At 62.5% G+C, this 115343-nt stretch carries 85 protein-coding genes and 1 pseudogene (2 of these 86 cut by a window edge); 45 read left to right on the plus strand and 41 right to left on the minus strand.

The window, feature by feature from the left end:
* Positions 1-255, plus strand: partial view of a sulfoxide reductase heme-binding subunit YedZ gene (locus IPM84_18120; protein ID MBK9094643.1) — the end only. The gene continues 432 nt to the left of window position 1, outside the view; 255 of the gene's 687 nt are visible here — the last part of the coding sequence; the start codon falls outside the window, past its left edge; its stop codon occupies positions 253-255.
* A 163-nt stretch (positions 256-418) separates the two neighbouring features.
* Here IPM84_18120 and IPM84_18125 read toward each other — a convergent pair whose 3' ends face one another.
* The 7 genes from IPM84_18125 to rpsB form a co-directional block, all read right to left on the minus strand.
* Positions 419-1528: a M23 family metallopeptidase gene (locus IPM84_18125; GenBank protein MBK9094644.1), complete on the minus strand. Its 1110-nt coding sequence runs from the start codon at positions 1526-1528 to the stop codon at positions 419-421.
* A 210-nt stretch (positions 1529-1738) separates the two neighbouring features.
* On the minus strand, positions 1739-3007 hold the full coding sequence (rho, locus tag IPM84_18130; protein MBK9094645.1) for a transcription termination factor Rho: 1269 nt from the start codon (positions 3005-3007) through the stop codon (positions 1739-1741).
* A gap of 607 nt (positions 3008-3614) precedes the next feature.
* On the minus strand, positions 3615-4406 hold the full coding sequence (locus IPM84_18135) for a phosphatidate cytidylyltransferase (GenBank protein MBK9094646.1): 792 nt from the start codon (positions 4404-4406) through the stop codon (positions 3615-3617).
* 45 nt (positions 4407-4451) lie between these two features.
* Positions 4452-5171 (minus strand): di-trans,poly-cis-decaprenylcistransferase, encoded by a 720-nt coding sequence (gene uppS, locus IPM84_18140; GenBank protein MBK9094647.1) that lies wholly within the window; start codon positions 5169-5171, stop codon positions 4452-4454.
* Between the two features lie 54 nt (positions 5172-5225).
* The gene (gene frr, locus IPM84_18145; GenBank protein MBK9094648.1) at positions 5226-5783 is read right to left on the minus strand and encodes a ribosome recycling factor; all 558 of its coding nucleotides are present in this window, start codon (positions 5781-5783) and stop codon (positions 5226-5228) included.
* A 229-nt stretch (positions 5784-6012) separates the two neighbouring features.
* Complete coding sequence (gene tsf, locus IPM84_18150; GenBank protein MBK9094649.1) at positions 6013-6606, minus strand: translation elongation factor Ts; 594 nt, start codon at positions 6604-6606, stop codon at positions 6013-6015.
* A gap of 15 nt (positions 6607-6621) precedes the next feature.
* On the minus strand, positions 6622-7506 hold the full coding sequence (rpsB, locus tag IPM84_18155) for a 30S ribosomal protein S2 (protein MBK9094650.1): 885 nt from the start codon (positions 7504-7506) through the stop codon (positions 6622-6624).
* A gap of 452 nt (positions 7507-7958) precedes the next feature.
* Between rpsB and IPM84_18160 the strand changes: the two genes are divergently transcribed.
* A complete protein-coding gene (locus tag IPM84_18160) occupies positions 7959-8597 on the plus strand; it encodes a sigma-70 family RNA polymerase sigma factor (GenBank protein MBK9094651.1) in 639 nt (212 codons plus the stop codon).
* Between the two features lie 327 nt (positions 8598-8924).
* Here the strand turns inward: IPM84_18160 and IPM84_18165 are convergent, their stop codons facing one another.
* Positions 8925-9260, minus strand: a complete 336-nt coding sequence (locus IPM84_18165; GenBank protein MBK9094652.1) for a hypothetical protein — start codon at positions 9258-9260, stop codon at positions 8925-8927.
* Positions 9261-9639: 379 nt separating this feature from the next.
* On the opposite strand from IPM84_18165, the gene IPM84_18170 reads away from it, so the two are divergent.
* The gene (locus tag IPM84_18170; GenBank protein MBK9094653.1) at positions 9640-10935 is read left to right on the plus strand and encodes a DNA replication/repair protein RecF; all 1296 of its coding nucleotides are present in this window, start codon (positions 9640-9642) and stop codon (positions 10933-10935) included.
* Entirely contained in the window at positions 10916-12298 is a 1383-nt protein-coding gene (locus IPM84_18175; GenBank protein MBK9094654.1) for an FAD-binding oxidoreductase, read from the plus strand. Before IPM84_18170 ends, IPM84_18175 begins: the two co-directional genes overlap by 20 nt.
* A 19-nt stretch (positions 12299-12317) precedes the next feature.
* Here the strand turns inward: IPM84_18175 and IPM84_18180 are convergent, their stop codons facing one another.
* From IPM84_18180 to IPM84_18215, 8 genes are all read right to left on the minus strand, one after another.
* Positions 12318-12506 carry a hypothetical protein gene (locus tag IPM84_18180; protein MBK9094655.1) on the minus strand — a complete coding sequence of 63 codons (189 nt, stop codon included), beginning with the start codon at positions 12504-12506 and terminating at the stop codon, positions 12318-12320.
* A 42-nt stretch (positions 12507-12548) separates the two neighbouring features.
* Complete coding sequence (locus tag IPM84_18185; GenBank protein MBK9094656.1) at positions 12549-13502, minus strand: hypothetical protein; 954 nt, start codon at positions 13500-13502, stop codon at positions 12549-12551.
* Positions 13503-13573: 71 nt separating this feature from the next.
* Positions 13574-14482: an agmatinase gene (gene speB / locus IPM84_18190; protein MBK9094657.1), complete on the minus strand. Its 909-nt coding sequence runs from the start codon at positions 14480-14482 to the stop codon at positions 13574-13576.
* Positions 14483-14498: 16 nt separating this feature from the next.
* Positions 14499-15590, minus strand: a complete 1092-nt coding sequence (locus IPM84_18195) for a deoxyhypusine synthase (protein ID MBK9094658.1) — start codon at positions 15588-15590, stop codon at positions 14499-14501.
* Positions 15591-15784: 194 nt separating this feature from the next.
* A complete protein-coding gene (locus IPM84_18200) occupies positions 15785-16789 on the minus strand; it encodes a rod shape-determining protein (GenBank protein MBK9094659.1) in 1005 nt (334 codons plus the stop codon).
* A gap of 97 nt (positions 16790-16886) precedes the next feature.
* Positions 16887-18269, minus strand: coding sequence for an MFS transporter (locus IPM84_18205; protein MBK9094660.1), 1383 nt, complete (start codon positions 18267-18269; stop codon positions 16887-16889).
* Positions 18270-18301: 32 nt separating this feature from the next.
* Positions 18302-19750, minus strand: a complete 1449-nt coding sequence (locus IPM84_18210; GenBank protein ID MBK9094661.1) for a beta-N-acetylhexosaminidase — start codon at positions 19748-19750, stop codon at positions 18302-18304.
* A gap of 43 nt (positions 19751-19793) precedes the next feature.
* Positions 19794-20444, minus strand: a complete 651-nt coding sequence (locus tag IPM84_18215) for a deoxynucleoside kinase (protein MBK9094662.1) — start codon at positions 20442-20444, stop codon at positions 19794-19796.
* 386 nt (positions 20445-20830) lie between these two features.
* On the opposite strand from IPM84_18215, the gene IPM84_18220 reads away from it, so the two are divergent.
* The 3 genes from IPM84_18220 to IPM84_18230 all read left to right on the plus strand — a co-directional run bounded on the left by IPM84_18220 (position 20831) and on the right by IPM84_18230 (position 23820).
* Positions 20831-21838: a flippase-like domain-containing protein gene (locus tag IPM84_18220; GenBank protein MBK9094663.1), complete on the plus strand. Its 1008-nt coding sequence runs from the start codon at positions 20831-20833 to the stop codon at positions 21836-21838.
* Positions 21831-22583, plus strand: a complete 753-nt coding sequence (locus IPM84_18225) for a redoxin domain-containing protein (protein MBK9094664.1) — start codon at positions 21831-21833, stop codon at positions 22581-22583. Before IPM84_18220 ends, IPM84_18225 begins: the two co-directional genes overlap by 8 nt.
* A gap of 400 nt (positions 22584-22983) precedes the next feature.
* Entirely contained in the window at positions 22984-23820 is an 837-nt protein-coding gene (locus IPM84_18230) for an alpha/beta fold hydrolase (GenBank protein ID MBK9094665.1), read from the plus strand.
* A gap of 12 nt (positions 23821-23832) precedes the next feature.
* On the opposite strand, the gene IPM84_18235 is transcribed toward IPM84_18230, so the two are convergent.
* Positions 23833-24747, minus strand: coding sequence for a hypothetical protein (locus IPM84_18235; protein ID MBK9094666.1), 915 nt, complete (start codon positions 24745-24747; stop codon positions 23833-23835).
* Positions 24748-25456: 709 nt separating this feature from the next.
* Here IPM84_18235 and IPM84_18240 point away from each other — a divergent pair.
* The 7 genes from IPM84_18240 to IPM84_18270 all read left to right on the plus strand — a co-directional run bounded on the left by IPM84_18240 (position 25457) and on the right by IPM84_18270 (position 33576).
* Positions 25457-25756: a hypothetical protein gene (locus tag IPM84_18240; protein MBK9094667.1), complete on the plus strand. Its 300-nt coding sequence runs from the start codon at positions 25457-25459 to the stop codon at positions 25754-25756.
* Complete coding sequence (locus IPM84_18245; GenBank protein MBK9094668.1) at positions 25744-26424, plus strand: nucleotidyl transferase AbiEii/AbiGii toxin family protein; 681 nt, start codon at positions 25744-25746, stop codon at positions 26422-26424. Before IPM84_18240 ends, IPM84_18245 begins: the two co-directional genes overlap by 13 nt.
* Before the next feature lie 211 nt (positions 26425-26635).
* The gene (locus IPM84_18250; GenBank protein MBK9094669.1) at positions 26636-27991 is read left to right on the plus strand and encodes a hypothetical protein; all 1356 of its coding nucleotides are present in this window, start codon (positions 26636-26638) and stop codon (positions 27989-27991) included.
* On the plus strand, positions 27933-30602 hold the full coding sequence (locus IPM84_18255) for a protein kinase (protein ID MBK9094670.1): 2670 nt from the start codon (positions 27933-27935) through the stop codon (positions 30600-30602). The genes IPM84_18250 and IPM84_18255 overlap by 59 nt, the downstream gene beginning before the upstream one ends.
* On the plus strand, positions 30599-31381 hold the full coding sequence (locus IPM84_18260; GenBank protein MBK9094671.1) for an SIR2 family protein: 783 nt from the start codon (positions 30599-30601) through the stop codon (positions 31379-31381). Before IPM84_18255 ends, IPM84_18260 begins: the two co-directional genes overlap by 4 nt.
* Before the next feature lie 8 nt (positions 31382-31389).
* A complete protein-coding gene (locus IPM84_18265) occupies positions 31390-32295 on the plus strand; it encodes a carbon-nitrogen hydrolase family protein (protein MBK9094672.1) in 906 nt (301 codons plus the stop codon).
* A 123-nt stretch (positions 32296-32418) separates the two neighbouring features.
* Entirely contained in the window at positions 32419-33576 is a 1158-nt protein-coding gene (locus IPM84_18270) for a CoA transferase (GenBank protein ID MBK9094673.1), read from the plus strand.
* Between the two features lie 105 nt (positions 33577-33681).
* Here IPM84_18270 and IPM84_18275 read toward each other — a convergent pair whose 3' ends face one another.
* The 8 genes from IPM84_18275 to IPM84_18310 all read right to left on the minus strand — a co-directional run bounded on the left by IPM84_18275 (position 33682) and on the right by IPM84_18310 (position 44493).
* Complete coding sequence (locus tag IPM84_18275; GenBank protein ID MBK9094674.1) at positions 33682-33927, minus strand: hypothetical protein; 246 nt, start codon at positions 33925-33927, stop codon at positions 33682-33684.
* A 110-nt stretch (positions 33928-34037) separates the two neighbouring features.
* The gene (locus IPM84_18280; GenBank protein MBK9094675.1) at positions 34038-34202 is read right to left on the minus strand and encodes a hypothetical protein; all 165 of its coding nucleotides are present in this window, start codon (positions 34200-34202) and stop codon (positions 34038-34040) included.
* Between the two features lies 1 nt (position 34203).
* Entirely contained in the window at positions 34204-34692 is a 489-nt protein-coding gene (locus IPM84_18285; GenBank protein ID MBK9094676.1) for a hypothetical protein, read from the minus strand.
* Positions 34689-35573 (minus strand): SLAP domain-containing protein, encoded by an 885-nt coding sequence (locus IPM84_18290; GenBank protein MBK9094677.1) that lies wholly within the window; start codon positions 35571-35573, stop codon positions 34689-34691. The genes IPM84_18285 and IPM84_18290 overlap by 4 nt, the downstream gene beginning before the upstream one ends.
* Positions 35574-35712: 139 nt before the next feature.
* Positions 35713-36462, minus strand: a complete 750-nt coding sequence (locus tag IPM84_18295; GenBank protein ID MBK9094678.1) for a hypothetical protein — start codon at positions 36460-36462, stop codon at positions 35713-35715.
* A 47-nt stretch (positions 36463-36509) separates the two neighbouring features.
* Positions 36510-37763, minus strand: coding sequence for an RHS repeat-associated core domain-containing protein (locus IPM84_18300; protein ID MBK9094679.1), 1254 nt, complete (start codon positions 37761-37763; stop codon positions 36510-36512).
* Positions 37764-37849: 86 nt separating this feature from the next.
* Positions 37850-43429 carry a hypothetical protein gene (locus IPM84_18305; GenBank protein ID MBK9094680.1) on the minus strand — a complete coding sequence of 1860 codons (5580 nt, stop codon included), beginning with the start codon at positions 43427-43429 and terminating at the stop codon, positions 37850-37852.
* The gene (locus IPM84_18310; protein ID MBK9094681.1) at positions 43426-44493 is read right to left on the minus strand and encodes a DUF11 domain-containing protein; all 1068 of its coding nucleotides are present in this window, start codon (positions 44491-44493) and stop codon (positions 43426-43428) included. The genes IPM84_18305 and IPM84_18310 overlap by 4 nt, the downstream gene beginning before the upstream one ends.
* Before the next feature lie 764 nt (positions 44494-45257).
* Here IPM84_18310 and IPM84_18315 point away from each other — a divergent pair.
* Positions 45258-46746, plus strand: a pseudogene (locus IPM84_18315) (NAD(P)/FAD-dependent oxidoreductase).
* Positions 46747-46784: 38 nt separating this feature from the next.
* On the opposite strand, the gene IPM84_18320 reads toward IPM84_18315, so the two are convergent.
* From IPM84_18320 to IPM84_18330, 3 genes are all read right to left on the minus strand, one after another.
* On the minus strand, positions 46785-48125 hold the full coding sequence (locus tag IPM84_18320) for a HAMP domain-containing histidine kinase (protein ID MBK9094682.1): 1341 nt from the start codon (positions 48123-48125) through the stop codon (positions 46785-46787).
* Positions 48115-48807 (minus strand): response regulator transcription factor, encoded by a 693-nt coding sequence (locus IPM84_18325; GenBank protein ID MBK9094683.1) that lies wholly within the window; start codon positions 48805-48807, stop codon positions 48115-48117. Before IPM84_18325 ends, IPM84_18320 begins: the two co-directional genes overlap by 11 nt.
* A gap of 206 nt (positions 48808-49013) precedes the next feature.
* Positions 49014-49556, minus strand: a complete 543-nt coding sequence (locus IPM84_18330) for a hypothetical protein (protein MBK9094684.1) — start codon at positions 49554-49556, stop codon at positions 49014-49016.
* Between the two features lie 404 nt (positions 49557-49960).
* Between IPM84_18330 and IPM84_18335 the strand changes: the two genes are divergently transcribed.
* From IPM84_18335 to IPM84_18365, 7 genes are all read left to right on the plus strand, one after another.
* A complete protein-coding gene (locus IPM84_18335; protein ID MBK9094685.1) occupies positions 49961-53938 on the plus strand; it encodes a PD40 domain-containing protein in 3978 nt (1325 codons plus the stop codon).
* 195 nt (positions 53939-54133) lie between these two features.
* Entirely contained in the window at positions 54134-55462 is a 1329-nt protein-coding gene (locus IPM84_18340) for an HlyC/CorC family transporter (GenBank protein MBK9094686.1), read from the plus strand.
* An 11-nt stretch (positions 55463-55473) separates the two neighbouring features.
* Positions 55474-56700 (plus strand): class I SAM-dependent methyltransferase, encoded by a 1227-nt coding sequence (locus IPM84_18345; GenBank protein MBK9094687.1) that lies wholly within the window; start codon positions 55474-55476, stop codon positions 56698-56700.
* A gap of 16 nt (positions 56701-56716) precedes the next feature.
* Positions 56717-57478 carry a TdeIII family type II restriction endonuclease gene (locus IPM84_18350; GenBank protein ID MBK9094688.1) on the plus strand — a complete coding sequence of 254 codons (762 nt, stop codon included), beginning with the start codon at positions 56717-56719 and terminating at the stop codon, positions 57476-57478.
* Positions 57479-57524: 46 nt separating this feature from the next.
* Positions 57525-57722, plus strand: coding sequence for a hypothetical protein (locus IPM84_18355; protein ID MBK9094689.1), 198 nt, complete (start codon positions 57525-57527; stop codon positions 57720-57722).
* A 701-nt stretch (positions 57723-58423) separates the two neighbouring features.
* Positions 58424-59764, plus strand: coding sequence for an asparagine--tRNA ligase (gene asnS / locus IPM84_18360; GenBank protein MBK9094690.1), 1341 nt, complete (start codon positions 58424-58426; stop codon positions 59762-59764).
* A 24-nt stretch (positions 59765-59788) separates the two neighbouring features.
* Positions 59789-60874, plus strand: a complete 1086-nt coding sequence (locus IPM84_18365; GenBank protein ID MBK9094691.1) for an undecaprenyl/decaprenyl-phosphate alpha-N-acetylglucosaminyl 1-phosphate transferase — start codon at positions 59789-59791, stop codon at positions 60872-60874.
* A 31-nt stretch (positions 60875-60905) separates the two neighbouring features.
* Here IPM84_18365 and IPM84_18370 read toward each other — a convergent pair whose 3' ends face one another.
* Both IPM84_18370 and IPM84_18375 read right to left on the minus strand, forming a co-directional pair.
* Positions 60906-62090: a pyridoxal phosphate-dependent aminotransferase gene (locus tag IPM84_18370; protein ID MBK9094692.1), complete on the minus strand. Its 1185-nt coding sequence runs from the start codon at positions 62088-62090 to the stop codon at positions 60906-60908.
* The gene (locus IPM84_18375; protein MBK9094693.1) at positions 62087-62845 is read right to left on the minus strand and encodes a YceI family protein; all 759 of its coding nucleotides are present in this window, start codon (positions 62843-62845) and stop codon (positions 62087-62089) included. The genes IPM84_18370 and IPM84_18375 overlap by 4 nt, the downstream gene beginning before the upstream one ends.
* Before the next feature lie 411 nt (positions 62846-63256).
* Between IPM84_18375 and IPM84_18380 the strand changes: the two genes are divergently transcribed.
* Positions 63257-66151 (plus strand): hypothetical protein, encoded by a 2895-nt coding sequence (locus IPM84_18380; protein MBK9094694.1) that lies wholly within the window; start codon positions 63257-63259, stop codon positions 66149-66151.
* Here the strand turns inward: IPM84_18380 and IPM84_18385 are convergent, their stop codons facing one another.
* Entirely contained in the window at positions 66152-67141 is a 990-nt protein-coding gene (locus IPM84_18385) for a serine/threonine protein kinase (protein MBK9094695.1), read from the minus strand.
* A gap of 25 nt (positions 67142-67166) precedes the next feature.
* On the opposite strand from IPM84_18385, the gene IPM84_18390 reads away from it, so the two are divergent.
* The 3 genes from IPM84_18390 to IPM84_18400 all read left to right on the plus strand — a co-directional run bounded on the left by IPM84_18390 (position 67167) and on the right by IPM84_18400 (position 70212).
* On the plus strand, positions 67167-67937 hold the full coding sequence (locus IPM84_18390; GenBank protein MBK9094696.1) for an FHA domain-containing protein: 771 nt from the start codon (positions 67167-67169) through the stop codon (positions 67935-67937).
* Complete coding sequence (gene hemW / locus IPM84_18395) at positions 67934-69097, plus strand: radical SAM family heme chaperone HemW (GenBank protein ID MBK9094697.1); 1164 nt, start codon at positions 67934-67936, stop codon at positions 69095-69097. The genes IPM84_18390 and hemW overlap by 4 nt, the downstream gene beginning before the upstream one ends.
* A gap of 164 nt (positions 69098-69261) precedes the next feature.
* Positions 69262-70212 (plus strand): dihydrodipicolinate synthase family protein, encoded by a 951-nt coding sequence (locus IPM84_18400; protein MBK9094698.1) that lies wholly within the window; start codon positions 69262-69264, stop codon positions 70210-70212.
* On the opposite strand, the gene IPM84_18405 is transcribed toward IPM84_18400, so the two are convergent.
* The gene (locus tag IPM84_18405; protein ID MBK9094699.1) at positions 70147-70866 is read right to left on the minus strand and encodes a hypothetical protein; all 720 of its coding nucleotides are present in this window, start codon (positions 70864-70866) and stop codon (positions 70147-70149) included. The genes IPM84_18400 and IPM84_18405 overlap by 66 nt on opposite strands.
* Before the next feature lie 130 nt (positions 70867-70996).
* Between IPM84_18405 and IPM84_18410 the strand changes: the two genes are divergently transcribed.
* Positions 70997-72823 (plus strand): ATP-binding cassette domain-containing protein, encoded by a 1827-nt coding sequence (locus IPM84_18410; protein MBK9094700.1) that lies wholly within the window; start codon positions 70997-70999, stop codon positions 72821-72823.
* Between the two features lie 44 nt (positions 72824-72867).
* Here the strand turns inward: IPM84_18410 and hutH are convergent, their stop codons facing one another.
* Entirely contained in the window at positions 72868-74496 is a 1629-nt protein-coding gene (gene hutH, locus IPM84_18415; protein ID MBK9094701.1) for a histidine ammonia-lyase, read from the minus strand.
* A 168-nt stretch (positions 74497-74664) separates the two neighbouring features.
* On the opposite strand from hutH, the gene IPM84_18420 reads away from it, so the two are divergent.
* The 9 genes from IPM84_18420 (at position 74665) to murJ (ending at position 83627) form a co-directional block, all read left to right on the plus strand.
* Positions 74665-76089, plus strand: coding sequence for a UDP-glucose/GDP-mannose dehydrogenase family protein (locus IPM84_18420; GenBank protein MBK9094702.1), 1425 nt, complete (start codon positions 74665-74667; stop codon positions 76087-76089).
* Positions 76090-76109: 20 nt separating this feature from the next.
* The gene (locus IPM84_18425; protein ID MBK9094703.1) at positions 76110-76562 is read left to right on the plus strand and encodes a MaoC family dehydratase; all 453 of its coding nucleotides are present in this window, start codon (positions 76110-76112) and stop codon (positions 76560-76562) included.
* 104 nt (positions 76563-76666) lie between these two features.
* Positions 76667-77284 carry an NAD(P)-binding domain-containing protein gene (locus IPM84_18430; GenBank protein ID MBK9094704.1) on the plus strand — a complete coding sequence of 206 codons (618 nt, stop codon included), beginning with the start codon at positions 76667-76669 and terminating at the stop codon, positions 77282-77284.
* A 102-nt stretch (positions 77285-77386) separates the two neighbouring features.
* The gene (locus tag IPM84_18435; GenBank protein ID MBK9094705.1) at positions 77387-78265 is read left to right on the plus strand and encodes a CoA ester lyase; all 879 of its coding nucleotides are present in this window, start codon (positions 77387-77389) and stop codon (positions 78263-78265) included.
* A 179-nt stretch (positions 78266-78444) separates the two neighbouring features.
* On the plus strand, positions 78445-78849 hold the full coding sequence (locus IPM84_18440; GenBank protein MBK9094706.1) for a hypothetical protein: 405 nt from the start codon (positions 78445-78447) through the stop codon (positions 78847-78849).
* 234 nt (positions 78850-79083) lie between these two features.
* On the plus strand, positions 79084-79551 hold the full coding sequence (locus tag IPM84_18445) for a CBS domain-containing protein (GenBank protein ID MBK9094707.1): 468 nt from the start codon (positions 79084-79086) through the stop codon (positions 79549-79551).
* A gap of 2 nt (positions 79552-79553) precedes the next feature.
* Positions 79554-80603 carry a hydroxymethylglutaryl-CoA synthase gene (locus IPM84_18450; protein ID MBK9094708.1) on the plus strand — a complete coding sequence of 350 codons (1050 nt, stop codon included), beginning with the start codon at positions 79554-79556 and terminating at the stop codon, positions 80601-80603.
* Positions 80604-80664: 61 nt separating this feature from the next.
* Positions 80665-81831: a thiolase domain-containing protein gene (locus IPM84_18455; protein MBK9094709.1), complete on the plus strand. Its 1167-nt coding sequence runs from the start codon at positions 80665-80667 to the stop codon at positions 81829-81831.
* Positions 81832-82076: 245 nt separating this feature from the next.
* Entirely contained in the window at positions 82077-83627 is a 1551-nt protein-coding gene (gene murJ / locus IPM84_18460; protein ID MBK9094710.1) for a murein biosynthesis integral membrane protein MurJ, read from the plus strand.
* 117 nt (positions 83628-83744) lie between these two features.
* Here murJ and IPM84_18465 read toward each other — a convergent pair whose 3' ends face one another.
* Together IPM84_18465 and IPM84_18470 are read right to left on the minus strand one after the other, a co-directional pair.
* Complete coding sequence (locus tag IPM84_18465; protein MBK9094711.1) at positions 83745-84662, minus strand: NAD-dependent epimerase/dehydratase family protein; 918 nt, start codon at positions 84660-84662, stop codon at positions 83745-83747.
* A 141-nt stretch (positions 84663-84803) separates the two neighbouring features.
* The gene (locus IPM84_18470) at positions 84804-87095 is read right to left on the minus strand and encodes a hypothetical protein (protein MBK9094712.1); all 2292 of its coding nucleotides are present in this window, start codon (positions 87093-87095) and stop codon (positions 84804-84806) included.
* A 243-nt stretch (positions 87096-87338) separates the two neighbouring features.
* On the opposite strand from IPM84_18470, the gene IPM84_18475 reads away from it, so the two are divergent.
* Together IPM84_18475 and IPM84_18480 are read left to right on the plus strand one after the other, a co-directional pair.
* The gene (locus tag IPM84_18475) at positions 87339-88715 is read left to right on the plus strand and encodes a cobalamin-dependent protein (protein ID MBK9094713.1); all 1377 of its coding nucleotides are present in this window, start codon (positions 87339-87341) and stop codon (positions 88713-88715) included.
* A complete protein-coding gene (locus tag IPM84_18480; GenBank protein MBK9094714.1) occupies positions 88658-88978 on the plus strand; it encodes a hypothetical protein in 321 nt (106 codons plus the stop codon). Before IPM84_18475 ends, IPM84_18480 begins: the two co-directional genes overlap by 58 nt.
* Here IPM84_18480 and IPM84_18485 read toward each other — a convergent pair.
* Together IPM84_18485 and IPM84_18490 are read right to left on the minus strand one after the other, a co-directional pair.
* Entirely contained in the window at positions 88970-90046 is a 1077-nt protein-coding gene (locus IPM84_18485; GenBank protein MBK9094715.1) for a hypothetical protein, read from the minus strand. The two genes, IPM84_18480 and IPM84_18485, sit on opposite strands and share 9 nt — an antisense overlap.
* Before the next feature lie 616 nt (positions 90047-90662).
* On the minus strand, positions 90663-90965 hold the full coding sequence (locus IPM84_18490) for a PqqD family protein (protein ID MBK9094716.1): 303 nt from the start codon (positions 90963-90965) through the stop codon (positions 90663-90665).
* 348 nt (positions 90966-91313) lie between these two features.
* Between IPM84_18490 and IPM84_18495 the strand changes: the two genes are divergently transcribed.
* From IPM84_18495 to IPM84_18520, 6 genes are all read left to right on the plus strand, one after another.
* Positions 91314-95381 carry a proprotein convertase P-domain-containing protein gene (locus IPM84_18495; protein MBK9094717.1) on the plus strand — a complete coding sequence of 1356 codons (4068 nt, stop codon included), beginning with the start codon at positions 91314-91316 and terminating at the stop codon, positions 95379-95381.
* A gap of 470 nt (positions 95382-95851) precedes the next feature.
* The gene (locus IPM84_18500) at positions 95852-97603 is read left to right on the plus strand and encodes an NAD(P)H-dependent oxidoreductase subunit E (protein MBK9094718.1); all 1752 of its coding nucleotides are present in this window, start codon (positions 95852-95854) and stop codon (positions 97601-97603) included.
* A 29-nt stretch (positions 97604-97632) separates the two neighbouring features.
* Positions 97633-98472 carry a formate dehydrogenase accessory sulfurtransferase FdhD gene (gene fdhD, locus IPM84_18505; protein MBK9094719.1) on the plus strand — a complete coding sequence of 280 codons (840 nt, stop codon included), beginning with the start codon at positions 97633-97635 and terminating at the stop codon, positions 98470-98472.
* Positions 98473-98523: 51 nt separating this feature from the next.
* A complete protein-coding gene (locus IPM84_18510) occupies positions 98524-98754 on the plus strand; it encodes a hypothetical protein (GenBank protein MBK9094720.1) in 231 nt (76 codons plus the stop codon).
* Entirely contained in the window at positions 98755-99465 is a 711-nt protein-coding gene (locus tag IPM84_18515) for a (2Fe-2S)-binding protein (protein MBK9094721.1), read from the plus strand. It begins immediately after the preceding gene.
* 105 nt (positions 99466-99570) lie between these two features.
* Positions 99571-101811: a molybdopterin-dependent oxidoreductase gene (locus IPM84_18520; protein ID MBK9094722.1), complete on the plus strand. Its 2241-nt coding sequence runs from the start codon at positions 99571-99573 to the stop codon at positions 101809-101811.
* A 153-nt stretch (positions 101812-101964) separates the two neighbouring features.
* On the opposite strand, the gene IPM84_18525 is transcribed toward IPM84_18520, so the two are convergent.
* The 3 genes from IPM84_18525 to IPM84_18535 form a co-directional block, all read right to left on the minus strand.
* Positions 101965-110319, minus strand: coding sequence for an Ig-like domain-containing protein (locus IPM84_18525; protein ID MBK9094723.1), 8355 nt, complete (start codon positions 110317-110319; stop codon positions 101965-101967).
* 29 nt (positions 110320-110348) lie between these two features.
* Entirely contained in the window at positions 110349-110879 is a 531-nt protein-coding gene (locus IPM84_18530) for a hypothetical protein (GenBank protein MBK9094724.1), read from the minus strand.
* A 367-nt stretch (positions 110880-111246) separates the two neighbouring features.
* Positions 111247-111441, minus strand: coding sequence for a hypothetical protein (locus tag IPM84_18535; protein MBK9094725.1), 195 nt, complete (start codon positions 111439-111441; stop codon positions 111247-111249).
* A gap of 172 nt (positions 111442-111613) precedes the next feature.
* On the opposite strand from IPM84_18535, the gene IPM84_18540 reads away from it, so the two are divergent.
* Positions 111614-114520 (plus strand): tetratricopeptide repeat protein, encoded by a 2907-nt coding sequence (locus IPM84_18540; GenBank protein ID MBK9094726.1) that lies wholly within the window; start codon positions 111614-111616, stop codon positions 114518-114520.
* 226 nt (positions 114521-114746) lie between these two features.
* Here the strand turns inward: IPM84_18540 and gcvPB are convergent, their stop codons facing one another.
* Positions 114747-115343 carry the 3' portion of an aminomethyl-transferring glycine dehydrogenase subunit GcvPB gene (gene gcvPB / locus IPM84_18545; protein ID MBK9094727.1) on the minus strand. The gene runs 930 nt beyond the window's last position, so the window shows 597 of its 1527 coding nt (coding positions 931-1527); the start codon falls outside the window, past its right edge — the gene reads right to left on this strand; the stop codon is at positions 114747-114749.

The following is a 115343-nucleotide window of genomic DNA, read 5'->3' on the forward strand; positions in this document are numbered from 1 at the left end:
CGCTGGGTTTACGTCGCCGCGCTGCTGGTCATCGTACACTACGTCTGGCTGGTCAAATCGGATATCCGAGTGCCGCTGCTGTACGGAGCGATCGTTGGCATCCTGCTGGCGCTGCGTATCCCAGCGGTGACCCAGCGTGTGCGCCAGTTCCGCCAGGCCAGGCGTGGAGGGCGTGCATCGGACGCAGCCACGGCCGCAGGCCGGCGCGTGGCGCCCAAGTCACAGCCGCCCGGCCGTGAATCAACGGCCGATTGAGTCCAATTATCTGCACCACAAAAGACGGCCTGTCTTGGCGACAGGCCGTCTTTTGTGATGCAATTGTTATCCTGGCTTGAGCTTAGGAACGAGAATTAAATAAGTGTCCGAACATAGCCACCCCGTGGGTCGTTGAACCAGACAATTGAAAAATTCTCGTTCCTTAGGGCAGCATGCTCAGCGGGTTGCGCTGAGCGCCGCGCACACGTACTTCGAAGTGGAGGTGCGGGCCGGTAGAATTGCCGGTGCTACCCACATTGCCGATCACCTGGCCCCGCGTGACCGAGTCGCCAACCTTGACGCTGAACTTACTCAAATGGGCATACAGGGTCTGCATCTGATTGCCGTGATCAATGACCACATGGTATCCGTAGCCGTAGGGGCTCCAACCGGCAGCCACCACATAGCCGGCATCGGCTGCCTTGATCGGCGAACCGAGCGGCGCCGCCAGGTCAATACCGGGATGACGACTCCAGAAGCGTTGGGTTATGCGTGCAGACGCCGGCCACATCAGGGCGCCGGTACCCTTGCGCGCGCTGTTTGGCGCCGTTGCAAAACCAAGCGCCCTTGCAACGAAGGGCTTCTCGCCACTGGGCACGATCAGCATCTGACCCACGGCCAACGGCTGATTGATGTCGGTGAGTTTGTTCCAGGCGTAACTCACAATGGTGCTCGCTGGCACCTTGTACTTCTTGGCAATGCTGGTGACCGTGTCACCCTTGACGGCTTTGTGATACACGCCACTGACCGGCAGCACCACTAGTTTCTGTCCCAGGCGCAGAAGGTCAGGGTTGTCCTCCAGATTTCCATTGGCCCACATCAGGGTTTCTGGTGAGACATGGAAACGCTGTGACAGGTCGTAGACGGTATCGCCAAGCTGGACAGTGTAGGTGATGATGTCCAAGCGCGGGCGATCAGGAATCTGCGTAAAAGGGACGGCATTACGGATCAGCGTGTCGCGTCCGAAGAAGTTGTTACCACCACGTGCATCCATGTCGCTGTCTGCACTGGCAGTCTGTGTACTGGTCGAAGCTGGTGTGCTGGCAGGTAAATCCCATTGCGGTAATCGAACCTGGCTCAAGGCCAGAACGAGCACCGCAACCAACAGCAGAGCCAGGTGTGACGCGAGACGGATAACGGACGCTGAGTTGCGGGGGTGGTTGAATTGTGACCTGAATCCGCGCCAGAGGGCGATGATCTGTTCAGGGACAATGCTGTCGTCATGCGAGTCCGGCACATCGTCGGCAGTAGCGCTATGCAATTGCTTTGGCATTCTTTCCCATCTCCACCCTTCGGTCTCTTTTCTTCAGAGCGAGGGAAGGTTGTTTGGGGTGATGTCATCGGGTGTCAACGGCTGCGGGTTCGCGCAAGCTCGCAGAAAAATTATACCATCGCCCGCAGAAAGCGCAAAATCGCGCTGTCAGCATGAACAGAACTTCATCTTCACAGAGAAACCAGGATCAAAGGCCGGACAGGCAGCGCCTTAGAGAGACTCTTTGTGCAGGGTCGCCAGAAATTCTTTGTTCGAGCGCGTGCGTGCCATGCGTTCCAGCAAGGGCAAAATAGCATCTGGGCCACCCCCGATGGCGTCGAGCATGCGCCTCATGGTCCAGACGCGTGCCAGGGTCTCTGGATCCAACAGGAGTTCTTCGCGCCGCGTACCGGAGCGTTCCATATCGAAGGCCGGGAAGATGCGGCGTTCGGCCAGGCGACGACTGAGGACCAGTTCCATGTTGCCGGTGCCCTTGAACTCCTCGTAGATCACATCATCCATGCGGGAACCGGTGTCAACCAGGCAGGTAGCCATGATGGTCAGGCTGCCGCCTTCTTCAATCGTACGGGCCGCGCCAAAGAAGTGCTTGGGCGGATAGAGCGCCGCGGGGTCAATACCACCAGACAGCGTACGACCACTGGGCGGAACGGTCAAGTTGTAGGCGCGTGTCAAACGGGTAATGGAGTCAAGGAGAATGGCGACATCGCGTTTGCCTTCCACCAAGCGCTTCGCGCGCTCCAGCGCCATCTCCGCGACGCGCACATGGTTGGTGACCGGTTCATCGAAGGTTGAACTGATGACCTCCGCCTGGACCGAACGATCCATATCAGTCACTTCCTCTGGGCGTTCGCCAATCAGCACCACCATCAAATGGACATCAGGGTGATTCAGGGAGATGCCATTGGCAATCCGCTTGAGAATTGTGGTCTTGCCGGCTTTCGGCGGCGACACAATCAGGCCTCGCTGACCACGGCCGATGGGTGACGCCATGTCAATCAGGCGGGTGGCCAGCAGATTCGGCTCAGTTTCCAGCAACATCTGCTTATCCGGGAAGATAGGCGTCAAACGCTCGAAGACGGGGCGCTGCTTGGCCACTTCCGGATCAAGAGCGTTGACCGCTTCTACCTTGAGTAGGCCAAAGTATTTCTCTGTATCTTTGGGCGGTCGCACCTGGCCGATGACCAGGTCCCCGGTGCGCAGGCCAAAACGGCGGATTTGAGACTGCGAGACATAGACGTCCTCCGGGCCTGGCAACAGGTGGTCAGCACGCAAGAAGCCGATGCCATCCTGGACGATCTCAAGCACTCCGCCACCAAAAATGTAGCCCTGCTGCTCGGCATGGGCGCGTAACAGGGCCATGATGAGGTCATGCTTTTTCAGGCGCGAATAGCCGGTCAACCCCAGGTCGCGCGCCATGGTTTGGAGTTGTTCGAGGGTTGAGTTTTCAAGATCAGCAAAGTTCACGGTTGGAGTCTCCATTTGCGAAAGTCGCGGCTGTCAGCCAGAGGGCGACGCGCATGACGGTAACATGCCGCGGGAGCGACATCGGCGGCATGCTGAGGAATGAGAATTTCTTGACTTTCTGGTTTAAGGGCCTACGGGGTGGCTATGTTCGGACACTTATTTGATTCTCGTTCCTTGATTGGGTCGAAGTCAGGACAAGTGCTGTTGCGGGACGTAGCAAATACGCGCTCGTAAAGTCAGATGGCGTGCGCAAGCACGGTTGGTGCTAAAACGCAATTCAGATGGGAGTGTGGCTGTCAGAGCAGTCACTCAACGTGAATCAAAGGATAATTACACCTACTGAGGGGCGTCCTCAAAAAGATTTTTGCGCTGCCGTTCGGAATAAACTCGATGGTAGCCAGAGGACGCTCAACCTGTCGCAGTATGAAGAGGTCTTATTCAAGAATTGATTCAAGAAGAATACTGCGGCACGCACTAGCTTGTGCTGAAATCATTATAGCATTTTGCTCACAACACGTCAAGTAGTTTGACTGCTTTTTTCGTACTTTTTTATTGTTTGTCCGGCAAGTCAGCCAGGCGCAGGCTCGGTAGGTTGGAAAAATCAGGTCTCCGTACCGGCATCCTACCGGGCGCCGATCAGGAAGGCCCAGTAATAAACCACGGGGATCACAAACAACAGGCTGTCAATGCGATCCCACATACCACCGTGGCCGGGGATCAGGTGGCCTGAATCTTTCGCGCCCATCTGTCGTTTGACCATAGACTCCGCCAGGTCGCCAAAGGGTGCGACCAGGCAGACAAGGCCGCCCAATGCTGCACCGGCCCAGGGCGATTGACCCACCAACCACGGCCCAAGCAGCGCGCCCGCCGCCGTTCCCACCAGCCAGCCCCCGATTGCGCCCTCCCAGGTCTTTTTAGGGCTGTGGCGCGGCCAGAGTTTGTGCTTGCCCAGGCCGCGACCGCTGAAATAGGCGCCGGTATCGGTGATCCAGGTCAACAGTAGCCCCAACAACAGCCACTGCAAGCCGGCCGGCAGATTGCGCAGGGCAACGAAGTGATTGAGCAACAGACCAAAGTAGATCACGCCGGCCAGTGACCACGCCCAATCGGTGACCGGCGTCTGGCCGCTACGAAACAGGGCAATCACCAGTGACAGCACGATCAGGGCAGTCAGCAACAGACGCAGAGACCAAGCTTGTGCCCAATACGCCTCGCCAATGACCGCCAGGATGCCGATCAACCCCGGCCAACGCAGCGGTGCGCTGCCGCCCTGAACGAGTAATGAAAAATACTCCCAGCCAGCCAGAAAGCCAACCAGCAGCATCAAGCCCAGGAACCAAAGGCCTCCCAGGTAAGCAAGACCCAGCACCAGGGGCGCCAGCACAAGGGCACTGATGAAGCGCTCGCGTAGCATATCAGCTTAGGTCTCTATTGGCCGCACAGTGGCAACACGGTAGCGTCATGATGGTGTCTTGACCTTGCCAAAACGCCGATCGCGGTCTTCGAAGTCCTGCAACGCGCGTCGCAGCTCCTCTTTGTCGAAATCGGGCCAGAAGGTAGGCGTCGCGTAGTATTCGGCATATGCGGCCTGCCAGATCAAGAAATTACTCAGCCGGTACTCGCCCCCGGTGCGGATGATGAGGTCCGGGTCAGGCAGCCCCCCCGTGTACAGGTAACGGGCAAAAACGTCCTCCGACACATCATCGGGCTTCAGTCCGTCCTGTATGATTTGCCGCACCGCGTCGACAATTTCGGCCCGGCCACCGTAGTTGAAGGCCACGTTGAGAATGATGCGCTGATTGTTTTTGGTTAGTTCGAGCGCGTCACGAATCTGCTGCTGCAAACCCGGCTCGATCCCGGCCATGCGGCCGCTGTGGCGGATCTGCACACCGTTGGCGTGCAGATCCGCTAACTGGCGGCGGATGGTTTCACTCAGCAACTTCATCAGGCCACTGACCTCGGCGGGCGGTCGCGCCCAATTCTCTGTGGAAAAAGCGTAGATGGTCAGCGCCTTGATGCCGAACCCCACCGAGGCTTCGAGCACGGGCCGGATGTTGTTCACCCCGCCGCGATGACCGAGCAAGCGTGGCATGCCCCGCGCCTGCGCCCAGCGTCCATTGCCATCCATGACGATGCCCACATGGTAGGGTACACGCCTGAAGGAAGTGCCACTAGTCATGGGCATGGTCTCGCGATTCTCAATCCGAGTGACGGTTGCAACACAAAACCCTGCTTACACTTCCATGACTTCGGTCTCTTTGTCGCGGCCGATAGTATCTATCTGTTCAATTTGGCGGTCGGTCAGGCGTTGGATCTCGTCACGCCCATGGCGCAGATCGTCTTCTGAGATCAGCTTTTCCTTTTCGAACTCGCGCAAATCCTCGATGGCATCGCGCCGGATGTTGCGGACAGACACGCGCGCTTCCTCCACGCGCTTGTCCACCTGCCTGACAAGCTCGCGCCGGCGTTCTTCCGTGGGCATGGGGATGATCAAACGCATGATCTGACCATCGTTCGAGGGATTCAAACCCAGGTCGGACTTCAGAATCGCGCGCTCGATGATGCCCATATCGCCGCGGTTGAAGGGCTTGATCGCAAGCAGGCGCGGCTCAGGGGCGTTGATAGTCGCCAGTTGTTGCAGCGGCGTCGGCATACCGTAGTATTCGACAGACAGATTCTCAACCAAGGCCGGCGAAGCTCGGCCGGTGCGCACTTTTTTCAAATCCTCACGGAGTGCATCTATGGTCTTATGCATCCGTTCGGCCGTGTCATGAAGCACGTCTTTGACCATGACAGAAACTCCCCTGTTCTGAAAACCTGGTTACACGATTGAGGGCCATGCGGGAAAAGGCTGACAGCTTTGCTTGAGCCAACGAAGGGCAGCCACACGTGCCTACCCTTTCGATGACCAAACAGCAAGGCGAGGTTCATAATGGGCCTAAGTTCACCAACCGACTCCCGAGTGATTCTCAGCGTCTGCTCACGCAAGGGAATCGCAGGCTCATTTAGGCCCACATGGACTAATTGCCCAGTTCGAGGCGAGCGAAGCGACGGACGACGATATTCTCGCCCAGCCGCGCCACCATGTCGGTCAGCAGGCTTTGGATCGTCACGCTGTCATCCTTGATGAAGGACTGTTCAAGCAGGCAGGTTTCTTCATAAAACTTAGCCAGCTTGCCCTCGATGATGCGCTCGAGCACATTGGCCGGTTTATTTGCATCGTCCAGTTGGCTCAGGTACTTCTCTTTTTCATGGGCGACTACGTCGGCCGGCACATCTTCGCGACGCACATAGAGCGGTCGAGCGGCCACCACTTGCATGGCCAAATCACGGGCCAGCGCCTGGAACTGCTCGGTGCGGGCCACAAAATCGGTCTCGCAATTCACCTCGACCAGGGCCGCCATCTTGGCGCCCATATGCACATAGTTGCCGATGATGCCATTGCTTGCCTCACGATCGGCCTTCTTTGCAGCCGCGGCCAACCCCTTCTCGCGCAACATCGCGACCGCTTTGTCAATATCACCCTGCGTGGCATCCAGCGCTTTGCGGCAATCAAGCACGCCGGCGCCGGTCAAGTCGCGCAGTTTCTTAATCAGATCAGCACTGATACTCACAGATCGTTCTCCTCACTACTCCGCGCTGTTATCCAGGGGCGAGTCAGCGGCAAAATCGTCTTCATCCACATTGCCCAGGTCAGCGGCGCCTTCAGCGTCGGTTTGTGCCACGTCAAGGCCGCTCTTGAGGCGGTCAATGGTGTCCTGACTGCCGTATTGATCGAGCATGTCGGCCTGGTTTACTTCCTCGGTGCCTTCCTCCGCCGCAATCACCTCGCGCAGACGCCGGCCTTCGATCACCGCGTCGGCCATCTTGCCGGCAATCAGCTTGATCGCGCGAATGGCGTCGTCGTTGGATGGGATCGGATAGTCAATGGGGTCAGGGTCCGAGTTGGTATCCACCATGGCGATGATGGGAATACCGAGCGTGCGCGCTTCCTTGATGGCCAACTCCTCGTGGTGTGTATCAGATACGAAGAGGATATTGGGGGGCCGCACCATCGGCTTGAGGCCGCCGATGCGCCGCTCCAACTTGGTCATCTCGCGCTCGATGTCCAGCACTTCTTTCTTGGGCAAACGGTCCAACTCGCCGCGCGCCTTGCGCTGATTGATGCCGCTCATATAATCAATGCGTTGACGAATGGTGCGATAGTTGGTCAGGGTGCCGCCCAGCCAGCGCTGGTTGACAAACGGCATACCGGCACGGTCAGCTTCCTGGCGGATAGTCTCCTGGGCTTGCTTTTTGGTGCCGGCGAAGAGGATGGTGCCACCGTCTTTGACGGTGTCGCGAACAAGCGCGTAGGCTTCTTCAAGGCGGTGCAGCGTCTGCTGTAGGTCAATGATATGAATGCCGTTACGTTCGGTAAAAATGTACGGCTTCATCTTAGGGTTCCAGCGCCGCGTACGGTGCCCAAAATGGACTCCTGCCTCGAGTAGCGCCTTCATCGAAATGACTGCCACTGGTGTACTCTCCTTCTGTTGGTTATTACGTCCGCCCCTCAACTCCAGCTACCAGACCCGGTGCAGTGCGCAGGCACCCCGATAGCCGTCTTTCCAGTCGTGCAACTGGGTAGAGAAACGTGTTTGATATGGGTCAAAACCCAAAAATGGATTGTAACACAGGCATCTTGGTTTACCAAATAGACGCAAACAGTTTGATCGCGCCGACGTCGCCCCAGATTGATGCAAGAAGCGCGGCCGGCGTCTGTCCTTACACACAGAGGTGACATGACAACTCGTCATTCTTCGGCGTGTTGTGCGTCTGCAAATATAGGCCCGCCAGCAAAATTCATGCTTCCAACCGACTGCGCGTGTGCTATACTGCAAGCGGGCATAGACCACGCTTTTCCGCCTGAGGAAACAGGCGCAATTCGTGCCCCCTTGCAATACATCATCTATGGTGTGAGGCGCCGATGGCTACAGACCAGGCAATGGGGATTCGTACGAACCAGGAATGGGTGCAATTACTGCGTGAGCAGCGCGCCGACAGCTATGAAACTCTCTGGCGTTACCTGTACAAGGTCACGACCAATCTGTGTACGCGCCGCCTGGCTGACCTGCCGCCCGAACGCCAACTCGCCATGGCTGAGGAGTGCGCACAAGAGGCCCTGGTACAAGTGTGGCGCAAGCTCGATTCCTACCGCGGCGATGGGCCGTTCCTGGGCTGGGTGACACGCATCGCCGTCAACAAGCTGCGCGACCGCCTGCGCCACGAACGCCCCTGGCAAGCCAAGACGGAGATCACCGAAAATCTGCAGCCCACCTCATCAGATCCAATATCCGACGTTCTCGCCCTTCTCATGCAAGCCCTGCAACAACTGACTCCCTGCGAGCGCCATGTGCTGACTGGACGCCTTCTGCAAGAACGCAGCAGCGAAGAAATCGCCACCGCGCTCGGCATCTCACGCGGCAACGAACGCATCATCTACCTCCGTGCCCGCCAAAAGGTCAAAACAGTGTTACTTGCCAACGGTTATGCACCAGCCGCCAGGCGCGCCGGACCCGCTGTCGAATCCGCGCCCTCAGGCGACGGACCGCTTCTCAAGAAATAGAGATTCGGTGCTGGATACGCGTCAGGCTCGCGCAGTCGGCCCTGACTGGCCTGCTGCAGCACCCAGCGCAAGTCCTCGTACTCCTGCCGGCAAACCGGGCAAACCGCCAGGTGATGGGCGATGCCTCTCCGCTCCTCTCTACGCGCCAACACAGGCGACAGAAAAAACTCCAATCGCTCACGCACTTCGGCACACGCCAGCAGTCGGCCCATCCTCCTGGCCCGCAAGACATCGCGCCAACTGCGTCTATTCGATGAATCCCGTACGATCATGATCGCCTCTCCGGGCATGGATTTTGTGTTAGTGACGTTTTGCACATGAAGTCTGTTACAGTCCCGATTCCGTGGCCCCAGGTGCAGGCTCAGGCTGCCAGCCTCTGAGGCGTGCCAGCAGCGGCGCCAGGCGATGTTCCTGGCAGCGCACCTCATAATCCCAATACCATCCGCCGGTCTGCTCGCCAGGCTGCTGACCAAAACGAAAGCGCCTGCGATATCGGGTGCGGTGCAGATGACACAGACGCTTGCCGCACTGGCTGCACGCGGCCAAAACCTGGCTGAACTCCTCACCGCACACGCCGCAGGTGCGAAAAACGACATCGCCCGTTCGCTTGCGCTCCCACTGCTGCCGATCCAGCGCCAGTTCGCGCGGCTTCGATCTGCACATTCCTGGCACGCCCACACCCCGAACAGCGCAGCCAGTTCTGGCTCTAGTGCTTCTCGGTGTTCTTCACACACCGGTAAATGACACTGCGGACAGTCGGCGCCGGCTGACTCTCCACACAAATGGCAGGCATTGGCTGTAGCTGGTATCACCTTGTGGTCGCGGTTGGGACGCAAACGCGGCGCACGCTCCTCAGCCCGCGCCGATAGAAGTCGTGAGAGCTTGCCAGTCTGATTTCTTGTGGGTCTTTCCATACTTTCTCTGCACCTGCAATCAACGTCGTGAATTGTTGTGTCAGTTTCTGACGGAGTCAGTGAACAAACCGTAACGCAAACTTCCATTTTCAGCCCGGCCGGTCTATAATCTGCTGCCGGAGCATCATGTGAACCTGACATCTCTCTCGCTGACCAATTTTCGCAATTATGTAAGACTGGAACTGGCGTTGAGCAGCGGCTTGACCCTGATCCAGGGGACGAACGCGCAAGGAAAAACCAGCCTGCTCGAAGCTGCCTACTACCTGGCTACCAGCAAATCACCTCATGCCGGGGTGGAACGGGAACTGGTCAACTGGCTGGCGCGTGAAGACGCCAATCGCTTTCTACGTGTGCAGGGCCACGTGCGCCACAACGGCCCGAGCGGCGCCAGCGAGCAGTTGGAAGTGATTCTTGCGCCCACCAACGGCTCAACCGCCAGCTACGGCAAACGGGTCCGCATCAATGGGGTCGTGCAGCGAGCCATTGACCTGGTGGGCCATCTGCGCGTGGTGCTTTTCCTGCCTGAAGACATCGAACTGGTGAACGGCGCGCCGACCGGGCGCCGGCGTTACCTGGACATTGCGCTGTGCCAGATCGAGCCAGATTACTGCCGCACCCTCAGCACCTACAACCAGGTGATTCAGCAGCGCAACGCCTTGCTGCGTCAACTGCGCGAACGCGGGGGCAGCGCGCAGCAGTTGACTTTCTGGGATGACCAGGTGGTGAAACTGGGCGCACACCTGATGCAGCGGCGCCAATGGTTCATCAGCGCGCTGGAAATGGCCGCCCGTGAGCGCCAGCGAGCGCTGACCGATGGGCATGAGCGCCTCTACCTGGAATATCTACCCAGCGTTGACCCGGCTCGGGATCCGGCCCAAGTAGCGAATCAACTCTTGTTAGCCTACGACGTGATTGCCGAAGGGCACACCCCCTACGCCGCCCATTCCGAACGAGAAATCGCCCAGGCCTTTCAGGCGCAGCTCCAGGCCGTGCGCAGCCGCGAGATTGCCGCAGCCATGACGTTGCTCGGCCCGCATCGGGACGATATGCGCTTCCTGGTGCAGGGACGTGATCTGCGCACCTACGGCTCGCGCGGGCAACAGCGCACGGCCACCCTGGCCCTCAAGCTGGCCGAGGTTGCGGTGATGACGCAGACCACGGCCGAGACGCCAGTGCTGCTGTTGGATGACGTCATGTCTGAGCTGGATGAATTCAGGCGCGCAACCCTGCTCCAGGCGCTGGATGGCGTGACCCAGGTGCTGCTCACGACGACAGACTGGGATGATTTCACGCCTGATTTTCGCCAGCGTGCGCACAATCTGCACATAACCGAGGGTCGCGTTGCGGAAGCGCCAGGAGACCCAGGTGGGGCTGACAGGGAGATCAGCCAGGAAAGGCACAACCATGGCGAAAAGGCAGGCTGATGTCGTCATCTGCGGCGCGGGGATTGCCGGCATCTCAACCGCGTACTACCTGGCAACGCGCTACGGCGTGCGCAACGTCGTGCTGGTGGATGAACGCCCGCCCCTCTCACTGACCAGTGACAAATCCACGGAGTGTTACCGCAACTGGTGGCCTGGCCCTGGCGACGCCATGGTCAGCCTGATGAATCACAGCATTGACCTGCTGGAGACGCTGGCGCGCGCGACCGCCAACGCCTTTCACCTGAACCGGCGCGGCTACGTCTACGCGACAGCCAACCCGGCGCAGGTAGAACGCCTGGCCCAGGCCGCGGCTGAGACGGCCAGTCTGGGCGCCGGCGCGCTGCGCGACCATGCAGCCGGCGCCGCCCGCTCGTCCTATCGGCCGGCGCCGCCCGCCGGCTTCGAGAATCAGCCGGACGGTGCGGATCTAATCACCGACCGGGCGCTGCTGCGGGAGCATTTCCCCTACCTGGCGCCCGACGTGGTGGCCGTGCTCCACACCCGGCGCTGCGGCTGGTTCAGCGCGCAACTCTTGGGCATGCTGATGTTGGAACAAGCGCGGGCGTTGGGCGTGCGCCTGCTGTCTGGTCACGTCGAGGCGGTGGAGGTGCGCGGCGGCCAGGTCAGCGGCGTGCGCGTCCGCGACGCGCAGGGCGAGACGCGGATCGAGACCCCGGTGTTCGTCAATGCGGCCGGCCCTTTACTGGACGATGTGGCGCGGCAACTTGGCGTGGTGCTGCCGGTTCACAGCGAGCGGCATCTCAAGCTGGCCTTCAGCGATCACCTGGGCGTTGTGCCGCGCCACGCGCCTTTCCTGGTATGGGCTGATGCACAGCGGCTGCCGTGGGACGACGAGGAGCGCGCCTGGCTGGAGGAGTCTGAGGAGACGCGCTGGATGCTGGAGGAATTCACGCCTGGGGTACACGCCCGGCCCGATGGCCCGGCCGACAGCCCGATCCTGCTGATGCTGTGGGACTACCACGCGCGCCCCGTCGAGGTGGTGTTGCCTGTGCCGCTTGACGCCGAATTCTCTGACCTGGTGCTGCGTGGGCTTTCCACGATGCTGCCGGGGCTGCGCGCCTACTGGGGTCGTGCGCCCAAGCCCAGCCTGGACGGCGGTTACTACACCAAGACGCAGGAAAATCGCCCGCTGATCGGCCCGCTCGGCGTGCCGGGCGCCTACGTCATCGGCGCGCTCTCCGGCTACGGCATCATGGCCGCGCCCGGCGCCGGCGACCTGCTGGCCCGGCACATCAGCGGGCAGGCGCTGCCCGACCATGCGCGTTGGTTCCTGCTCAGCCGCTATCAGGATCCGGCCTACCAGGCTCTGCTGGCAAACTGGGGCGCCAGCGGGCAACTGTAGCCGGCAACCATCCCCGGCATCAGGCCTCACCCAAAGGGCCGAAGTAGAACAACGAGGCGTCAGGATCAACGGCAAAGCGCATGCGCTGCAGCATCCCTTCGAGACCAACAAATGAGGGTAGTGTCCAGACTTCACCGGGATCGAGTTGCGGAATAAAAACTATGACGGTCAAAGTAGGGTGTGGCGCCGGTGGCAAACGCTCGGCCATTCTTGAGATTCAGTAAACCCGGCACGAAAAACTCCGGGTTGTCTATTTCCAAACGATCTGGGCGACTGTGGCGGAACGAAGATCGCCAATCTGAACTTCAAGCTGTTGGATCGTGGCAGCCGCCGAAACGAGTTGACCATCCCTGACTGCAACCCACTGCCCGTAATACTCGGCGCTGTGTTTGGCAAACCACTGTGTGTCCGCGCGCGCGGTTCCGTCATGAACGGCATGACTCACTTGTGCCGGTCGAGGATTCAACGCCTGTGAAAACTTTTGCAGACCCACGTGATAAGGATACAGGGCTACGCCGTCGCGCGCCAAAGTCTGCGCCAGGTAGTGTAGTCCGGCTTGAAAAGCCAAACGGGCCACGCGTTCAATGATCTCTGGCGGCTGCTGCAGCCAGTCTACTTGTGCGTAAGCCTGGTGGAATGCTTGTTCATTGCCATCGTCAGACGCAATTTGCAGGTGCGTCAAGATTTCGTCAACTGAACCTGGCTTCACAAGAGGGCCGGCAGACGGCGCTGTCTCCCGGTTCTCTTTCTGCAATTGACCGTTGCCTGTTGTCGTGTTCCGCGCCGGAGGAGGGTTCAAGATAGCGGCAAACTTGCTCAAGCCAACATGATCAGTGTAGCGATTGGCGGCTCTGAGCGCCAATTGCCTGGCGGACTCGTGATCACCCGCCAGCAACAGGGCACGCAAGACGCGTTCGATTATGTCCGGTGGTTGCTGTGCCCAATCTACGCTCGAGTACACCGCGGCAAATGAAACTCCGTTTTCAGTTTGGGCAACCGCTTCCAGCCGCAGCAGTGTCGCAAGTGCGGGCAACTGGTCTCGGGGAGATGCCAGGGTAGATCGTTCACCACGCGCACCACCAGATTGGCGCGAGGACAAACCACCTGTTGACTGGACAGGTAATTTGCTGGCGTTTCGCCTCGAAGCCGGCTTCTTGATTGAATGACGCTTTCTTTCGATCGCCACACCCACTGACTGACTCATCTTCCACCTCCTGACCCTGCCAGAGTATTATACACCGCTTACCCCCCGCGCGGCGAATATCATCAGCCGGTCTACTGCCGCCCCTCCAGGGCCAGCGCCAGTGTCTTGTACACCAGCTTGGCCACGGTAAAATCGGCCGCGTGATAGCCGGGGATGGGCGCCAGTTCGACGGCGTCGAAGCCAACGATGTCCGCGTTCTGGGCCACGGTGCGAATCACGTCCAGGGTTTGCCACCAACTCAGGCCGCCCGGCTCTGGGGTGCCAGTGGCCGGAATCAGCGCCGGGTCAATGCCATCCACGTCAATGGTTAGAAAAACCTTGTAACCCCTGACCCACTCTGCCAGTTCAGCCAGATACTCCGGCCCGGCATGAACCTCTTCGGCGAAAAACACGCGCACGGTCTCCGGGTTGGCAGCGATGTAGTCGGTCTCTTCCCGGCAGACAGAACGAATACCGATCTGTGCCAGCGGCCCTAGCTGATGAAAGTGCCGCGCGGCGCAGGCGTGGCTGTAGGTAGAATCCTCGTAGCTGGCGCGCAGATCGCTGTGCGCATCAATCTGCACGGTCAGCAGCGGCGACCCGTCCGCGCAGAAGACCTGCGCCAGGCCTCGCGCCACGCCCACGCTGACGGTGTGTTCACCACCCAGACCGACGACGAACTTACCCGCGCGGGCCTGCTCGGCCACCACTTCCTGAATGGCATCCACCATCGCCGCCGGGCCTTCCATGCTGGGCGCCAGCGCGGGCAGCGTGTGGACGCCCCAGCGCAGCGCCAATTCATCATCGAATTCACGGTCCAGCAGTTCTACCTGCGTGGAAGCCTGCAAGATCGCGCGCGGTCCGTTGCGCGTGCCGCCGCTGTAACTGACGGTAGCTTCGTACGGAATGGGCAGCACGACCACGCGGCTGCGTTCGTAGGCACTAAACTCTTCGGCCAGTCCCAAGAAGTTGTCCGGCGGTAGAAATGTGTAACCCGACATGTTTACCTCACGACTGTCAAAATTCGGAATCAGCCGGCCGGTTCTGGAGATAGGCCGCAGTCAACGCCGCCAGCAGGGCCGGGCGCTGCTCGTACAGGCGCTTATGCGGGCGAGGCGCGTGCTTCGCCAACGCGTAGGCGGTTAGAATGGGCAGGGCCAACGTGCTGTCGGTGTAGCAGACGATGCTGTCCGGCAGTTGATCCGGGTCCACCTTGCCCCAGGTGACGGCCTCGGAAGGGGTGGCGCCGCTGAGGCCGCCGGTATCAGGCCGGGCATCGGTAATCTGCACGAAGTAATCGTGCCCCTTTTCATCAATGCCCATGATTTCCTGAATTTGCGGCTCGGTCTGCAGAATGAAATTCTTGGGGCTGCCGCCGCCAATGATGAGCACCGCGCTCTTGCCGCCGCTGGTCTTGGCGCCGTAGACGATGGCCGTCGTTTCGTTGACATCCGCCTCCGGGTCGAAGCCCAGTTGGCCGCCGGCCAGGCGCAGCGCGGCCACGTTCATGCCGATGGTCGAGTCGCCAGGGCTGGAGGTGTAGACCGGCACACCTGCGTCGAACGCCGCGCCGAGGACGGAGCGATGGGTCAACCCCAGGCGCAACTCACGCGCACGCACATATTTGCCCAGGTGATAGTGCAACTCGGCTGTGCTCAGACGGCGCTGAAATTCCGGCGCAGCCAGCACGCGACGCAGAAAGGCATCGGATTTGAGCAGCACCTCCTGATCGAAGACGATGTCGTAGATGCGAATGATCTTCTGTGCGCGCAGCTCGACATCGTCCACAAAGGGCGAGGTCTGGAAAAGCTCAAAGCCTAAAGAGCGGTGCAGGTCGTGATAAAGATTGGCGCCGGTGCTGACGATCCAATCAATCATGCCGGCATCAATCAGCGGCACCAGTGCGGCATGGCCCAGTCCGGTCGGCGTGAGCGCACCGGAGAGGGTGACGCCCACGGTGACATCAGGCGCCAGCATCTTGTTGACGAACAGGCGGCACGCTTCACGCAGGCGGGCCGCGTTGTAGGCCAGGAAATAGTCGTCTACCAGGTCGGCCACGCTCAAGTTGGTCGGAATGGGGTGTGGGTCGAGCTTACGACCGTAGGACATCGTGAATCCTCCTCGCTGCTTAAACCTGCTCATGCGCCGAACGAGTTTGGCGCTCCGGACTTGTCGAAGGGCTGATACAAAATGGGGATGTCAAGCCTGCTGGCTCTGCACATCCCCACTCGTTGGCGGTTGTCTCATCTTGCCGTGCGGCCTGTAGCCGGCGACAGCGGCACGCTGACCGCGGCCGGCGCCGGTCAGACCTGCATCAGGCTGCGCTTCATGATGGCGTAGTTCTCCAGCGCCTTGCCGGCGCCGATGGCGACGCAGGCGATGGGGTTCTCGGCCACGTAGCAGGGCACACCGGTCTCTTTGGTCAGCAATTTGTCAATGTTGCGCAGGAGGGCGCCGCCGCCGGTGATAACCATGCCGCGGTCAATGATGTCGGCCGCCAATTCGGGTGGGGTCTTTTCCAGCGTCGCCTTGACCGTGCCCACAATGGCCTGCATCGGTTCGGTGATGGCCTCGGTCACTTCCTCCGAGGTAATCGTGATCGTCTTGGGCAGGCCGGCCACCTGGTCACGGCCGCGCACTTCCATGGACATGTTTTCGGGCATCATGACCGCACTGCCGATCTTGATCTTGATCTCTTCGGCGGTCTGGTCGCCAATCAGCAGGTTGTACTTCTTGCGCACGTAGTTGACGATGGCGTCGTCAATGCGATTGCCGCCGATGCGAATGGCGCTCCAGACCACAATGTCGTACATGGAAACAACGGCTGCTTCGGTTGTGCCGCCGCCGATGTCCACCACCATGTTGCCGGTAGGGGTGTCAATCGGCAAGCCTGCGCCATACGCGGCCGCCAGTGGCTCAGGAATCAGATAGGCTTCGCGCGCACCGGCTTCAAGGGTGGCATCGCGCACCGCACGGCTTTCGACGCTGGTGACGCCTTTGGGCGTCGAAATCATGACGCGTGGCTTGAAGAGCGGGTTGCGGCCACAGGTGCGGCGGATGAAGTAGCGCAGCATGGCTTCGGTGACGACATAATCGGCGATCACGCCATCGCGCATCGGCCGCGCAACTTCGATGCTCTCTGGCGTACGTCCCAGCATATCGGCGGCTTCCTGGCCGACGGCCACGATTTTGCTGTCACGCGTGGCAATGGCCACAACCGATGGTTCTTGCAGGACGATGCCCTTGCCCTTCATGTAGACGAGCAGGTTTACCGTGCCCAGGTCAATACCCAGTAACTTTTCGAACATGCAATCATTTCCTTCTCTAGCTTGTTCGCAGAGATCAACAGGGGCGATTATACGGGAAAGCAGAGTACGATGCAAGTTAGTGCCTGTTGAGATATCCTCACACCAGGCGGGCGGCCCGCTGCGCGCGTCGTTTCGCCAGCAGGCTGAGGATGCGCGCGTGTCGCGCCCGAGTGATGGGGTAGAAAGAGACCAGGATGATACCGGCCACGAAGAAGACGGCCGGGAGCGGACCGGCGAGAAAGCGAATGGTTCCCAGGGCCGTGGCCGGCTGTAGCCCATCCACCAGGTTGGCATTGGCCACGTAGCCGCTGGCCGACAACAGAGTGCCGGTCAGGGTAATGGTCACCGCACCGACCAGTTTCTGAATGAGCGTGATGACGCTGTAATACGCGGCCTCCTGCCGCTGGGCGCGGCGCAGTTCATCCCAGTCAATCACATCGGGCAGAATCGCCAGCGGGATGGCATGGGCGGCCGAGACACCGATGCCGGCCAACGCGGCCAGGAGAAAGACCAGGTTGGCCCGCCCGGGCGGCATGAAACTGAGCGCCAGGAGCACCACAGCCAGGAACGCCATGCCCAGTTGATAGGCGCGCGGCTTGTCCAGCCGGTGAGAGATCCATACCCACAAGGGCAACGCCAGCACCCCCACCCCAAACAAGAGCAGAAAGATCAGATCGCGCGCGCCGCCATCCAGCCGGAAATAGTCGCGGATGAGAAAGACGAGGACGAATTGAATCAGATCAATCGGCATCCAGGTCAGCAAATAGACGCCTGCGACGATCAGGAAAGCCTTGTTGCTGGCTGCCATGCGAAACGAATCCACCAGGCCAGGCGTGGGCAGGTCCTGAAACTCCGGGCGTTCGCGCACCACGGCAAAAACCAGCCAGACAGGCAGCACACTGGCCAGCCCAAGCAAGGTTGCCATCACCATATAGGCGCTGTGACGGGCCGGGCCGCTGACGCCCGCTCCCGCGATGGCATCCACGATGGCCAAGGGAGCCACCGCGCCCAACAAACCGAAGCCGATGGAGAAGGCCATGCGATAGGAGTGCAGCGAGGTGCGTTCGTCATAACCAGGCGCCAATTCGGGCGTCAGCGCGATGTAGGGCACATTGACCAGGGTGAAGAAGGTGTCGAACAGGATGTACATCGCCGTGTAGTAGATCAGCAGTGCGGTCTGGCTGGGCATGGCGGGAACGACCCACATCAGGATGAAGGCCACACCGAAAGGCAGCGCGCCGAACAAGAGGTAGGGGCGGCGGCGGCCCCAGCGGGAACGGGTGCGGTCGCTCAGGGTGCCGATGACCAGGTCGTTGAAGGCGTCCCAGATGCGCCCCAGGCCGATGGAAATCCCGGCCAGTCGCGGGTCAAGTCCGACCACACTGACCAGGAAGTCGAGGTAGAGCAACGCCAGGGCGGTGGAAGTGAGCGAAAAGCCGGAATCGCCAGCGCCATAGATGATTTTCTTCCAGGTGGTCATGTCTGACGCCTCCAGCGTGCGGTTGAGTCGGGTTACCAGGGAACCTGCGGTGAGCGGTAGAAGTTGACGCCAAGCGCCTGCAGGCGCGCGCCGTGTGCGGCCAGGCGTATGCGGAAATCGTCCCAACGGCAGCGGTTGGCCGGAGACCAGGCAATCTCGGCCAGGGCGGCCAGGCGCGGGAAGGCCATCCATTCGATGTCGGCCAGGGTGGTGAGGGTTTCGGACCAAAGCGGCGCTTCGATACCCAGGATGTTGTCCTCGGCCACCCCTGCCAGGTAGGTGGCCGGATCCCACTCATAGGTGTCCTTGACCTCCACGTAGCCGGCCCAGTGCAGCCCCAGGGGCGCGGCCGGGGTGTACTGCATGTCCAGGTAAGTTCTGCTGGCCGGTGACAGAATAACCTGCGAGCCTTGCTGCACCGCCGCGCGCGCGTCGTCGCTGTGCCAGTGCTGAACGACCGTGGAGGGCAGCAGGCGCGCGTGTGCGATCTCCTCCCAACCGATCATCTGCTTGCCGCACGCCTGCACCAGGGTCTGCACCCGTTCGATGAAGCGTCGGTAGGCGGCCGGCGGGGTGGCGGCTGTCTCGTCGCCGCCGATGTGGATGTACGGGCCGGGCGTCAGGCTCGCTACCTCGCCAATCACATCGGCCAGCCAGCGATACGTCCATTCGTCGTCGCAGTTGAGCGAGCTAAAACCAACGTCCGTGCCGGTATACAATGGCGGCGCCGCGCCATCGGCGTTGAGCGCGGCGACTGCGGCCAGCGCGGCGTTGGTGTGGCCGGGCATGTCAATCTCTGGGATGACCATGATGCCCTGGCGCTGCGCATAGGCGACGATGTCTGCGTAATCGGCCTGGGTGTAGTAACCGCCCGGGCCGCCGCCCACCGCGGTGGCGCCGCCGATCGCGGTCAGGGCCGGCCAGCGGGCGATGTGCAGACGCCAGCCTTGATCGTCGGTCAGGTGGAGATGCAGCCGGTTGAGCTTGTGCAGGGCCAGCAGGTCAATGATGCGCTTGATGGTGGGCACGTCGAAGAAATGGCGCGCCACGTCCAGCATGAAGCCGCGCCAGGCAAAACGCGGCAGATCGCGCACACTGCCGCAGGGCAGCAGCCACGGCCCCGGTTGCACCGTTGGCCACGCGCTGGCCGCGGGCAGGCGCTGGCGCAGGGTCTGCAAACCCCAGTGCAACCCGGCAGGTTGCGGCGCCGTCAGCGTCACCGCGTCCGGCTGGATCATCAGTTGATACCCTTCAGCGCCCAGGGCAGGGTCAGCGCCGACGGTGGTCAAGCGCAGCTGGCCGGCCGCCGGCGCGCCTGTGACCACCGGAAGTTCAAAGCCAGTGGCGGGGCGCAGGTGCGCGGCCAGGTCATGGCCCAACGCCAACAGCGGCGCGGTGGGCGGTTCCACCCTGATTTGGGTGTCCGCTGTCAGCACAAACGCGCCCTCTGCCTCATGCACGGACGCCGGATATGGAATCATTGGCTACTCCTGTCTGGTTCTTGTCATCATGATGATCCTCGTCTTAGAAGACCAGGGTTTCCTTGCCGTGCAAGCGATCCTGAATGCGTTGGGCCACCAACGACAGATGAGACTCGTGCTGCACGTAGTTGAGATTGTCGGTTTCCACGACCAGAACCGGGCACAGCGTGAAACCGGCGACCCACTGCTCGTAAAGATCGTTCAGGCGCGCCAGGTAATCGGGCGACATGGTTTGCTCGTAGTCGCGACCGCGCTGGGCAATGCGATCGAGCAGGGAGGGCACCGACGCACGCAGGTAAACCACCAAGTGCGGCGGTTGTAAGAGCAGCGTGAGCGTGCTGAAGAGCGCGTAGTAGGTCTCCCAATCGCGCGCGCTCAGATGCCCTTGCAGGAACAGGTTGCGCGCAAAGACCTCGGCATCCTCGTAGACGCTGCGGTCCTGCACGACGGACTGCCTGTATTGCAGGAGGTGAAAATGCTGCTGCAAGCGCCGCGAGAGAAAAAACGCCTGTGAATGAAAGCTCCAGCGGCGCATGTCCGCGTAGAAATCGGACAGGTACGGATTTTCGTCAACCGCTTCGTAGACGGGTTCCCATCCCAACCGGTCGGTCAGCAAACGTGTGAGGGTAGATTTGCCGACGCCGATGTTGCCGGCCACGGCGACGAAGTATTTGGTGGTCAGGCTCTGCGTCATCGTCAGTTTGTTACATCCCATCCGAAATTGAATCCCGCACGATTTGGGTTGACACGACAAATTGCCTTCATCAGAGCACCTCCTGAGGAAAATTGACCGGGGGAAGATTGGCAAACGCGCTGGGTGACGCTGATTGTACCACAGGTGGGCAAAAGCCTGAAGAAAGCCTGAAGAAGGCCGAAAGATGGCCTAAAGATGGAAACACCGAAGCGCTATTTTTGCCTTTCTGCGCGTTTTCGCCGACAATGGCCCGGTGCTTGGATTCTCAATTTGTAGGGGCGCACCCTTGCGGTCGCCCACGCGGGCAGGCGCAAGGCCATGCCCCTACCCCGGGTTATTGAGAAGTGCCTGGATTCTCACACCAAGAGGCAAAGGAATCTACGTTTATGTCTACACGCACCAAACTGATCGCCAGCACAGCGGTCATCGTTCTGATTGTGATTCTGTTTCCGCGCTTCGTGGACATGCCGGCGGCGGCACGGGCCTTGCAGCAGGCTGACCTGCGCTACGGCGCGCTGGCCTCCCTGGCGTTCATTGCCGGGCTGGCGGCCTATGCGCAGCGCTGGCGGGTGCTCCTGGCCGGCCAGCCCAGTCTCGGCGCGGCTTTTCAGGCGGCCAATGTGGGGCATGCGCTCAACATCCTGCTGCCGCTGCGCGCGGGCGAAGCGGCGCGTATCGCGCTGCTGGGGCGCACGACTGGCCTGCCCCTGGCTGAAATCACCGCCAGCGTGGTGGTGGAGCGCGTGATCGAGCAGGTGATGCGTCTGCTGGCGCTGGGCGGCGCCTTGCTGGTGGGACTGCGCTTGCAACTGGCGCCCGGGGCTGTGATGGGCGCGGTGGCGCTCGTCAGCCTGCTGGCCGGGCTGATGACCTGGGCGCTGCGCCATCGAGCGCAGGTGCTGGCGCGGGCGCCCGTCTTTCTGGCGCGCCTGCCGGGCATTACCGAGGCGCGCGCCCGTCGCGCCCTCAGCGGCGTCCTGGCCGGGGTCACGCAGGCCGTGACTTCCAGGCGCTTATCGGCCGCCATGCTCTGGTCGTTCATCACCTGGGGCTGCTTTGGCGCCTTTCACCTGTTGACGCTGGCCGCGCTCGGCGCCGATGGCTTGCCCCCAACCACCTGGGGGGCGCTCGCCCTGGGCGCCCTCGTCCTGGCCCCGCCCTCCGCGCCGACGCAGCCGGGCATCTTTCATGCCACGCTGGTGGCGCCGCTGGCCCTGCTCGGCTTCGACCGCGCCGCGCTCACCGCCTTTGCCATCCTCCTGCATCTGCAGCAGATGGTGTGGATGATCGGCCTGGCCCTGGTGGGCAGCGGTGTGCAGGCGTTCAAGTCCGGCCAGGCTGTTGCCGTAGAAAGGGTTGTAGAAAAGGCTGCAGAAAGGGCTGAACATGGTTGAACCACTCACGCTCTACGGTGCGCCCACCTGTGAAGATACGGCGCTTGTGCGCCATCGCTTGCAGGTTCTGGGTGCGCCATTCATCGAAATCAACGTCGAGCGCGACGCCGACGCGGCCCGCCTGGTGGAGCAGTTGAACGGAGGTTTTCGCATCACCCCCACGCTGACCCTGGCCGGGCAGCCGGGACACCTGGCCGAACCGACCATCGAGCAGTTGCAGGATTGGCTGGCCGCGGCCCGGATTTCCTTCACCCTGCCGCGTGGGCTGGACTATCACGGCGAACTCGCCTCCCGCCCCCTGCCCGACTTTGCGCTGGCCGGCCACCCCGCGACGCCGTTTCGTCTGAGCAACCTACGCGGACGCAACAAGGCGGTAATCTTCTTTGCGCATGACCATCGCTGCCTGGTCTGCGCCGGCTACGCCAAACAGTTGGCGTCCCTGCGCGCCGCGCTGACCGAAACGGACGCGGTGCTCATCTCCGTGCTGCAGGCTCATGAGGAGCAGGCGCGGACATGGGCAGAGGAATTCGCCGCCGGTCACATCGTCCTGGCCGATCCGGACGGCGCGGTCAAGCAGCGGCTGGCGGCTTATGTCAACGCTGATCGGGCGGGAGTCCTGGTGCTGCTGCTCGATCGCTATACCGCGCCGCGCACCCGCATCCAGGCTGCGGACGCCGGCGGGCTTCTGGCGCCTCATGAGCTGGCCGAATGGCTCTACTACCTCGATCGCGAATGCGCGGAATGAGACACCGGCGCGTGCTGGCCCGTGGGGCCGGAGTAGGGCCATCACGAAGGTTGCTTGGAGATTTGGGCTGGCTGATCGCGCTAATGGCTGTCGTAGGAGGCCTGGCCGCGTGTCGGCCGGATGGCGACGCCGCGGCCAACGCGCGCCAGGCCAACCAAATGACGCCGACCGGCGCACTCGCGACGGTGGAGATCATCCTTGCGCCTCGCCGGCGTCGTTCACAGCGACGGCCGTTCCCACACCGACTGCCAGCGCCACGGCAACGCCTGCGCCGACCGCCACGCCCAGTCCCACCGCCAGCGCCACGGAGACGCCAACGGCCATCCCCTCGCCAACGTCAACCAGCGCGCCGCCGGCCGTCCTGACGCCTGGCCAGGCCACCGGCTGGACGATTGCTGAGATGGCCGGCCGCGCTTACGGCGGTGGAACGTTGACCGATCGCGGCCAGGTGGACACGCCGACCGGTTTTACGCGCACCCTCATCACCTATCCGAGCGACGGGCTGACCATCTACGGCTTCATCAACGTGCCGCCGGGGCCGGGGCCATTCCCGGTCATCATCGCCCTTCATGGTTATGTCGAGCCGTCGCAGTACGGCATCCTGAGCTACACCACGCGCTACGCCGATGCCCTGGCGCGCGCCGGGTATATCGTCATCCATCCCAATCTGCGCAATTTCCCGCCTTCGGACGAGGGGCCGGATGTGTTCCGTACCGGCATGACCGCGGACATCCTGAACCTGATTGCGATCGTCCAGGCGCAGGGCGGGCAGCCGGGGCTGCTGGCCGCGGCCGATCCGCAGCGCATTGGGCTGTGGGGCCACAGCCTGGGCGGTGGATTGGCCCTGCGGGTGATGACCATCAGCCCGGTTGTGCAGGCCACGCTGCTCTACGCCGCGTTGAGCGGGGACGAGCAGCGCAATTTCGATTATGTCTATCGGGCCAGCGGCGGTAAGCGGGGTGCGGTGGAATACCATACGCCGCCGGAGATCGTGCATGAGATTTCGCCGCTCTTTCATTTAGAACGCGTGCAGAGCGCGGTCAGCATTCACCACGGCGGGGAGGATGCCGGCATTCCCCTGCCCATCGCCGCGGACCTGTGCGAGCGTTTGCAGCAGTTGGGCAAAACGGTGGAATGCTTCACTTACGCGGGCCAGGGGCACATCTTCAGCGGTCGCAGCGATGACCTTTTCATCGAACGAAGCCGGGCTTTCTTTGCGGCCCATCTGCGGCGCTGAGTCGCCGGTCGCTCACTGCGCCCAGCGCCAACTGCTGCCGTCGCGAGAGTCTTCCACGACGACGTTGTGGCCATCCAGCATGGTGCGAACCTGGTCGGCCAGCGCCCACTGGCTGTCCTTGCGCAGCGTCTGACGCAGCGTCACCAGGTCTGAGATCAACGGCGCGGCCGCGAAACCGCGCTGATTGGCCCCTTCCAGCCAGATAGCCAGCAGCGCCAGCATCTCACGCACCAACCGCTCGATCTCAGGCAAGACGGCTTCATGCAGGCTGCTGCGCCTGCCGGTTTGAATTGCCTCCTGCAGGGCATGAAGATAGCCCACCGCGCTGGCCGGGTTGCGCTCTTCGATCAACGCGTGACGAAAGACGCTGGCAACTTCGCTGGTTTGGTGGTAGAGCATCGCGGAGGGGTCCGTGGGCGGCAGACTGTCCGCGGCCGGGCGGCGATGGCTGCCCTGGTGGCGCAGCTCGTCGAAGGAGAAGGTTTCGCCGCTTCTGAAGACCCGATCGGCCGCACCGGCCAGGGTGCGGATGGTGACTGCGCCCTGACCGAAGACGCGGCAGCACTGGCCGGCCGGCTCCATGACGCAGGCGGTGAATTCGTCAATGCCCAGGATCACGAGGGTGGGCGGCAGCATCTGCTCGAGCTTGCGCAGACGCGCCTCGCCCATGAAACAACGCGAGGTGTCATGGGTCTCGCCGCTGCTGTTGTTCCAGTGCGGGACGACGGCCAGGTCCAGCCCGTAACGGCCCAGGAGATCCAGCCCGTCGGTCCAGTGCAGTTCGAGACCGACCTTGTAGATTTCGTAGACCGGCAGGGTAAAACGCCCCATGGCGGTGACCGCGGCGCTGGCCAGAATCAGGTGGCTGCCGAAGGCCAGCTTGCCGGCCATCGTTTCGAAGACGGCCGTATTGCGCCAGGAGCGCACCGCGTAGGTGGGGCTGCCCGGCCCGGCAAACAGGTAGTTGGCCCGGCGCAGCTTGCGCTAGCACCGCTTCCATCTCGATGGGGGTCGGATAGTGGGCGGTTGGAAACGAGATGGTGTCCAGAGTCAGGCCAAAGTGGGTGGCAAAGTATTCCACGGCGCGCTGCGAGATGCTGTCCACATTCAACTCGAAGTTGGCCGGTGTATCAATGAAAACCGGCGCCACCGTGCCCTTGATACCATCCATGATGTGCCGGTGAACATGAACCATCGTCGTCGTCATTTCCCCTGACCCCATCAGGGTCAAGGTGCCGGCTGTTTCGTACAAATGATGCATGGTGGGCCTCCCAGCGGTTTTTCGAACTCAGAACGGTGATCGGTCATCTCATTTGATCTCATTTGACGGAGGCGGGGCCGCAGAGTCACCGCGGATCGCGCCAGACGGCGGATGGCCGAGGCGAGGGGGGAGGGGGCGCGAGGGGGCGAGGGGGGCGAGGGGGGCGCGAGGGGGGCGAGGGGGGCGAGGGGGCGAGGGGGGGCGAGGGGGGCGCGAGGGGGCGCGAGGGGGCGCGAGGGGGCGCGAGCGGGCGCGTTCGAAGGCAAGCCAACGCACTTGACGTAGCGCCTGCTGCCGGGTACACTGTGTCTATCGAATGTCAAGCAGACTCCGTCATCTGACAGACGTAGCATTGGAGCATGGGAGAACGTCATTATGGACGCCAGCATTCCGAGTGGGTTGTGGCCGTACTTCCAGGAGTATGATCCGCGTCAACTCAACTACGAGCAGGATGCCGATCTGATCGTTCAACGTACGCTCGAACACGGCACCTGGGAGGAAATTCGCTGGCTGATGACCGTTTATGGCCGCACACGCATCCGTGAGTTCGTCCGCCTGCACGGCGAGCGTATGCTTTCGGCCGCGACGTTCACCTACTGGCGCAAACTGCTGGATCTGCGACGTTGGCGTCACCGACCTTTTGCCCAGGAGGCCAGACAAGTATGGCCCTTCTAGCGCCTTATTGGCAGGCGTTGACGCCAGAAACCCGACATGCCTTCAAGATAGCGGCCGGGCTGCCCTTCATCGAGCGATTCTACCTGGCCGGCGGCACCGGTTTGGCGCTCTACCTGGGCCATCGCTTTTCAGTTGATCTCGATTTTTTCACATCCGCTCCTGATGCGGTTGGACCTGATGAACGGGCGGTGCTGCGCGCGGCTTTTGACGATCCCACTCTCACCATCAGCTTTGATAAAGACATGACCTTTGTGGCGAACTGGCGCGGAGTTGGCGTTAGCTTCTTTCGCCTGGCACTCTACCCGCTGGCGCAGACGCCGTATTTGCTCGACGGTGTGCCAATTGCCACCATCGAAGAGATCGGCGCCATGAAACTCGCCGCTATTATGTCGCGCGGCACGCGTAAGGACTACATTGACCTCTATTTCATCTTGCAGCAAGTACCGCTTGAGCAGTTATTCGAAGTTGCATCAGTGAAGTACGCGCGAGTGCGCACCTTTGCCGTCAGTGCGATCCGCGCTTTGACCTACTTCACCGATGCGGAAACCACCCCGATGCCCCAGATGATCCAACGCGTGGCCTGGCCGACTATCAAACGCTTCTTGGAGCGCCAGGCGCTTGACGCTGGTCGCAGACGCCTGGAAGATCTTTGGGGCGAAAACCAATGAGGCCAATTCTCGAAGATGCCATTTGGCAAACCGAGCGTCGGCTAAAACACTTCGAGGGTCTGCATAGAATGACGAGTGCAGAGTTCGTGCAGCGTTATGAAGACGACGAGTTCGAAGAATCGCTTGATTATGCTGATTGGATTGGCGAGTATCGCCTGCTGAGGCGGCTCAAGGAAAAGACGGATACCTATTGTCACGAAGGAGGAAGCTCATGATTCAACGCAGTCTTTTCTCCCACCCCGGACGGTGGTTGATCTCTCTGTTGTTCGTCGCGCTGACCGCTGTGTTGCTGACAGCCTGTTCGCTTGAAACCCCGACCCTTGCTCCCACCGACATCCCCACGCGGGTGTCGCCTACGGTTGCACGGCCAACCGACACGCCCACGCCGGCGCCGCCCGCTGCCGTTACGCCGCTCGCACTCCCGCCCATCCTGCTGCCGGACGAGGTCATCGAGCAGGCGCAGCAGATCGCCAAAGCCAGAACATTGAAGTTGGACGGCGCTTGGGCGCCGGAGCGCACGACCGTCTACACGGAGCCTGGCCGGGGCGCCATCTACCTGCTCAACGTGTTCATCATCCCCGAGGCCCTGCGCAGCGTGGACATGGCGCTCAGCGGCGCGCTCGACAACCAGGTGCTGGGCGTGCTCTACGTCACCCCGGCGGCGGCCGATCTGCCGTCCGATTACCTGGCGCCGGGGGTCTACGTCCTGGCGCTTGGCCCCAACGGCAAGCTGCTCAACTTCTTCGGCCAGGCGGGCGAGCCCAAGGCGCAGGCCGATCTGCGCACCTTCAAGAGCGATCTGGTCATGGCGCAGCCCTTCGCCCTCATCAGCAGCGAGCAGATGTGCCTGGCATGGGACGCCTTGCAGGTCTGCGGCCGCCAGCGCACCCCGCTGCCCGTGGAGTTCCAAAACGTGCTGGCGGAAGCGGCCGTTGGGCTGGGCGTCTCGCCGGAACTGTTCGCCATCGAGCGGGGTATGTTCGACATCGAAGGGGTCAACAACCTGGAGCGCTGCGCGGATGCTGTCGCAGAAGGCAAGTTCGAGGCGTGCGAACCGTCCATCCTGGTGGCGCCGATCAACAGGGACGGCCTGGATGCGAAGCCGCCGCCTGAATATGACCCGCTGAAGAGCGGCAAGGCGCCACTGGCGGCCCCGGCCCGTGCGCCGCTGACAGAAATCGCCCAGGCCGGCCTGATCGGCGTCGCCGTGGTCTTCAGCGAAACGATCGAAGAGGTCTACCGGGATGCGGAACTGACGAAACCCGCGCCGTCGCTGCCCGCCGACGCCTACCTGATGTATGACATCCTGTTCGCCAGCGATCCGCAGGTCGGAACCAACGACGGCCAGCCGATCACGCTGTCGCGCGTCGAGCTGCGCCTCTCGCCCGCGGTCAAATACTACCTGCCTGACGTGCGCAATGTGCCCTTGCTGGGTGCGCCGGTCAACAGTGATCCGCCGGCCGACCAGGAATCCGAAGTTGCGGCTGTCAATTTGCTTGTGAGGGTCTTTGGACGACAAATCTGCCTTTTCAGAGCGCGCGAATGCCCCCGCCTTAGAAACAACTGAGCACGCCGCGTTCATCGAACGGGTCGCGCGCTATGTGAGCGAAGGGCGCTGCGTGCTGTTCGTCGGCCCGGACAGCGGCGAATCGGACAGCCGTTTCCAGGGCCTGCCCACCAGCGGTCAGTTGGCGGATGAAATGGCGACGGCCGTGGCCTACCGCGGCCGTTACGTCTCATTTCCGCAGATGGCGCAGGTCTTCGAAGAGCGCCGCGGACGCCAGGCGTTGATCCAATTCCTGCGCGCGCGCATCCACGCGCCGGCGCTGCGCCCGCTGCCGCTGCATCGTGACATCGCCCGGCTGCCCTTTCGGGTCATCATCAGCGGCGGCTGGGATTCCCTGCTGGCAGAGGCGCTGCGTGAGCAGCGCGTGCCTTTCGACCTGCTGCGCCCCACCTGGCAGGCCGCTGTGGATGAAACCCGCGTCCTGCTCTACCAGCCCCACGGCAACCTGACCACGTTCGACGACCCCGGCGACCTGGTCATCACCCAAACCGATCAGGCCGAGGTCCTCAGCCGGCCCAAGTTCCAGGGCCTGCTCGACCGCCTCAAAGTGGCCCTGCGTGAACGCCCCCTGCTCCTGATCGGCTACGCGCCGGCGCCTGGCGACCTCTTCGTGCGCCTGTACGAGGCCATTCGCCTCTCACAACGGGAATTCACCCCGCCCGCCTTCGCCGTGCAGTCGCTGGGCCGTGAGGATGACATCGCCGCGTTCGAGACCAACGGCATCGCGGTCATCACCCAGGAGCCGGGCGCGTTCCTGCGCGAGCTGGCAGAGGCTGTGGCTGCCCTGCGCGGCCAGCCATTTGACCTGGTTGAACCGGCGCAGATGTCTGATGCACCGCGCCTGACCGTGGATGAGCTGACACGGCAGGGTGCGGCGCTTGATAACATCATGAACCAGATCGGCATCGCCACGTTGGTTGACCAGACCGATGTGCCATTGCTTAGCGAAGAGCAGTTGCGTGACATCCAGGCCATGCGCGCAGCTTATGAGCGCCTGGCGCGCGCCTTCGATCCGGCGCAATCCTCGGCCGCGACCTGGCTGCGCAGCGGCAACCTGGAGTACGCCCGGCAGAACTACAAGCGCGCGGCCGCCTATTACCAACAGGCGCTGGCCGCCGCGCCTGATTTGGCCGAAGCACATCACAATTTGCATTATGTCTACCTGGCGCTCGGCGACTTACCGGCCAGCCTGGAGGCTTACCAACGTGCGGTGACACTGCAGCCGAACCTCGCCATCTTACCGCCGCGCTACCGCATCGAGGCCATCCAGGGCATCGGCGGCGTCGGCGTGGTTTACAAAGCCTGGGACACGGAGCAACAGCAGCCGGTCGCGGTCAAGGTTTTACAGCGGTCGCAGGCGCAGACCGAGCGGCTGCTGGCCGGTTTTCGGCGTGAGGCCAACACCCTGCGTACACTCGATCACCCCGGCATCGTCAAGCTGCTCGATTTCGGTGAGTACCGGGGCAACTACTACATCGTCATGCCCTTTCTGGCCGGAGAAACGCTCAAGGAGGCGCTGCGCAACGCCAAATCTGACAATCAACCAGTGTCGCTTGACCGCGCCTACCGGCTCATCGGCCAGGTATGCGCCGCGCTGACCTACACCCATGCACGCGGCATCGTCCATCGGGACCTCAAGCCCTCCAACATCTTCCTGGCGGACGATCAGGTCAAGCTGATTGATTTTGGCCTGGCCCGCTCCCTGGCGCCCGGTCAGCAGTCCACCACCAACCTGGTCAGCGGCACGGTGGACTACATGGCACCGGAACAGGTGGAAGGACGGCTGCCCGACGTGCGCTCCGATGTCTACGCCGCCGCGACCGTGCTCTACGAAATGCTCACCCTGCGCAATCCCAGCCAGGGCGCCTTTGTCCCCGCCAGTGAGCTGCACCCCGGACTCGACGACGCCTTCGACCTGGTGATCGAGAAGGCGCGCCAGCCGCAGCCGGAGGCCCGTTATCCCACGATGGCCGATTTCCACAGCGAACTGGCGCAGGTGATGCTGACCCAGGCCGCCAGTTCGAATGCGCCGCTGGCCTTGCGTGCGGTGAGTCGTATCGCGCGCGGCGCACGGCTGGCGACCGAACGCGGCTGGTGGGCCATCCTCCTGGCCGCGGCCGTGCTCGGCTTTGGACTACCCCTGCTCAATGTCGCGCCCAGCATCAGCAGTCAAACCCGCTATGCGGCCGTCATGCTGATCATCGGCCTGGCGGGGGCGACCCTGACCGATTGGTTTGCGACCGCCGTGGCGCGCCGTCAACGCAGCGCGTTGATCGTGGCCTACGGTCGCGCGATAGGCGCCGCATTTGGTCTGCTCAATGCCATTTTCTGGCTCAAGAGCTTTCGCCCAGAGGACATTCCTAATCTAGGCGTGGTTGAAGCGGTTGATTTTGCCCTCATTTTGATCTTTTGTTTTGCCAGCAGCATGGTGACGCTGCTGCTCCTGCATCTGCTCATGTTCGCCGGCGGACTCCTGGCCCAACGACTTGGACGGCGTTTCAGTGACGGCTTTTTCGTCACGGCTCTGCTGCTCTTTCTGGGGTTCATTGCACTGACCGCGGTTGTGGAACCTGGCTGGCTCGGCGGGCAGTTGGGAGCGCAGGCGCCATGAGTGCATTCCCATGGTTTTCCGACCTGGCCGAACATCTGGCCGACGGCAGCCTGGCCCTGTGGGTCGGCGGCGATGTTCCGCAAACCCTGACCGGCGTGCCCACATGCCAGGCGTTGGCCGCTGACCTGGCGCAACGCTACGGTCTGGCGACCGGTCTGCCCCTGGCTGAGGTGGCGCAGCGCCTGGCCCGCCGCGGGCAGCGATGGGAATTCACCGATTTCCTGCAGCGGACGTTGGGCGCCGCCGACCACGGCCCGCAGTCGTGGCACGCCTTGCTGGCGAGTTTGCCGGTGAGCCATTTCATCGCCACCGCCTACGATGACCTGCTGGCGCGTGCCTTGCGCGCCGGCAGCCGCCCCTTCGATCACTTGGTGCAGGCCGGCCAGGTGGCCTTGCGCACGCCGCGCGCCGTCAGCCTGATTCAACTCTACGGCTGGGTGGCTCAGCCAGACACCCTGGTGGTAACGGAAAATGACCACTTGCAACTGTGGGAGAATGCGGCGAAAAAGGCGCTGCTCGACCGTGTGCGCGCCATTCTGGAGGAGCATCATCTGCTGATTCTGGGGCAAGACCTGACCGATCCCACGTTCAAGCAACTGTGGGCCAACACCCTGGGCCGTTTCGGCGCGCTGACGCCTGCTGCCTATGCCGTGGCGCCTGGCCTGTCAATGGCAGCGCAGGCGGTCTGGGAAGATCGCCATATCCACATCTTGGAGGACGCGCCGTTGGCCGTGGTGGAACGGCTGCACGAACTCGGGAACCGCCCCCAAAGCATGTAGGAGGAATGATGCAACGTTTTACGGCTGCCTGCGCGCAATTTGCCATCACGCCGATGGATGCCACGGCCAATATCGCCAAGGCCGGCGCTTGGGTCCAGCGCGCCGCGGATCAAACCGGCGCCCAACTGATCGTGTTGCCCGAAACGGTGACAACCGGCTTCGTCCCCACCGTAGGCCCGCTTGAACTCTGGGACGCCATGGATGAAATTCCCGGTCGCCTCTCAGAGCCGATCCAAAAGGCCGCGCAAGCGGTTGGCGCTTACGTGGTGCTGCCCTCGTATGAGCGCGGCCCGCAGCGGGGCGTCGTCTACAACTCGGCCGCGCTGCTGGGGCCAAACGGCGACGTGCTCGGTATTTACCGCAAGACTCATCTTTTCCCCACGGAACGGATCAACGGGCCGGCTGCGCCCGGCGCGGGCTGCAGCAACGGCTGGTCAACGCCCGGCCATGAGCCGGTGGTGATCCAAACGCCCCTGGCCGCCATTGGCATCACCATCTGCTACGATGGCGACTTTCCCGAACTCTACCGCGCTGAGGCGATCATGGGCGCGGAGGTCATCGTGCGCCCCAGCGCGCTGCTGCGCTCGTTCGAAATCTGGGAACTCACCAACCGCGCGCGCGCCTACGATAATCACGTCTACATGGTGTCGTGCAATGCCGTCGGCCCCGACGCCGGAGGCAACTACTATTTCGGCCACAGCATGATCGTCAGCCCGATTGCGCACAAGCTGGCGCAGGCCCGCGGCACCGAAGAGGTCGCCTTCGCCGAGCTGGACCCCGACCCGATCAAGTTCATCACTTATGGCACGCCCAGCCCCATGATCTTCGATCACTTGCGCGACCGCAACCTCGCGGCCTATCAAAACATCCTGACCCCCGCGCACAGCCGCTTCGAGCCGGCGCGCCGATCGTAACGCAAGCCGCCGGCTTGCCCCACCCCGATCGTAACGCAAGCCGCCGGCTTGCCCCACCCCCCTCAGAGTAAGGAGATTCTCGTGGAACAAGCCTCTGTCCTGCAAGGCATCCAGGTTCTCGACATGACCGAGGCGCTGGCCGGCCCCCTGTGCGCCATGATGCTCGGAGACCTGGGCGCGGACGTCCTGAAGATCGAGCGCCCTGGCAGCGGTGATATGTCACGCGGCTGGGCGCCGCCCTATGTGGGAACGGAAAGCGCCTATTTCCTGAGCACCAATCGCAACAAGCGCAGTATGACCCTCAACCTCAAACACCCCGCCGCGCAGGCTGTTTTGCATCAACTGGTGCGCACAGCCGACGTGTTCGTGGTCAACCAGCCCAGCCTGGAATCGCTGCGCAAGCTGGCCGCAGACCCTGACACGCTGTGGGCCATCAACCCGCGCCTGGTCTACTGCGCCGTCAGTGGATTCGGCTTGACCGGCCCCGAAGCCGGCCAGGGCGGCTATGACGTGGTGGCGCAGGCGCGTTCGGGTCTCATGGCGCTGACGGGCGAGCCAGGCTCAGGCCCGATGCGCTATCCCATCCCCCTGAGTGATGCGACCTGCGGCGTCTACAGCGTCATCGGCATCCTCTCCGCGCTGCGGGTGCGCGAACAGACCGGCCGCGGTCAACTGGTGGACATGGCCCTGCTCGACGGCCAGGTCTCCTGGTTGACGCACGTCGCCGGAGCCTACTTCGCCACCGGTCAGCGGCCCAGCAAAATTGGCAACACCCATGCGACGATCGTCCCCTATCAGTCCTTCCGTGCGCGCGACAAGCACATGGTGGTGGCCGTGGGCAGCGAACGCCTGTGGCAGCGCTTTTGCCAGACGCTTGCAATCGAACAGACGGTCGGCCAGGACCCCCGTTTCCGCACGAACTCGGATCGCCTGCAGCACCGCGCCGACTTGATTCCACTGCTGGCCGAGGTGTTTGCCACGCAAGACGCCAGCTTCTGGCTGGAACGGCTGCGCGCCGCGGACATTCCCTGCGGCCCCATCAACGAGGTGGATGAAGCCCTCAACGACCCGCAGGTGGTGGCGCGTGGCATGATCGTAGAGCAAGAACATCCAGTAGTTGGGCCGGTGCGTTCGGTGGGCAACCCGGTGCATCTGAGCGAAACCCCAGTCAGCTATCGCCTGCCGCCGCCCAGCCTGGGCCAACATACGGTCGAGGTGCTGCGCAGCCTGGGCTATGCGGATGAACAGATCGAGCAGCTCAGGGCCGAAGGCGCGGCATGAGCGAATCCCGGCGATGCATGCCGGTCGCAATAGGCCTCAAATTTCACGCCAAGACGCAAAGGGTGAAGTGACTGCCGTGGCGTCTTGGCGTTGGATCCTTTTCTATCAGGCGCTCCGGTAAGGCAACACGCTGCCCGCCGGTCCCAGCGGCGTTTTTTGCCACGAATTCCACGAATTCCACGAAAGTATACAGGTACCGCTGATGGTCTCCTTGACCCGGTTGCCGTCCGCGTCATAGATGTAGCTGGCCACGACAGTGCTCCCCTGCTTCACCGGCTGCAAGCGGTTCTCCGCATCGTAGACCAGCGTGTAGGTCACGCCGCCCACTGTGCGCCCGGCTTTCTTTGCCACGAATTACACGAATTTTCACGAATTCCAGGGCCTTTTCGTTTCGATTCGTGCAATTCGTGGCCGAAAATCGGGCCGATGGTCTCCTTGACCCGGGCGTCACACCACTGACTTTACGGTGCGGGTGTTGGGGTTGCCTCTCCTTGCGGCTCCCGTATTGCCTCCATCTTCGCGTCCACCCGCTCCAGCAGATGCCGGAACTGCGCCATCGTCAACCAGCGATCTTTGAAGACCTGACCGTCCAACGTCGTTAAGAGATTACCGTATCGTGCAGTCATTCTACAGGTTATTGCCTTGATGTCGTTGAACACACTGGGGGCTACACCCAATACTAATCTGGTCGGCATGCGTTGTGAAATTGAGCTCTAATGGCCAGGGCCATTTGTCAGCATAGCCTACTGGAATCATCGCGGCGACCGCTTCCTCATAAGCATCACGACTAATCTCCTCATCAACATACAGGCCAATTGATTGTCCGGCTCTGACGAACGGCATGGCCGAACGCGGCGGTCCTTGGCACTCCCGATATCTGGCAATGCCACCCTTCAGATCGTTTGGAACACCGCTTGATTGCCGACTCCATCCAAACGGAAGGTCAGTAGCGTCCATAAAACCACGCTCAATGCGATTGATGGGCGTTTCCGTGGGAGTTGTTCCCGCAAACGGACCTTGAGGCGCCACACACGCAGTCGCCGCTTGTAACACCAACAACAATCCAGCCAGGCCGAGCCATGGGCGCCATCGGAAACTCCATATCTGGCTCATCATGGCACCACCTTGATCGGCCACTGATTGGCCCAGGCGGCCGCTTGTCGCGCGCCGCTGACCCATGTACTACCAATGTAGCCGCCCGGAATCCACTTTTCCCATTCCAATGCAGCACTACGGCCAAAAGCGTCTTTCCCGAGCGCGTCTGCCCCGCCCTTTTCCACCAGGTACGCCTGCGAAGTTGCAAGAACCCGCACGCCGGGCGCACTGAACTGTGTCCCGATGCGACCGCCGCCGACTCCTGCCGGGTTGACGAGTCCGATCATGACCTGGTTCTGCTGCAATTGAAGATCAGCGCCGCCAAATCCAATCCCCACCGTAGTTTGCCTTCCTCCAGTTGGAGTCCATTCATTGCCAGCATAAAGTCCCTCCCCCACTGTGAAGCTCAAAGCTGGTTCATCGTAGAAATACAACCCGCCCGCCACCTCGTCCAGCACCTGCCCGGTGAAGCGGCGCTGCGTCGGCGTCGCACCGAAGGGAATGCCACGACTCTCCCCCCACGGCTTGTAGCGAATCTCCGACAGCCGGCCGCCGGTCTCGCTGACTGTCAGCGCCGTGCTGCCGAGGTGATCGGTCGCCAGCCAGCGCACCACCCCGTTGACCCGCAGTGCGATGCGCTGACCGCCGGCCTGGTAATACTTCGTGATCGTCGTGCTGCTGCCGCTCGTCTTCTTCTCGTAGATCGTCCCTACGTACACCGTCGTGTCGCTGCCAATCACCGCCTTGACCCGATTGCCGTCCGCGTCATAGGTGTAGCCAGAGGCGCCGTGCTTCCCTGCTTCACCTGCTGCAAGCGGTTCTCCGCATCGTAGACCAGGGTGTAGGCCACGCCGCCCACCGTGCGCCCGGTCATGTTGCCGTTGCAGGGCAGAATCAGCCACGAATGGCACGAATTCCAGGGGCTTTTCATGGCGATTCGTGGTCGAAATCCCGGCTGATTGCGCAACTTCCGTCCGTAATAGCCGCGTGATCATCACCGATTTCGGGCGCTATCAGGTAATCGGTTCACAGCAAAGAGCATCATGACGAAGTCATGTTTTTCTTGACAAGTATCGGTTTGCCATGCTCTTGTTCCCAGCGTCTCGATGCCACAATATAGCTCAAATTGCTTCCAGCGCCTATCGCACCAATAGTGGTAAACACAAAAGCGACAACCAGTAACAGAATCAAATCGCCAGTGACAGGCAAAGATCGTACAATTAGCAAGGAAATTCCTCCGACAAGAGGTGCCAGTCTCAGAGCAAGTGTTGTTGATCTCTTTATATTCTTCGCGCGAGTTTGCACTGAAAAAGCCTCAGTGGAAAGATCAATCACTCCCGTTGTTTGATCAAGGATCCCGATGATTTCGTGCGGCATTTTCTCGCGTTCAGGAGATTTGAGAGTGATCTCGTATGTTTGTAGACCTACGACAGACAAAACTACAAGCATCCCAAAACCCACAATCATTGAAAAACTGTCGACCATACCCCACGTGAGAACGTACCAAGCAACGGTACCATAAGTAAGGCTCAGAAGAACCATGAGAACGACAAAGAAGCACTTGATGTGGACAAGTCGTCGTGTGCTGAAATGCAACAATATGCCAACAAATGGAATTCCAATCACAGAGAGTAGCCAAATCCATGTTGGAAGCACTATACCGATCGTTGGTGCAGTAGCAAACAGCGAAAGTCCCATCGGAATCATGAAAATTCCGCTAATGATACCCATGAATAATGCGGAGAAACGCGCATGTCGTGGGTCAATGAATCGTTGGATTAGTTGATGCATCGCACCCTCTTGGTTTCAGTTCTCAAAGCGTACGCCATGAATCAACCTCAATGTGGCAAATGATATCGAACCAGGGCTCTCGCACCTGGAGCAATCCAATTATCCCACGCCAGGCTGAGACCTATGGAACCCCCCACTTCGCCCAAAATGACTGCAACCCCAGGCGCCCAGGGCGCAGCAACCTGAGCTCCAACTCCAATCGCTGCTCCACCAAGGTCAGAGACAAGCCATCCGGCTCCATCAACAATCAAATCGGTAGCCGTCTCCCAACTCCAGAAATCGCCGTGATTGGCATGTGCAATCAGATTTGGTCCAACAGACGCAAGAGCCCCAGCGAGGAGAAAAGGGCCATCGCCGCCTCGCCCCGCAGTCCGTATTGCGCTCATGGCGCCTGGGCTATTTGCCACTCCGGGATTGAGTCCAATTCTGCGCAATGCGGCAGCAGAACCGGCCGCCACCCAGTATTCCTGACCATTCCTGCCAACAACCTTGTAGATTGAGTATCCTTCCCTGGTATTCACGAACCCAAACGCATAATCGCGAATGTCTCCCTCCCCCTTGTATAAAGTGACCATCGTGTCTGGTGAAAACAAGGCATCCCAACTCCAGGAATTCGCTGTCCCTCCCTGATTGGCAGTGACTTGCCCTGGCGTTGGCGTACCTAGCGGTGGTGTTGGAGCCGGCAACGGCACTATCACCGGCCTTGATGATCTGGGAGGCGTGGTACCACAACCACCATCTACGCTTGTGCCACATACCGCTGCGTGTCCGCTGGGGTCGCTAAACCTGACAGAATTATTCAGGGCATAGCTGTATCTGTTCAGATTTTGCGGATTTCCTGCATTCGGGATCAGCGTATCCGCCTGCGCAAACCGCGCCAGCGTCGGATCGTAGTATCTCGCATTGTAGAAATACAACCCGCCCGCGACGTTGTCCAGCACCTGCCCGGTGAAGCGCCGCTGCGTCGGCGTCGCGCCGAAGGTGTAGCGGCTCTCGCCCCACGGCTTGTAGCGAATCTCCGACAGCCGCGCCCCACTCGTGCCGTCTGCCGTCAGCGCCGTGCTACCCAGGTGATCCGTCGCCAGCCAGCGCACCACCCCGTTGACGCGCAGCGCAATCCGCTGACCGCCCGCCTGGTAATACTTCGTGATCGTCGTGCTGCTGCCGGATGTCGTCTTCACGTAGTAGGCGCCGATGTAGACGGTTGTGCTACTGCCAAAGTCGGCCTTCACCCGATTGCCATCCGCATCGTAAGGCTCGCCTTGAGCTTGCCGAAGGGGCTTGTAGCGCAGCTCCGACATCGGGCGTGCCGTTCTCGCTCGCCGTGATGCTGGTCGAACCCAGGTGTCATCATCATAGCACAATTTGATGCTCAATCAGACAGAGATCACTGTTGGATTTGCGGTCCTATTTGGATGGCTTCCCAGTCCTTGACCCATGGCCTATAGCTGGCTGCGATCTCTTGGCAAACTTCTGAACCGGAATCCCAACACAAAAACCTGGTAAACTGGTCTGCTGGGCCAGGCTGCTTAAATATAAGAGATGCAGTGGGAAAGTTCGGCGTGACAACGGGTGGTTGCCTGGTATTCATCTCGAAATAAATCGTGCCCCAGGCAAAGATGCCTTGAGTGGGAAACAACAGATCCAGATCGAGTTGTGGGCCGCCCACGCTAACCAATCCGTATCTTGCGCTGTAAAGATCAGGTTCTCCAAAACAAGCGATCACCTCGGCGATTGTTGGTTTCATCGGCTGAAAAAACCGGAGAGCAACACTGTCCAATCTGGCGGCGCTAATATCAGCTTGATATTCAACTTGCATGATCTTCCAAGAAACCGATACTTCATCACCATCTCCTATCGAGAAAACACTAATGTCTTCACGCGGGATCTGATAAGTAGTGCTGATCCACGTCAGCAAATCATCCACCGTGAACTCTCTACCTATTTGTGTCCGCAATTCCGAGCTGACCATTTGTTTGCAGCTTGGAGTTTGAGCGAAAAAGGCATTACAGGAGGAAAGAGATAGCGCCAGAAGCAGGAAAACAGGACAAGATATTGCTTTCATCGCCACCCCTCCAGAAGCGCCTGGATTCGACCCATTTGTACGCTCAATGCAGAGGTAGAGATCTTTTAGATACTTGATATCACCTGCTCCGTAAGTGGGGATGAAAACGCCACCGGCACCCACGTTTCCAAACACCCAAACTGTCACCGCTTCGGCCCAGATATCCCACGAATCTGGATAGACCCTGACCCCTGCTCCGATACCGGCGGCATACTTGGTCAGAGGGGGCTCACTCCAGGCGCTGGAGAAACGTCCATAGGTCACCGCTGTTTGACCATACATGGTGATCGTGCCGATCTGAATGTTGCTATGCCAATCAATGACATGCGCCAATTCATGCACGACGGTGTGCATGAGCCAGGTGGCATCATGTACGGTATTGGGTATGTTCACAGTGTCGGTACCTGGTGGCAAGGCACAGGGGTGCCCGGAACACGATCCTGGTTTGATCCTGGCGCCGCCGCCGAGCAGCCTCTGCAGTTGGGCCAATCCTCCGCTGAGCTTGTTGCCGAAGCGCACAATGCCGGTGGCCATGGGGATGAGTTGAGTGGCAAAATCCCAGGCGCCCAGAATCGTGATGCCGGCTTCGCCCACGGTCTCGCGCAGGATTTGCTCATCCTCGAATTCAGGATCGCCTGCAATGCCGAACCAATTTCCGCCGGTGTGGCCGTGCGCCTTGTACCAGCGGTCTTTCCAACGCCATTCTTCTTGCCAGCAGGTTACGTCACCGGCCGCGCAGGCCGCATAGCCTGAGGGATCAACGAAAACGGTGGGATTATTCAGGGCATAGCTGTATCTGTTCAGATTCTGCGGATTTCCTGCATTGGGGATCAGCGTATCCGCGCTGATGAACCGCGCCAGCGTCGGGTCGTAGTATCTGGCGTTATAGAAATACAACCCGCCCGCCACCTCGTCCAGCACCTGCCCGGTGAAGCGGCGCTTCGTCGGCGTCGCTTCATAGGGCGTCCCGCGACTCTCCCCCCACGGCTTGTACCACAACTCCGCCTCGCGCACACCGCTGGCGCCATTGGCCGTCACCGTCGTGCTACCCAGGTGATCGCGCAACAGCCAGTACAACACCCCCGCCACGCGCACGGCCACCCGCTGACCGTTGAAATAGTAGTATTTCGTGTGCGTCGTCGCGCCGCCAGCCACCTTCTTCTCGTACAGGTTGCCGATCGTGGTGACCGTCTCCCCGTTCATCACGCTCTTGACACGGTTCCCATCCGCGTCATACACGAAGCTCGCGGTCGCCGCCCCGCTGACACTGACCAGGCGATTCTCGTCATCATACGTCAGGGTGTAGGTGTTCCCCCCGATCGTGCGCCTCCGCATGTTGCCGTTCTGATCGTAACAGTAACTGCTGCCGTTGCTTGTGCTTACCACCGCATGCTTCTTCACCAACGCACCTTCCGGGCAACTGCCCGCCTGCGCCACTCCGTAGCTGTACGTCCCCTGCCCCGTCTTGCTGATCAGGTTCCCCGCGTTGTTGTAGCTGTAGCTCTCATCGTACACCCAGCTCCCGGTCCCATCGTCGTAGCCCGCGCAAATCGCATCACCCGTGAAGCCGCGCAACAACCGATCCAACCCGTCGTAGCTGAAGCACTGCCGCTGACCGTTGTTGCGCGCATCCACGATCCAGCGCACATTGCCGGCCGTATCGTAGCCATACGTCAAGTCCTGCAAACTGCTGGCATTCGCCGACGTTCCTGCCTTGACCTGCTGCAGGCGCCCCAGTCCGCCGCTCGCTGTCCAGGGATGGTAGGTGATGCCAATCTGCACCACCGGATTGTTGTTGTTGCTCTGCTTGCCCAGCTTCAACTGCGTCAGCCTCCCGGCCTCATCATACACCGCATTCCCGCTGCGCACATAATCCACACTGCTGTACATCCGCGCCGGCAGCCCCTGCGTCGTGTACGCCAGGTTGACCGTCTCCGCACTCTGGGTGGGGTAAATCAGTCTCCGCACCCGGTCCGCCGAATCATAGGTGTAACCGAGGGTGTACGCCTCCCCATCAATCGTGTGCGTTTCCGCCGTCACCCGGCCGCGCTTGTCGTATGTCCAACTCGCGCTGTTGTTGACATCGCCGCCCACATATGCCCTCATCCCGGTGCGCCGCCCCTTGCCGAACTGCGTGGCCCCATCGGACGCATCATAGCTGTAATCGGCCAACACCATCCCGCTGCTGCTGCCGCTCTGCCATTTCTGCGTCAGCCGGTTCAGTCCGTCATAGCCAAACCCTATCGTGACATTCCGCGCATCGGTCTGCGCCACCAGGTTCCCGGCCGTGTCGTAGGTGTAACTCCACGCACCCATGTCCGGATCGTTCATGCTCATCTTGCGCCCCAACAGATCGTACGTGATCGTGGTCACCGCCCCATCCGGCCCGGTCATCTGCACCAGCCGATCCGCCACGTCGTAGGCGTAGGTCGTCAGGCCGTTCGCGTTCGCATTCCAGGCCGGCGTCGGGCACGTGACCGTGTTGCTGCCCACCTGCCCCAGATACTCCTTGACGCTCGCCAGCCGCCCCCACGCATCGGTCTCCGTAAGCGCCTGCAAGTACCTGTAGGTGATATCGTTGCCCTGGATCGTGCTCTGCTCACGAATCACCGCGGTCTGCCGATTCTGATAGAACGTACAGGTCTTGCTGCCATCCGCCTGCGTCACCCGCGTCACCCGCCCCAACCGATCGGACGTTGACTGCGTCGCGGCCAGCCCACTCCAGTTCACCGCCTGGTACGTCACTCCGCTCACCGTCGCTGTGTAGGGCGCCGAACTGGCTGCCAGGTTGCCCAACCCATCGTAACGCTGGCTCACCAGGCTCCACTGGCTGCCGCTATACTCCTTCTGCACCTGCCGCACACGCCCCAACCCATCGTAGAACGTGCGCTCCTCCAGGTAGGTCGCACTCGCACTGGCGTCGCCGTTGCCGTCATCGCGCAGCAAATGTCGCTGCACATACAGCCCCTGGTCCGTCGTGTAGACGATCTTCTCCGTCGCCGGGTTGCTGAACCCCGCCCCCGGCTTACGCACCTCCGTCAGCCGGCCAAACGTATCGTAGGTGTAGAACGTGACCGCCTCGTTGGCGTCGGTCTCGCTCTGCACCTGTCCCACCAGCCCGCTGCCCCCCGCCGTCGCATTCATGCCGTAGCGCGTGGTGGTCGTCGTCAGCGTCGCGCCGCCGCCCGCGCCAGGACTGGTGATCTGGGTCATCGGGTAGGTCTTGAAGGTCGCATCGTACGTGGTGGTTGTCGTCGCGCCGGCCGCGTTGGTCTCGTCCGTGCGGTTGCCGGTGGTCGGGTCGTAGCTGTAGGCGACGCTGCGCACCCAGTCGGCCTGGCTGGCGCTATCGCAGGTCTTGGCCTGCCACACCTCCTTCAACTGCCCGGCCGTCGGCGCCTGGTTGTACGCCGCATAGCCGCTGTAGTTGTCGTAGATGGTGCGCGTCTGCCCCTGGCATGTCCCGCTTTCGCTCCCCGCGAACAGCTTCTCCTCCGCCACCCGATTGACGATGTAGGTCGTGCCGTCATTGCGTGGGGAATAGACCCGCTTGATCGTTCGGTATGGTATCGTTGGCGCGGCCTCGCTGTATAGCCGGGTCAACAGCAGATTGCCATACGCCGCATCGTAGGTGAAGACGCTCCTGGTGTAACGCAGCGGCGGGTTCGTCCCGTTCGGGTCCGCCACATAGTCGGTCTTGTCTTGCGGATAGACGAAAGTCATCCCGCCCGGCGTACCCACGCTGGTCTCATTCCAGGTCTGGTCGCTGCGCGCCAGCAAAGTGCCGCCGGAACCTGCACGCGTCTCTGTCTTGTACAACCTGCCCTTCCAGCGGTGCTGGTTGGTCGTGGTGTGGAACCATTGCTTCAGCCGCGTGTCCGGCTGACCGCTGCCGATCAAGGCCCCGCTCCCCACCTGGATGGCCTCCGCCTGACCGAACCCGCCCGCCTCATCATCCCAACTGCTATTGTCGTACACGTATTGCGTCACGATGTCGGGATCGCTCCCGCCCCCGCGCCACCACTCCTGCTGCACCACCATTCCGCCGCTCGAACCGCCGTACGTAATCTCCACCCGTCCCTGGTAGCCGTTGTTCACCGTCACCATGTGCCCATCCGTCGTGCCGCTGCCGTAGGTGTAGCTGGTTGGCGGTAGCGCACTGCTGCCGGTTCCATAGCGCGTGATCGTGCTCAAGTACAGCCGGCTCTGCGACGGCGCCGTCGGGTTGATGAACGTCGTCATGCCCAACACCAGTTTGTGCAGCAGCGTGTTGTTGGCCATTACCTCCACCCGCTGCAGGTATTTCCGTGTCCAGAAAACCTGGTAGCCGGTCTCGTCGAAGTGCTCGGCCCGGTCCTCCCGGTTCTGATAGGTCAGCTTCAGCTTGAAGGCGCCGTTTGGCCCATAGCTGATCTCCTTCACCCGCACCGCACGCACCTGGATGAGCTCATCATTGGTGGAGTTGCGGGTCGAACAGTCTGCTGGCTGGGACTCCGCCTGCCGTGTGCCTTCATAGTCATAGCTGAACGTCAGACGATTAGGCGTCGTTGGCGTGGTGTCGCGCACCTCGGTCAACACCCACTTGGTGAAGCGATGCACCACCCGCATCTCCTCGGGCTCCCAGTCGCCGCCGCTGCAGTCGCGTATGTATAACGCCGGCTCGAAGTGATAGGTGATGCCGCTTTCGGTCGTCACCTCCCAGACCAGGTTGTCTCGATTGTACAGCCCGGATGTAGCCGGCAGATCGATCGTCCCGAAGGGATTGTTGTATTCAAAATACTCCATGACCGGATAGTCAGGGTTGGAAGCGGTCGGCCGGCGGATCTTCAGGAAGGGGTCCTGCGCACTGTAGAAGTACCCGCCGTGTTCTTCCAATTCGTGGGTGATGCCGTCGAGGGTCAAAGCGTAGTGATTAGTTGTCTTTGTTCCTGTTCCACGCTCGTTGGCAACACCACCCAACGCCCGTCGGCCGCATCCTGGAAGAACAGCGAAGCGCCCGGCGGCCAGGGTGTTTGCTCATCGCCGGCTGCCGGATCGCGATAGCGCAGCGTCAACCCCACCGCAAACTGCGTCACCGGCAGCCCCGAGATCTCCGTGGCGCTCAACTCGAACAAGAAAACGAGATTCGCCGGCTGATCGGGATCGCTCTCGTGCGGCGTGTAGCGCAGCATGGTTGGTGTACTGACCGCTCCGGCCGGAATGGTGAGCACCACCCGCCCATCGCGGCTCTGCAACCGGCTCTCCTGGTCAGGCATCGCCCACACCTCATCCAGCCCCGGCCCCGGCGTCCAGGTGGCCGTCGGCGTCGGCGTACACCCCTCATCATCCTGGCAGGATGACGGTGTGGCCGTCGGCGTTGGCGTCGCCGTCGGCGTCCAGGTGGCGGTCGGCGTTGGCGTACACTCCTCATCATCCTGGCAGGGCGGTGGTGTGGCCGTCGGCGTCGGCGTACACTCCTCGTCCTGGCAGGGCGGTGGTTCTTCCGTGGCCGTCGGCGTGGCGGTCGGCGGCTCGGCCGTGGGCGTCGGCGCACAGTCCTCGCCCAGGCAGGGCGCCGCGGTGATTGTGATCGCCGCACTGGCCTGCACTCCCGCGCCCACCAGGGCCGCGGTGTTGGTGATGACCTGGCCGCTGACCTCCGCCAGCGCCTGCGCCTGGAACGTGCCGGTCAGCGTCGCGCCCGCAGCCAGTTGACCGATGGCCCATTCCAGCCGGCGTTCGGCCTCAACGTAGCTGAAATTCCCCTCGCCGGCCGGCCAGTAGGCCAGCTCCAGCGGCAGGGTGTCGCTCACCACCAGCCCGCTCAGGTCGCGGTCGGCCAGGGTGTTGGTGATGACCACCGTGTAAGTCACCACCCCGGCCGGCTCCACCTGTGGCGGCGCCGCAGCCAGCGTCAACTGCACGACCGCAGGTGCCGGCGTCGCATCGGGATCGGAAATGAGATCGAAATTGGGATCAGGGGACATGAGTTTAGTAGCGGTATTTATCTGGGGGGGGGGTAGCAGCAGCCGCCGTGGAAAAGAGCAGACTGCACACCACCAGCAGATGAACCAACGACGACAGGCGCGGCGCGAGCCGGCCGCGAACAGAAGGTCGGGAGGAGAGAGGAGAGAAAGTAGAAGATAGAAAAGAGAAAGTAGTAGATAGAAAAGAGAAAGTAGTAGATAGAAAAGAGAAAATAGAAGAGCGGCGTAACATAACAACAGACTCCTTTCGTGCAGCAATCGAAACGGATGGGGTCAGGGACATTTTCCTGACTGCTGAAGGAGGTCGCGGGCGGGAGAGAGAACTCACGCCAGGGACTTCCGGCGGCGAGAGACGACTCGGAAGGCGGGGGGCAGACTTGTGGCTGATTACAGCATAGCACGACCGCGGCGATCTGTCAAGAGGCAAAATTCGGGGACAGCAATTCCGAATTGGGCGGACGATTGACCACAAGGAACGCATAGAACACAAAGCAACGGCAGAAGATTCGCAGATTGGCGGCGTCTTTGCGCTCTTTGTGTTCTATGTGGCAAAAGTCCGCCCAGCCTTCTCTGCCACGAATTTCACTAATTTGCACGAATTTCAGGGTCTTTTCGTTTCGATTCGTGTAATTCGTGGCAAAAATCGGGCTGATTGCGCCACTCGTGGTAGATCACGGCGATGGCGTCGGGAGTGATGCCATGGCCGCTTGCACGGCGCTGTTATTCTGTGCTATGATTAGGCATGAGGTGGGCGCGTTGTGAGCATGCATGGGTTTGGCGACGGACAGGCAGAAGGCCGTCAGTTTGTGGTGTTGGGCGCTGGGCCGGCCGGGTTGAGCGCGGCTTTCGAACTGACTCGTCTCGGCCAGCGGCCGCTCGTGCTTGAAAAGCGCGACAAAGTGGGCGGGCTGGCGCGCACGGAACAGTACCACGGCTTTGCCTTCGACATGGGCGGCCACCGTTTCTTCAGCAAATCACCCGTGGTCAACGCGCTCTGGCGCGAAATCCTGGGTCAGGACTTCCTACACCGGCCGCGGCTGTCGCGCATCTTCTACCGTCACCGTTTTTTCCACTATCCGCTCAAACTGGGCAATGCGCTGTGGAACCTGGGGCCGCTGGAAGCGCTGCTGATCGTGCTCAGTTACGCGTTGGCGGCTCTTTCCCTATCCACGTGAGGACACCTTCGAGGAGTGGGTCACCAACCGCTTTGGACGGCGCCTGTTCGAGACCTTCTTCAAGACCTACACCGAGAAAGTGTGGGGCATCTCATGCCGGGAGTTGAAGGCGGAGTGGGCGGCGCAGCGCATCAAGAACCTATCGCTGCCGACCGCGCTCCTGAGCATGGTGGTCAAGCCGGGTGGGACCGTGACCTCGTTGATCGAGGCGTTCGATTACCCGCGGCGCGGCCCCGGTATGATGTGGCAGGCGCTGCAGGCGCGCATCGAGCAGGCGGGCGGGGTCATCCGCCTGAACGCCGACGTACAGCAGATCTTCACCAGGGGTGGGCGCATCAGCGGTGTGTTGGTGGCCGCTAACGGGCAGGAAACCCTGATCGAGGGCACCGATTTCATCTCCAGCATGCCGCTGAGCGAATTTGTGCGCAAGCTGAACGCGGCGCCGCCGGAGGTTGTGGCCGCGGCGGGCCAGCTCAAGTACCGTGACTTCCTGTTAGTGGGCCTGATCGTAGCCGAACCCAATCTGTTTCCGGACAACTGGATTTACATGCACGATCCAAGCGTGCGGGTGGGGCGCATTCAGAATTTCGGCAATTGGTCGCCCGACATGGCGCCGGAGCCGGGCATGAGCAGCCTGGGCCTGGAATACTTCTGCAATGAGGGCGATGCGCTGTGGAACACGCCCGATGCGGAGCTGATCGAGCTGGCAAAACGAGAGTTGGAGCAGAGCGGGCTGGTGCGTCAGGCCGATGTGGTGGATGGCTGCGTTTTTCGCGTGGAGAAGTCCTACCCGGTTTACGATAGTCGTTACCGTGATTGCCTGGCGCAGGTGCGTGCATTCATGGACAGCCTGCCGAACTTTCAGCCCATCGGTCGCAATGGCCTGCATCGCTACAACAATCAGGATCACGCCATGTTGACCGGCCTGGCCGCGGCGCGCAACCTGGCCCTGGGTGAGCGCAACGACCTGTGGCGCATCAACGCCGACCCGGAATATCATGAAGAGGCGCCAGGGCAGGGAGCGGGTGACAAGCCGGCCGGTACGATCAACGGCAACGCCGCGCGCGCTGGGGGCTGACCGCCAGCCGCGGCGGGCGCCGGCCTTGCCAGCCCGTGTCAGGATTGGGTGGCGATTGGCAGGGTAAAGGTAAAGGTGCTGCCGCGGCCCGGCTCGCTGCTGGCGGTGACCGTGCCGCCATGCGCCAGCACCAGTTGTTTGACGATCGCCAGCCCCAGCCCGGCCCGGCCGGTCTGGCTGCTGTGCAGGCGGTCGGCGCGGTAGAAGCGGTCGAAGACGTGCGGCAGATGTTCGGGCGCGATGCCGCTACCGGTGTCATGGACCGCGACCCGCACGCTTGCTGCCTCAGGCTGCGCCGTCACCGTAATGACGCCGCCGGCCGGTGTGTGGGCAAAGGCATTTTGCAGCAGGTTACGCAGCACCTGTCCCACGCGCTCACGATCCGCGTCCACCTGGGGCAGATCGCTCGGCAGGTCCACCAACAGAGTGACACCCTTCGCATCGGCTGGTGGCCGCAGCATGCCCATCGCCTGCTCGACCAGCCCGACCAGCGCCACAGGTTGTCGCATCAGCGTCAGGCGTCCGGCTTCTGCCTGCGCCAACTCTTGCAGGTCGGCCACCAGGCGGCTGAGCAGCATCGTCTCCTCGTACAAGCTGTCCACCAACGCCCCATCAGTGCTCACCAGGCCATCGCGTGCCGCGTCCAAATAGCCGCGCAGATTGGTCAACGGGGTGCGCAGCTCATGCGCCACGTCGTTGACCATATTGCGCCGCAGTTGTTCCTGCTGGCTGAGGCTGCCAGCCATCGCGTTGAACGCATGCGCCAGTTGCCAGATTTCATCGTCTGTTTCAACTTGCACCCGTGTACTGAGATCGCCCTTTTCCATGCGGCGGGCGGCGGTCGTCAGGCGCTGCACCGGCCGCAAGATGCGACCGGATAGCACCAGCGTGACCGCCACCGCGGCCAGGCCGGCCAGCAGCGCACTCAGCAGCAGCGAGCGGTTGAGCGCGGAGAGGAAGGCGGTATCGGCCTCGCGTGGGCCGGTCAGCGGGCCGAGGTAGAGGGAACCGACGCGTGTGCCGCCGGCCACCATGATCGCGGCCGGCGGCGGCCAGTTGCCATGCACCGGTTGACCGATCAGCGCCCGCTCAGAATCGGCCACCACACGATCGCGCTGATCGGTCACCACGACGCGTTCATCGGTGAACTGCGCCAGACGGTCCACTTCGGCCTGGGCGTCGCTCCAGCCCTGGTTGACCGTAAAGGAGCGTGCCAAAACGAAGGCGAAGCGCCGATTGGTCGAGGTGCCGCCGCTTTCAACGTAGCGTTGAAATTCACCGGTCGTGCGCTGGCGCGCCACAATGGCCGTCACGCTGATCGCAATCAGCACGACGAGGATGATGGCAAGCAGCAGACGCACGCGCAGGCTATGCAGCATGATGCCCCTCGAAGCGGTACCCAAAACCGGGTACGGTCATAATATAGCGCGGCGTCCCCGGCTGCGGCTCGATCTTGCGCCGCAAATTCATGATGTGTACGTCCACCGTGCGTTCGATCCCGTCATAATCGAAACCAAAGGCACGATCGAGCAACTCCGAACGGCTGAACGCGCGGCCAGGTTCACGCACCAGTGTTTCCAGCAAGCGGAACTCGGTGGGCGTCAGGCTGACCGGTTGCCCGTGCGCAGCCACCTCGCGCCGCACCAGGCTGATGGCCAGATCGCCAAAGTGCAGCTCGCCGTTCGTGTCATCATCGGGCAGGGTGCGCCGCAGCACGGCGCGAACCCGTGCCACCAGTTCACGTGGATTGAAGGGCTTGGTCAGGTAGTCGTCGGCGCCGAGGTCAAGGCCCAGGAGCTTGTCTTCATCGGTGGCGCGCGCGGTGAGCATGATAATCGGAACGCGTGAATCGGCCCGCAGCAGCCGGCAGACATCGGTGCCGTCCAGCTCAGGCAGAAACAGATCGAGCACGATCAGGTCGGGCTGCTGACTGCGTGCAATCTCCAGCGCCTCCTGCCCGTCGAACGCCGGTAGGACGCGGTAGCCTTCCTTCCTCAAATAGAGCGACACGAGCTGCACAATTTTTTTGTCGTCATCAACAACCAGGATAGTTCGATTCATCATCTGGGACTTATTTCCGGATTCGTGTGGCGTGCGGGCTTTTTCGCCTGGAGTTGTCGTCGGGGTATCTGGGCGGCCAATACTGACAGGGGAGCGTAGCCAGTAGCCACGCCCCCCTGCGGTTTATGCGAACAATGGGATGTTTTTGGCGACCCAACCGGTGTCAGGGGCGTTCGGCAGGTCGCCTTTTATCCGCTGACCTCCGGTCAGGACGATGTGCCTGTGGCCGGAGCCAAAGGAGTGGTGGTTGACGGGGCAAACAGCCCGCCGCCAAAACCATGCATGCCGCCGCGGTGACCACGTCCGCCGAAGCCGCCCCTGGGCATGTAGCCCTGGGCCAGCCCCTGCAGGAGCCAGTCAGCCTGTGCTTGCGTCATGGCGCCATCCTTGACAGCCTGCGCAATCTGATCCTTCATTGCCTGCGTGCGGGCAGCGTCAATCGCGTCCTGCACCTTCTGAATGTCCACACCCTGCGCGGTTGCAACTTCCTGCAACGTCTTGCCGCTGTGCAGTTGTTCGAAGAGCTGCGTCGGCGTCAGATTGAGCGCCGCGGCCGTCGCATCGAAGGTGGCCGTGGAGCCATCACAGCCGAAGCCGAAGCCATGGCCAAATCTATAGCCGTTCGGCACGGTTGGGGTTGTCGCCGCCGGCGGGGTGACCGTCTGCGCCAGCGCCCCGCCTGCCGTCACGACGCCGATTGCCACGACGAGCGCCAAAACGCCCATCACCATCACGATTTTCTTGATCATCTATGAACCTCCTGGGTCATGTCTCTGAACGGAAGCGGTCGGGGAATCAGCAACCGTCAGTTCAAGTGTAGCAGGGGGCTGTTAAGATTTAGTAAAGGAAAAGTTGGGATGGTGTTGTATGCTGCAAGCGGGAATAGACTTCACTTTTCCGCCTAAGGGGTCAGGCGCAATTCGTGCCCGCTTGCAGTATATGCTGCAAAAACATTTCCTCTGGACAACCTTGATTCATTGACCCAATTTTACCCCGCTCGCAAGCCCAGGTCAAGCTTTGTGAAAGCGCAAGTTGGCAAGTTGGCAAGTTGGCAAGTTAGAAACCGGGACATTGACAGGGACGCGTCACCGATGTTATACTGCGCCCAGGTTCCGTATCGGTTGCCCGCCTCTGTCCCGAAAGGAGAGATCTCATGAACCACCCATTATCTGCGAGTCGCCTGCTATCGGCTCTGTTTCTGCTGATGGCCGCGTGCCTGGCTGCAACAACCGGCTCACCACTGCGTTCGGCCGCCGCCCCTCCACCTCCGCCACACATGCTGACGCCGCCTCTGGAGGAAAGTCCGTTTCGCGTCACGGGTCCATCCGTCACAATGCCATCAGACGGCCTTCTACCTGATGATTTGACTGCCACCAGTAAAATCGTTTTTCAATCGTACCGCGACAACAATTGGGAAATCTACGTGGCGCGGGGCAATGGCGGCTATCCCGTGCGTCTGACCTATGACGCGGCCCCCGACCTGGCGCCTCGCTTGAGTCCGGCCGCGCTGCAAGTCGCGTTCACGTCACGGCGCACCGGCACTTACGAAATTTTCGTGGCAAACGTGAACGGCAGCAACCTGCGGCAAGTCACGCCCAATGGTGGGGATGACGCGGGCGCAGCCTGGTCATTTGATGGAACTCGTTTTGTGTACGAGAGCTATGTCAACGGCCAGTGGGATGTATTTGTCATAAACGTAGATGGCAGCAACCCACAACGCCTGACCAATTCGCCAGACTACGATGGTACGGCCGCCTGGTCGCCCGATGGGACAAAAATCGCCTTCACGTCGCGCCGAAGCGGCGAGCTGGGAGTCTGGGTGATGAACGCGGACGGCAGTGGGCAGACGCGGCTTTCGACACAGCCTTCGGCTGAAAATCCTGCCTGGTCGCCTGATGGGACGAGAATTGCCTATGACGCGGACAGCGACGGCGATACCTGGCACGAAATCTGGGTCATGAACGCCAATGGCAGCAATCCACGGCGTCTGTATCGTCCTGAGGATGAGAAGACGGATGCCTGGGTTGGCAGTTGGTCGCCGGACGGTCGCTATATCGCTTTCATGTACATCTCCTGGATCGAATATGAGGGCCAATGGTATTGGACGAGTTCGCGGCTCAGGGCGCTGGATAGCGTTCAATTCTGGGCGCCGCCAACCGGTCTTGGCAGCGGTGTTCGCGACTGGCGCCCCGACTGGCAAGGGCTTGATCTGACCGCGCCCACGTCGAGCGTGCTGCCGCTTCCGTCACAATCCCCCTACGCGTTCACCGTTCGCTGGTCTGGCAGCGATCAAGGCCGCTCGGGCATCTTGAACTACGTGGTACAGGTGAAGGATAATGACAATGGGTGGAATGTCTGGCAAGACAGGGTAACAGCCACGTCGGCTGTTTTCATCGGGGACGGCGGTCATGTGTATAGTTTCCGCAGCCAGGCGAACGATCGTGCTGAAAATACCGAAGACTGGCCGACCATGCCCGACGCAATCACAACGGTAGAAGCATTGGCGCCGGTCACTTCCGTTGATCCCCTACCCGTTTACCGGCGCAATGGTAGTGTCATTAGCTGGAGCGGCACTGATCCGGGAGGCTCTGGAATTCATACGTACGATGTCCAGTATCAATTGCTGAGCCATTCCGATGAATCGCTTAGTCCGGATGCATGGACTAACTGGCTGGTTGGCACAACAAGCCCCGCAACGTTATTCACCGGAATACCTGGTCGAACCTATGCGTTTCGCTCGCGCGGGCTTGATCGCGCGCACAACCAGGAAGAATGGCCTCCAGGAAACGGCGATGCAAGTACAACGATGTACACGTGGGCAATCATCGGCACAGTAAAAGACAACCGTGGTGTGCCGATCGTTAACGCAACGATCACAACCATGCCCAGGGCGTTCAGAGGATTCGTTAGTGATGAAAACGGTCGCTTTCAAACCTATGTTGACGAAACCAATCCATTATATGCCGTTTCGTGGAATAAGGCGGATTATGGTGTCCTGCCAACCACCAATTACAACAGTTTTCGCGATGTCACACTCGAAGCGATATTGCCACCGCCCGACCAATCCATGGGCAATGGAAGTTTCGAGGCGCAAAATCTGGCGCCCTGGCAAACTTCGACAGAGTTGCCCGCTGCGTTAGCGTCACAGCAGCACATCGGGGAGAAAGCCGCCCTATTGGGCTGCTCGCCTTTACAACTCTCGGCTCCCCACCGCATCTCTGCAAACTCCGCAAACCCAGCGTACCCATCTATGGAGATGGACAGCAGTGGTGTCCTACACGTCGTGTGGATGGAAAGTGCCAATTCTATCAGCGAGGTCTCTTATGTACAGCGTCGTCCAGATGGTTCATGGTCAACCGTAACTAATGTCTCAAATACACCGGGATCAGCACTGCAGCTACAAATGGCACTCGATCATCACGGTGGTACCCACGTTGTCTGGACTGAGGCCGCAAATAATCGAGTCGCAATTTATTATAAGGCCAGATCCCCGGCGGGTGTCTGGGGTGCCACAGAGAACGCATTGCTAGCCGCGAACCTGCCCGATGCCTCATCGCCGCAGTTGGCAGTGGCGCCCAATGGAACGATCCATCTGGTGTGGTTTTCCAGCACCACTACTTACAATGATGCCTTCTATGCCTATCGTGGTACGGACGGCGGCTGGTCTGCTGTTCAGAATATCTCTCAGACATATGGGTCTGGACATGAGATGAAGATCGCGTTGGCGGCGAATGGCTCTCTCCATGTTGCGTGGAATGACACTGGTGAGAGTGGTTATTTTTCTGTTTATTATCGCCAGCGACGCAGCGATGGGCAGTGGCTGCCAGTGCAAAAAGTGTCAACGAATTCGATGTCACATGCCCATCCCTTTGATATGTCGGTTGATTTTGAGACAACAGTCCACCTTGTGTGGGCGCAGAGCGGGGGCAATCTCATATACACGAAACGCTGGGTTAACCAGGATTGGCTACCGCCAGTCGCAATCACAAATGCAACGGTGATGTCTTATCCTGCCATTGTAGCCGATCGGTCCGGCGTCGCTCATGTCGTTTGGCCTAGCTCTAATAATGGGGTGTTCAGAGTGTATTACATGCGCCAGGATGGTGCGAACTCGTGGACTACGCCGGTTGCGATTTCCGAATCACAACCGGTTGACTACTTTCCTATTGGCATCACGCAAGATCAACAGGATCATCTCCATGTCATTTGGTTGGGGAGTTTCGCAGACACTTTGCATCTTTATTACGTGCGACAGGATGATGAAGGGGCTTGGGCCGCGCCGCTCGCAGCGTCACCTGGCAATTATGACGTCAGAGAGCATGTGCTAAGGATAGATTCGTCAGGTGCAGCTAACCTTGTTTGGTCGGATAGTTTACAGAACGACCTGTTTTACACGGGCGCGCCTCTCGCCACTCAGACCGGTAATGCCACCCTGAGCCAGACGGTTACGGTGCCTGTCACCATGACGACAGCGACGCTTTCCTTCTTCTACAAATTGGGCGCGACGGCGCCGGCCGGAGATCGTTGGCTAAGTGTAACGGCCAACGATGGCATCAACACCACAACGATCTTCTCGACAACCAACCCCGCCGCCGAGTGGACTCATCGCTGGTTTGGCCCCTTGCCCTGGACCGGCAAGACTGTCACCCTGAGCTTCAATCTGCACGAAACTGCCGGGCGCCCCTGCGCGTGGGCTTACCTGGATGACGTGAGTCTCGGCTCAGCCTACCCCGATCTGTGGCTTAGCCTGGCAGGCCCTGCCAGCACAACCCCAGGCGCCACGTTGATTTACACCATGACCTACGGCAACCGCGGCGGCGCCACAGCCGCCGGCGTGACGATAAGCGACACGCTGCCCGCCGGCCTGACCTTCATTCGTGCCAACCCGCCGCCAAACGCAGGGACGCCCGCGCTGACCTGGAATCTCGGCAACCTGGCGGCGCGCAGCGGACCGTTCACGATCATGATTGAAGCGCGGGTGCCCCCCACCGCTACTACGGGTAGCCTGATCAACCTCGCGACCGCGGCTACCATCACGCCGGAGATCGAGCAAGGTAACAACACCGCCGCGATGACAACCACTCTGACCAGCAAGATCTTTCTACCAATCTACGTGCGCACCAGGCGATAAATTCCAACGCTAGCCCTGCCAATGAACACCGCCCTTTGATCAATGACGGTTGAGCCCCCGACTCAGCCGTCGCGTTGGGCTCCCCTTCTCCCCTTCTCCCCTTCTCCCCTTCTCCCCTTCTCCCCTTCTCCCCTTCTCCTCTGCTATGGTATAATAGCGCCGTTGCTTGCCCATCCCTGTTGCTCTATTGAACTAATGGATACTGGATTCTCCTTTTTCTTCCCACGCTTGCTGGCCGTAGCGGCCCTGGTTGCGGCTAACGGCTTCTTTGTCGCGGTTGAATTTGCCCTGGTGACGGCGCGCCGCGGGCGGCTGGAGGCTCAGGCGGGCGCCAATAATGAGGCTGTGCGCACGGTATTGAAGATGCAGAACGATACCGATCTCTACATCGCCGCTGCGCAGCTCGGCATCACGATTGCCAGCCTGGCCCTGGGCTGGATTGGCGATGTCACCATCGCGCAGATGGTCGAGCCTGGAATCTCGCACCTGGTTGGCGCACGTTGGGGCGAAGGCGTCGCCATCGGCATCGGCACGGTGGTCTCGTTTTCCCTGGTGACCTTCATCCACATCGTGCTCGGCGAACAGGCGCCCAAAACCTTTGCCATTCGCAACCCGGAACGCGCCGCGTTGATGTCTGCCCGCATCATGGACGCATTCACGCGCATCTTTCGTCCTGTCATCTGGCTGCTGGACGGCGCCACCACGCTGGTGCTACGTCTCTTTGGCGTCGCAGGCGCCAGCGGGCATCACTCGGTCTACTCGGCGGACGAGCTAAAAATGCTGGTGCGCGAGAGTCAGGCTGAGGGCGTGCTGGAACAGACGCAAGAAGAGATGCTGGTGCGCGTGTTCGAGTTTGGCGAACGCGATGTCAGTGAGGCGATGATCCAGCGTACCGACATCGTGGGCATCGAACGGGCCGCCACGCTCGATGATCTGTTGCACGTCTTCAGCGTCGCGCGCCACTCCCGCTTCCCGGTCTACGGTGGCGACCTGGACAACATCGTGGGGGTGGTGGCGATGAAAGATGTCCTGATGGCCCTGGCCGTGGGGCCGCAGGCACGCACGCGCACCCTGGCCGAACTGGGCATCATCCATCCGGCCCACTTTGTCCCTGACAGCCGCAAAGTAGGTGACCTGTTCAACGAGATGCGCAAACAGAAAATTGGCATGGCGATTGTGATTGACGAATACGGCGGCACGGCCGGCATCGTCACCGTGGAAGAGTTGGTGGAAGAGGTGGTGGGCCGAGTCACCGATGAGTGGGTGACGGACGAGTCCACCGTCGTCACGGTGGCCGCAGGCGTGTTCGAGGTCAGTGCGCAGGCGCGCGTGGACGACATCAACGCCCAGTTGGGACTCGACCTGCCGGAGCTGGACGACTACGAGACACTGGCCGGCTTCATCCTCTATCAGTTGCACCACATTCCGCACGCCGGCGAGGAAATCAGCTACGACAACGTACACTTCACCGTCCTGCAGATGCGCGGGCCGAAGATCGAGAAGGTGCGCGTAGCGAGACAATAGCAGGTGGAATGATGTTATCAACCAGAGAAGAACAACGAGTTGTCTTGTACGCGACCACGGATGAGCCGACCGTGTCGAGCAGCGTAACGCCGGATACGCCGTTGAGTGAGTTGAATCTGAACTGGCACGAGCGTGATTTACCCGAAAAATTGCGTACGCGCCATGTTCATCGCCTGCATCCCTATCTCGGTAAATACATCCCGCAATTGGTCGAGGTATTTCTCAGAAAGTATTTCAGCCCAGGGCAGACAGTGCTCGATCCATTTTCAGGTTCAGGCACCACGTTGGTGCAGGCCAACGAGCTGGGCGTCAACGCCATTGGCTATGACGTCTCGGCTTTCAATGCGCTCCTGGCCACAGCAAAAACCAAGCATTACGATCTAAAAATTGTGCGCCAGGAGATCCTGGACATTCTGAACGCTTCACAACAGGTCACTCAGACCAGCAGCTTGCAGCTCTCCTTGTGGAGCGCAACTGGCAACGGTAACGGACATGGGCCGGTTTCATCCAGTGGCTATCTTCAGCGCTGGTTTGCGCCGCAGGCGCTAAAAGAATTGCTGGCTTACCGCGATCTGATTCAGAATTATCGGAATCAGGAGATTCTGAAAATCATCCTTTCACGGTCGGCACGGTCGGCGCGGTTGACTACTCATTTCGACCTGGATTTTCCGAAGGCTCCACAGACAGAGCCGTACTGGTGCTACAAGCACAGCCGCACCTGTATGCCCACAACGACGGCCTATCAATTCTTGAAGCATTACAGCCTGGACACCATAGCTCGATTAGAGGAATTCGCGGGCCAACGTACCGACGCAACTGTGATCATCAAGCACGAAGATAGCCGGTTGGCCGATATTCCTCCTATAGATGGTGTCATTACCAGCCCACCGTATGTCGGCTTGATTGATTATCACGAACAGCATCGCTATGCCTATGAACTGCTCCGACTTCAGGATAAGAGTGAGTCAGAAATTGGCGCGGCTAAGCGAGGCTCCAGTCAAAAGGCGCAACGCACCTACCAGGAGTCCATTGCAGAGGTTTTCCGCCGCGCCTGTGGAGCCATGCCGGCAGGTGGTATCTTGATCGTCGTGGCCGGCGACAAATTCGGGCTGTATGATGAAATTGCCAGGCTGTGTGGGGTTGAAGTCGAGGCCGTGCTCAAGCGCCATGTGAACCGCCGTACCGGACGACGATCGAGCGAATTCTACGAATCGGTGTTTGTGTGGCGAAAACCGTGAGTCCGTGGAGACATCAATGAATCCGAACACGCACCAGGCGGTTTATGACCTGCTCAAGAATTTTGCACAGCAGTCATTCAAGCGATATGGCGTAAAAGAAATCGAAGAACTCAAACGGGCCTACCCATTTCATAAGCTATTCCTGGACGATGCAGGCTTGATCGCAGCCAAACGAGAGCGTTCCGCCGTGACGAAGATGGGAATGTTACTATTCCCTCGTCTGGCGAAATGCATCGCGAGCGAGCATTATCAGCAAGTGGCTGTGGAGCACAAGATCGAGGGCCTTCTCAGAAAGTCTGCGACAGACGCGATTGCGAGAATTGCCCGCGAACTGCGGTCAGGTCAGCGCCGTCCCAACCACGCGGCCGAACTGGCCGAAGTCCTGCGTGTTGATGACGATAGCGACCACGAGACGGTAAAAGTGCGAGTTATCGCGGATCTTTTCATCGGCGATTTCGGCACAGGCCCGCTCTTCGTTGAGATCAAGACATCAAAGCCAAACCTGGATATCGGCGCCCAAACAAAACAGAAGATGCTAACATTCTTAGCATTGCGCTCTCAGGACAACCCACAGGCCTACCTCGCTTTCCCATACAACCCCTATTCGACGCGGGCAAACTACAAACACGGCATGACCAAGAAGATCATGGATGTGCGGGATGAAATACTGATTGGGGAGGAATTCTGGGATACAATAGGCAGCACGGGGACATTCAATCAACTGCTTGAAGTGATCGAGGAAGTGGGCAGCGTTCTGCGCAAAGAGCGCGAGCTGTAGGAACCCGACCAGCGTCTGTAGGCGACCGAATCCAGAGGAAACTCTTATGAAACCATTGGACATCAATGAAGTGCAAGCCTTTACTGAGCAGCGCATCGCCGATTGGGATCAGCGTCGAATCGGAATGCTCAACATGCTGAGTCTTGACACGTTGCTGTCGCCGCACCCCTACTCCTTCGTGACTGAACGGTCACGATCGGCGGGAGATGTCATCAGCATGGCGCTCGCGCACTCAGGCGGGTGATTGGGGCCAGGGACGACCATCGGCTGTACCGGGTATTGATCTGGAGTGTTCCAGCAACGGTATCTCATTCCTGGTAAGCATCATGCCGTACTGCACTGCTGACAGTGACCTGCAAATCCGGGTTCGTGAACAGGCCCTACGCAGGCGCGCAGGCGCATCAGGGTGCAGCCGACAATGGTCTGCTCGGTAAGCGGACAGTGGGGTTATCTCGGTCGTCGGTTCGTTTGCTCATCGGGGGATGAGATCTCTATCGCGCCATCGTCCAGCCAATTGCAGCTCAAGTCAAAACGTGTCGAGGATCATTCGCCCAAGAGCACGCCCGCATCGTGAATCGTTTCACCCACCAATTCATCGAACGCTTCTGCGACGAAAGCGGCGCGATTGATTGGGTGAAACTGGTGGAATTCAACAGCGGCAACCCCCCCGCGGCCCCGGGGGGGGGAAGCACCGCCCCCGCGAGCAAGCCGGGGCCGGGGGGCCCCCGCCGCCGGGGCGCCGGGGGCCCCCGGCGGCCCGCGCCCCCCCCGCGGCGGGCGCGGGGGGGGGGGGGGAACCAACCCCCCCCCCCCGCAGACCCCCGCCCCGGGGGGCCCCCCCGGCCCCCGCGCCGGCGGGGCCGCCGCGGGCCCGCCCGGGGCGGATTTCTCGCGCCCGTGTACCGGGTGCATGAATCGAACATTCCAACCTGCGAGGAGAGAGCTATGTCCATCGTTCGTATCGAGAACTTGAAAGACCATGTTGGCGCGGCGGTCACGCTGCGCGGCTGGCTGTACAACAAGACCGACAAGGGCCGCCTGCAATTCCTGCAGGTGCGCGACGGCAGCGGCATCTGCCAGGCGGTGGTCTTCAAGAAGAATGTCAGCGAGGCCGTGTTCGACGCGGCGCGGCGCCTGACGCAGGAGTCCTCGCTGATCGTCAGCGGCACGGTGCGCGCCGAAGAACGTGCGCCCGGCATCCCCGGCGGCTTCGAGCTGGATGTGACCGACCTGGAGGTGGTTCAGATTGCGGCCGATTACCCCATCAGCCCCAAGGAGCACGGCGTCGAGTTCCTGATGGACAACCGCCATCTGTGGCTGCGCTCCAGCCGCCAATGGGCCATCATGCGCGTGCGCGCGACCATCATCAAGGCCATCCGCGCCTGGCTGGACGACCACGGCTTCATGCTGGTGGACACGCCCATCCTGACGCCGGCGGCCGGCGAGGGCACGACGACCCTCTTCGAGATTGACTTTCACGGCACGCCGGCCTTCCTGGCGCAGACCGGCCAGCTCTACAACGAAGCCAACATCTTCGCGTTCGGCCCGGTCTACTGCTTCGGCCCTACTTTCCGCGCGGAAAAGAGCAAGACGCGGCGCCATCTGCAGGAGTTCTGGATGGTGGAGCCGGAGATTCCTTTCTGCAAGCTGGAAGAACTGCTGGAGATCGAAGAACAGTTTGTCAGCTACATCGTGCGGACGGTGCTGGCAGAGCGCGCCGTCGAGCTAAAGGTGTTGGAGCGCGACATCAGCCATCTGCAAAAGGTGACGGCGCCGTTCGAGCGCCTGCACTACGATGAGGCCGTGGCTATGATCAACGCGGCCGCGGCGCAGGGCGTCACCGTGCCGCCCAACGATGATCCGCTGACCACCATTGCCTGGGGCGACGACTTCGGCGCGCCGCACGAAACCTACCTGACGATGCAGTTCGAGAAGCCGGTCTTCGTGCATCATTTCCCCACCGAGGTCAAGGCGTTCTACATGGAACCGGAGCCGGACCGGCCGGAGGTCTGCCGCAGCGCCGATCTGCTGGCGCCTGAGGGCTACGGCGAGATCATCGGCGGCAGCGAGCGCATGAGCGATCCGGCCAAGCTGATGGCCGCCATCGAGAAGCACAAGCTGCCGGCCGACGCCTATGACTGGTACATCCAACTGCGCCAGTTCGGCTCCGTACCCCACAGCGGCTTTGGCCTGGGCGTCGAGCGCACCGTCGCCTGGATTTGCGGCCTCGATCATGTGCGCGAAACCGGCGCCTTCCCCCGCATGTTGAACCGCTTGCAACCGTAGGCTCTTGACACCAGGTTTTTGATTTTGCCCTTCATCGTTGTTTTCCTGCTGGCGTTTGGATTATCCCTGCTGCTGACGCCGCTGGCGCGGCAGTGGGGATTGCGCCTGGGCCTGGCCGATGCGCCGGCCCCGCGCCGCGTGCATACCGGCACGCTGTCACGCCTGGGCGGCGTGGCGCTCTACCTGGCCTTCACCCTGACGGTCCTGGCGACGCTGGCTTTCCCCGCCTTCTTCCCGGCCAGCCGCGATCCGAACGAAGCGACGCGACTCATTGGCCTGCTCATCGGCAGCACGGTCGTGGTCATCTTTGGTCTGCTCGATGACCGCCTGCAGTTGCCGGCCTGGCCCCAGGCGCTGGTGCAGGTCGTGGCCGGGCTGATCGGCATCGCCAGCCTGATCTTCATCAAGCATGTCAACAACCCGTTCACCAATCAGCCCTTTGGCGGCGCGGACGGCTTTGCCTGGCCCATCGTCTGGCTGCTCACCCTCTTCTGGTTTGCCGGCATGATGAACACCGTCAACTGGCTGGACGGTCTCGACGGCCTGGCCGCGGGCGTGGCTGCCATCTTTTGCCTGGTGGTGGCCGGCCACATGCTCCTGCGCGCCGAACCGCCGCAAACCAGTGTGGCGCTGCTGCCGCTGGCCCTGCTGGGCGCGGTGCTGGGCTTTCTGCCCTACAACTTCAACCCGTCCAGCGTCATCATGGGCAGTTCGGGCGCTTTCTTTCTCGGTTTTGCGCTGGCTGCCCTCGGCATCATGGGCGGCGCGCGTGTCGCCACGGTGCTGCTAGTGCTCGGCCTGCCCATCCTGGATGTCGCCTGGCTGATCTGGCGCCGCGTGCGCAGCGGCCGCTCGCCCTATCACTCCTCACGCGATCACCTGCACCACCGCCTGCTCGACCTGGGCTTCAGTCAGCGCCAGATCGTGCTCGCCTACTATGCCTTCTGCGCCCTCTTTGGCGGCCTGGCGATTTTCATCAACTCGCGGCTCACCAAGCTGCTGGCCCTGGGCATCCTGGGCCTGCTCGCCTTCGCCGTCCTCTGGTGGGCCGCCGCGGCCCGGCCAGACTCCGCTCCCGGCTCATACACGGACACAGGGACACAAAAATAACTCCTGCCTTCGTGTCTTGGTGTGAGGCCTCTCAATTGCCGGCCAGGTACGCGATGAGCCGCGGTAGATGGCTGCGCAGAATCTCTGGTTGGGACAGAAACGAGAGGACGAGGCCTGGCGTGGGCAGATCGTAGTACCAGCCGGGATGAGTCAGGATGCCCGTTTCCAGGAGCAGATCGAGCGCCAGGTGCTCGTCGCTGCTGGTCAACCGGCTCACATCGAGCGTGAGGTAGAATCCCCCGGCCGCGGGTGTGAGATGGAAATGGTCCGCGCCGGCCAACAGTTCATGGGCCAGGGCGGCCCGCTCTGCAATCTGCTGGCGGTAGTCGGCCAGGAACGCCTGCCCCTGCGTGAGCAGATCGGCCGCGGCCCATTGAATCCATTCGTGCGTCGCCAGGAAGGTGTCGGCGATGGTTTCCAGGGCGGCCACCGCGGTCCTGACCAGCGCCGCTTCCCCGCTGACCGCGATCCAGCCCAGCTTGGCGCCCGGCAGCGCCAGCATCTTGGAGAAGCCGTTCAGCGTGAAGACCAACGGCGCCGCATGGTTGGCCGGCCGCTGGTGTTGACCGGCGCCGAAGATGAATTCGCAGAAGACCTCATCCGCGATGATGGGCAGGCGGTGCGCAGTCGCCAGTGCCACCAGCGCCTCGACCTCGGCCGCGCTCGCGACATGGCCGGTGGGGTTGTGCGGCGAAATCAGCACGATGGCGCGGGTGTTGGGCGTGATGGCCGCGGCCAGCCCGGCGATGTCAATCTCCCAGCCTGCGGCGGACCGCACCAGCGCATAGGGCGTCAGGGTCACGCGGCACAGGCTGGCGATGAATTCGAACAGGGGATAGGACGGCTGCGGCGTCAGGATCTCCTGGCCGGGGTCCGCCAGGAGTTGAAAGAGGTACCAGTAGGATTGACTCGTGCCCGGGGTGAGCAGGATGTGCGCCGGGTCGAAGGCTGCACCCTGGGTCGCGTAGTAGGCGCTGATGGCCTGGCGGGCCACAGCCTGCCCCTTGGGATCAGGACGATAGACGGCCGCCGCGACCTGCGCCTTTGCCAGCGCGGCCTGCAGGGTGGCCGCAGGGAAGTGCAGGCCGTGCTGCGTCGGATTGCCGTTGATCAGATCAATCAGCGGGCGACCCGACGCCCTGACCCGGGCTTGCGCCTGGGTCAGGGCGTTGGCAGAGCCGGTGAAGTGCGCGACCATGCCGGAGAAGACGCTCACGCGCCGGCCAGCACCATCTGGAAATCAAGCTCCAGCTTGATGGTGTCCTGCACGCTGAGCACGACCGGCACCCGCGGCTGCGTCAGGTTGAAATCCTTGAACGTGAAGCTGGTTGTAGCCGTGCCAGAGAGTTGATCGCCGTCGCGCGTGATGGTGATTTGCCAGGTGACCGGCCGCGTGACATCGCGGATAGTCAGATCACCGCTCAGCTCGAACGTGCCCTGGCCTGACGCGGGCAGGGGTAGTGGCAGGCCGGTGGCCGCCGTCGGCACGAAGACGGCCGTGGGGAAGCGGCTGGTCTGCAGCACATTGCTGGCCACAAAGCCATCGCGGCGGCTGGAATCGCTCTTCAGGCCCTGCAGGCCGATCTCGAAGCGTGACTGCGCTGACATCAGCGTGCCATCGGCAGCAACCGTCAGCGTGCCGCTGACGTCCTTCGTGGCGCCGATGGCGTCGCCAGGCAGATCGCGATTGACCAATTGTTCGCGCACCCGGTAACGAGCCTCACTGGCGTCCGCCACGGTGACGAAGCGGAAAACATCCGCAGCGCCGGGCGCCGGCACGGGGGTATTCGCAGCGGCCGGCGCCAGGGTGGGCGCCGGCGCGGGGGTGTTCGCAGCGGCTGGCGTCAGGGTGGGCGCCGGCGCGGGGGTGTTTGCAGCAGCCGGGGTGGCGGCGGGAGTGGCGCCAGCGCAGCTGCTGATGACAAGGCTCAGCAAAACCAGCAGCAGGCCGAGGGCTAATTTTCGTTGCATTTCTGTCTCCTATCAGTATCTACTTCATCTACTTCATCTACTTCGCTGTCCATTGGACGGTCAGTCATGATAAAGAGCGGTCGCCGGTTTGACTGTAAGGCGCCTCTGCAAGTTACCAACTTTTTGGAAAGTTGGTAACTTCTGCAAGTTGGCAACTTCTTTGAGGCCGGGTATACTTAGGCCGCTCCCTGACCTTTCCCCTTTTCCCCCCTAAGACAACGGATGGATCGGCACAACATGGCACATGTCGCGCCCCGGCTGCGGGCGAGCAGCAGAGCGATTGAAATCGCGCCTAATGGGCGTTCCGCCGGGCGTCCACCTGCGTGGACGCGATGCGGGTCGGCGCAGGCCGACCTGGCGGCGGCACGCCCTTGCGCCCCGAATTCATTCGGCGGCTGCCGCCGGCGCCAGATGCCTGGGCAGTTACATTTCCTCTTGCTCTTGACGCTGTTGGTCGCGCTGATCGGCCCGGCGCCGACTCTGGCCGCGCCCGGGCAGGCTGAGACCGATGTCCAGAAGCTGCTCAAGCGCATGACCAACGGCCAGAAGGTGGGGCAGTTGTTCCTGGTCAGTTTTCAGGGCAGCGACGCCGGGGCTGATTCGCAAATTGCCGAGTTGATTCGCGACTACTACGTGGGCGGCGTGCTGCTCACCGCGGAGAATTTGCCGCCGACCGGCGCCAACCCGGCGGCCGTGGCCGGCCTGAGCAATCAATTGCAGGCGCTGGCCTTCAACCAGCCGCTGCCGCCGGCAGACGCCACAGCGACGCCGGTCATCACCGCCACCGTGCGCCCACCCAAACCGGCCGAGCCAGAAGAGAGCGTGGTGCGCATCCCCCTCCTCATCGGCGTGACGCACGAAGGCAACGATTTTCCCTACACCTGGCTGCGCAACGGTTTTACGCCGCTGCCCGATGCCATGGCGATTGGCGCCACCTGGCATCCTGCCAATGCCGAGGCGGTCGGCCAGATCGTGGGGCGAGAACTGGCGGCCGTCGGGGTCAACTTTCTGCTCGGGCCTTCGCTCGACGTGTTGGACAATCCACGCGGCGGGCGCGAGGGTGACTTGGGCGTGCGTGTCTTTGGCGGCGACCCGTACTGGGTGGGGCGCATGGGCCAGGCCTACATCCAGGGCGTACACATCGGCAGCAATCAACGGGTGCTCACCGTAGCCAAGCACTTCCCCGGGCAGGGAAGCAGCGATCGCCGGCCAGAAGAAGAAGTGGCGACGGTCCAGAAGCCGTTGGCCGCCCTGCAGCAGGTGGAACTACCGCCCTTTGCTGCGGCCACGCGCTTGGACGCGCACCAGGTTTTTTCACCCACCGAGGCGTTGATGTCATCACACATCCGCTACCGGGGCTTTCAGGACAACACCCGCCAACTGACGCCACCCATCAGCCTGGCGCCGCAACTGCAGACCATCATGAACCTGCCGGAGTTCAAGCCCTGGCGCAGCGCGGGCGGCCTGCTGGTCAGCGACAGCCTGGGCGTGCCTGCGGTGCGTCGCTACTACGATGCCCAATTGCTGAAATTCCCGCAGCGCCAGATCGCCCTGGACGCGTTCACAGCCGGCAATGACCTGCTGACGCTGACCAATTTTGCCCTGACCAGCGACAACCGCGAACAATTGGCCAACATCAAAGACACCATCCTCTTCTTTCGCGAGAAATACGACAGCGACACCGACTTTCGTACACGGGCTGATGCCGCGGTGACCCGTATTCTGAGTATGAAGCTCAAGCTCTATCGTCAATTCAGCACAGACAACGTGCTGGTAGATGCGACCGCCGCCACCGCGCAGGTGGGTCTCGACCGCACCGTGGTGGCGCAGATTGCCAAAGAGAGCATCACCCTGCTCTACCCTGGCCCCCAGGAGCTGGCCGATCGGGTGCCTACATCGCCCCTGACCGATGAAAAACTGGTGATTTTCAGCGATAGCCGGGTCGTACAGGACTGCGCCGCGTGCGCGCCCTTCGTGCCCGTGCCAGTGAACGCCCTGCAAGAAATCGTGCTGCGCTTGTACGGCCCGCAGGCCACCGGCCAGGTGCAGCCCGCTAACGTCACCAGCTTCAGCTTCGAGCAGCTCAAGGCCGTGCTCGACGGTAAGGCAGCCGCCACGGATGCCGCCTCGGTCGAAGGCTCGGTGCGCACGGCAGCGTACCTGATTTTTGCCATGCTCGACGTTGCGCCCACCGAAGTCCCTGCTTCCGACATGGTCAAGGCCTTCTTGCGCCAGCGCTCCGACAGCTTGCGCGATAAGAAGATCATCATCCTGGCCCTCAACGCACCGTATTACCTGGATACCACGGAAATCAGCAAGCTCACCGCCTATTACGGCGTCTATGCCAGCACGCAACCATTCCTGGAGGCGGCCGTGCGCGCGCTCTTCCGTGAGTTTACGCCGCCGGGCGCCTCGCCGGTCAGCGTGCCGGGTACCAACTACGATTTGCAGGCGCGGCTGGAACCTGACCCGGCCCAGGTCATCTCCATCGAACAATTTTCCGCGCAAACCGGCAATGACGCCGCCGGCAACCCGGCGTCCGAGCCGATCCCGGTCAACGTGGGTGACACGCTGCAACTGGCGAGCGGCATCATCCGCGACCGCAATGGCAATGCGGTGCCGGATGGCACACCGGCCACTTACCGCCTGTTCTACGCCAGCGAGGCGCTGGAACTACCGCGCCAGGAAGTGACCACGATCAACGGCGTGGCGCGCGCCAGCGTCAAGCTCGAACGCACAGGCGAGTTGCGCATCACGATGAGCGCGGGCAGCGCCAAAGAGTCTACCACGCTCCTGGTCACCATCCAGGGCGATTCGCCGGCGCGCATCGCCACGGTGGTGCCCACGCCGACCGCCACCCCCACCGACACCCCCACGCCCACGCCAACCTGGACGCCTCTGCCCACGCCGACCAACACCCCCGAGCCAACCGCCGTGCCCGGATTCGCCAACACCAATCCGAGCGCGCGGGTTGACCTGTTTGCCTTCATCCTGGGCCTGCTGGGCGTCGCGGCCGCCGGCGGGTTGATCTATTTCACACAGGCTAACCGCGACCGGCGCACACCAGACGACATCGTACGCCTGCTGGGCTGGGCCGCGGTGTGCGGCCTGGCCGCGTATGTGCTCTACAGCCTGGGCTGGCTGCCCGGCGCCACCTGGTTGCAGCACAGTCTGCGTCCCTGGGGCGCGCCGATGATCACCTTTGTCAGCGGCCTGCTGCCGCTGGCCGCGTTGATCTGGCGCGAGACCAACGCCGCTGTGCGTGAGAAGGAGCTGCTCAGCGAGGGGACGGAAAACGAGAAATAATCAAGGTAGAACCGGGGCCAGAAGGGTGACAACGAGGGCTACGACGGCCAGGCCAAGCGCGGCGCCAATCAGCCAACTGTTGGCTTGCACCGCCAGATCCCAGGCGGCCAGGGAATCGGTGCGCAGGCTGGCCGAGTGAAAGACGGGATCGAACAACGCCCGGCGCACATCGGTCACCGTGGCCGGCCGGTCGTTGGGATGCATCGCCATGCAGTGCATCACCGCCTGCTCAGTGGTGGCAGAGACGGCCGGGTTGAGACTGCGCATCGGCGCCAGGCTGCCCGGTTTGAGGAAGCGCTGCTTGGCGTCGGCCGGCGGCTGACCGGTCAGCAGATGATAGAGCGTGGCGCCGATGGCGTAGATGTCAGAACGCACATCGGTATAGCCGGTGTCGCCCCCGTATTGCTCCAGCGGCGTGTACTGCACGGTGCCCCGGCCCTGCACCACGGTCACGGTGCGGCTGTCATCGGCCAGCAGCAGCTTGACCAGGCCAAAATCCACCAGTTTGATCGCGCCGCGCGGCGTCAGCTTGATGTTGGACGGCTTGATGTCGCGGTGCAGCACGGGCGAAGGTTGACTGTGCAGGTATTCCAGGGCGTCGAGCAATTGGCCCATCCAGCCCAGCACCTGCTCTTCGCTCAGGAAGTGATCCTGGCGGCGGGCTTCTTTCACCAGGTCGTGCAGGTCGCGCCCCGGCACGAAATCCATCACCAGGTATTCGCGGCCGCGTGTGGTAAAATAGTCAGAGACTTTGGGCAGATTGGGATGATCGAGGCTGGCCAGGGTGCTCGCCTCGCGGTAGAACTGTTCGGAGGCCTGCTCGAAAAGGTCGTCGCCTTGATCCGGCACCACTTCCTTGATGGCGCACAGGCGGCCTTTCAGGCGCAGGTCTTCGGCTTTGTAGACCGCGCCCATGCCGCCTTGCCCGACCAATTCGAGAACCTTGTAGCGGTTGTAGAGAACCGTGCCGTTCGTCAGGGTTTTGCTCATGCGTGCATTACAGAGTGCTGAAAAGTTGCTGAATCAAGCTGAACACCACCGCCGCGCCAGGCCAGGCCTGGCGCAGGCGCCTCGCTCCCTGGAGTATACCATCGTCATGCTGAACCGTGAAACCGCCATGCTCATTCTGCAGCGCGGCAATCAGACCGGGCGCGGCTACCCGCTCGACCAGGCCGAAATCATCATCGGGCGCAGCCCTGATTGCGACATCTTCCTGGATGATCGCCAGGTGTCACGGCGCCATGCGCGCGTTTTCCGTGAAGGCGACCGCTACCTGGTAGAGGATTTGGGCAGCAAGAACAACACGCATCTCAACGGCCGCGACCTGGCGGGCATCACCCCGCTGCAGGATGGCGATGAAATTCAGATCGCGCTGCGTTTCAAGCTGGCTTTCGTGGACGCCGAACAGACCGCGCCGCTGGTTTTCGAGCAGCCGCCACGCATACCGGTGCTGCACCTGGAACCGGACGCGCGTCAGGTGTTCGTGGGCGAGCGCACGCTCAACCCCCCGCTCTCCCTGCCCCAGTACCGCCTGCTGGAACTGCTCCTGGACGCGGCGGGCGGCGTGGTCAGCCGCGACGAGGTGATTCGCTGCGTCTGGTCCGAAGATGCCGAAGAGGGCATTTCCGAACAGGCCATTGATGCGCTGGTGCGCCGCCTGCGCGAGCGCCTGGCCGAACTCGATCCCGGCCATGCCTACGTGCTCACGGTGCGCGGGCACGGCTTCCGCTTCCAAAACCGCGCAGCAGACAGCAGCACGCAGCCTACCACCAGCGTCAAGTCATGACCACCACACCGCTCAGCCTCTACCTGCACATCCCCTTCTGCGCGCGCAAGTGTCCCTACTGCGACTTCAACACCTACGCGGGGCTGCAGGCGCTCTTCGAACCCCTGAGCGTGGCGTTGGCCCGTGAAATCAGCGCGGCCGGCGCCGTCCGCGGTCGCCCGCCGGTGCATACCATCTTTCTGGGCGGCGGCACCCCCACCGTCCTGAGCGCCGGGCAACTGGCGCGCGTGCTCGACGCCTGCCACCAGGCCTTTACAATTCTGCCTGGGGCTGAAATTACCAGCGAGGCCAACCCCGGCACGGTGGATCGCGCCCGCTTCGCCGATCTGCGCAGCCTGGGGGTCAACCGCCTGAGCATGGGCGTGCAGAGCTTCGATGGGGACGAACTGGCTTTCCTGGGCCGCATCCACGGCGCAGACGAGGCGGAGACCGCCTTTGCTCACGCCCGCGCCGCCGGCTTCGACAACATCAACCTCGATTTCATCTTTGGCCTGCCCCAGCAGCAACCGGCTACCTGGCAATCCACCTTGCAGCGCGGCCTGGCCCTGGCGCCGGAGCATCTCTCGCTCTACAGCCTGATCGTCGAAGAGGGCACGCCGCTGGCGGCCTGGGTGGCGAGCGGCCGCGTGCCCGCGCCCGATGAGGACCTGGCCGCCGACCTGTACGAGATGGCGCAGGCACACCTGGCCGCGGCCGGCTATCAGCAGTATGAGATCTCCAACTGGGCGCGGCGCCATCCTGCGGGCGGCAGCTTTCAGAGCCAGCACAATTTGACCTATTGGCGCAATGCCGATTACCTGGGCTTTGGCCCCGGCGCCTTTTCTGGCGAACAGGGCCGCCGTTGGTCCAACCTGCGCAGCCCGGCCGAGTACATTCGGCGCAGCGACGCAGGCCAGCCGCTGCTCGATTCGGAGGAACAGGCGACGCCCGCCCTGGCCATGGGTGAGACGATGATGGTGGGGCTGCGCCTGCTGGACGAAGGGGTCAACCGCGCCGCGTTCCAGGCCCGCTTCGGCCGGGAAGTCAGCGAGATCTACCCCGACATCCTGGCCGAGCTGACCGCAACCGGCCTGATCGAAGTCACGCCGACCTGCGTCCGGCTGACCCCCGCCGCCGTCTTGATCGGCAACCGGGTCTTTGCCCGCTTCTTGCCAGACTGACCGGGGGCAGCGAGGAAGCGAGGAAGGAAAAAAAAAAGAGGTTCCCGTCCCTGTGTGAGTCATCTGATTTTAGGAGACATCATGGATCATCGAACGTTGAAAAGAGCGCCTGGCCGGCGCTTTTGTCGCCCTCATCACCCCCTTCGACGCCGCGGACCAGGTGGATGTGGCCGGTCTGCGGCAACGCGGCCTGGATGCTGGCCCGCGGCCTGGATGGCATTCTTCTGCTTGGCTCCACCGGCGAGCAGGTGCATCTGAGCGAGTTCGAGCGCGCCCTGGTGCTCGAAGTGGGCCGTCAGCAGATTCCGGCCGACCGGCTGCTGATCGCAGGCGCCGGTCTGTCCGGCACGCGGCAGACCATCGAGGAGACCCGGCAGGCGGGCCGGGCCGGGGCCGATGTGGCGCTGGTGGTGACGCCCAGCTACTACCAGAAGGCGATGAATGCCGCCAATCTGACCAATCACTACCGCGCGGTGGCCGACGCCAGCCCCATCCCCATCATGCTCTACAGCGTGCCGCCCATCGTCAATGTGACGCTGCCGGCCGAGGCGGTGGCCGCGCTGGCCGGGCACCCCAACATCATCGGCATGAAGAACAGCGGCGGCGACCCGCAGATGGCCGGCCTCTATCGCGAAGCCGCGGCCGGCCACGATTTCATCATTCTCGGCGGCTCCGCGCACGCTGCGCCCGGCTTCCTGTTGACCGGCCTGGTGGATGGGGTGATCCTGGCCGCGGCCAATGTGCTGCCCGAAGCGGCCGCCAGCCTGGTGCGGGCGGCCCGCGACGGCGACATGGCCGCGACCCGCCGCCATGGCGAGCTGCTGCGCCGGGTCAGTGAAACCGTCGGTCGCCACGGCATCGCAGGCTGGAAGGCCGGCCTGGCCGCGCGGTCAGGTGGGCGGCCAAGCGCGCCTGCCCCTGCGCAACATCACCGACAGCGAGCGCCAACAGGTGATCGCCTGGACCAACGAACTGGCTGCGGCCCTGTAGGTCCGGCCTCCTGGCCGGACAACATCGTCACCGTAGGCGTGACCTACGGTCGGACGACGTTATCGAACAGGGGTTGCCTCCATTGGGACAGCATCGGGCGGCGCTGCTTCCAGGAAAGTGAATGACTTCTGGACAGCCTGCCACACTGCATCGATGTCGGGGCGTGCTTGCGCCAAGCCGTCATTCATTGGAAATAATACAAAATGGTAGATTCTGTTGTTATGAACTACAAAAGCTTGCCATGTCAACGCTGCCTCACCCTGCACGTCTTTCAGCAGTTCGGCAGGCTCCCCACCGATCGTGAGGGTTTCACGTACTATGGACAGCGCCTGACCCTGATGAGGCCCTGGTGACTGCAAGAATTCATCTACCACTTGCGTCACCGTGCGCCCAAGCGCCAAACCTGGTTCTGTCAGCGAAAGCGCTCCTCTCAAAGGGTCAAGGGGATAGTCATCGAGTGGTGGGCCGTAGAATACAGCGTGATACCCCGGCGCGACATCGCCAACAGTGAACCGTGCTGGATACAGGAGGCAGTACTGGCCGACCGGATCGAAATACGTCTTGAGTGTCACATCACCAGACGCACACCCCAGGGCTGGTCTGCGCGTGGGTACTTCGGCTGGGATTGTGCCAGCTGCGGCCGGTGTAGCCTGGGTCGCGGTCGGCATCGCATGCATTGCGGTCTCATTCGGCGCAGCACCAGGCGGTATGTCGGCGCAGGCCGTCAACAGGATGATCGCCAGCAGTGTAATTATTGATGCTTTAAGTGATATGCGCATCGCCAGTCTCCTAGAGGGGCGTGACCTAACTCCGAACGATGTCGTCACACCTGAGACGTGACCGACAAAATGAGGTTTTATGGCTGAAGCAAAACAAGAAAATCCTCTCCGTGTGAACCCGCTGGGCGGCATGAGTCAGTTCCGACGGCTGTTTGCGTTTGTGCAACCGTATCGCCGGCGTCTGGCGGTGATGCTGGCGGCGGTGGTTCTCGGCAGCATCCTGTCGCTGGCCGGCCCCTATGCCCTGCAATTCCTGATTGATGCGGTCTTCAGTCGCGGTGATGCCACGCTGCTCAATCAAATTACCCTGATCCTGATCGGTATCTTCGCCCTGCAAAGCGTCGTCTATTTCGTGCGCGGCTATCTGCTCGCCACCATTGGCGAACGCGTGCTGGCCGACATGCGCGTGACCCTGTTCGAACATCTGCAGCGCCTGTCGCTCAGCTTCTTCAACGAACGCCGCACCGGTGAGCTGGTCAGCCGCTTGACCAACGACGTGACCACGGTGCGCGGCGTCGTCACCGCGGACATCTCCACCGCGCTCTCGCAAACCCTGACCTTCATCGGCGCGTTCATCCTCATCATCGTCACCAACTGGCGCCTGACCGTCTTCATGCTGGTGCTGATTCCGCTGGTGATGCTCATTGCCATCCTCTTTGGCCGCCGTTTGCGCACGCTCTCCACCGCGGTGCAGGATCAACTGGCTGACGCGACCACCGTGCTCGAAGAGGCCATCGGCGGCGTGCGCGTGGTGCAATCGTTCACACGCGAAGCCTACGAGGTAGGCCGGTTTCGCCAGAGTATTCAGCAGACGCTGCTCCTGGCGTTCAAACGCATCCGCCTGAGCTCGCTCTTTGGCCCCCTGGCGTCCTTCATGGGCTTTGCCGCCGTGATCTCCATCTTCTGGTTCGGAGGGCACGAGGTGTTGGCCGGCCGCCTGACCGCCGGGCAACTGCTGATGTTCCTCATCCTCACCCTGACCATTGCCGGCTCCATCGGTCAGTTTAGCAGCCTGTGGACCGGCCTGCAAGAGGCGCTCGGCGCCAGTCGGCGCCTGTTCGAGATTCTCGACGCGCAGCCGGAGATCGCCGATGCGCCCGGCGCGCCGCCGCTGCCGCCGGTGCAGGGGCGTATCACCTTCGAGGGGGTATCGTTTGACTATCGGGATAACCCCGCCGGCGCCGCCATCCTGACTGACATCACCCTGGATGTGCAGCCTGGCGAGGTGCTGGCGCTGGTCGGCCCCAGCGGCGCCGGCAAGACGACCCTGGTCAACCTGGTTCCCCGCTTCTACGATCCGACGGCCGGCCGCATCTGCGTAGACGGGTTCGACATCCGCACGGTGCAGGTTCACAGCCTGCGCAGCCAGATCGGCATCGTGCCGCAGGAGACGCTGCTGTTCGGCGGCAGCGTGCGCGACAACATCCTCTACGGCCGCCTGGGCGCCAGCGAGGCGGAGATGATCGAAGCGGCGCGCGCGGCCAATGCGCACGACTTCATCTTGCAGCTCCCCAACGGCTATGAGACCATCGTGGGCGAGCGCGGGGTCAAGCTCAGCGGCGGCCAGCGCCAGCGCATCGCCATTGCCCGCGCCATCCTCAAGAACCCGCGCATTCTCCTGCTGGACGAAGCCACCTCGTCGCTGGACAGCGAAAGCGAGGGCCTGGTGCAGGAGGCGCTGGAGCACCTGATGCGCGACCGCACCAGCGTGGTCATTGCGCACCGGCTGTCCACGATTCAGAACGCGCATCGCATCGCGGTTTTGGAAGAGGGCCGCCTGGTGGAGTTGGGTACGCACGAGGAATTGATGGCGCAGGATGGCCTGTACGCGCGCCTCTACCGCATGCAGTTCAAGCTCGACGAATCGCCGGCCACAACCTCCATCAGCGCCGCCGACGCTGGGCCGGTCACAACACCCCGCCGGCGCTCCTTCAGCTTCCTCCCCGGCCTGGGCTGATCCAAAAATGTCTGAACGCAGGGACGCAAAGGATTCAGGAGTTCTCAGTTCAACGTGCTGGCAACCACCGCCCCGCTGATAACCAGTTGGCGGGCGGTTTCGATCAGCGGGTACATCACGACATCTGTGGTCACAAACGGCACCTGTGTACGCACCAGCTCGTAGACGGGCGCGGTGCCCTGTCCCAGCCGCGTGTCAGGCCCGAGCACTTGACGACGGAAATCAATACCCTGGCTGGCGGCCAGCAGTTCCATGGCCAGGATGGTCTCCAGGTTGCGCAGGATGCGCCGCGCCTGGCGTCCGGCAATCGGCCCATTGCTGACATGATCTTCGACATTGGCCGATGTTGGAATCGTATCGGCGCTGGCCGGGTGTACCAGGGCCTTGTTTTCACTGCACAGCGCGGCTGCGGTGTATTGCACCAACATGAAGCCGCTGTTGAGGCCGCCATCTGCGGTCAAGAATGGGGGCAGCACATGCCCGTTGCTATCCGCATCCAGCAGGCGGCTCAAGCGGCGCTCGGACATATTGCCCAGCTCGGTCAGGGCCAGGCCCAGGTAATCGAAGGCAATGGCCAGCGGCTCGCCGTGAAAATTACCCCCGGAGATGACATCCACCGCACCGCTCGCCTCATCCACAAAAATCAGCGGGTTATCGGTGGCGCTGTTCAGCTCGATCTCCACCACCCAGCGCGCGTACTTGATGGCATCCTCGCACGCGCCGTGGACTTGGGGAATGCAGCGCAGCGTGTACGCGTCCTGCGGATCAACCGGCGTGTGGCGGTGCGGCGGCACGAAGTCTGCCGACGGCGCGGGTTGGCGATCTTCCCCAAGAACACCGGGGCGGTCCCGTGTGAACTCCGAACCGGTCAACAGCTCGCGCAGGCGGGCCGCACATTCCACCTGGCGCGGGTGCGGCCGTGCGGCATGGATGCGCGCGTCGAAGGCACGCGTCGTGCCGTGCAGCGCTTCCAGCGACAGGCAGCCGGCAATGTCGGCCACGCGGGCCGCGTTTTCGGCCTCAGCCACGGCCAGGCAACCGAGCGCAGCCATCAGGCCGGTACCGTTGGTCAGCGCCAGGCCCTCTTTGGCCTGCAGCGTCAGCGGCGCCAGGTCAACCCGCGCCAGCGCGGCCGCGCCCGGCAAAATCTCGCCCTGCACCTCCGCCTCGCCCAGGCCGATCAACACCAGGCTGACGTGCGCCAGCGGCGCCAGGTCGCCGGACGCGCCCAGCGAACCTTGCCGGGGCACCACCGGGTGTACCCCGCGCTCCAGCAGGCGCAGCAGGAATTCGATCACCTGCGGACGCACGCCAGAATGTCCCAGGGCCAGCGTGTTGGCGCGAATGAGCATCATCGCGCGCACGACATTGGTGGGAAAGGGCGCACCGACGCCCACCGCGTGGCTCATCAGGATGTTGCGCTGCAACTGGGTCGTCTGCTCTGGGGAGATGAAGATGTTCTTGAACGCGCCAAAGCCGGTGGTGATGCCGTAAACGACCTGTTCTTGCGCGATGATCTGCTCGACGGCAGCCTGCGCCCGCCGGACGCGTGCCTGCGCCGCGTCGTCCAGGCGCAGGTGCAGGGTTCCCGGCGCGGCCTGCGCCACGCGTACAACCTGGGCGATGGTAAGCGATTGCCCGTCAAGCACTAATTCGAAAAAGCCAGCAGTCATGGAACGTGAGAGCCTCCTTGCTCCGCAAGAGTGACCCTATTTTACCACAGGTGGTGATCAACTGCGCGACAAAATAGGGCGGCAAGTTGCCAGGCATCCTGTTTTGGGGTATGATGACGGCGCCCCCCACACCACATCCCAGGCGCGTCGCATGAGGCAAGAATCTGCATGAAAATCCTAGTTGTGGGCACCGGTTTTGTCGGTCTGACCCATGCTGCCGTGTGCTCTGAGTTTGGTCATCAAGTCTACGCCTACGACATTGACCAGGTCCGCATCGAAGCCTATCAGAGCGGAGACCGTCACCGCATCGAAAGCTATGTCAACGAGCCAGAACTGGCCGATGTGATTGCTGAGAACCTTGATCGCCACCTGTTCTTCGTGTCGGACGCAGCACAGATCCGTGAAGTCATCGAAGGCACCCAGGTCATCTTCTTATGCCTGCCCACCCCACCCCTGCGCAGCGGAGCCACCGACCTGAGCTACTATCTCAAGGCAGTTCATCAACTGGGCGAGCTGCTGACTCAGCGCCGCGATCAGCGCCGGGTGGTTTTGGTCAACAAGAGCACGGTTCCGGTGGGTACGGCACGCAAGCTGCAAAAGGTGCTGACAGAGCACGGGGTACCCAACTTTGGCGTCGCGTCCAACCCGGAGTTCCTACCCGAAGGCAACGCGGTCGAGCGTTCACGCAAGCCGGACCGGGTAGTTGTGGGCGCGGACACGAACGAAGATTTCAACGTGCTGCGTCATGTTTACCCACAGTTCGTCAACCATGTACGCATTCGCTACATCGAAACGACCCCGGAGACGGCCGAGGCGATCAAGTATGTGGCCAATACGCTGCTGCTGACCTACATCTCCTTCTGGAATGGGGTGGGCGCACGCCTGGCGGAAACGTTCGACAACATTGATATGGCGCAGCTCAAGCTGGGCGTCACCGCGGACGAACGCATCAGCACGTGGGGTTCGTATGTCAGCAACGGCGCCGGCGGCAGTTGTTTTGGCAAGGACATCCAATCGCTCACCTATCAGTTGAGCCGCCGCGGCAAGTCCACCGATCTGCTGCGCTCGGTGTACCAGATCAACGAGTATCAGAAGAGCTACCTGATCGAGCGTGCGGTACACGAGGCGCTTTTCAATTTCAACCATAAAACGGTGACCTTGCTGGGGCTGGCCTTCAAGAAGCACACCAATGACATACGTGACTCGTCTGCGCTCAAGGTCGTGGATAGCCTGCTGGCGCTGGGCGTCAAGGCGATCCGGGCCTATGACCCCCTGGCGACCGAGGAGGCGCAGCGTTACTTCGATCCGGCGCGCAATCACCTGTTCGAGAAGATCAGCTATCACGACAGCGCCCACGCGGCCCTGGAAGGCAGCGATGCCCTGTTCATCTCGACCGATTGGGAGGAATTCCGCGGTATTTCTAATGAGATCGAGCAGACCTCGCGGCCGCCCTATCTGATCATTGACGGCCGGCGCATGATTTCTGACTTTGCCGAACTGGTCGCGCGCGGTTACACCTATCTGGCTGTGGGCGCGCCGGTGCTGCGACCTGACGCACCTGTTGCAGAGCCTGCGGAGGACGACGAGGAATAGATCAATCGAGGGAGATCGTCATGACGGGCAAGTATTTTGACGAGCTGACGGTGGGGATGCGGATCCAACACAGCCTGGGGCGCACGGTGACGGAGATGGATAATGTGCTTTTCAGTGCTCTGACGATGAACTCGCAGCCGCTGCATCTGAATGAGGACTTTGCCAGCCGCACGTCGTTTGGGCAGCGCATCGTCAACGGCATTTTTACGCTGGGGCTGGTGGTGGGGTTGACTGTGCCGGAACTGACGGAAGGCACGATTGTGGCCAACCTGTCCTATGAACGGGTGACCCATCCACGCCCTGTCTATCATGGCGACACGATCTACGTGGAGACAGAGGTGCTGGAAATGCGGGATTCCGCCTCCAAGCCCGACCGCGGCCTGGTGCGGCTGCGTCACATTGGCAAGAATCAGGCCGGTATGGTAGTGATTGAATTGGAACGGACGGTACTTTTTCTGAAGCGACCAATCTGAGAAGGTTGCGGGCGACCGAAGTCGCGGCAAGGATGATCAACCCTGCCTGCGCAGGCTAGCGCCGGACGCAGGAGACTAAGCAGTGACACGAAAGGTGAGAAAACATGAAAGTTGGAGTTCTAGGCGCCGGGAATATCGGCGGTACGCTGGGCAAGCGATGGGCGCATGCCGGTCATACGGTTCAGTTCGGCGTGCGTGAAGCGAACAGCCCTCATGTGCAAGCGTTTGTCAGCGAGCTGGGGGCGCAGGCAGCGGTTGGGACGATGGCCTCCGCCATTGCTTTCGGCGATGTCGTGGTCTTTGCCATTCCCGGCGGCGCCATGGAGGCAACCATTCGCACCCATGCCGCGGCCTTGAACGGCAAAATTGTCATTGACGCGGCCAACCGCATGGGCGCGCCGACCATGAACAGCGCTGCCGTCTTCGCCGCCCAGGCGCCGAGCGCCAGGGTGTTTCGGGCGTTCAACAGCATGGGTTGGGAAAATCTCGTCAATCCTCGCTTTGGCGATCAACAGGCCGATCTGTTCTACTGTGGCGCGGGGGGAGACGCGCAGGTGGCCGTTGAGCAGTTGATCGCGGACGCGGGACTGCACCCCATACGCGTGGGCGAAATCGCCCAGGCGCCGTTGGTTGACATGGTGACAGGCTTGTGGTTTGCCCTGGCCAACGGCCAGCGCATGGGGCGCCACCTGGCCTTCAAGGTGCTAAGGAATGAGAATTAAATAAGTGTCCGCTTTGGTGCTGTCTGTATGCTCAGAATTTGCTCGGAACTGGACAGTTAAAAAATTCTCATTCCTAACCGACTGAGATAGGCAGGAGGTTTCATGGCCCGCGTCCGACGTTCCCTTTTGTTCATGCCCGGCGACAGTCTACGCAAAATCGAAAAAGCCACGCGGCTGCCGACCGACAGCATCATTATGGACTTGGAAGATGGCGTGGCGTTCAGCCGTAAGGCCGAGGCGCGGGCCACGATTGTGGAAGCCCTGGCCGGCCTTGATTTTGGCAGCCGCGAGCGCCTGGTGCGCATCAACCCGGTTGGCTCTGGGTTGGAGACGGCTGATCTGGATGCGGTGATGACCGGCCGACCGGATGGCCTGGTCTTGCCCAAGGTAGAATCTGCCGGCCAGGTACAAAAGGTCAGCGAGGCCCTGGCGCGGGTCGAACACGCGCAGGGATGGCCTGCGGGCGCAGTGCGCATGTTGGTGATCGTGGAAACGGCGCTGGGCGTCATGAACGTGCGCGAGATTGCCCAGGCAGATGACCGCGTGGATGCGTTGATGTTCGGCGCGGAGGACCTGGCCGGTGACATGGGCGCGACGCGCACGGCCGAAGGCTGGGAAGTGTTTTATGCGCGCAGCGCGGTGGTGACCGCGGCCGCGGCCTATCGCCGGCAGGCGATTGACACCGTCTTTGTAGATTTGAACGACATGGATGGCCTGCAGCGGGAATGTCAGCGCGCCATGCAGATGGGATATACCGGCAAGATGGCGATTCACCCGCGCCAGGTCGAGGTGATCAACGCCGCGTTTACCCCGTCGGCTGAGGCGGTGGCTCAGGCGCGGCGCCTGATCGAAGCCCACGCTCGTCAGCAGGCCGCAGGCACCGGCGCCTTTGCCTACGAAGGCAAGATGGTGGACATGCCGCTGATTCGCGCGGCCGAGCAGGTCATCGCGCGGGCCGGCCTGGTCGGTTCCGGGTCTTAGTTTTTGGGTAACCGTTCAGACCCTCACCCCCTACCCCCTCTCCCGACGACGGAACTGCTGTCGTCGGGAGAGGGGGCTGAGGTGTGGCCGCTCCCCCTCTCCCGTCGTGTGCTTTTCCACGACGGGAGAGGGGGCCGGGGGGTGAGGGCCTGAACGCTTACGTTTTTGGGAGGTTTGCCATGACGATCATGTCTGTTCAGCGCATCTGTCCACGTTGCCGGGCCGCCAATGCGGCGGAGGCAACGATCTGTCGCGCCTGTGGGGCGAACATCAATGACAAATTGGCTGTCACCCGCTTCGGTGGCTTGACCTTGCCGGCCATCACCCGCCGCGAGGTGGGGGCAACGGTGGCCGTGGCCACCGCGGCGCTGGCGCTGCGCCTCGCTCAGCGCCTGCTCGGCAACCGACTGACGCGCCCCGGCCCAGCCCCGGTCTCGTCGCCGGCCACCGCCCTCAGCGCGGAGCAGAAAGCGCCCGGCGTCACCGTGGTGCGCAGGACATGGTGGCACGTTAGTCGTAGTGACGGCAGCAGCCATTGGGGCAGCCAGCAGGACACGTGGGAAATCGAACCCCACGACGCGTGACCGCAGCCGTCCGTTACCCCCTGGCGGCCTGCCCCTGCACCCGCACGTCACCCCACCCAAACGGGTAGGCACACCTAACCACCGGCGAGTCGCGGCGCTACCCGCGCGACCTTTGTCAAGACCGCCCAATTCGCCGTTGACTTTTATGGCGCATTGCGTTATAGTGATGCTAATAAGATAGAGACAACCAATACCTATCTCGACTTGAGATCTGATGCCATGAGGGAGGGAACTGTGACCATTCGATCAATCATGACGACCAACGTGTTCGTGGTAAATGAAAAAGCGCCGCTCAGCGATGTGGCGCGTACCATTGTGGAGTGTCACCTGAGCGGTCTGCCTGTTGTCAATGACGAAGGCAGCATGGTCGGCATTATTTCAGAAAAGGACGTGCTGCGCGAAATGCACCCCCTCTTCCGGCACCTCCTGGAATCGCCTACCCCCAGCCTGGCTCATTCGGCCAAAGATGAGGGTTTCGATGACATCAGCGGCATCACGGCCGGTGAGGTGATGACCCGTCATGTACAGACGGTTTCTCCGGACACTCCGCTGTTGGAAGCCGCCGGCCTGATGGTGCTCTGGACCATTCGACGCCTACCCGTGGTCGAAGGCGGCAAACTGGTGGGGATCGTCAGTCAGGGCGATGTCTATCAGTCCATCTTCAGGCGTCAGTTCCATATGCAGCCCGCGCCCCTGGAATAGCGATGCTCAAGCCCAATCGGGATGTCGGTCTCGTCGGTCATGGCGCCTACGTGCCCCGTTACCGCCTGGCCGGCGAAGAGATTGCGCGGGTCTGGCGCGGAAAAGACGCCGGCTGGCCTGTCAAACAAAAGGCGGTAGCCGGAATTGATGAAGATACCGCCACCATGTCTATCGAAGCGGCGCGCAATGCCATGTGGCGCGCCGCGATTGACCCCAAAGAGCTGAAGGCGCTGTGGGTGGGCAGCGAATCTCACCCCTACGCGGTCAAACCAACCAGTACGATCGTAGCCGAATTTCTGGGCGCCTCGCCCGAAACCCTTGCCGCCGATTGGGAATTTGGCGGCAAGGCCGGCACCGAGGCGCTGCAGGCCTGCATCGCCCTGGTCGGCTCTGGCATGGCTGACTACGCCATGTGCATCGGCATGGACGCCGCGCAAGGACGCCCCGGCGACGCCCTGGAGTACACCACCGCAGCCGGCGGCGCGGCCGTCATCGTTGGGCCGGCGGAAGAGAGCGTGGCCATCATCGAAGGCTCCATCTCCTACGTCACCCATAGCATGGACATCTGGCGGCGCCCCGGTGCGCGCTACTACAGTAACGCCTTGCGCTCCACCGGCTCCGAAGCCTACAACGACCATGTCAAAGCAGCCGCCAGCCAACTGTTGAGTGAACTGGGGCGCAGCGCCGCCGACTACCAGCACGTGATCTTCCATCAGCCAGACAACAAAGTCCCGCGACGCGCCGCGGAAGCCTTAGGTTTTTCCTACGACCAATATGCCGCGGGGTTCCTGGTTGAGGATATCGGCAGCACTCATGCCGGTTCGGTCCTGCTTAGTCTCAGCGCCGTTCTGGATGTGGCCACGGCTGGCGAACGCATCCTGGTGGTGTCATTTGGCGCGGGCGCCGGCAGTGACGCCTTTTCCCTGGTGGTCACTGACCGCATCTACGCCCCGCGCTTAGCCGCGCCCTGTGTCAGCGATTATGTCAAGCGTCGTCGGGACATTGATTACGCAACCTATGCCAGGTTTCAAGGCAAGTTTTATTCCAATTAGAAATTTCCAGATCAGTTTCTGAATGACGGGGACGGAAAACCAGGGGACAACGGAGACTAACATGCGCGATGCCTACATCATCGGCGTCGGCCAGACAGCCGTCGGGCGCCATAACGATCTGAGCCTGCGGGTCATGGCAGCACGCGCCGTCGAAGCCGCCATGCACGATGCCGGGGCTGAGTCGGTGGAAGGTTTGTATGTCGGCAACATGCTGTCGGGCGTCCTGCTCAACCAGCAGCACCTGGGCGCACTCATCGCGGACGCGGCAGGCCTGCGCGGCATTGACGCCGCCACCGCCGAGGCCGCCTGCGGATCGGGCGGGGCAGCGGTACGCTGGGGCGTCATGGCAATTGCCAGCGGGCAGCATGACATCGTCGCGGTCTGCGGCGTCGAGAAACTGACCGCCACCGATCCACGGATCACGACACGTGGTTTGGCCATGGCCGCCGACTACGATGAGGAAGCCTCGCATGGCGTCAGCTTCGTGGCCCTCAACGCCATGATCATGCGCCGCTACCTCTACGAGTATAACCTGATCCCCGAAGACCTGGCCTATTTCCCCATCAACGCCCATCACAACGGCGCACGCAACCCCAACGCCATGTTCCAGAAGGCGGTTGATATGCGCACCTACCGGCGTTCACCGGTGGTAGCCGATCCGATTCGCGTGCTGGACGCCTCCCCCATCTGCGATGGCGCGGCCGCGCTGATTATTTGCTCGGGGGACCGCATGGCGGAGATCAAGGCCAGCGGCCGGCCGTTCGCACGTGTGCTGGCCTCGGCCAATGCCACCGATTCGGTCGCCGTTCACAGCCGTGCAACGCCCATGTTCCTGCAGGCCTCGTACCTCTCCAGCCGCCGGGCCTATGCACAGGCGGGCCTCGAACCACAGGACATCAACTTCTTCGAGGCGCACGACGCCTTCAGCGTGATGGCGGCGCTTTCCCTGGAGGCTTGCGGCTTTGCCGGGCCGGGTAAGGCGCACGAGATGGCCAAAGAGGGGGAGATCACCACCGAAGGCCGCCTGCCCATGTCAACCATGGGGGGCCTCAAGGCACGCGGCCACCCCGTCGGCGCCACCGGTGTTTATCAGGTCGTGGAGGCCTACCTGCAACTGACCGGCCGCGCCGGCCCCAACCAGGTGCAGAATGCGGCCATCGGCATGACGCAAAACATCGGCGGCAGCGGCGCCACGGTCGCCACCCATATTCTGCAACGGATGAACTAAAGTAGGGGGCGCACCCTTGCGGTCGCCCACGCGGGCAGGCGCAAGGCCATGCCCCTACCCCGGATTATGGAGAAATTTGTAGGGGCGCACCCTTGCGGTCGCCCACGCGGGCAGGCGCAAGGCCATGCCCCTACCCCGGATTATGGAGAAATTTGTAGGGGCGCACCCTTGCGGTCGCCCACGCGGGCAGGCGCAAGGCCATGCCCCTACCCCGGATTATGGAGAAGCCGGGGCATGAACAGCGCATGACGCACGTCAAACAGAACAGCGCAACACAAAACACCAGCATGGCGCGCGCCGCGGCCCTGGTCATGGGCTTCTTCATCGTCAGCCGCGCCCTGGGGCTGCTGCGAGAAGTGGTCATCGGCGCGCAATTTGGCACCAGCGCCGAGCTTGATGCTTACCTGGCGGCCTTCCGCGTGCCAGATCTGCTCTTTCAACTGGTGGCCGGCGGCGCGCTTGGCTCGGCCTTCATCCCCACGTTTGCCGCACGCCTGCTGCAAGGAGACCGCGCCAAAGCCTGGCGGCTGGCGAGTGCTGTTGCCAACTTGATGGCTCTCCTGCTGACGCTAACCGCCATCCTGGCCGCGGTGAGCGCGCCCTGGCTGGTGCGTCACCTGTTGGCGCCTGGCTTCAGCGCGGCGCAGCAGGCGCTGACCGTCAGCCTCATGCGCCTGATGCTCATCTCAACGATCATTTTTGGGATCAGCGGCCTGGTGATGGGCGCGCTCAATGCGATGCAACACTTCCTGGCGCCGGCCGCCGCACCGATCATCTACAACCTGGCGATCATCGGCGGGGCCTGGTTGTTGGGCGGCGCCCTGGGCGTGCGCGGCCTGGCCATCGGGGTGCTGGTGGGCGCGGCCGGCCATCTGTTGGTGCAGATACCCGCGCTCGTGCGCCTGGGCGCCCGCTACTTCCCGCTGTTGGACGTGCATGATGCCGGCGTGCGCGAGATCGGCCGCCTGATGGCGCCCCGCGTGCTGGGACTGGCCGCGGTACAGCTCAACTTCTGGGTGAATACCATCCTGGCGTCCGGTCTGCCCGAAGGTCGCCTGGCCGCGCTCAACTACGGTTGGTTGCTCATGCTCTTGCCGCAGGGTATCTTTGCCCAGGCCGTGGCCACCGTCGTCTTTCCCACCTTTGCCACGCAGGTTGCCCAGCACAACCTGGCGGCCCTACGCAGCACCTTCACCACGGCCCTGCGCACCATTCTTTTCTTCACCCTGCCGGCGGCCATTGGCCTGATCCTGCTGGCGCGCCCGCTGATTACGGTGCTCTTGCAGCGCAACGCGTTCACCGCGGCCTCCACGGCCCTGGTGGTGACCGCCCTGCAACTGTATGCGCTTGGGTTGGTGGGACATTCGGTGGTTGAAGTGGCGGCGCGCGCCTTCTACGCGCTGCACGACACCGCCACCCCGGTCGTGATCGGTGTGGGCGCCATGCTGCTCAACATCGTGCTCAGCCTGCTTCTGCTGGGGCCGCTGCAACATGGAGGCCTGGCCCTGGCGAACAGCATCGCCACCACGATCGAGATGGTCGCACTTCTCTGGCTGTTACGCCGGCGCTTGGGCGGGCTGCAGGCCGGGATGCTGGCGCCGGCGCTCTGGCGCACCGCCCTGGCCAGCACCGCCCTGGGGATCGTCGTCTGGGGATGGCAACAGGCGCCGGGAGTGTCCGGCGCCTGGTTGAAGGTGCTGCTTTGCCTGCCCCTCGGCGTCGGCGTCTATCTGACCGTCGCCTGGCTGGCACAGGCGGAGGAGTTGCAGGCCATCCGACACTTGCTCCGCCGCTAACGCCGTCCAGCACCAGGTTGAGCGAGGCGATGACCACCACCACGAGGCTGAAGCCGATGCCGATCAGGCCGCTTTCGTGGATATAGGGGATGCGCACGCCGGAAAAATTCCCGTTCCTTATCGGAAGCTGTCAGCGGTCAGGCGCAGGCCGTCGTGCAAACTCATTCGGGGTTCCCACCCCAGGTCACGACGGGCCTGGCTGGCGTCCAGGTAAGTGCGCGAGACTTCGCCCAGCTTGGCCGGGCCGTAGTGTGGCGCCAGGGGGTATTGGGTGGCCCCTTGCAGTTCTGCAAAAATGGTGTTGACACTGGTACCCACCGCGCTGCCCAGGTTGTAGATGGCGCTGCCGGGTGTTTGCAGGGCCAACAGATTGCCACGCGCAATGTCGCCCACGTAAACAAAATCACGCACCTGCTCGCCGCTGCCGTTGATGGTGACCTCGCGGCCGGCAAGCATGGCGCCGGTGAAGATGGCGATGACGCCGGCTTCGCCCAACGGGTCCTGGCGCGGGCCATAGACGTTGGGATAGCGCAGGATCGTGTAGGCCAGGCCGTAGTTGTGTTGGTACAGATAGAGGTAATGCTCGACCGCATGCTTGCTGGCGCCGTAGGGGTCGAGCGGATTGATAGGGTGATCTTCGGTGACCGGCACAAAGAGCGGCTCGCCATAGCAGGCGCCGCCGGTGGAGGCGTAGATGATGCGCTGGCAGTCATGGCGCCGCGCCGCTTCCAGCAGGTTGATCGAACCGAGCAGGTTGACCTCGGCATAGCGCGCCGGCTCGTGCAGCGATTCGCGCACGTTGGCCAGGGCCGCCTGGTGTGAGACCGCGTGCGGTCGGTGCGCGGCAAAAACCTGTTGCAAACCGTCCGCGTCCAGGATGTCAAGTTCGTAGAATGCAGAGACCTGTGGGTTCAGATTGGCGCGTTTGCCCGAGCTGAGGTTGTCCACCACAATGACCTCATGACCAGCAGCCAACATCACATCGGTGACATGCGAGCCGATAAAGCCGGCGCCGCCAGTGACCAAAATACGCATGTGAAACGTGTTCCTTTTCGAGTATTTCAAGCAATTCGAGTAAATTCGGGTAATTCCACGCCGGCAGGCGCAGTCGTATCGTGCAGACAGATTACTGCAAACAGGTCAGAATGTCAAGACGGTGGGAGGAAGTGCAGGAATTCATCCTTCATCCTTCAGAATCCGGTTTCCCAGCCAGCGGCGCGCGCGGGAGGGCAAGGGCTGCGCGGGCAGATCAACCAGGGCCAGATCGTACTCGTTGCTGGCGAGGAGGATGTTGGCCTGGCGCAGTTCCAGGCGCAGGCGGGCGGGTCGGCCGGCGACGGGCGCGGTCAACGCGCCGACCGGTCGGCTGGCATCTGCTTCCAGCGCGGCAAGGCCGTGGGCCAGCGGCTCGTTGTCCAGCCAGGCCAGCCAGGTCAGGCCAGGCAACGGGGCGCGGGTGTCGTTGACGATCCAGATGGCGCCGCTGATGGCCTGGGGCCGGGCGCCAACCGGCAGTTGGTAGGCCAGGCAGATCAACACCGGCTGCAGGATGCGCTGCAACCGCGCGTAGGCCAGCTTGGGACGGCCATCGAAATCCAGCACGCTCCAGGCAATCGTGGGCCACGGTTCGTTGAACTGCCAGAAGGCCAGTCCGCCGCAGGTGGCCTTGTGGCGCCGCAAATGCTCGATGGCGACCTGCAAGCCGGCCGCCTGTGCCGTCTGTGTGGCCGCGATCAGGGCAGGCAGATCAGCCGGGGGCGCCGGCGTCCCCGCCAGGGCTGCGTAATGGGCCAGCTTGCCCGCTTCAGCCTGGTGCAGGCGCCAGACCGGGGCGTCAGGCCACGGCTGTGCAGCCGGCAGGAAGTGCGCCAGCGACTCCGCGGCCGGCAGGGCGCTCAGCCCAAATTCGCTGCAAAACGGCGCCTGCAGCGCCTGGTAAGTGCGCAAGGGGGCGCGCCCGTGCCAGACGGCCCATTCATGCACATCGCCCTGGGCGGGCGAGGCAGGCACAAAGGGGCGCGTACCGTCCTCGGCCGCTACGGCGCGGGCCAGGCGCGCCAGCAGGTGTTGATTGCGCCGCACGCCCATCTCATTGCCGCCGCACCACATCGCCACGCTCGGATGGTGGCGCACCGCCTGCACGATGCCCCGCGCTTCGGCCTCCACGCGGTCGAGCCAGGCCGTTTCGTGCGGGTACGCGGCCAGAAAAAGGCAGGCAAAGGGAAATTCCTGCCAGACCAGCAGCCCCATCTCATCGCACAGGTCGTAGAAGGCCGCCTTTTCGCGCAGGCCGCCGCCCCACACCCGCAGCAGGTTGATGCCCGCCGCGCGCGCCGCGCTCAGCAGACGCCGGTAAGTGGGCGGGCGCAGGCGTCCGGGCAGTGCATCGGCCGGCACCCAGTTGGCGCCGCGCACGAACAGCGGCTCGTCGTTGATATGTAGGCGCCAGGGTGCGGTTCCCGGACCGGCCAGCGGCGCCCAGGCCACGTGCCGCTGCCCAAAGCGCAGGCGACGCTGATCGAGTTGCGCGCCGGTGGCCGCGTCATGCAGCGTGACCTCCAGCCAGTAGAGGTGCGGAAAGCCGCGCTCCCACGGTTCCCAGGGCGCCAGGGTCAACGGCGGCAAGATCACAGGCGCCGTTTGCGGCCCAGGGGAAAGGGTCAGCGCAGTCGTGTGCGCCCAGGCCTGGCCTTCGAAATTGGCCGGCGTGACACGCAGCGTGGCCTGCACGGCGCACAGCGCGGTCGCGTCCAGGGTCATCTCAACAGTCCAGACGGGCGCATCGCCGGCAGCCTGACCGGACATGGGCGCCGACGCGTGCGGAGGCTTCAGCGCCAGGATGGTCGCCGGGCCGCTGCTGTGCAGGCTCACCTCGTCCCAAATGCCCACGGTGCGCAGGCGCGGGGCAAAGTCCCAGCCGAACTGCATCGGCGCCTTGAGATGATCGAGGCGTTCGGGGATGGGGCCAAGCGCGGCCGCGGCGCCGCTCAGGCGCTCCAGGGCGAAGAGCAGCCGCTCGCGCCGGCTGTGATGCTGACGCGGCCAGCCGGCCGGCCCGGTCAGGCGCACGGCCAGTTCGATCGCGGCAGCAGGCGGCGCCAGGCCGGTCAACTCAACGGTGTGGGGCGCGAACATGCCGGTGCTGCGCAGAACGCACCGTTGATTGACGAAGACCGCGGCGTAGGTATCCAGACCGTGGAAGGTGATGAAGGTGCGCTGCGCAGGCGCCAGGTCAAGGGTCAGCGTGGTGCGATACCACCAATCAAGCGCATCCACCCAGGCGCAGGCGCGCAGGTTGGCGCCCACGAATGGATCGGGAATCATCCCGTGTGCCAGCAGATCGCTGTGTACCTGCCCCGGTACCGTGGCCGGCCGCCAGGCGGTCACCGCAGCCAGATCGGGCGCCTCCGGCCCGGGCCAGGGCTGTGAGTCCACAGAGCCAAATTCCCAGGCAGATTGGATCAACATCGGACGCCTCTCACTTTCGTAACGGTGCGCCAGCAAAAACTCGTGAAAATTCGTGGCCGGTTCCTGGCGGCCAGCAGAGTCTTGCCACGAATTGGCTTCTGTGAAATTCGTGAAAATTCGTGTAATTCGTGGCAGATCTCCTCCGCTCCGCAACATAGGCACTCGGTTTGGTAGCAAAAATGCTTGACGCCGGACAAGGCGTATGTTAGAATCGTGCCCCTACTCAATGGTGGAGGACGAACGATGTATCCAATTGCACCGGGTGGCGCCAAGTTACTGTTGATCAGCCCGCCGGACCATGAACACCGGGAATGGCGGGGAACGCAGCCGCTTGGCATCGCCTATCTTGCGGGCTATTTACGCCAGCACGGCGCACGCGCCGACCTGCTGGACGGCAACTGGGGCGATCACCCGCTGCCGCTGGATGAGATCGTCGCCTATGCCCTCGCTGGCGAGTATGAAACGGTGGGCATCTCCCTGCTCACGGCCACCATCCCAACGGCGCGGGCGTTATCACAGCGCTTGAAGGCCCAGCGGCCGCGCTTGCAGATCATCTGGGGTGGTTATCATCCGACCTTTGCACCGTATGAATCGCTGAACGACTTCCCTGAAATTGACATCGTCGTGCGCGGTGAAGGGGAGGCGACGCTGCTCGAACTGCTGCAGGCCCAACAGAGCGGCCGACCCCTGGCAGAGGTGGCGGGCCTGGGCTACCGCGAGGGCAAGCGCATCAAGCTGACCCCTGCGCGCCCGCTTCTGCAAAACCTGGATGAGATACCGTTTCCGGCGCGTGATTTGCTGCCGCCGGTGAGCAGCTATCCCGGGTTTATGGACACGGTAGATCAAAAACCGCGCATCAAAGCGTCCCTCATTAGCAGCCGCGGCTGCCCCTTCCACTGTCATTTTTGCAGTATCATCACCTTTTATGCGGCATCGCCGGGCAAGAGCTGGCGGGGGCGCAGCGTGGCCAACGTGGTGGATGAAATGGAACAACTGGCGCGCCAGGGCGGCGTCAGTCACTTCGAGTTCCAGGATGACAACTTCTTCGTGCAGCCCAAGCGTGCGCTGGAAATTGCCGAAGCGTTGCGCGCGCGCGGTGTGGACTTCACATTTGCCTTTCTCACGCGCGCCGATCAGATCGTCAAAGGCGAGAAGTATTTCCCGGCCTTTCGGCAGGCGGGGTTGCGCTATGTGGGCGCCGGTCTGGAGAGCGGCAGCCAGGGCAGCCTGGATCGCCTGAACAAGGAAACCACGGTGGAGGAGAACAGCGCGCCCTGGGCATCCTGTGGGGCAATGACGTGGCCGCCCAGGTGGATTTCATCATGTTCGAGCCAAATACCACCATCGAGGACCTGGAACAGAATCTGGACTTCATCGAGAGTCATGGCCTGTTTGGCTATTTCCCGCCGATCATTCTGTCAACGCTGGCCCTGTTTCCAGGCACGCGCTCGCGTGAGGAGGCAGAGGCTGCCGGCATCGCATTTGGCAGCGTGCATGAATCGTTGCCCTATCATTTTCAAAACCAGGACGCCGCCCAGGTCAAGGTGCTGTTGGATCAGACCATGGCGATCTTTGGTGCGGCCTGGTATGAGCTGGTCATTGACCTGCAGGATGAATTAGCGCGGCGCGAAGCCGAACTGGCCCGCGCCAACGGACAGGCCGCGTCCTTCTTGCCGCTGGTGAGGGAACTGAAGCTCGAGTACAGCGGTCTTGCCAGCCTCCCCTATCTGCTGCTCAAGCGCCTTCTGCGCGCAGGACGCCAAGCCGGCTTCCAGGCGTTGGAGGTCACGACGCTCATACGGCCCACGCTGTACGAATTCGATCTTGCCCGCACGCGGGTCGCCAGCGTGCGGGCGCGCCTGTCTGCGCTCACCTCACCTTAGTTCATCCAAGCTCAAATGGGCCAGGCGTGCCGCCAGCAGCGGCGGTACGCTCACCACGTCAGGCGGCAAATGCAAGCGAAAACAACGCGCTTGCTTCACCAGTTGTGCCAGCAGGTCCAGGTGCGCGGCGGCGGCGGCCGGCTGCTGCAAATCCACACTGAGCGGCAGGGCCTCGCTGAGCACGGTGCGTCCCGACAGCGGCTCGAATGTGCCATCGCGCGGCCCCTGCAGCGAAGGCACGATCAGCAGGCGCACGGGCGCCACCGCTTCCCTGGAATTCACGGCAGACATAGAGTCCGGATAGACTTCGGGTAAGAAAATGGTGGCCTTGCCATTGTCGGCGCGCTCATTGACAAACGGAGCCAGTTCAGGAAAAAAATCCACGGTGCGCGGGGTGACGTGCATGGTATTGAGGGTTGCCACCGCCAGGATGTCGCCCTGCGCGGCGCGCGTGAGCAGCGTCGCGTCATCGGACACGAAACGGAAGCCAGCGCGCACGCATTGCAGCATGGTGGTCGTTTTGCCAGCGCCCGAGGGGCCGGTAATCAGCACCCCCTGTCCTTGCCAGGCGAGAGCCGCGGCATGCAGCAGGAAGAAGCCGCGCGGGCGCAGCGCCTGATACAGGGTGGTGAAAAGAAGGCCGCTGAAGAAGGCAGCCGGCAACAGCTCCGGCCGGCGCACATAGCCGACCGCACAACCGCGGCGCAGGTCCAGGCCAACGACAGCCAGTCCATGTCCGTAGTGTGAGAAGAGGTAGTCGCCGGTGCGAAACTCACAAAAATCGCCCGCCTGCGGCGCGTCGGGCCAGGGAAAGGGCGGTGCGTCCGCCGCCGCCGCCACCAGGGTCAGGGTGAGGGTCGTGGCCGAGGCGGACGGTTGCTGGAGATGAGACAGCGGGCGTAACAGGCGTTGGTGCAGGGCGACCGGCGCCGCGGCCAGGGCAATATCTTCAGCACCGACACGCACTGTGGCCCAGGAAAGAGGGCCTGCCTGTGCGCAGCTCTGCTGGAGCGAAAAGAAGAAGTCGTCTGCATTCACCATGAAGCCATACTTTATGTAACTGTGCAACTGTCCGTTCTAAACATAGCGGTTCGACGTTGTCATGCAAGGGCATCCTGTCATGACACCGCTAACCTGTTTACGGACAGTGACTATCCAGGGCGGAAGGGGGGAGGCAAAAAACAAACGAACAGGGCAGTTGGCTAATGCGCAACTGCCCTGTTCGTTAGAATTCGGAAGACGTGACTTGGCGAAGCTCCGTTGCACGCACTCTCGTTCTGGACATTACCCAAGCACCGGGAATACCGGTCGGTGGCCAGGTACTCAGATTAGTAAAACGAATGTGGTAACGTTCCCAGCAGGCGAAGGGTTGGACATTGACTACCGACAGGTCGCGTAGCCAGTTGCGCCGAGAAAAGAGATTCACGACGCCTCCACCTTGAGTTTCCCGAGTATTACTGACCGGGCAAGGCGTTCGGGAAGTTCAGAGGCGGCGGTGTCGTCGCCAATGTAACCTTCTGGAGTCGCTGGTGCTTGATCAGTTTCGGGGCCTCGTAGGCCATCTTAGGATTCATGTTGATTCCTCCTTGCGCTAAGCATTGCGCTGATGTTTGGAAAGTACGTTCGCGACGGCACCCACGCAGTGTCGCCATTTAGGTAATCTCAGCCCGTTACAAACCCTTCGCTAGCTGGAGATTGGAGCTTCGCCAAGCACCACAAGATTTTCGTTTTCCATGTCGGAAACCAGCTTGCTCAGGTCTGCACGGGCTTGCGCTTCACTGATATCGTAACGCTCTAAAATAGAGGCTACTATATCCTGAAAGGAATGTTGTCCGTCCGCCATCTCCCACACGAGGGTGCCGATCTGGTTCAGGCTATAGTGATCGCCGGTCTTGAAGTCTACGATAATTGCTTCGCCATCAATGACACGTGCAATCAATCGTTCTTCACGACGGTGAATGGTCAATTCATCGTTCAATCCGGTCACCGGATATCCTTCGCTCGTGATCGTGTCTGCGTAAACAGATGAGGATAGCGTAACGGGGACAAGTTGAGCCGATTATAGCATAGCCCCTTCCGGCTTGTCAAGCGCCCGCATGGCCCTCGCGGTACCTGCGGTAACTGCCAATTGACACAAGTGACACGTACTGCTAAAATTGTGCCGTTCGTTGTCTTCGGCCTCCCGTAGCCCCCACCTCTTTTTTGTTGAACCAACGCGAATCTGTGACGTCAAATGCAAACAACGCGCAGCGTGGCGCTCCTGCCAGGTTTGCCTTGCCGCTCTGTGCTTCGGGTTGGTTCCCGTCAAGGGTCGTTGTTTAGGAGGAACCATCTCATGCATGCACCGCGTACTCTCCGTCTGTTGCTCATTGTGGGCCTGCTGCTTGCCGTTGCCATTCCCGGCAGCCTGGCACTGGCCCGAACCAACGCCGCGCCCGACCAGGCGCCATTGCCAACGCAAGCCGAGCCGCCCAAAGCCATCGAACTGATCCCCCAGGACGATGTTGATGAGGGCAAGACGCCGGATGGCGTCTACGGCTCCCAGTTTGCACCCTACCAGCCGCTCGATCAGGCCCTTCAGGCCGAAGTCGAGCCGAACAACACCGCCGCCACCGCCACGGCCCTTGCCAGTAACGACGGTGTCGTCTGGGGCGCCGTTTTCCCCAATGGCGACCTGGACTACTTCTCCTTCACGGCCAATGCCGGCGATCGCGTCTACGCCGCGGTCATGACCAGCTTCTCGTCCAACGCCTCCACCGACAGCGTGTTGACCCTGTTTGCCAGCGATGGAACGACGGTGGTCGAGACCGACGACAACGATGGCTCGCTTGGCTCGTCATCGTCCACGATTGCCGGCGCCAACATTGTCAGCGGCGGCGCCTATTTTCTGCAGGTCAAACATTTCAGCGCCACCAACCACCTGCGCCCCTATCACCTGCATGTCAGAGTGCAGAGCGGCAGCCCCACAGCCGAAGTTGAGCCCAATGACACCCCGGGCACCGCCAACGCCTTGCCCGCCTTCGGTTGGATGACCGGCACCACCAGCAGCGCCACCGATGCCGACTGGTTCTCTCTCGCCCTGAACGCAGGGGACACCATCTACGCCAGTCTCGACCTGGATCCCACGCGCGACAACACGCAGTGGAACGGCTCCCTGGGTATCGGCCTGTTCAGCAACTACTACCTGACGGTCAATGATGCCAGCGTTGGCTCAGCCACCAATCCCCTGTCCGAAGCCCACTTCATGACCGTCCGCGAGACCGGCACCTACTACATCTGGGTCGGCGTACCCGCCGGCGGCACCACCTTCGGCGACTATAACCTGAGCGTCTCCGTGCATCCGGCCGCCCCGGAGACCTGCACCACCTACACCAGCACCGATGTGCCTAAGGCGCTCGGCCCTGGCGCGACGACCGCATCCTCCACGATCACCGTGCCGGGCAATCCGCGCATCGCCGACTTGAACGTGACTGTCGAACTGACGCACACCGTCATGACTGAACTGGATGTGACCCTGATGGCGCCCGGCGGCAACGAAGTCGGCCTCTTCACGGATGTGGGTCAATCCACCGCCGGCGTCTTCGTTACCATGACCACCACGCTGGACGACGAAGCAGCCATCCCGATTGCGGTCTATTTGCTTCAGCCCGGCCCGGCCTTCGAGCCTGAGTATGTCTACCGTCTCGATTGGTTCGACGGTCAGGACGCGGGCGGGGCCTGGACGCTCAAGCTGACCGATGATACGGCCAACACCAACGGTGGCACCCTGCTGGGCTGGAGCATGCGGGTGTGCGAGCCGACGCCGCCGCCGGTTTGTCCGGGCGGCACCACCCCGGTCACGGTCTACAGTTCCGATTTCGAAGCTACGGACGGCGGCTTCACTCACTCCGGCACGGCCGACGCCTGGGCCTGGGGCAGCCCCACCGCGGCGCCCATCAACACCTGTAACGGCGGCGTCAACTGCTGGAAGACTAACCTCACCGGCCTTTACAACGTCAGCAGCAATCAGGACCTGGTTTCGCCCAACATTAGCCTGGCGGGCCTGGTAGGGCCGGTCGTCGTCACCTGGAGCCAGAAGTACCAGATCGAATCGGCCTCCTACGACCATGCCTATGTGGATTTCCGCGAGGTGGGCGGCGCCAACCCGTCCCGCCTGTGGGAGTGGTACGGCGCCACCATGACAACGGGCGTCGGCGCCGTCACGATCCAGGAGTCGGCCGGTTGGGGAACCCGGCAGCGCGACTTGAGCAGCTACGCCGGCCTGAACACCGAGCTGGTCTTCCATCTCGACACGGACACCAGCGGCCAGTATGCCGGTCTGGCCGTGGACGACGTCAGCGTGACAGCCTGTCAGCCGGCCGGCGCGACCTTCACGCCGACTGTGACGCCTACCGTGACGCCTACGCCCACCGATACTCCGACCCCGACTAATACCCCCACGGCGACCCCTGTGCCAGCAGGCTTCACCTGCAGCACGCCCAACGTTGCGATTCCGGACAATAACCCGACCGGCGTCAGCGACACCTTGAATGTCGGTTCAACCGGCACACTGAACGATGTCAATGTCTTCGTGCGCGCGACCCACACCTGGGTGGGCGACACGAGCTTTGCCGTGACTCACAACGCCACCAGCGTCACCGTGATTGATCGCCCTGGCGTACCGCTCAGCACGTTCGGCTGCTCCGGCGACAACATCACGGCCACCCTGGACGATGAAGCCGCGACGCCTGTGGAGGATGAGTGCGCGGCCAGCGTGCCGACGATCAACGGCACGTTCATTCCCAACAACGCCCTGAGCGCGTTCGACGGCATGGACCAGAGCGGCGCGTGGACCATCACCGCCGTGGATGCGGCCGGCGGCGATACCGGCGTTCTAGTCGAGTGGTGTGTGCAGACCGAAACCAGTGTCCCGCCCACGGCCACCCCAACTGACACCGCGACTCCTGAGCCGGCGACGGCCACCCCGACCGACACTGCGACTCCTGAGCCGGCGACGGCCACCCCAACCGACACCGCGACTCCTGAGCCGGCGACGGCCACCCCGACCGACACTGCGACTCCTGAGCCGGCGACGGCTACGCCGACCAACACGTCCGTGCCGCCCACGCCTACACCGACCAACACCCCGACAGCGATCGTCGGCGTCATCCCGCCGGCGCCGCCGGTCTGCACCGCGTCCACACTGGACTTCACCAACAACACCCCGGTCACCATTGCGTCCACCGCAGCCACGGTGGTGTCCTCCACGCTGACCGTGGTCGGCGCGGCGCCGTATCTGTGGGACATCAACCTGACCACGAACATCAGCCACACCAACAACGGCAACCTGGACATCACCCTGCAATCGCCGCAGGGAACGATTGTCACTCTCAGCACCGACAACGGCGGTACGAATGACAATGGCTTCGCCGGCACGGTGTGGGATGACGACGCCAACCCCGGCGGCCAGGTGCCGTACGTGAACAACAACGGCCTGGTGAACGATCAGCTGTACGTCAATCTCGTCACCGCCTCGCCGCTGGTGATCGAAGAAGCGTTCGGCGCCTTCATCGGCGAGGACCCCAACGGTGTTTGGACGCTGACCATCTCCGACGACGCGTCGGTCGACGGCGGCAGCCTCAACAGTTGGACGCTGCAAGTGACCTCGCTGGACGCCGCGCCGAGCACGGCGAGCGCCGCAAGCTCCAATTCGACGCCGGTTGCCATCACCGCGACGGGCACGCCTGTCGTGACCTCGTCCATCATGGTCAGCGGCCTGCCGACCTTCCTGACCGACTTGAACATGACCACCTTCATCTCGCACACCTTCAACGGCGACCTGGACATGACGCTGCGTTCGCCGCAGGGCACCATCGTCACCTTCTCCAGCGACAATGGGAGCAGTTTCGACCATGTGTTCCTGGGCACGCTGTGGGATGACGACGCCAACCCCGGTGGTCAGGTGCCCTATACCAACAACAACGGCCTGGTGACCGATCAGTTGTACGTCAACCTGACCCTGGCCTCGCCGCTCGTGCCTGAGGAGGCGTTCGCCGCCTTCATCGGCGAAGACCCCAACGGCGAATGGCTGGTGACCATCTCGGACGACGCCAACCTCGACGGTGGCAGCCTCAACAGTTGGTCGCTGGACATCCAGACCGGATCGTGCGGCGCGGTACCCACGGCCACGCCGACGGCCACTTCTGCGCCGCCCACCGCGACGCCGACCGACACGCCGGTTCCGCCAACGGCGACCGTCACCCCCACCGCGACGCCCACGCCCGGCTCCCCGACCGGCGTCGAGCTGAGCAGCCTCGACAGCGGCTCAGCACCCAGCCCCGTCAGCGCCTGGCCGCTCATGGCCCTGGCCCTGGTGACACTGACCGCTGCGGCCGCCCTCCTGCGCCGCCGTAGTACGCGCTAGACCCGTTGGGCATGAGGTGGGGCCGAGAGATTGATCCAACTGATGGTGAGACTCACGCCGGCCCCGCCTCGTGCCCCGGGATGCCTCGGGGCCGGCAGATGCTGGCGGGTGGGGCTCGGGGGGGGGGCGCGCACCCCCGGCGGGCGCCAACCCCCCCCCTCCCGCGCCCCCGCGCGCCCCCCCGCGCCCGCGGCCCCCCGCGGGGGGGGGGGGGGGGGGCGGGGGGGGGGGCGGCGGCGCCGCCCGGGGCCCGGGCCCCGCCCCCCGGCCCGGGGGGCGGCCCCGCCCCGGGCCCCGCCGCGCGGCGAGTGGGGCCTGATCAACACTCAGACACGAGCTGGCGTCGGTGATTGATTCATCCGGTGGCGAGACTCACGTCGGGCTCATCTCGTGCCCCTCTTGCAAACCACCGCCAATGCGGGTATAATCCCCTCCTTGCCGTGCCAATCCCATCATCAGGAAGACCGACGATGCCTGTTTCCGCGCTCTCCCCTTCCGAATCTGTGGCGTCTGTCCTGGCGTCTTTCCAGGGCAAGGGCCGCGCTTACCTGCTGCCCTGTCTGCTGGCCGTGCAGCGCGCCCACGGCTGGCTCTCACCTGATCTTGTGACCCGCGTCGGCGCCGCGCTGGCCGTGCCCCTGGCCGACATCTACGGCGTCATTGACTTCTACACCATGCTCTACAGCCAGCCACATGGCCGCCGCCTGCTGCGCGTGTGCGATGACATCGCTTGCTATCTGGCTCAGCCGACCAACAGCGAGTCGTTGCGCGACGCCATCGCCACCCACACCGGCCTGCGCCAGCATGGCGATACCACGCCCGACGGCGCGTTCACCCTGGAGTTGATGCCCTGCCTGGGCCGTTGCACCGACGCGCCGGCGGTCTTGCTGGATGAGACGCCGCTGCCCGCCGCTGCCCTGCTCTCCTGGTTGGCCTCGGATCGTGACGCCGATGTCTTGCCCGCTGCTGTTGAAACCGCTCCCCCGGCGCCGGTGCTCGGTGACGTGGTGCTGGCGGACCATGTGGGCCGGGTTGATCCCTGGAGCCTGGCGGACCATGAGCAGCGCGGCGGATTTGCGGCCCTGCGCCAGGCCCTGGGCGCCATGACGCCGGCCGCAGTCGTGCAGGCGGTCGAGGCGTCGGGCCTGGTGGGCCGCGGCGGCGCCGCCTTTCCCACCGGGGTCAAATGGCGCAGCGCCGCGGACGAGCCGGCCACGCCCAAGATGGTGGTGTGCAACGCGGACGAGAGCGAGCCAGGCACCTTCAAGGACCGCATTTTGCTGCAAGGCGACCCCTTCCGCCTGCTCGAGGCGATGGCGCTGACCGCCTACGCGATTCAGGGGCAAGGCGAGGTGAGCGGTTACATCTACCTGCGCGGCGAGTACGGCTACCTGGCGCCGCTGCTGGAAAACGCACTGGCCCGCTGCCGCGAGGCCGGTTACCTGGGCCATCATCTGTTGGGTAGTCACTTCGACATCGAGCTGCGCCTGGGCGCGGGCGCGTACATCTGCGGCGAAGAGACCGCGCTCTTCGAGTCCATCGAAGGCAAGCGCGGGATGCCCCGCATCAAGCCGCCGTTTCCGGTGCAGGTGGGCCTCTTTGGCAAACCCACGGTCATCAACAACGTCGAGACCTTCTTCAACATCCCGCCCATCGTGCGCCACGGCCCTGGCTGGCTGCGTCAGTACGGCACCGCGCAATCGCCGGGCACCAAGCTCTTCGGCGTCAGCGGCTGTGTGCAGCGCCCGGGCCTCTACGAACTGCCGCTGGGACGCTCCTTGCGCCATCTGCTCTTCGATCAGGCCGGCGGGCCGCTGCCCGACCGCCGCATCACCAGCGTGCTCCTGGGCGGCGCGGCCGGCGCCTTCGTCAGCGCGGCCCATTTCGACGTGGCCCTCGACTGGCAGTCGCTGCGTGAAATTGGCGCCACGCTCGGTTCTGGCGCGGTGATGGTGCTGGATGATCGCGTGGCCCCCTGGGAAGTGGTCAGGCGCGTGGCCCACTTCTTTGCCCATGAGTCGTGCGGCAAGTGCTATCCCTGTCAGATGGGAACCCAGCGCCAGGTCGAGATCGTCGAACGCCTGCGCACCAGCCAGGCGCGCCCCCACGATCGGCTTGACCTGGATGACCTGGCGGGCGCAATGCGTGACGCGTCGCTCTGCGGCCTGGGACAAACCGCCTCTGGTGCGATCTTGAGCGCGGTGGAACTGTTCGGCGGTTGAATCAAGACAAATGGAAATCAGACAAACTGATGGATGGACTGGTCAATTGTAGCTACGCCGCGTATGAGCGGGGAAGCTGGCGGGTGATAGATGGCGCGGCGCCGGGCGAAGAATTCCTGCGCCTGCATGTCAACGGCCTGGAACTGGCGACGCTGATGTGTTCGCCGTTCGAACAGGACACCCTCGCGCTCGGCTTCCTGCGCGCCGAAGGCATCATCCAATCCATGGACGATGTGCGTCTGGTCACGATCTGCCCCAGCGGCACCTGCGTGGACGTGTGGCTGCGTAACGCCAATTTCGAGCCGCCGCGACGCGTCATCATCACCTCCGGTTGCGGCGGCGGCGTCACCTTCGATGACCTGGCCGAGCAGCAGGCGCCGCTGACATCCGCTCGCCAGTTGGCGCCGGAGCAGCTCATACGCCTGATGAGCGAACTGCAGGAGGCCGCCGTGCTCTATCGGACTGCGCGTGGCATTCACACCAGCGGGCTGAGCGATGGCGACCAGGTGCTGATGGCGGCGCAGGATGTGGGACGCCACAACACGGTGGATCGCCTGTGGGGGCAGTGCCTGCGCCGTCGTCAGCCGACAGACGATCTGATTTTGCTCTCCACGGGCCGCATCAGCTCAGAAATGCTCAACAAAGCAGCCAAGATGCGCATCGCCATCGTAGCCAGCCGCACCTCGCCGACGGCTCTGTCTATCGAGTTGGCACACGCCTGGAACATCACCCTGGTGGGGTATGTCCGCACCGGCGGCCTACGCGCCTACACCGCGCCGGAGAGGCTGGGATTTGAGGAGATCGGAGATCGGAGATCGGAGATCGGAGATTGGAGATCGGAGATCGGAGATCGGGGTGGGAGTAAATGAGGAGAGTGGGGAGTGAGGGGAGAGTGGAGAGTTCGATGAAGGAAGGGGATCATGGCACTCAATCAAGTTCATAACTACAGCGTCTGGCATCAGGCGGGCAGCGACAAGGCGGAGATTCGCCTGCTGCTCGACAGCGGCTCACTGGCGACGATCAGCAATCTGCCGCTGACTTCTGCCAATTTCATCCTGGACCTGCTGCGGCATGAAAAACCAATCTATTGGGACAGCGTGGCGCGGCTGGTCTACACCTCGTCCTGGGAGCCGGTCGGCGAAGGGGAGTAGATGAACAATTCGTCTGTACCTGCGACGGTCGGCGTTGTCATTGACGGTCACGCGCTGACCGTACCCGCCGGCACGACGGTGTTGGCCGCGGCGGTCGAGATTGGCGTGGACATCCCCACTCTGTGCTACCACCCCAACCTGACGCCCAACGCGGTCTGCCGCATGTGCGTGGTGGAACCGACACGCGGCCGCACCCTGATCCCGGCCTGCGTCGCGCCCTGCGTGGAAGGGTTGGAGGTGCAAACGGACACCCCGCGCGTGCGACGCGCGCGCAAGGTGATCCTGGAACTGCTTCATTCGACCGTGGATTGCTCCGAAGCGCCGCAGATCGCAACCTATAGCGCCCGTTTTGGCGCGGACCCGACCCGTTTCGCCGGCGGCGAGCGCCGCGACGCGGCCTTCGAAGACGACAATCCCTTCTATGTGCGTGACTACAGCAAGTGCATCCTCTGTTGGCGCTGCGTGCAGGTCTGCGCCGATGATGTGCAAAACACCTTTGCCCTCACCCTGGGCGAGCGCGGCTTTCATACGTCCATCACCACCTTTTTCAACGCGCCGATGCCCGACACGACCTGCGTCTTCTGCGGCAACTGCGTGGAGGTGTGCCCAACCGGCGCGCTCAAGGGCAAACAGGAATGGCTGCTCGACCAGGGGCTGGCGTGGCAAAGCCGCAAACCCAAGCCCAGGCGAAGCGACAAACCAGAAACCTAGCCGCCGTGTGTAGACGTCTCCGCGCGCGACGATAAGAGATCCTTGGCGTCCTTCGCGTCTTGGCGGTTCAATTTCCTACCAGCAGTAGAGTCAGGAGGAGACCAAATGATAGCCGACCATGTCACCCGTTCCACCTGCGCCTACTGCGGCGTGGGCTGCCAGGTCAATCTGCACGTCAACGCCGAGCAGGTGATCTTCCGCGTGAATGCGCCGCACGACACAGCGCCCAACTACGGCCGCCTGTGCGTCAAGGGGCGTTTTGGCATGGACTTTGTCTACCATCCCAGCCGCCTGACCACTCCGCTGATCCGTCACGACTACGCCGACATCCAGGCCGGGCGCGTCCGTCGAGGCCCGCTTGACCTGGATGGCTTTCGCCCGCTGACCTGGGACGCCGCGCTCGACTTGGTCGCGCAGCGGCTGATCGCGATCAAGGTGCAGCATGGCGGCGATGCCATTGCCGGGCTTTGTTCGGCCAAGGCCACCAACGAAGACAACTATGTCTTCCAAAAGCTCATGCGTCAACTGCTGGGCACGAACAACGTGGATCACTGCGCGCGGCTCTGTCACGCTGGATCTGTCACCGGCCTGCAGATGGCGCTTGGCTCCTCGGCCATGTCGAACTCGATTGCAGAGATGCCCACTTTGGAGTGTTTCATCGTCACCGGCTCGAACACCACCGAAACCCACCCGGTCATCGCCACCTTCCTCAAGCAGGCGGTGCGCAAAAACGGCGCACATCTGATCGTGGCCGATCCGCGTCACATTGAGCTGGCCGATTTCGCCGAGGTGTGGCTGCGCCAGAAGCCGGGCACCGATGTGATCCTGTGGCAGGCGCTGGCGCATGTCATCGTGCGCGAGGCATGGTACGACGCCGATTTCATCCGCACGCGCACCGAAGGCTTTGCGGACTATATCGAGAGCCTGGAACGCTGGACGCCGGCCTATGCTCAAGAGATGACCGGCGTGCCGGCCGCGGACATCATCAAGGCGGCGCGGCTCTATGCGCAGGCTGAGCGGGCCGCGATCTACTGGGGCATGGGCATCAGTCAGAGCACGCATGGCACCGACAACGCGCTGGCGCTGGCGAACCTGGCGTTGATGTGCGGTCATCTGGGCGCAGAGGGCGCCGGCCTCAACCCACTGCGCGGGCAGAACAATGTGCAGGGCTGCTCGGACGCCGGCGGGCTTTTCAACGTCTTTCCCGGCTATCAGCGTGTGGATGACCCCGCCATCCGTGCGAAGTTTGCCTGGGCCTGGGGCGCGCCCCTCAACCCACAGCCAGGGCTTGCCACGCCGGAGATGGTGGACGGCGCGGGCAGCGGTGCGCTGCGCGCCTTCTACGTGATGGGTGAAAACCCGCTGATGAGCGAGCCGAACCTGGCTCATGCGCGGCACTGCCTGGAGAACCTGAATCTGATCGTCTGCCAGGACATCTTCTTCAACGAAACCTGCGCCTACGCCGACATCATCCTGCCGGCCACCAGCTTTGCCGAAAAAGAAGGCACCTTCACCAACTCGGATCGCCGCGTGCAACGGGTGCGCGCCGCGATCAAGCCGATCGGCACGGCGCGGGCCGATTGGGAGATCGTCTGCGATCTGGCCGGCCGCGTGGCGCAGCAACTGCATGCGCTGGGCGCGGCGCCAGGTCTGCCCGGCGGCGCTCTGCCGGCGGCCGCACCGACCGCGGTGGCGGACCTGGCCCTGGGCGCGCTGTCCTCCTACGCCTACGACCATCCGGAGGCCATCTGGCAGGAGATGGCGCGCTTGACCCCGCCTTTCCAGGGCATCAGCTACGGCCGGTTGGAGGCGGAGGGCGGCGTCCACTGGCCCTGCCCCACGCCCGATCACCCTGGCTCGCCCTACCTTTTTGCCGAGAGCTTTCCGCGCGGCCGCGGTAAATTCCACAGCCTCGACTTCCTGCAGCCGCACGAGCTGCCGGACCCAGACTACCCGCTGATTCTGTCCACGGGGCGCGTGCTCTTCCACTGGCATGGCGGCACGATGACGCGGCGCTCGAAGCTGGACGAGATCTACCCGGAGGCGGTGGTTGAGGTGCATCCCGATGATGCGCTGGCGCTGGCGGTTAGCTCAGGGGCGTGGGTGGAACTCAAGTCGCGGCGCGGGCGTGTCGAGTGCAAGGTGTTGGTGACGGGGCGTTCGCCGCAAGGGACGGTCTTCTTGCCCTTTCACTTTGCCGAAGCCGCGGCCAATGAGTTGACCCTGCACGATCTCGATCCGCTGGCGAAAATTCCCGATTACAAAGTGTGCGCCGTGCGCCTGACGCCATTGGCGCGGCCGGGCGGCGCTGTGAGCGGTGTCAGCAGCCCTGGCGCGCGGCGCTGAGCAATGAGAATTTCTCCGCTGTCCAATGCCAACTCGTGGCTGCATCCCGCCCGCCAGCAGACCGGCACTTCGCCGCGCAACCAACCTGCACGTTGCGCACACTGAAGTGCCGGTCACTTCCAATCGCGTCACCAGCGCACCCCTGCGCCGCAGTTACTGCGCCACCAGCGTCAGATTGCCGGCGTTGTAGAGGGGGCTGTAGGTGTTGCCGTTGCCGGCGATGGCGCTGAACGTGCCGCTGCGCGAGGCATAGATCAGCACGATGAAGTTGTCGTTGACCGCCGGGCTGAAGCCGTTGATCAGGGTCACGTTGAGCGTGCCGTTGAGCGTGACCGCGCCGCTGACGGTCAACTGATCGTGTTGGCTGCCCGCGGTCAGGCCGCCCAGTTCGATATTGAGCGTGCCACCGGCCGCCTGCGTGTAGGCGCCCACGATCGCCAGGGCGCCGGCGCCGCCGTTGCCTGGGGCGATTTGCCCGCTGTTGCTGACATTCGCTGTGACCGTCCCCACGCCGTTGAGACTGCCTCCGTTCAGGGCCAGCGTTCCATTGGCCTGCACATTGCCGCCGCCGAGGGTCAGGCTGCCGGCGCTCTGACTGTAGCCGCCCACAAAACCCAACGTCCCGCTGAGCGCTTCCACGCTGCCGCTGTTGTTGAAGGTGACGCTCGTCACCGTCGTGTTGCCCGCACCGTTCAGCTTGCGGAAGACGCCGGCGTTGTTGAAAACCCCGCCAGCCTGGATGGAGTTGATCGTGCGGTCGTTCTGCGCCTCAAACAGCGCACCGGCCAGGTTGTTGAACACCGAACCGTTCGAGATGCTGATGTCGCTCGCGCCGCTCCAGATGGTCGTGCCCTTGTTGTGTACGGTGTGTTGCCAGATCGAGACGCTGCCATTGATGACCAACGTTGCGCCGACCGGGATCACCGTCGTGCCGTTATCGTTCCAGGAACCGGCCGTCCAGGTCATGTTCTGGGTGACGGTCAAGGTGTTGCTGCCGCCCAGGGTGCCGCCCGTCATGTGCCACAACTGCGCCGTCACCGGACCGGTCAGGGTCAAGGTGCCGCTACTGTGCCGCGTCAATCCTGGCCCGTCGAAGGTGGCGTTGTTCAAGGAGTGACTGCTGGTGAAATCCAGCACCGCGCCGCTGCTGACGTCAAAGACGCCGCTGCTCGTGCCCCCGCCGCCCGGCTTCAGTGTGCCGCTCTGCACCTGCACCAGGTTGCTGTTGTTGAAGGTGACGCTCGTCAGCGTCGTATCGCCCGTACCGCTCAGCTTGCGGAAGGTGCCGCTGTTGTTGAAGACGCCCCCAAGCTGGATGGAGTTGATCATGCGGTCGTTCTGCGCCTCGAACAGCGCACCGGCCAGGTTGTTGAACACCGAACCGTTCGAGATGCTGATGTCACCCGCCCCGCTCCAGATGGTCGTGCCCTTGTTGTGTACGGTGTGCTGCCAGATCGAGACGCTGCCGTTGATGACCAGGTTGGCCCCTACCGGGATGACCGTCGTGCCGTTATCGTTCCAGGAACCGGCCGTCCAGGTCATGTTCTGGGTGACGGTCAAGGTGTTGCTGCCGCCCAGGGAGCCGCCCGTCATGTGCCACAACTGCGCCGTCACCGGACCGGTCAGGGTCAAGGTGCCGCTGCTGTGCCGCGTCAATCCCGGCCCGTCGAAGGTGGCGTTGTTCAAGGTGTGACTGCTGGTGAAATCCAGCACCGCGCCGCTGCTGACGTCGAAGACGCCGCTGCTCGTGCCCCCGCCGCCCGGCTTCAGTGTGCCGCTCTGCGCTTCCACGCTGCCGCTGTTATTGAAGGTGACGCTCGTCACCGTCGTGTTGCCCGCACCGCTCAGCTTGCGGAAGACGCCGGCGTTGTTGAAAACCCCGCCAAGCTGGATGGAGTTGATCGTGCGGTCGTTCTGCGCCTCGAACAGCGCACCGGCCAGGTTGTTGAACACCGAACCGTTCGAGATGCTGATGTCGCTCGCGCCGCTCCAGGTTGTCGTGCCCTTGTTGTGTACGGTGTGCTGCCAGATCGAGACGCTGCCGTTGATGACCAGGTTGGCCCCTACCGGGATGACCGTCGTGCCGTTATCGTTCCAGGAACCGGCCGTCCAGGTCATGTTCTGGGTGACGGTCAAGGTGTTGCTGCCGCCCAGGGAGCCGCCCGTCATGTGCCACAACTGCGCCGTCACCGGACCGGTCAGGGTCAAGGTGCCGCTGCTGTGCCGCGTCAATCCCGGCCCGTCGAAGGTGGCGTTGTTCAAGGTGTGACTGCTGGTGAAATCCAGCACCGCGCCGCTGCTGACATTGAAGACGCCGCTGCTGCTGCCGCCGCCGTTCGGCTTCAGTGTGCCGCTCTGCACCTGCACCAGGTTGCTGTTGTTGAAGGTGACGCTCGTCACCGTCGTGTTGCCCGCACCGCTCAGTTTGCGGAAGACGCCGGCGTTGTTGAAAACCCCGCCAAGCTGGATGGAGTTGATCGTGCGGTCGTTCTGCGCCTCGAACAGCGCACCGGCCAGGTTGTTGAACACCGAACCGTTCGAGATGCTGATGTCGCCCGCTCCGCTCCAGGTTGTCGTGCCTCTGTTGTGTACGGTGTGCTGCCAGATCGAGACGCTGCCGTTGATGACCAACGTTGCGCCTACCGGGATGACCGTCGTGCCGTTATCGTTCCAGGAACCGGCCGTCCAGGTCATGTTCTGGGTGACGGTCAAGGTGTTGCTGCCGCCCAGGGTGCCGCCCGTCATGTGCCACAACTGCGCCGTCACCGGACCGGTCAGGGTCAAGGTGCCGCTACTGTGCCGCGTCAATCCCGGCCCGTCGAAGGTGGCGTTGTTCAAGGTGTGACTGCTGGTGAAATCCAGCACCGCGCCGCTGCTGACGTTGAAGACGCCGCTGCTCGTGCCCCCGCCGCTCGGCTTCAGTGTGCCGCTCTGCACCTGCACCAGGTTGCTGTTGTTGAAGGTGACGCTCGTCACCGTCGTGTTGCCCGCACCGTTCAGCTTGCGGAAGACGCCGGCGTTGTTGAACGCGCCGCCAAGCTGGATGGAGTTGATCGTGCGGTCGTTCTGCGCCTCGAACAGCGCACCGGCCAGGTTGTTGAACACCGAACCGTTCGAGATGCTGATGTCACCCGCCCCGCTCCAGATGGTCGTGCCCTTGTTGTGTACGGTGTGCTGCCAGATCGAGACGCTGCCGTTGATGACCAACGTTGCGCCGACCGGGATCACCGTCGTGCCGTTATCGTTCCAGGAACCGGCCGTCCAGGTCATGTTCTGGGTGACGGTCAACGTACCACTGCCGCCCAGGGCGCCGCCCGTCATGCGCAGATTCTGAACGTTGATCTGACCGTTGATGTTGACGGTGGCGCTGCTAATGAGGACATCGCCGCCGCTGATGTTCGAGGCATTATTCAGTCCGTAGGTACCGCCGGTAAATTGCAGCACTGTGCCCGCGCTCAGTTGCGCGTCACCGGTTTGGGTGCCGTTGGACGCAATCGCCAGCGTTCCGCTCTGCAGTTGGAGATTGCCATAGTTGTTGAAGCCGATCGAACCGGTAAAGGTAGTCGTCCCCGCGCTGTTTTGTTTGCGGAAAGCGCCGAAGTTGTTGAACGCGCCGCCAAGCTGGATGGAGTTGAAAACTTGATCGGCCTCCGCGTTGAACGTCGCCCCGGCCTGGTTGTTGATGACCGCGCCGTTCGACAGGCTGATGGCGCCGCTGCCGCTCCAGGTCGTCGTGCCCAGCAGATCAAGCGTGCCTCGCCACAACGATTTGGTCGCGCTGCCGCTGATGCTCACCGCACCGTTGACGGTCATGCGCGCGTTCGCAACGTCCACCGTGCCGCCGCTCCAGGCCAGGCCGCTCTGCAGAACCCAATCGCCGCCGCCCAATGTGCCGCCACTCACCTTGACCGGCCCGGCGCTCGTCGAAGGCGTGGCCACGGTCAGGACGCCGCCGTTGATTTCCAGGGTTTCGTCACTGGTAACGCTGCGCGCCGTCGCGCCGCCAAAGCGCACCGTTACCGTTATCGCCGCGCTGGGGCGTGAGATGATGACGAAATCTGAGGCGGTCGGCGCGCTGCCGCCGCTCCAGTTGCTGCCAACATCCCAGAAGCCGCTGTTGTCTGACGCCCACGTCACCGGCTGATTCACACGGAAGGTTGAGCTGAAAGCTGCTACCAGGGCATTACCCACGAGGTCGGTCACCCCCGTGCTGACATCCACGCGGTACAGTTGCGGCGGCAAGGGAGCGCCGAAGCTCAACACGGCCATATTGACATCGCTGCGGTACTCGATGACGCCGCCGCTCACCAGTTGATCATCACCGGTGCCAAGCTGACCATCGTTGCCCGCGTTGAACAGGCGGAAGGTGGCGGCCGTGAGGGATGCAGGGTCAACCGGCTCGCTGAAGGTGACGGCAACGGCGCTAACCCCTCCCTGGATGTTCACCGAGTTGCTGGCTGGCGCAACCAGCGTCACTTGCGGCGCGGTGGCGTCGGCCGTCAGCGTCACCGTCATGGTATCGCTCCAGGTGGCATTGCCGCCGGTATCAATGGCACGTGCGCGCAGGGTGAAGATCGCATCCTGCGGCTGGCCGGGTCGGCCTGGCGCCGGCGGCGGGTTGATGCGCGGCGTGATGAAGCGCACCTCGAAGGGGAAGTTACCATCTGTCTGTGTCTGCACGTCGTTGATGTAGAACTGCACAGAGCGCACCTGGCTGTCATCCGCGACAGCAGCCGTCACCCGCATCACCTTACCCTCTTCGGCCTGACCAGACACGAAGTTAGTACTCAAAGCAATGGTGGGCGGAATGCCCTGGGTGTCATACGCCAGGTAGCTCATGACGTGCATCCCGCCCGCGCTGTCCGCGACATAGGCCAACCCGTTGTAGATCGCCACGGCGCGCGCCACGTCCGGCGTGCTAAACGTGGTCAGCAGGTCGCCGGTGCGCGTGGGATCGCTCACATCGTAGAGCCACAGATCGTGCGTGCCATCGTTGCGCGGGTTGACGCCCACGGTGGCCACGCCCAGACCGGAGCCATTGGCCACAATCTGCTTGAACGAATTCGGCCCAGGAGTGCTGGCGTTGCCGACACGCACCGGGAAGGCGAGATTCTGGACATCGAAGACATCGTAGCCGGGGTAAGAGGTTGCATAGGCAAAGCCACCGCCGACAAACAGGCGCTTACGGCCGGTAATGCCTTCGGCGACATAGCCCGTCGTGGCGGTTTGGCCCTGGAAGGTCAAGATGCCCTGGGCGACGCTATAGGCGCGTAATTGGCTGTCGAGCAGCACAAACAGGTTCTCTTTTTCTGTGGACAGGTCTTCGATGGCCGCGGCGCCGGCGCTGATCGTTTGCAGGACCGTGCCGCTCTGCATATCTACCACGACCACATTGCCGTTGGTCAATCCGGCATAGGCCAGACTGCCCGCGCTCGCCACCGCATGCACACTGCCCCCCAGGTTGACCTGGTGACTGATGAACGCGGCCGGCGGGTCGCTGAAATCAATCACGGCCAAACCGCCGCTGCCATCGGCCACGGCCAGCAGATTGTTGTCGCCGCAAGCCACCGACTGCGCCTGGCCTGGCGTGTTGACCTGCGCCATGATCGTCGGATTGATGCTGTTGAAGACGTTGAAGATCGAGACGCCCGTCTCCATCTCGGCCACGGCCACCAGGTCGTTGACCGCACAGATGTCCACCGCCGGGCCTGGGGTCTGGGTCGTGGCGATGATCCCGGTCTGCGCAATCAAGCCGCCCAAGGGGTCGGTGCCCTGCTGCACCTCGGCGCCATCGTTGACGCCATCGCCATCGCTGTCTGGATTGTTGACTTGGGTGCCCATGACCAACTCGCCATCATCGTTCAAGCCGTCGCCGTCGCTATCGGCCGCGGTGGAATTGCCCAGGTAGGTTGGCGGCAAGTCAATCGTCAGGCCGTCCAGCGGCGTGGTGAAATCCGCAAAGCCAACCAGCAGCGTGGACGGCTGCAGGATGTATTGGCGGTAGAGGGTGCGCGCCTGCAGATTCAGGTTTTCATGGGCGATACCGTTGGCGCCGGTGCGCCCACGCTGCACCACCACATCGGTGAACCAGTTGCGAATGGCGAAGTAATGAACGCCGGTGGAAAGATCGCCGAGACTGCTGTCAACCACGGCCGGCGCGTCGGGGGATGTGACGCGCAGGAGGATTTTGGCCGCGGCTGACTGCGGCTGCGCTGCGCTGATCGCCCCAGCCTCTTGACCAGCGCCCGCTCCAGTCTCTTGACCGGCATCTGTCGGCGGCGCGATCTGATTGAGCAAGGCAGCCGTCGGGTTCGCAACGGGGACACGCTCCGTCTGCGCCGCCGCGGCGGCCTGCGAGCCAGAAGCGCAGCAATCGCACGCTTCCTGTTGACCCGCGTTGTAAGCATCATTGCCGATCGAGGTCTTGTTGACAGCGTTGAAGTAGACGGACGCGGCCGCGTAGCAGTTCTGGCGGGCGATGGGGTCAATGGGGAAGCTGCTGTCGCACTTGAAGCGCATGTCGTCCTGAAAGTTGCCGTCGCAGGTGTTCTTGTGGCCGGCGCCGGCATTGCACGAGCCATAGCAGACATCGTGCGCGTTGCAGGCTTCGGTAAAGCAGATGTACGACACGGTTCCCAGGGCTGTGAGCACCGGCGCGCAGTCAGGAATCGCGTAGCCGTAACCTTCAGGCCCACAGCCGTTGGGCTGCGGCACGTAGGTGGGCTTGGGAATACGGTTCGGACAGTCGGCCAGGTTGGAAACCGCGGTGCGTGGCACCGGCCCGGCCGAGGTGCAACATTGCGTCAAAGGGTTGATACCGGGACAGTTGTTGGGCGGCAGCGTCTTGATTGGGCCGCCCTTGCCGCGTGCGCCTGGCTGCGTGCCGTGCCAGCCCGGCGCCACAATGCCATAGCCAGGATCGGTGCAGACGCGGGCGCCATCCGCGCTGACGGTCATGGGCGCGACGGCCTCGAAACGACCGGTGTCGTGGTTGAAGCTGTAGAGGGCCATCTTGGTGCCGGGGAAAGGAGCAAAGCCGGTGCTAGGCTGCGGCAGGTTGGGCATGCAGATGGGCGCCGGCGCGTCGAAGTTTTCCGGGCCGTTGGTCTGCACGGTGATGACGATCGGGAAGTCCAACTCCGGCGGCAGCGGGCTGGGCAGGCGGTCCGGCGGCACCGGCGCAATGCCCACGGAACCGCCGCGCGTGCCGTTGTTGGCGAAGAGGGAATCAGCCGGCACGGTGATCTGCGTGCCCGATAGTTCGGGGTGGGCCTGAATCACGGCCGCTGGAAAGGTGATGGCTGTGGGGTTGCTGACGCTGACGGCCTGCAGGGTGTCAGGCGCAATCAACGGCAGATAGATATTGCCAATGTTGGTGCTCTGCCCCGGCGCCGATGCCCACTGTTTGCCGACGAAGGGATAATAGGCGCCTGGCGGCACCGTGGCAGTGGCGGTACGGCCATCGATGTGGACAAAAAAGCTGCCGGCCGGCGCTGGGTTCAGACAGAAGGCGCCGTCGTTGGCGCTATCGGCGCGCATGGTCGCCTCAGCGCCATCCACCGTGATACGCACACCGGCCAGCGGCACATCGGTCGTTTCGCCGTTGGGTGTAAGGCCCAGTTCCGAGGCGAACACGGTGCCGCACACCTGCGTGCCGGGCACGGTGGAAAGGGAGAGCGTGTCGAAGTCAATTGTCCCACTGCCACCGGCCAGGCCATTACCGCGCACATCCATGGCATAGCCATTCGCGTCGGCCACCGCGTCGCCGTTGATGGTGACGCGCACGCGCGCGCTGGCCGGCAGGTCATCATCGTAAAAGAGGGTCACGGTCTTCATGTCGGAGGAGAGATAGAGCCGGGCGCTGAGGGTCTGGCCGGCGAAAGTGGCATAGAAGTTGGAAGGGAGGACGGCCGCGGCGTCAATGGGCGCGCTGAAACGGATGACGGTCTCGCGCGTGATGGATACATCATCTTCGCCGTTGGTGGGGCTGCTGTCGGCGATCCTGGTAAACGGCTGGTACCAACGGACGGCCACGCGCACGATATCTAGCACGCTGTTTTGATTGTCATGGTTGACATCGGTGACTGCACAACCGGGGTCTGTCAGTGGGTGCATGAAGCAGCCGCTGGTGCGCGCAAGGTCTTGGATGTCCACGACACCGTCGCTGTTGATGTCCGGCTTCATCGGCGCGAGGGGCGCCTGGGCAAAGCCAACCGAAATAAAGGCGTTGACCAGCCATACCGGCACGGCCGCGCGCCAGTTGCGCAGGCTGTGGCGTGACGGCTGCAAAATCGGCCAGGTCAACAGGCTCCAGAGCAAGGGCACTACCAGCGCCAGGCCGATCACGGTTGGCCAGGTGCGGCCGCGTGGACGTCGTGGCGCCGCGGCCCGATAGGCCGTTACGCGGGGCGTACGCAGGACTACGGCCAGCAAGAGGACCGTAGCCAACAACAGGGCGCCGATGAGAATCTCGGCCAATGGGGCGTGCGGAACACGCAAATAACGCATGATAAGTCCTCCTCGTGAAAATCCCGCTCTCAGCTTGAGATTTGGGGATTGAGATATGGGGTTTTTCCCGTGCGCCACCAGGGGCGGAAACCGATGTAGGCAATGATCAGGGCGGTGGTCACGATGCTGTTGAACCAGAAATGCAGTTCGAGGATGGGGAAGAAATTGCCCAGGATACCCGGCGTGGGCGACAACATGCCGAGGCCAAAATACTGCCAGATACGCACACTATGTTCCAGGACGTGGTATCCCTGAAACCAGAGCGCAAACTGCAGAGCCAGCGCGGCGGCCTGGCTCTCGCGCCAGATGCCGGGATTGCGGCGGTAGAGGATGATCGTCGCCAAAAGGGCAACCCACAACGCCAGGCTATAGAGAAAATGCACCAGCTCGAAATCAAACCAGAGGCCCAGGAGGCCAGGAAAACGGTTGAGATGCCAGGCATATTTCTGAAACATCTGGATGACATGCTCAACGTTGTGAAACAGTTGGATGACCAGGGTGCTCGTGAGTGTGATAAAACCGAGACCGACCGGGTCAAGGCGAAGCGACTTGGCGGACATGGTTGACTCCTTCTCGTTTGTGGGTACGCACCGATTTTCTGGCCGGCTGCCGACAAACAGGCAGCCAAAGCCAACCATATGATAGCCGCCGCGACTATTCATTCTCCAGACCAAAAAGTGCTCAGTTTTTCACGGTTGTTGGGGCATGAGGTGGGGCAGGCGTGAGTCTTGGCGTTGGGGGGATCCAGAAAGATTGTGTGGAACGCAGCGAATCGGGTAAAATAGCGCGGTTCGATTTTCGATCTCAGGTCTCCGGTCTAAGAACAGAGATCAGGGATCAGAGATCAGAGATCGGGTTTCGTGGAAGAAGGGAGTTCCTCCGGTCTCCGGTCTCCAGTCTTCAATCTCCGGTCTCCGATCTCCGATCTCAGGTCTCCGAGGTCCGTTGCAGCAAAAACGCAGTTAGCGCAGCCAGATCGGCAAAGCCGATGCGCTGACCGCTGCTTGGGTCTTCCAGGCTGAAACGCCACACGGGGGTCTCGGTGGTCTTCTCCTGCCAGATACGTAAGAGATAGGCGTGATAGGCGTGATTGGCGTGATTATGGAATGATCGCATGGTCATGGTGTTGGGTATCTCCAGGTGCGCTCACAGTAACGTTGCAGCAGGGTAACACGTCATCGTAAAGAAATCGTGAATTGACACGCCAACCCGTCGCCCATGCCTTGCCGGGACACCGTCACATCATGAAATCAGGTCGTCCCGTGTCATCCATGTCTGATTCTCAGGTTGGAGAATGAAAACGGAACTTCGCATTGCGCTCCTCGGTAAGCTCGAATTCACCCTCGACAACACGCCACTAACCGGTTTCATCACCAGCAAGGTGCCCGCTCTGTTGGTGTACCTGATACTCAGCGACCGCGCCCTGGCGCGCGAGCGTCTGGCGGAGATGTTTTGGGGCGAGATGTCCGACACAGATGCCAAGAGCAATCTGCGCCAGCTTCTGGTCAACCTGCGTCACCTCTTGCCGGTTCATGTCCTCACCACCCGTGAGTCGGTTACCTTCGACCATACGCAGCCGTTTTGGCTCGACGTGCAGGCTTTCGAGGAGAATCTGCGCCTGGCCGCAACCGCGCCTGATGCCGCGGCGCGTGTGCAGCATTTGCGGCAGGCCGTCACCCTCTACCGCGGTGATTTTCTCGAAGGCTTTCATGTGCGCGATGCGCCCGATTTCGATGAATGGCTGACCTGGCAACGTGAACGCCTGCGCGAACAGGCCTGGCAGGCCTTGCACACCCTGGCCGCGCACTATGCGCAGCGGCGAGAATACCTGGCCGGCATCGAGTGCCTGCGCCGCCTGCTGGCGCTCGACTCCTGGCGCGAAGAGGCCCACAGCCAGCTCATGCTCCTGCTGGCGCGCAGCGGTCAGCGTTCGGCCGCCCTGGCTCAATACCAAATCTGCCGTCGCACCCTCGCCGCCGAGCTGGGGGTCGAGCCGTCCGCCGAAGTGACAGCGTTGTATGAACGCATCCGCGCCATCGGCGCCTTGCCGTCCCTACCCGCCGTGTCCGCTCCCTTGGTGGGACGCCAGGCTGAACTGGATGACCTGGCCGCCCGCCTGGCCGATCCCGCCTGCCGCCTGCTGACGATTATCGGGCCAGGCGGCATCGGCAAGACGCGACTGGCGCTGGCACTGACCCACTGCGCGCTGCAGCAGGGCGATTTCATCAACGGCGCCTGTCTGGTGAATCTGGCCGCCATCACGCACCCTCATCACCTGCCGGCAACGCTGCTCGAAGCCTTGCAGGCGCCGAATGTCGGCGGCAACGATCAGTCTCAGCAGTTGCTCGACCTTCTGCGCAACCGCGAGCTGCTGCTCGTACTCGACAACTTCGAACATCTTCTGCCCGCCGCCAGCCTCTTGGTGGACATCATGCAACAGGCGCCGGCCGTCAAACTTCTGATCACCTCGCGCACGCGCTTGGGCCTGCGTGACGAGCGGCTCTTTCATCTCGATGGGCTGGCCTTTCCAACGACCGACACAGCCGTTGATCCGCTGTCTTTTGACGCCGTGGCCCTCTTCGTTGCATGTGCGCAACGCCAGCATCGGTATTTTGCGCCCACGGCCGCCGATTATCGGGCCATTGTGCAGATCTGTCGCCTGCTGGCCGGCATGCCGCTCGGCTTGGAACTGGCGGCCGCGCAGGCGCCCGCATTGTCCTGTACAGAAATTGCCGAACAACTCGGCCGCACCAGCGACTTCCTGGCCGCCACCTGGCCAGATGCTCCGCCCCGCCATCGCAGCCTGCGCGCCGTTTTCGAACACGCCTGGAACTTCCTGACCCCGGAGGAACAGGTCACACTGGCGCAGGCGAGCGTCTTCGCCGGCAGTTTCGACGCGCCGGCCGCACGCGGCCTGCTGGCGGAGGTGAAACCCCTGGCGAACCTGGTCAACAAGTCGCTGCTGCGTCATCTGCCCGACGGACGCTATGAGCTACACCCGGTGGTGCATCAGTATGCCGCGGACAAACTGGGCAACTGGCCCGATCTGCAGGCTACCACCCTGGCGCGGCACGCGGCCTATTTTGCCGCGTTCCTGCACGAGCGCGAGTCGCGGCTCAAGGGCAAAGACGGACAGGCGGCGTTGGTCGAGGTGAGCGCGGTGGCCGCGGAGATTCGCCGCGCCTGGCAATGGGGTACACAAGAGGTGGATAGCCGCGTGCTACGCCAGGCGATGGAAAGCCTGATGGTTTTCTATGACCTGCGCGGCCCTTTTCAGGAAGGACACGCCGCCTTCCGCGAGGCGAGCACACGCGTACAGGAAGCCTGGCTGGCGTTGAGCGAGGCAGCGCAGGCGGCGCAACCGCAGCTCGCACGGCTGCTGGCCGGGCTGCTCATTCGCCAGGGCTGGCTTGGTTTTCGCCTGGCGCGCTACGATGAGGCGCAGCGGTTGATCGAGGAGGGCATGGCGCTCTTTCAGCGTGTGGGTGTGCGCACCGACCTGGCCTATCCCCATCTGTTTCTCGGCGCCGTGGCGTATGGCAAGGGTGATTACGCCGCCGCCCTGCCTCACTTTGAAAGCAGCCTGGCGCTCTACCGCGAGGCTGGCGATCACTGGGGCATGGCTGGGGTGCTGGGGAACCTGGGCGAGGTGTGCAGCGTGATGGGGAACCCGACCCAGGCCCTGATCCATCTGCGCGAGGGATTAGCCGTGGCACGCGAGGTCGGTGACCCCAGCATGTTGGTACACACGATGAACACCCTGGGAGGCGCCCTGTGCCTGGCCGGCGCCTACGCTGAAGCCGAACAGCTCCTGCACGAGAGCGAGTCGCTATGCACGGAAAACGGTTACACTTATCTCAACGTCATGGCGCTGCGCAACCTGGCCCTGGCCCTCGTGCGCCAGGGCGGCAGCGCGGCGGCGCGGCAGACCTACCACCGCGCCTTACAGATTGCGCTGAACGGGCAACTGGGCGATCTCGCACTGCTCGTCATCAGCGAAGCGGCCGTCAACATCGCCGCGCCGCGTGATCCCGCGCAAGCCGTGGCCTGGCTGACGCTGGTCATGCGCCATCCGGACGCCAGCGCCGAAACCAAACGCAAGGCCGCCGTGCAGCGCAGCGCCCTCTCTACAGAGATGCTGCCTGCACACGCGGCCCGTTCGTTGACTTTGGAGGATGTTCTGGCAGAGATTGGGGATTAGAGATCAGAGATTAGAGATTCGAGATCAGAGATTGGGTTTCGTGGAAGAAGGGAGTTCTTCCCCTTCTCCGCCTCTCCCCTTCTCCCCTTCTCCCCTTCTCTCGTTCTCCCCTTCTCCCCTTCTCTCGTTCTCCCCTTCTCCCCTTCTCTCGTTCTCCCCTTCTCCCCTTCTCCGCCTCTCCCCTTCTCCCCTTCTCCGCCTCTCCGCCTCTTCTCTGATCTTCCCCCTACCCCTCCGCCGCCGCGGTGGCGCACAGCTTGAGATCGCGGGCGGCGCGCACTTCGTCCAGGCGACCGACCGGGGTCGTGTGCGGCGCCTCTTTGAGAAGCTGCGGATTGGCGATCGCCTCCTGCTTGATCTGCAGCAGGGTGTCCACGAAACCATCGAGCGTCTCGCGGCTTTCGGTTTCGGTCGGCTCGATCATCAGCGCCTCGCGCACGATCAGCGGGAAGTAGACCGTGGGCGGATGATAGCCAAAATCCATCAGGCGCTTGGCAATGTCCATCGTGTGAATCGTGGGCGCCTCTTCCAGAATGCCCTGGGCCACAAACTCGTGCATGCAGGTGCGGTCGCCATGCGGAATGGGGTAGGCGCCCTTGAGTCGCGCCTGCATGTAGTTGGCGTTGAGGACCGCGTTTTGACTGACGGCGCGCAGGCCCTCTTCACCCAACATGCGAATGTAGGTATAGGCGCGCACCAGCATGCCAAAGTTGCCATGGAAGCTCTTGATGCGCCCGATGCTGAACTGCGGCATGTGCCACACCAGGTCCACCATCTCTTCGACGTCAGCGCGTGGTCGTATTGCCGCCACCGGGCCTGGCAG

This window comes from Candidatus Amarolinea dominans (genome assembly GCA_016719785.1).
Classification (GTDB): Bacteria; Chloroflexota; Anaerolineae; order SSC4; family Amarolineaceae; genus Amarolinea; species Amarolinea dominans.

Excerpts from the sequence above, each read along its gene's own strand:
- speB (MBK9094657.1), bottom strand. The coding sequence starts at position 14,482 with ATGTCGGGTTACACATTTCTACCGCCGGACAACTTCTTGGGACTGGCC.
- rho (MBK9094645.1), bottom strand. The coding sequence starts at position 3,007 with ATGGAGACTCCAACCGTGAACTTTGCTGATCTTGAAAACTCAACCCTC.
- IPM84_18245 (MBK9094668.1), top strand. The coding sequence starts at position 25,744 with ATGGCCCTTCTAGCGCCTTATTGGCAGGCGTTGACGCCAGAAACCCGA.
- IPM84_18210 (MBK9094661.1), bottom strand. The coding sequence starts at position 19,750 with ATGATTCCATATCCGGCGTCCGTGCATGAGGCAGAGGGCGCGTTTGTG.
- IPM84_18515 (MBK9094721.1), top strand. The coding sequence starts at position 98,755 with ATGAACAATTCGTCTGTACCTGCGACGGTCGGCGTTGTCATTGACGGT.
- IPM84_18380 (MBK9094694.1), top strand. The coding sequence starts at position 63,257 with ATGCCTGGGCAGTTACATTTCCTCTTGCTCTTGACGCTGTTGGTCGCG.
- IPM84_18470 (MBK9094712.1), bottom strand. The coding sequence starts at position 87,095 with ATGTTGATCCAATCTGCCTGGGAATTTGGCTCTGTGGACTCACAGCCC.
- IPM84_18330 (MBK9094684.1), bottom strand. The coding sequence starts at position 49,556 with ATGATCAAGAAAATCGTGATGGTGATGGGCGTTTTGGCGCTCGTCGTG.
- IPM84_18220 (MBK9094663.1), top strand. The coding sequence starts at position 20,831 with ATGTCTACACGCACCAAACTGATCGCCAGCACAGCGGTCATCGTTCTG.
- IPM84_18450 (MBK9094708.1), top strand. The coding sequence starts at position 79,554 with ATGCTCAAGCCCAATCGGGATGTCGGTCTCGTCGGTCATGGCGCCTAC.
- IPM84_18385 (MBK9094695.1), bottom strand. The coding sequence starts at position 67,141 with ATGAGCAAAACCCTGACGAACGGCACGGTTCTCTACAACCGCTACAAG.
- IPM84_18125 (MBK9094644.1), bottom strand. The coding sequence starts at position 1,528 with ATGCCAAAGCAATTGCATAGCGCTACTGCCGACGATGTGCCGGACTCG.
- IPM84_18260 (MBK9094671.1), top strand. The coding sequence starts at position 30,599 with ATGAGTGCATTCCCATGGTTTTCCGACCTGGCCGAACATCTGGCCGAC.
- IPM84_18300 (MBK9094679.1), bottom strand. The coding sequence starts at position 37,763 with ATGTCGGAGCTGCGCTACAAGCCCCTTCGGCAAGCTCAAGGCGAGCCT.
- IPM84_18410 (MBK9094700.1), top strand. The coding sequence starts at position 70,997 with ATGAGTCAGTTCCGACGGCTGTTTGCGTTTGTGCAACCGTATCGCCGG.
- IPM84_18455 (MBK9094709.1), top strand. The coding sequence starts at position 80,665 with ATGCGCGATGCCTACATCATCGGCGTCGGCCAGACAGCCGTCGGGCGC.
- IPM84_18440 (MBK9094706.1), top strand. The coding sequence starts at position 78,445 with ATGACGATCATGTCTGTTCAGCGCATCTGTCCACGTTGCCGGGCCGCC.
- IPM84_18345 (MBK9094687.1), top strand. The coding sequence starts at position 55,474 with ATGTTATCAACCAGAGAAGAACAACGAGTTGTCTTGTACGCGACCACG.
- IPM84_18320 (MBK9094682.1), bottom strand. The coding sequence starts at position 48,125 with ATGCTGCATAGCCTGCGCGTGCGTCTGCTGCTTGCCATCATCCTCGTC.
- hemW (MBK9094697.1), top strand. The coding sequence starts at position 67,934 with ATGACCACCACACCGCTCAGCCTCTACCTGCACATCCCCTTCTGCGCG.
- IPM84_18270 (MBK9094673.1), top strand. The coding sequence starts at position 32,419 with ATGACCGAGGCGCTGGCCGGCCCCCTGTGCGCCATGATGCTCGGAGAC.
- IPM84_18165 (MBK9094652.1), bottom strand. The coding sequence starts at position 9,260 with ATGTGCAGATCGAAGCCGCGCGAACTGGCGCTGGATCGGCAGCAGTGG.
- IPM84_18350 (MBK9094688.1), top strand. The coding sequence starts at position 56,717 with ATGAATCCGAACACGCACCAGGCGGTTTATGACCTGCTCAAGAATTTT.
- IPM84_18340 (MBK9094686.1), top strand. The coding sequence starts at position 54,134 with ATGGATACTGGATTCTCCTTTTTCTTCCCACGCTTGCTGGCCGTAGCG.
- asnS (MBK9094690.1), top strand. The coding sequence starts at position 58,424 with ATGTCCATCGTTCGTATCGAGAACTTGAAAGACCATGTTGGCGCGGCG.
- murJ (MBK9094710.1), top strand. The coding sequence starts at position 82,077 with ATGACGCACGTCAAACAGAACAGCGCAACACAAAACACCAGCATGGCG.
- IPM84_18180 (MBK9094655.1), bottom strand. The coding sequence starts at position 12,506 with ATGGCCGAGCGTTTGCCACCGGCGCCACACCCTACTTTGACCGTCATA.
- IPM84_18285 (MBK9094676.1), bottom strand. The coding sequence starts at position 34,692 with ATGATGAGCCAGATATGGAGTTTCCGATGGCGCCCATGGCTCGGCCTG.
- IPM84_18400 (MBK9094698.1), top strand. The coding sequence starts at position 69,262 with ATGTGGCCGGTCTGCGGCAACGCGGCCTGGATGCTGGCCCGCGGCCTG.
- IPM84_18250 (MBK9094669.1), top strand. The coding sequence starts at position 26,636 with ATGATTCAACGCAGTCTTTTCTCCCACCCCGGACGGTGGTTGATCTCT.
- IPM84_18355 (MBK9094689.1), top strand. The coding sequence starts at position 57,525 with ATGAAACCATTGGACATCAATGAAGTGCAAGCCTTTACTGAGCAGCGC.
- IPM84_18420 (MBK9094702.1), top strand. The coding sequence starts at position 74,665 with ATGAAAATCCTAGTTGTGGGCACCGGTTTTGTCGGTCTGACCCATGCT.
- IPM84_18525 (MBK9094723.1), bottom strand. The coding sequence starts at position 110,319 with ATGCGTTATTTGCGTGTTCCGCACGCCCCATTGGCCGAGATTCTCATC.
- IPM84_18495 (MBK9094717.1), top strand. The coding sequence starts at position 91,314 with ATGCATGCACCGCGTACTCTCCGTCTGTTGCTCATTGTGGGCCTGCTG.
- uppS (MBK9094647.1), bottom strand. The coding sequence starts at position 5,171 with ATGACTAGTGGCACTTCCTTCAGGCGTGTACCCTACCATGTGGGCATC.
- IPM84_18430 (MBK9094704.1), top strand. The coding sequence starts at position 76,667 with ATGAAAGTTGGAGTTCTAGGCGCCGGGAATATCGGCGGTACGCTGGGC.
- IPM84_18185 (MBK9094656.1), bottom strand. The coding sequence starts at position 13,502 with ATGAGTCAGTCAGTGGGTGTGGCGATCGAAAGAAAGCGTCATTCAATC.
- IPM84_18265 (MBK9094672.1), top strand. The coding sequence starts at position 31,390 with ATGCAACGTTTTACGGCTGCCTGCGCGCAATTTGCCATCACGCCGATG.
- IPM84_18520 (MBK9094722.1), top strand. The coding sequence starts at position 99,571 with ATGATAGCCGACCATGTCACCCGTTCCACCTGCGCCTACTGCGGCGTG.
- IPM84_18230 (MBK9094665.1), top strand. The coding sequence starts at position 22,984 with ATGGCCGGCCGCGCTTACGGCGGTGGAACGTTGACCGATCGCGGCCAG.
- IPM84_18475 (MBK9094713.1), top strand. The coding sequence starts at position 87,339 with ATGTATCCAATTGCACCGGGTGGCGCCAAGTTACTGTTGATCAGCCCG.
- IPM84_18435 (MBK9094705.1), top strand. The coding sequence starts at position 77,387 with ATGGCCCGCGTCCGACGTTCCCTTTTGTTCATGCCCGGCGACAGTCTA.
- IPM84_18540 (MBK9094726.1), top strand. The coding sequence starts at position 111,614 with ATGAAAACGGAACTTCGCATTGCGCTCCTCGGTAAGCTCGAATTCACC.
- IPM84_18195 (MBK9094658.1), bottom strand. The coding sequence starts at position 15,590 with ATGTCCTACGGTCGTAAGCTCGACCCACACCCCATTCCGACCAACTTG.
- IPM84_18295 (MBK9094678.1), bottom strand. The coding sequence starts at position 36,462 with ATGCATCAACTAATCCAACGATTCATTGACCCACGACATGCGCGTTTC.
- IPM84_18175 (MBK9094654.1), top strand. The coding sequence starts at position 10,916 with ATGGCGAAAAGGCAGGCTGATGTCGTCATCTGCGGCGCGGGGATTGCC.
- IPM84_18510 (MBK9094720.1), top strand. The coding sequence starts at position 98,524 with ATGGCACTCAATCAAGTTCATAACTACAGCGTCTGGCATCAGGCGGGC.
- IPM84_18310 (MBK9094681.1), bottom strand. The coding sequence starts at position 44,493 with ATGTCCCCTGATCCCAATTTCGATCTCATTTCCGATCCCGATGCGACG.
- IPM84_18375 (MBK9094693.1), bottom strand. The coding sequence starts at position 62,845 with ATGCAACGAAAATTAGCCCTCGGCCTGCTGCTGGTTTTGCTGAGCCTT.
- IPM84_18530 (MBK9094724.1), bottom strand. The coding sequence starts at position 110,879 with ATGTCCGCCAAGTCGCTTCGCCTTGACCCGGTCGGTCTCGGTTTTATC.
- IPM84_18160 (MBK9094651.1), top strand. The coding sequence starts at position 7,959 with ATGGCTACAGACCAGGCAATGGGGATTCGTACGAACCAGGAATGGGTG.
- IPM84_18425 (MBK9094703.1), top strand. The coding sequence starts at position 76,110 with ATGACGGGCAAGTATTTTGACGAGCTGACGGTGGGGATGCGGATCCAA.
- IPM84_18225 (MBK9094664.1), top strand. The coding sequence starts at position 21,831 with ATGGTTGAACCACTCACGCTCTACGGTGCGCCCACCTGTGAAGATACG.
- IPM84_18135 (MBK9094646.1), bottom strand. The coding sequence starts at position 4,406 with ATGCTACGCGAGCGCTTCATCAGTGCCCTTGTGCTGGCGCCCCTGGTG.
- IPM84_18200 (MBK9094659.1), bottom strand. The coding sequence starts at position 16,789 with ATGTTCGAAAAGTTACTGGGTATTGACCTGGGCACGGTAAACCTGCTC.
- IPM84_18480 (MBK9094714.1), top strand. The coding sequence starts at position 88,658 with ATGGCGATCTTTGGTGCGGCCTGGTATGAGCTGGTCATTGACCTGCAG.
- IPM84_18405 (MBK9094699.1), bottom strand. The coding sequence starts at position 70,866 with ATGCGCATATCACTTAAAGCATCAATAATTACACTGCTGGCGATCATC.
- IPM84_18500 (MBK9094718.1), top strand. The coding sequence starts at position 95,852 with ATGCCTGTTTCCGCGCTCTCCCCTTCCGAATCTGTGGCGTCTGTCCTG.
- hutH (MBK9094701.1), bottom strand. The coding sequence starts at position 74,496 with ATGACTGCTGGCTTTTTCGAATTAGTGCTTGACGGGCAATCGCTTACC.
- IPM84_18215 (MBK9094662.1), bottom strand. The coding sequence starts at position 20,444 with ATGACGCAGAGCCTGACCACCAAATACTTCGTCGCCGTGGCCGGCAAC.
- IPM84_18240 (MBK9094667.1), top strand. The coding sequence starts at position 25,457 with ATGGACGCCAGCATTCCGAGTGGGTTGTGGCCGTACTTCCAGGAGTAT.
- IPM84_18535 (MBK9094725.1), bottom strand. The coding sequence starts at position 111,441 with ATGACCATGCGATCATTCCATAATCACGCCAATCACGCCTATCACGCC.
- IPM84_18205 (MBK9094660.1), bottom strand. The coding sequence starts at position 18,269 with ATGACCACCTGGAAGAAAATCATCTATGGCGCTGGCGATTCCGGCTTT.
- frr (MBK9094648.1), bottom strand. The coding sequence starts at position 5,783 with ATGGTCAAAGACGTGCTTCATGACACGGCCGAACGGATGCATAAGACC.
- IPM84_18325 (MBK9094683.1), bottom strand. The coding sequence starts at position 48,807 with ATGAATCGAACTATCCTGGTTGTTGATGACGACAAAAAAATTGTGCAG.
- IPM84_18280 (MBK9094675.1), bottom strand. The coding sequence starts at position 34,202 with ATGACTGCACGATACGGTAATCTCTTAACGACGTTGGACGGTCAGGTC.
- IPM84_18335 (MBK9094685.1), top strand. The coding sequence starts at position 49,961 with ATGAACCACCCATTATCTGCGAGTCGCCTGCTATCGGCTCTGTTTCTG.
- IPM84_18465 (MBK9094711.1), bottom strand. The coding sequence starts at position 84,662 with ATGCGTATTTTGGTCACTGGCGGCGCCGGCTTTATCGGCTCGCATGTC.
- fdhD (MBK9094719.1), top strand. The coding sequence starts at position 97,633 with ATGGATGGACTGGTCAATTGTAGCTACGCCGCGTATGAGCGGGGAAGC.